108 protein-coding genes, 9 pseudogenes and 2 riboswitches (2 of these 119 only partly in view) are annotated in these 115,343 nt (G+C 35.6%); of the genes and pseudogenes, 45 read left to right on the top strand and 72 right to left on the bottom strand.

From position 1 onward, the window contains the following. On the bottom strand, positions 1-1,010 hold the 5' portion of the coding sequence (gene hblC, locus AC3WSO_RS07750; RefSeq protein ID WP_492530079.1) for a hemolysin BL lytic component L2. The gene continues 310 nt to the left of window position 1, outside the view; the window shows 1,010 of its 1,320 coding nt (coding positions 1-1,010); the start codon lies at positions 1,008-1,010; the stop codon falls past the left edge of the window. A gap of 673 nt (positions 1,011-1,683) precedes the next feature. Further along, the gene (locus AC3WSO_RS07745) at positions 1,684-2,727 is read right to left on the bottom strand and encodes a Fic family protein (protein ID WP_492530078.1); all 1,044 of its coding nucleotides are present in this window, start codon (positions 2,725-2,727) and stop codon (positions 1,684-1,686) included. A gap of 755 nt (positions 2,728-3,482) precedes the next feature. Here AC3WSO_RS07745 and AC3WSO_RS07740 point away from each other — a divergent pair. After that, on the top strand, positions 3,483-3,677 hold the full coding sequence (locus tag AC3WSO_RS07740; protein WP_492530077.1) for a hypothetical protein: 195 nt from the start codon (positions 3,483-3,485) through the stop codon (positions 3,675-3,677). Positions 3,678-3,876: 199 nt separating this feature from the next. Here AC3WSO_RS07740 and AC3WSO_RS07735 read toward each other — a convergent pair whose 3' ends face one another. The 8 genes from AC3WSO_RS07735 to AC3WSO_RS07700 form a co-directional block, all read right to left on the bottom strand. After that, the gene (locus AC3WSO_RS07735; protein WP_492530076.1) at positions 3,877-4,143 is read right to left on the bottom strand and encodes a hypothetical protein; all 267 of its coding nucleotides are present in this window, start codon (positions 4,141-4,143) and stop codon (positions 3,877-3,879) included. 335 nt (positions 4,144-4,478) lie between these two features. Next, positions 4,479-5,231 (bottom strand): iron ABC transporter ATP-binding protein, encoded by a 753-nt coding sequence (locus tag AC3WSO_RS07730; RefSeq protein ID WP_492530075.1) that lies wholly within the window; start codon positions 5,229-5,231, stop codon positions 4,479-4,481. Further along, the gene (locus AC3WSO_RS07725) at positions 5,228-6,292 is read right to left on the bottom strand and encodes an iron chelate uptake ABC transporter family permease subunit (RefSeq protein ID WP_492530074.1); all 1,065 of its coding nucleotides are present in this window, start codon (positions 6,290-6,292) and stop codon (positions 5,228-5,230) included. Before AC3WSO_RS07725 ends, AC3WSO_RS07730 begins: the two co-directional genes overlap by 4 nt. Then, on the bottom strand, positions 6,289-7,305 hold the full coding sequence (locus AC3WSO_RS07720) for an ABC transporter permease (protein ID WP_492530073.1): 1,017 nt from the start codon (positions 7,303-7,305) through the stop codon (positions 6,289-6,291). Before AC3WSO_RS07720 ends, AC3WSO_RS07725 begins: the two co-directional genes overlap by 4 nt. 18 nt (positions 7,306-7,323) lie before the next feature. Next, on the bottom strand, positions 7,324-8,355 hold the full coding sequence (locus AC3WSO_RS07715; RefSeq protein ID WP_492530072.1) for a siderophore ABC transporter substrate-binding protein: 1,032 nt from the start codon (positions 8,353-8,355) through the stop codon (positions 7,324-7,326). A gap of 381 nt (positions 8,356-8,736) precedes the next feature. Further along, positions 8,737-9,414, bottom strand: coding sequence for a response regulator transcription factor (locus tag AC3WSO_RS07710; protein WP_492530071.1), 678 nt, complete (start codon positions 9,412-9,414; stop codon positions 8,737-8,739). 715 nt (positions 9,415-10,129) lie between these two features. Beyond that, a complete protein-coding gene (locus tag AC3WSO_RS07705; protein WP_492530070.1) occupies positions 10,130-10,333 on the bottom strand; it encodes a hypothetical protein in 204 nt (67 codons plus the stop codon). Positions 10,334-10,432: 99 nt separating this feature from the next. Continuing rightward, positions 10,433-11,308, bottom strand: a complete 876-nt coding sequence (locus tag AC3WSO_RS07700; protein WP_492530069.1) for a LysR family transcriptional regulator — start codon at positions 11,306-11,308, stop codon at positions 10,433-10,435. A 148-nt stretch (positions 11,309-11,456) separates the two neighbouring features. Between AC3WSO_RS07700 and AC3WSO_RS07695 the strand changes: the two genes are divergently transcribed. The 4 genes from AC3WSO_RS07695 to AC3WSO_RS07680 are packed head-to-tail and all read left to right on the top strand — an operon-like array spanning position 11,457 to position 13,244. Further along, positions 11,457-12,401, top strand: a complete 945-nt coding sequence (locus AC3WSO_RS07695; protein ID WP_492530068.1) for an oxidoreductase — start codon at positions 11,457-11,459, stop codon at positions 12,399-12,401. Beyond that, on the top strand, positions 12,389-12,592 hold the full coding sequence (locus AC3WSO_RS07690; protein ID WP_492530067.1) for a hypothetical protein: 204 nt from the start codon (positions 12,389-12,391) through the stop codon (positions 12,590-12,592). The genes AC3WSO_RS07695 and AC3WSO_RS07690 overlap by 13 nt, the downstream gene beginning before the upstream one ends. 35 nt (positions 12,593-12,627) lie before the next feature. Continuing rightward, positions 12,628-12,858: a hypothetical protein gene (locus tag AC3WSO_RS07685; protein WP_492530066.1), complete on the top strand. Its 231-nt coding sequence runs from the start codon at positions 12,628-12,630 to the stop codon at positions 12,856-12,858. A 5-nt stretch (positions 12,859-12,863) separates the two neighbouring features. Next, complete coding sequence (locus tag AC3WSO_RS07680; RefSeq protein ID WP_492534277.1) at positions 12,864-13,244, top strand: EamA family transporter; 381 nt, start codon at positions 12,864-12,866, stop codon at positions 13,242-13,244. 244 nt (positions 13,245-13,488) lie between these two features. On the opposite strand, the gene AC3WSO_RS07675 is transcribed toward AC3WSO_RS07680, so the two are convergent. Further along, positions 13,489-13,938 carry an NUDIX hydrolase gene (locus tag AC3WSO_RS07675; RefSeq protein WP_492530065.1) on the bottom strand — a complete coding sequence of 150 codons (450 nt, stop codon included), beginning with the start codon at positions 13,936-13,938 and terminating at the stop codon, positions 13,489-13,491. A gap of 405 nt (positions 13,939-14,343) precedes the next feature. On the opposite strand from AC3WSO_RS07675, the pseudogene AC3WSO_RS07670 reads away from it, so the two are divergent. Further along, positions 14,344-14,587, top strand: a pseudogene (locus AC3WSO_RS07670) (hypothetical protein); the annotation flags it as partial. 290 nt (positions 14,588-14,877) lie between these two features. On the opposite strand, the gene AC3WSO_RS07665 reads toward AC3WSO_RS07670, so the two are convergent. Further along, positions 14,878-15,288: a YugN family protein gene (locus tag AC3WSO_RS07665; RefSeq protein WP_492530064.1), complete on the bottom strand. Its 411-nt coding sequence runs from the start codon at positions 15,286-15,288 to the stop codon at positions 14,878-14,880. Positions 15,289-15,868: 580 nt separating this feature from the next. Between AC3WSO_RS07665 and AC3WSO_RS07660 the strand changes: the two genes are divergently transcribed. Next, positions 15,869-16,369, top strand: coding sequence for a hypothetical protein (locus AC3WSO_RS07660; protein WP_492530063.1), 501 nt, complete (start codon positions 15,869-15,871; stop codon positions 16,367-16,369). Positions 16,370-16,752: 383 nt separating this feature from the next. Here AC3WSO_RS07660 and AC3WSO_RS07655 read toward each other — a convergent pair whose 3' ends face one another. The 3 genes and pseudogenes from AC3WSO_RS07655 to AC3WSO_RS07645 form a co-directional block, all read right to left on the bottom strand. Continuing rightward, positions 16,753-17,040: a hypothetical protein gene (locus tag AC3WSO_RS07655; RefSeq protein ID WP_492530062.1), complete on the bottom strand. Its 288-nt coding sequence runs from the start codon at positions 17,038-17,040 to the stop codon at positions 16,753-16,755. After that, complete coding sequence (locus AC3WSO_RS07650; RefSeq protein WP_142509789.1) at positions 17,040-17,339, bottom strand: DUF2089 family protein; 300 nt, start codon at positions 17,337-17,339, stop codon at positions 17,040-17,042. The genes AC3WSO_RS07655 and AC3WSO_RS07650 overlap by 1 nt, the downstream gene beginning before the upstream one ends. Before the next feature lie 312 nt (positions 17,340-17,651). Further along, positions 17,652-17,852 (bottom strand): annotated as a pseudogene (locus AC3WSO_RS07645) (GNAT family N-acetyltransferase); the annotation flags it as partial. Between the two features lie 2 nt (positions 17,853-17,854). Between AC3WSO_RS07645 and AC3WSO_RS07640 the strand changes: the two are divergent. After that, positions 17,855-18,250: pseudogene (locus tag AC3WSO_RS07640) on the top strand (penicillin-binding transpeptidase domain-containing protein); the annotation flags it as partial. A gap of 33 nt (positions 18,251-18,283) precedes the next feature. Next, positions 18,284-19,096 (top strand): class D beta-lactamase, encoded by an 813-nt coding sequence (gene blaOXA / locus AC3WSO_RS07635; RefSeq protein WP_492534275.1) that lies wholly within the window; start codon positions 18,284-18,286, stop codon positions 19,094-19,096. 56 nt (positions 19,097-19,152) lie between these two features. Here the strand turns inward: blaOXA and AC3WSO_RS07630 are convergent, their stop codons facing one another. Continuing rightward, the gene (locus AC3WSO_RS07630) at positions 19,153-19,284 is read right to left on the bottom strand and encodes a hypothetical protein (protein WP_492530061.1); all 132 of its coding nucleotides are present in this window, start codon (positions 19,282-19,284) and stop codon (positions 19,153-19,155) included. Between the two features lie 146 nt (positions 19,285-19,430). On the opposite strand from AC3WSO_RS07630, the gene AC3WSO_RS07625 reads away from it, so the two are divergent. Next, complete coding sequence (locus AC3WSO_RS07625) at positions 19,431-20,603, top strand: hypothetical protein (RefSeq protein ID WP_492530060.1); 1,173 nt, start codon at positions 19,431-19,433, stop codon at positions 20,601-20,603. Between the two features lie 229 nt (positions 20,604-20,832). Here AC3WSO_RS07625 and AC3WSO_RS07620 read toward each other — a convergent pair whose 3' ends face one another. The 6 genes from AC3WSO_RS07620 to AC3WSO_RS07595 all read right to left on the bottom strand — a co-directional run bounded on the left by AC3WSO_RS07620 (position 20,833) and on the right by AC3WSO_RS07595 (position 25,149). Then, positions 20,833-21,378: a GNAT family N-acetyltransferase gene (locus AC3WSO_RS07620; protein WP_492530059.1), complete on the bottom strand. Its 546-nt coding sequence runs from the start codon at positions 21,376-21,378 to the stop codon at positions 20,833-20,835. A gap of 189 nt (positions 21,379-21,567) precedes the next feature. Then, positions 21,568-22,518, bottom strand: coding sequence for a hypothetical protein (locus AC3WSO_RS07615; RefSeq protein WP_492530058.1), 951 nt, complete (start codon positions 22,516-22,518; stop codon positions 21,568-21,570). A 116-nt stretch (positions 22,519-22,634) separates the two neighbouring features. Next, on the bottom strand, positions 22,635-23,207 hold the full coding sequence (locus AC3WSO_RS07610) for an ATP-binding cassette domain-containing protein (protein WP_492530057.1): 573 nt from the start codon (positions 23,205-23,207) through the stop codon (positions 22,635-22,637). A gap of 20 nt (positions 23,208-23,227) precedes the next feature. Then, positions 23,228-24,007, bottom strand: coding sequence for an ABC transporter permease (locus tag AC3WSO_RS07605; protein WP_492530056.1), 780 nt, complete (start codon positions 24,005-24,007; stop codon positions 23,228-23,230). A 4-nt stretch (positions 24,008-24,011) separates the two neighbouring features. Beyond that, positions 24,012-24,914 (bottom strand): ABC transporter ATP-binding protein, encoded by a 903-nt coding sequence (locus tag AC3WSO_RS07600; protein ID WP_492530055.1) that lies wholly within the window; start codon positions 24,912-24,914, stop codon positions 24,012-24,014. After that, the gene (locus AC3WSO_RS07595) at positions 24,898-25,149 is read right to left on the bottom strand and encodes a PLD nuclease N-terminal domain-containing protein (RefSeq protein ID WP_492530054.1); all 252 of its coding nucleotides are present in this window, start codon (positions 25,147-25,149) and stop codon (positions 24,898-24,900) included. The genes AC3WSO_RS07600 and AC3WSO_RS07595 overlap by 17 nt, the downstream gene beginning before the upstream one ends. Positions 25,150-25,325: 176 nt before the next feature. On the opposite strand from AC3WSO_RS07595, the gene AC3WSO_RS07590 reads away from it, so the two are divergent. Next, the gene (locus tag AC3WSO_RS07590) at positions 25,326-25,871 is read left to right on the top strand and encodes a helix-turn-helix domain-containing protein (RefSeq protein WP_492530053.1); all 546 of its coding nucleotides are present in this window, start codon (positions 25,326-25,328) and stop codon (positions 25,869-25,871) included. Between the two features lie 32 nt (positions 25,872-25,903). Continuing rightward, positions 25,904-26,764, top strand: a complete 861-nt coding sequence (locus AC3WSO_RS07585) for a YitT family protein (protein WP_492530052.1) — start codon at positions 25,904-25,906, stop codon at positions 26,762-26,764. A gap of 46 nt (positions 26,765-26,810) precedes the next feature. On the opposite strand, the gene AC3WSO_RS07580 is transcribed toward AC3WSO_RS07585, so the two are convergent. The 5 genes and pseudogenes from AC3WSO_RS07580 to AC3WSO_RS07560 all read right to left on the bottom strand — a co-directional run bounded on the left by AC3WSO_RS07580 (position 26,811) and on the right by AC3WSO_RS07560 (position 31,241). After that, positions 26,811-27,722, bottom strand: coding sequence for an ABC transporter ATP-binding protein (locus tag AC3WSO_RS07580; protein ID WP_492530050.1), 912 nt, complete (start codon positions 27,720-27,722; stop codon positions 26,811-26,813). 146 nt (positions 27,723-27,868) lie between these two features. Continuing rightward, a pseudogene (locus tag AC3WSO_RS07575) lies at positions 27,869-28,514 on the bottom strand (response regulator). Beyond that, positions 28,515-29,609 carry a sensor histidine kinase gene (locus AC3WSO_RS07570; protein WP_492530048.1) on the bottom strand — a complete coding sequence of 365 codons (1,095 nt, stop codon included), beginning with the start codon at positions 29,607-29,609 and terminating at the stop codon, positions 28,515-28,517. A 240-nt stretch (positions 29,610-29,849) separates the two neighbouring features. Further along, positions 29,850-30,677 carry a hypothetical protein gene (locus tag AC3WSO_RS07565; RefSeq protein ID WP_492530046.1) on the bottom strand — a complete coding sequence of 276 codons (828 nt, stop codon included), beginning with the start codon at positions 30,675-30,677 and terminating at the stop codon, positions 29,850-29,852. Positions 30,678-30,725: 48 nt separating this feature from the next. Next, the gene (locus AC3WSO_RS07560; RefSeq protein ID WP_492530044.1) at positions 30,726-31,241 is read right to left on the bottom strand and encodes a hypothetical protein; all 516 of its coding nucleotides are present in this window, start codon (positions 31,239-31,241) and stop codon (positions 30,726-30,728) included. Positions 31,242-31,277: 36 nt separating this feature from the next. Between AC3WSO_RS07560 and AC3WSO_RS07555 the strand changes: the two genes are divergently transcribed. Then, entirely contained in the window at positions 31,278-31,586 is a 309-nt protein-coding gene (locus tag AC3WSO_RS07555; RefSeq protein ID WP_492530042.1) for a hypothetical protein, read from the top strand. 36 nt (positions 31,587-31,622) lie between these two features. Here AC3WSO_RS07555 and AC3WSO_RS07550 read toward each other — a convergent pair whose 3' ends face one another. From AC3WSO_RS07550 to AC3WSO_RS07535, 4 genes are all read right to left on the bottom strand, one after another. After that, positions 31,623-33,140 carry a sensor histidine kinase gene (locus AC3WSO_RS07550; RefSeq protein ID WP_492530040.1) on the bottom strand — a complete coding sequence of 506 codons (1,518 nt, stop codon included), beginning with the start codon at positions 33,138-33,140 and terminating at the stop codon, positions 31,623-31,625. Next, entirely contained in the window at positions 33,124-33,825 is a 702-nt protein-coding gene (locus tag AC3WSO_RS07545) for a response regulator transcription factor (protein WP_492530038.1), read from the bottom strand. The genes AC3WSO_RS07550 and AC3WSO_RS07545 overlap by 17 nt, the downstream gene beginning before the upstream one ends. A gap of 316 nt (positions 33,826-34,141) precedes the next feature. Further along, entirely contained in the window at positions 34,142-34,738 is a 597-nt protein-coding gene (locus tag AC3WSO_RS07540; RefSeq protein WP_492530036.1) for a DedA family protein, read from the bottom strand. Then, positions 34,738-35,304 carry a class I SAM-dependent methyltransferase gene (locus AC3WSO_RS07535; RefSeq protein WP_492530034.1) on the bottom strand — a complete coding sequence of 189 codons (567 nt, stop codon included), beginning with the start codon at positions 35,302-35,304 and terminating at the stop codon, positions 34,738-34,740. The genes AC3WSO_RS07540 and AC3WSO_RS07535 overlap by 1 nt, the downstream gene beginning before the upstream one ends. Positions 35,305-35,533: 229 nt before the next feature. Between AC3WSO_RS07535 and AC3WSO_RS07530 the strand changes: the two genes are divergently transcribed. From AC3WSO_RS07530 to AC3WSO_RS07520, 3 genes and pseudogenes are all read left to right on the top strand, one after another. Next, the gene (locus AC3WSO_RS07530; RefSeq protein WP_492530032.1) at positions 35,534-36,433 is read left to right on the top strand and encodes a hypothetical protein; all 900 of its coding nucleotides are present in this window, start codon (positions 35,534-35,536) and stop codon (positions 36,431-36,433) included. A 208-nt stretch (positions 36,434-36,641) separates the two neighbouring features. Further along, positions 36,642-37,551 (top strand): annotated as a pseudogene (locus AC3WSO_RS07525) (ABC transporter ATP-binding protein). Then, complete coding sequence (locus AC3WSO_RS07520) at positions 37,526-38,323, top strand: ABC transporter permease subunit (RefSeq protein WP_492530030.1); 798 nt, start codon at positions 37,526-37,528, stop codon at positions 38,321-38,323. The pseudogene AC3WSO_RS07525 and the gene AC3WSO_RS07520 overlap by 26 nt, the downstream one beginning before the upstream one ends. 77 nt (positions 38,324-38,400) lie before the next feature. Here the strand turns inward: AC3WSO_RS07520 and AC3WSO_RS07515 are convergent, their stop codons facing one another. Next, positions 38,401-38,991 (bottom strand): TetR/AcrR family transcriptional regulator, encoded by a 591-nt coding sequence (locus AC3WSO_RS07515; RefSeq protein WP_492530028.1) that lies wholly within the window; start codon positions 38,989-38,991, stop codon positions 38,401-38,403. A gap of 390 nt (positions 38,992-39,381) precedes the next feature. Between AC3WSO_RS07515 and AC3WSO_RS07510 the strand changes: the two genes are divergently transcribed. The 9 genes from AC3WSO_RS07510 (at position 39,382) to AC3WSO_RS07470 (ending at position 49,461) form a co-directional block, all read left to right on the top strand. After that, entirely contained in the window at positions 39,382-40,110 is a 729-nt protein-coding gene (locus tag AC3WSO_RS07510; RefSeq protein WP_492530026.1) for an ABC transporter ATP-binding protein, read from the top strand. After that, the gene (locus AC3WSO_RS07505) at positions 40,107-41,123 is read left to right on the top strand and encodes an ABC transporter permease (protein WP_492530024.1); all 1,017 of its coding nucleotides are present in this window, start codon (positions 40,107-40,109) and stop codon (positions 41,121-41,123) included. The genes AC3WSO_RS07510 and AC3WSO_RS07505 overlap by 4 nt, the downstream gene beginning before the upstream one ends. A gap of 608 nt (positions 41,124-41,731) precedes the next feature. Next, positions 41,732-42,610: an ABC transporter ATP-binding protein gene (locus AC3WSO_RS07500; RefSeq protein ID WP_492530022.1), complete on the top strand. Its 879-nt coding sequence runs from the start codon at positions 41,732-41,734 to the stop codon at positions 42,608-42,610. A 21-nt stretch (positions 42,611-42,631) separates the two neighbouring features. Continuing rightward, positions 42,632-43,339 (top strand): ABC transporter permease, encoded by a 708-nt coding sequence (locus AC3WSO_RS07495; RefSeq protein WP_492530020.1) that lies wholly within the window; start codon positions 42,632-42,634, stop codon positions 43,337-43,339. Between the two features lie 23 nt (positions 43,340-43,362). Then, positions 43,363-44,073, top strand: coding sequence for a response regulator transcription factor (locus AC3WSO_RS07490; protein WP_492530018.1), 711 nt, complete (start codon positions 43,363-43,365; stop codon positions 44,071-44,073). Positions 44,074-44,082: 9 nt separating this feature from the next. Continuing rightward, complete coding sequence (locus tag AC3WSO_RS07485) at positions 44,083-45,522, top strand: sensor histidine kinase (RefSeq protein WP_492530016.1); 1,440 nt, start codon at positions 44,083-44,085, stop codon at positions 45,520-45,522. A gap of 75 nt (positions 45,523-45,597) precedes the next feature. Continuing rightward, positions 45,598-46,083: a DinB family protein gene (locus AC3WSO_RS07480; protein WP_492530014.1), complete on the top strand. Its 486-nt coding sequence runs from the start codon at positions 45,598-45,600 to the stop codon at positions 46,081-46,083. Between the two features lie 234 nt (positions 46,084-46,317). Then, positions 46,318-47,076 carry an ABC transporter ATP-binding protein gene (locus AC3WSO_RS07475; protein ID WP_492530012.1) on the top strand — a complete coding sequence of 253 codons (759 nt, stop codon included), beginning with the start codon at positions 46,318-46,320 and terminating at the stop codon, positions 47,074-47,076. A gap of 3 nt (positions 47,077-47,079) precedes the next feature. After that, entirely contained in the window at positions 47,080-49,461 is a 2,382-nt protein-coding gene (locus tag AC3WSO_RS07470; RefSeq protein ID WP_492530010.1) for an ABC transporter permease, read from the top strand. A 65-nt stretch (positions 49,462-49,526) separates the two neighbouring features. Here the strand turns inward: AC3WSO_RS07470 and AC3WSO_RS07465 are convergent. Together AC3WSO_RS07465 and AC3WSO_RS07460 are read right to left on the bottom strand one after the other, a co-directional pair. Then, positions 49,527-50,083: pseudogene (locus AC3WSO_RS07465) on the bottom strand (IS3 family transposase); the annotation flags it as partial. A gap of 45 nt (positions 50,084-50,128) precedes the next feature. Further along, positions 50,129-50,258: pseudogene (locus AC3WSO_RS07460) on the bottom strand (2-thiouracil desulfurase family protein); the annotation flags it as partial. A 247-nt stretch (positions 50,259-50,505) separates the two neighbouring features. Here AC3WSO_RS07460 and AC3WSO_RS07455 point away from each other — a divergent pair. Further along, positions 50,506-50,991, top strand: coding sequence for an NUDIX hydrolase (locus AC3WSO_RS07455; RefSeq protein ID WP_492530008.1), 486 nt, complete (start codon positions 50,506-50,508; stop codon positions 50,989-50,991). 54 nt (positions 50,992-51,045) lie between these two features. On the opposite strand, the gene AC3WSO_RS07450 is transcribed toward AC3WSO_RS07455, so the two are convergent. The 3 genes from AC3WSO_RS07450 to AC3WSO_RS07440 all read right to left on the bottom strand — a co-directional run bounded on the left by AC3WSO_RS07450 (position 51,046) and on the right by AC3WSO_RS07440 (position 53,724). Further along, positions 51,046-51,564, bottom strand: coding sequence for a DUF6886 family protein (locus tag AC3WSO_RS07450; RefSeq protein ID WP_492530006.1), 519 nt, complete (start codon positions 51,562-51,564; stop codon positions 51,046-51,048). A 13-nt stretch (positions 51,565-51,577) separates the two neighbouring features. Then, positions 51,578-52,336 (bottom strand): class I SAM-dependent methyltransferase, encoded by a 759-nt coding sequence (locus AC3WSO_RS07445; RefSeq protein ID WP_492530004.1) that lies wholly within the window; start codon positions 52,334-52,336, stop codon positions 51,578-51,580. A 185-nt stretch (positions 52,337-52,521) separates the two neighbouring features. Further along, entirely contained in the window at positions 52,522-53,724 is a 1,203-nt protein-coding gene (locus tag AC3WSO_RS07440) for a YbfB/YjiJ family MFS transporter (protein ID WP_492530002.1), read from the bottom strand. Between the two features lie 117 nt (positions 53,725-53,841). Here AC3WSO_RS07440 and AC3WSO_RS07435 point away from each other — a divergent pair, with 117 nt between their 5' ends. From AC3WSO_RS07435 to AC3WSO_RS07415, 5 genes and pseudogenes are all read left to right on the top strand, one after another. Further along, positions 53,842-54,732, top strand: a complete 891-nt coding sequence (locus AC3WSO_RS07435; RefSeq protein WP_492530000.1) for a LysR family transcriptional regulator — start codon at positions 53,842-53,844, stop codon at positions 54,730-54,732. Positions 54,733-55,130: 398 nt separating this feature from the next. Next, positions 55,131-56,230, top strand: a pseudogene (locus tag AC3WSO_RS07430) (IS110 family RNA-guided transposase). A gap of 277 nt (positions 56,231-56,507) precedes the next feature. Next, positions 56,508-56,954 (top strand): MarR family winged helix-turn-helix transcriptional regulator, encoded by a 447-nt coding sequence (locus AC3WSO_RS07425; protein WP_492529998.1) that lies wholly within the window; start codon positions 56,508-56,510, stop codon positions 56,952-56,954. A 15-nt stretch (positions 56,955-56,969) separates the two neighbouring features. After that, positions 56,970-58,427, top strand: coding sequence for an MDR family MFS transporter (locus AC3WSO_RS07420; RefSeq protein ID WP_492529996.1), 1,458 nt, complete (start codon positions 56,970-56,972; stop codon positions 58,425-58,427). 281 nt (positions 58,428-58,708) lie between these two features. Then, positions 58,709-59,775: pseudogene (locus AC3WSO_RS07415) on the top strand (IS110 family RNA-guided transposase); the annotation flags it as partial. A 186-nt stretch (positions 59,776-59,961) separates the two neighbouring features. Here AC3WSO_RS07415 and AC3WSO_RS07410 read toward each other — a convergent pair. Then, positions 59,962-61,452: a serine hydrolase domain-containing protein gene (locus AC3WSO_RS07410; RefSeq protein WP_492529994.1), complete on the bottom strand. Its 1,491-nt coding sequence runs from the start codon at positions 61,450-61,452 to the stop codon at positions 59,962-59,964. A 275-nt stretch (positions 61,453-61,727) separates the two neighbouring features. On the opposite strand from AC3WSO_RS07410, the gene AC3WSO_RS07405 reads away from it, so the two are divergent. Then, complete coding sequence (locus AC3WSO_RS07405) at positions 61,728-62,369, top strand: response regulator (RefSeq protein ID WP_492529992.1); 642 nt, start codon at positions 61,728-61,730, stop codon at positions 62,367-62,369. A gap of 233 nt (positions 62,370-62,602) precedes the next feature. Here the strand turns inward: AC3WSO_RS07405 and AC3WSO_RS07400 are convergent, their stop codons facing one another. The 7 genes from AC3WSO_RS07400 to rpoN all read right to left on the bottom strand — a co-directional run bounded on the left by AC3WSO_RS07400 (position 62,603) and on the right by rpoN (position 75,446). Beyond that, positions 62,603-64,579 (bottom strand): hydantoinase B/oxoprolinase family protein, encoded by a 1,977-nt coding sequence (locus tag AC3WSO_RS07400; protein ID WP_492529990.1) that lies wholly within the window; start codon positions 64,577-64,579, stop codon positions 62,603-62,605. A gap of 22 nt (positions 64,580-64,601) precedes the next feature. Then, positions 64,602-66,626, bottom strand: coding sequence for a hydantoinase/oxoprolinase family protein (locus AC3WSO_RS07395; protein WP_492529988.1), 2,025 nt, complete (start codon positions 66,624-66,626; stop codon positions 64,602-64,604). A gap of 178 nt (positions 66,627-66,804) precedes the next feature. Beyond that, positions 66,805-68,202, bottom strand: coding sequence for an aldehyde dehydrogenase family protein (locus AC3WSO_RS07390; RefSeq protein WP_492529986.1), 1,398 nt, complete (start codon positions 68,200-68,202; stop codon positions 66,805-66,807). A gap of 254 nt (positions 68,203-68,456) precedes the next feature. Continuing rightward, positions 68,457-69,788 carry an aminotransferase family protein gene (locus AC3WSO_RS07385; protein ID WP_492529984.1) on the bottom strand — a complete coding sequence of 444 codons (1,332 nt, stop codon included), beginning with the start codon at positions 69,786-69,788 and terminating at the stop codon, positions 68,457-68,459. A 488-nt stretch (positions 69,789-70,276) separates the two neighbouring features. Further along, positions 70,277-71,923 carry a sigma-54 interaction domain-containing protein gene (locus AC3WSO_RS07380; protein ID WP_492529982.1) on the bottom strand — a complete coding sequence of 549 codons (1,647 nt, stop codon included), beginning with the start codon at positions 71,921-71,923 and terminating at the stop codon, positions 70,277-70,279. A 222-nt stretch (positions 71,924-72,145) separates the two neighbouring features. Then, a complete protein-coding gene (locus AC3WSO_RS07375; RefSeq protein WP_492529980.1) occupies positions 72,146-73,561 on the bottom strand; it encodes an amino acid permease in 1,416 nt (471 codons plus the stop codon). Between the two features lie 547 nt (positions 73,562-74,108). After that, positions 74,109-75,446, bottom strand: coding sequence for an RNA polymerase factor sigma-54 (gene rpoN / locus AC3WSO_RS07370; RefSeq protein ID WP_492529978.1), 1,338 nt, complete (start codon positions 75,444-75,446; stop codon positions 74,109-74,111). A gap of 260 nt (positions 75,447-75,706) precedes the next feature. Between rpoN and AC3WSO_RS07365 the strand changes: the two genes are divergently transcribed. From AC3WSO_RS07365 to AC3WSO_RS07345, 5 genes are all read left to right on the top strand, one after another. Continuing rightward, entirely contained in the window at positions 75,707-76,867 is a 1,161-nt protein-coding gene (locus AC3WSO_RS07365; RefSeq protein ID WP_492534273.1) for an acyl-CoA dehydrogenase family protein, read from the top strand. Beyond that, the gene (locus AC3WSO_RS07360; RefSeq protein WP_492529976.1) at positions 76,864-77,940 is read left to right on the top strand and encodes an acyl-CoA dehydrogenase family protein; all 1,077 of its coding nucleotides are present in this window, start codon (positions 76,864-76,866) and stop codon (positions 77,938-77,940) included. The genes AC3WSO_RS07365 and AC3WSO_RS07360 overlap by 4 nt, the downstream gene beginning before the upstream one ends. A gap of 60 nt (positions 77,941-78,000) precedes the next feature. Further along, positions 78,001-78,807 carry an enoyl-CoA hydratase/isomerase family protein gene (locus tag AC3WSO_RS07355; protein ID WP_492529974.1) on the top strand — a complete coding sequence of 269 codons (807 nt, stop codon included), beginning with the start codon at positions 78,001-78,003 and terminating at the stop codon, positions 78,805-78,807. 20 nt (positions 78,808-78,827) lie between these two features. Next, the gene (locus tag AC3WSO_RS07350; RefSeq protein ID WP_492529972.1) at positions 78,828-79,970 is read left to right on the top strand and encodes a CaiB/BaiF CoA transferase family protein; all 1,143 of its coding nucleotides are present in this window, start codon (positions 78,828-78,830) and stop codon (positions 79,968-79,970) included. Positions 79,971-80,057: 87 nt separating this feature from the next. Continuing rightward, positions 80,058-80,825, top strand: a complete 768-nt coding sequence (locus AC3WSO_RS07345) for an IclR family transcriptional regulator (protein WP_492529970.1) — start codon at positions 80,058-80,060, stop codon at positions 80,823-80,825. A 135-nt stretch (positions 80,826-80,960) separates the two neighbouring features. Here AC3WSO_RS07345 and AC3WSO_RS07340 read toward each other — a convergent pair whose 3' ends face one another. The 4 genes from AC3WSO_RS07340 to AC3WSO_RS07325 are packed head-to-tail and all read right to left on the bottom strand — an operon-like array spanning position 80,961 to position 84,478. Beyond that, entirely contained in the window at positions 80,961-81,524 is a 564-nt protein-coding gene (locus AC3WSO_RS07340) for a 5' nucleotidase, NT5C type (RefSeq protein ID WP_492529968.1), read from the bottom strand. 16 nt (positions 81,525-81,540) lie between these two features. Then, positions 81,541-82,626 carry an FAD-dependent monooxygenase gene (locus AC3WSO_RS07335; RefSeq protein WP_492529966.1) on the bottom strand — a complete coding sequence of 362 codons (1,086 nt, stop codon included), beginning with the start codon at positions 82,624-82,626 and terminating at the stop codon, positions 81,541-81,543. Next, positions 82,623-83,732 (bottom strand): bifunctional diaminohydroxyphosphoribosylaminopyrimidine deaminase/5-amino-6-(5-phosphoribosylamino)uracil reductase RibD, encoded by a 1,110-nt coding sequence (gene ribD, locus AC3WSO_RS07330; protein ID WP_492529964.1) that lies wholly within the window; start codon positions 83,730-83,732, stop codon positions 82,623-82,625. Before ribD ends, AC3WSO_RS07335 begins: the two co-directional genes overlap by 4 nt. Before the next feature lie 14 nt (positions 83,733-83,746). Then, complete coding sequence (locus tag AC3WSO_RS07325) at positions 83,747-84,478, bottom strand: GTP cyclohydrolase II (RefSeq protein WP_492529962.1); 732 nt, start codon at positions 84,476-84,478, stop codon at positions 83,747-83,749. Positions 84,479-84,750: 272 nt separating this feature from the next. Between AC3WSO_RS07325 and AC3WSO_RS07320 the strand changes: the two genes are divergently transcribed. The 4 genes from AC3WSO_RS07320 to AC3WSO_RS07305 all read left to right on the top strand — a co-directional run bounded on the left by AC3WSO_RS07320 (position 84,751) and on the right by AC3WSO_RS07305 (position 88,674). Further along, entirely contained in the window at positions 84,751-85,386 is a 636-nt protein-coding gene (locus AC3WSO_RS07320) for a GntR family transcriptional regulator (RefSeq protein WP_492529960.1), read from the top strand. 281 nt (positions 85,387-85,667) lie between these two features. After that, positions 85,668-86,867 carry a quaternary amine ABC transporter ATP-binding protein gene (locus tag AC3WSO_RS07315; RefSeq protein ID WP_492529958.1) on the top strand — a complete coding sequence of 400 codons (1,200 nt, stop codon included), beginning with the start codon at positions 85,668-85,670 and terminating at the stop codon, positions 86,865-86,867. Continuing rightward, on the top strand, positions 86,860-87,714 hold the full coding sequence (locus tag AC3WSO_RS07310; RefSeq protein ID WP_492529956.1) for an ABC transporter permease: 855 nt from the start codon (positions 86,860-86,862) through the stop codon (positions 87,712-87,714). The genes AC3WSO_RS07315 and AC3WSO_RS07310 overlap by 8 nt, the downstream gene beginning before the upstream one ends. Positions 87,715-87,798: 84 nt before the next feature. Continuing rightward, complete coding sequence (locus tag AC3WSO_RS07305) at positions 87,799-88,674, top strand: glycine betaine ABC transporter substrate-binding protein (protein ID WP_492529954.1); 876 nt, start codon at positions 87,799-87,801, stop codon at positions 88,672-88,674. A 301-nt stretch (positions 88,675-88,975) separates the two neighbouring features. Here AC3WSO_RS07305 and AC3WSO_RS07300 read toward each other — a convergent pair whose 3' ends face one another. From AC3WSO_RS07300 to AC3WSO_RS07290, 3 genes are all read right to left on the bottom strand, one after another. Next, the gene (locus tag AC3WSO_RS07300; RefSeq protein WP_492529952.1) at positions 88,976-89,290 is read right to left on the bottom strand and encodes a DMT family transporter; all 315 of its coding nucleotides are present in this window, start codon (positions 89,288-89,290) and stop codon (positions 88,976-88,978) included. Beyond that, positions 89,290-89,631, bottom strand: a complete 342-nt coding sequence (locus tag AC3WSO_RS07295; protein ID WP_492529950.1) for a DMT family transporter — start codon at positions 89,629-89,631, stop codon at positions 89,290-89,292. Before AC3WSO_RS07295 ends, AC3WSO_RS07300 begins: the two co-directional genes overlap by 1 nt. Before the next feature lie 169 nt (positions 89,632-89,800). Continuing rightward, positions 89,801-89,898: riboswitch (guanidine-I (ykkC/yxkD leader) on the bottom strand. Between the two features lie 31 nt (positions 89,899-89,929). Then, positions 89,930-91,081, bottom strand: coding sequence for a PstS family phosphate ABC transporter substrate-binding protein (locus AC3WSO_RS07290; protein WP_492529948.1), 1,152 nt, complete (start codon positions 91,079-91,081; stop codon positions 89,930-89,932). A 129-nt stretch (positions 91,082-91,210) separates the two neighbouring features. On the opposite strand from AC3WSO_RS07290, the gene AC3WSO_RS07285 reads away from it, so the two are divergent. Beyond that, positions 91,211-91,684 carry a YbaK/EbsC family protein gene (locus tag AC3WSO_RS07285; protein WP_492529946.1) on the top strand — a complete coding sequence of 158 codons (474 nt, stop codon included), beginning with the start codon at positions 91,211-91,213 and terminating at the stop codon, positions 91,682-91,684. 48 nt (positions 91,685-91,732) lie between these two features. On the opposite strand, the gene AC3WSO_RS07280 is transcribed toward AC3WSO_RS07285, so the two are convergent. From AC3WSO_RS07280 to AC3WSO_RS07270, 3 genes are all read right to left on the bottom strand, one after another. Continuing rightward, positions 91,733-92,992, bottom strand: a complete 1,260-nt coding sequence (locus AC3WSO_RS07280; RefSeq protein ID WP_492529944.1) for a glutathionylspermidine synthase family protein — start codon at positions 92,990-92,992, stop codon at positions 91,733-91,735. 14 nt (positions 92,993-93,006) lie between these two features. Beyond that, positions 93,007-93,708, bottom strand: a complete 702-nt coding sequence (locus AC3WSO_RS07275) for a hypothetical protein (protein ID WP_492529942.1) — start codon at positions 93,706-93,708, stop codon at positions 93,007-93,009. 144 nt (positions 93,709-93,852) lie between these two features. Further along, a complete protein-coding gene (locus tag AC3WSO_RS07270) occupies positions 93,853-94,899 on the bottom strand; it encodes a DUF418 domain-containing protein (protein ID WP_492529940.1) in 1,047 nt (348 codons plus the stop codon). 212 nt (positions 94,900-95,111) lie between these two features. Here AC3WSO_RS07270 and AC3WSO_RS07265 point away from each other — a divergent pair, with 212 nt between their 5' ends. After that, positions 95,112-95,378, top strand: coding sequence for a Parvovirus coat protein VP1-like protein (locus AC3WSO_RS07265; protein ID WP_492529938.1), 267 nt, complete (start codon positions 95,112-95,114; stop codon positions 95,376-95,378). 27 nt (positions 95,379-95,405) lie between these two features. On the opposite strand, the gene AC3WSO_RS07260 is transcribed toward AC3WSO_RS07265, so the two are convergent. After that, the gene (locus AC3WSO_RS07260; RefSeq protein WP_492529936.1) at positions 95,406-96,197 is read right to left on the bottom strand and encodes a GNAT family N-acetyltransferase; all 792 of its coding nucleotides are present in this window, start codon (positions 96,195-96,197) and stop codon (positions 95,406-95,408) included. 161 nt (positions 96,198-96,358) lie between these two features. Here AC3WSO_RS07260 and AC3WSO_RS07255 point away from each other — a divergent pair, with 161 nt between their 5' ends. Next, positions 96,359-96,883, top strand: a complete 525-nt coding sequence (locus AC3WSO_RS07255; protein WP_492529934.1) for a GNAT family N-acetyltransferase — start codon at positions 96,359-96,361, stop codon at positions 96,881-96,883. A 63-nt stretch (positions 96,884-96,946) separates the two neighbouring features. Here the strand turns inward: AC3WSO_RS07255 and AC3WSO_RS07250 are convergent, their stop codons facing one another. Further along, a complete protein-coding gene (locus tag AC3WSO_RS07250) occupies positions 96,947-97,810 on the bottom strand; it encodes an AraC family transcriptional regulator (protein ID WP_492529932.1) in 864 nt (287 codons plus the stop codon). A gap of 370 nt (positions 97,811-98,180) precedes the next feature. On the opposite strand from AC3WSO_RS07250, the gene AC3WSO_RS07245 reads away from it, so the two are divergent. Then, a complete protein-coding gene (locus tag AC3WSO_RS07245; protein WP_492529930.1) occupies positions 98,181-98,576 on the top strand; it encodes an NUDIX hydrolase in 396 nt (131 codons plus the stop codon). Positions 98,577-98,718: 142 nt separating this feature from the next. Here AC3WSO_RS07245 and AC3WSO_RS07240 read toward each other — a convergent pair whose 3' ends face one another. The 15 genes from AC3WSO_RS07240 to AC3WSO_RS07170 form a co-directional block, all read right to left on the bottom strand. Further along, positions 98,719-98,928, bottom strand: coding sequence for a hypothetical protein (locus AC3WSO_RS07240; protein ID WP_492529928.1), 210 nt, complete (start codon positions 98,926-98,928; stop codon positions 98,719-98,721). 27 nt (positions 98,929-98,955) lie between these two features. Further along, complete coding sequence (locus AC3WSO_RS07235; RefSeq protein ID WP_492529926.1) at positions 98,956-99,132, bottom strand: hypothetical protein; 177 nt, start codon at positions 99,130-99,132, stop codon at positions 98,956-98,958. A gap of 894 nt (positions 99,133-100,026) precedes the next feature. Beyond that, complete coding sequence (glnA, locus tag AC3WSO_RS07230) at positions 100,027-101,361, bottom strand: type I glutamate--ammonia ligase (RefSeq protein WP_492529925.1); 1,335 nt, start codon at positions 101,359-101,361, stop codon at positions 100,027-100,029. A gap of 291 nt (positions 101,362-101,652) precedes the next feature. Continuing rightward, positions 101,653-102,999, bottom strand: a complete 1,347-nt coding sequence (locus AC3WSO_RS07225) for a sodium-dependent transporter (RefSeq protein WP_492529923.1) — start codon at positions 102,997-102,999, stop codon at positions 101,653-101,655. Positions 103,000-103,173: 174 nt separating this feature from the next. Further along, complete coding sequence (locus tag AC3WSO_RS07220; protein WP_492529922.1) at positions 103,174-103,761, bottom strand: ECF transporter S component; 588 nt, start codon at positions 103,759-103,761, stop codon at positions 103,174-103,176. Between the two features lie 223 nt (positions 103,762-103,984). Continuing rightward, positions 103,985-104,173, bottom strand: a riboswitch (FMN riboswitch). A gap of 303 nt (positions 104,174-104,476) precedes the next feature. Next, positions 104,477-105,724, bottom strand: a complete 1,248-nt coding sequence (locus AC3WSO_RS07215; RefSeq protein ID WP_492529920.1) for an RNA polymerase subunit sigma — start codon at positions 105,722-105,724, stop codon at positions 104,477-104,479. Then, on the bottom strand, positions 105,724-106,254 hold the full coding sequence (gene sigX / locus AC3WSO_RS07210) for an RNA polymerase sigma factor SigX (protein ID WP_492529918.1): 531 nt from the start codon (positions 106,252-106,254) through the stop codon (positions 105,724-105,726). The genes AC3WSO_RS07215 and sigX overlap by 1 nt, the downstream gene beginning before the upstream one ends. Positions 106,255-106,543: 289 nt before the next feature. Next, a complete protein-coding gene (locus tag AC3WSO_RS07205) occupies positions 106,544-108,319 on the bottom strand; it encodes an ATP-binding protein (RefSeq protein ID WP_492529916.1) in 1,776 nt (591 codons plus the stop codon). Then, positions 108,312-109,028: a response regulator transcription factor gene (locus AC3WSO_RS07200; protein ID WP_049668637.1), complete on the bottom strand. Its 717-nt coding sequence runs from the start codon at positions 109,026-109,028 to the stop codon at positions 108,312-108,314. Before AC3WSO_RS07200 ends, AC3WSO_RS07205 begins: the two co-directional genes overlap by 8 nt. A 158-nt stretch (positions 109,029-109,186) precedes the next feature. Further along, positions 109,187-110,374, bottom strand: a complete 1,188-nt coding sequence (gene ccsB, locus AC3WSO_RS07195) for a c-type cytochrome biogenesis protein CcsB (protein WP_492529914.1) — start codon at positions 110,372-110,374, stop codon at positions 109,187-109,189. Continuing rightward, positions 110,371-112,044, bottom strand: a complete 1,674-nt coding sequence (resB, locus tag AC3WSO_RS07190; protein ID WP_492529912.1) for a cytochrome c biogenesis protein ResB — start codon at positions 112,042-112,044, stop codon at positions 110,371-110,373. The genes ccsB and resB overlap by 4 nt, the downstream gene beginning before the upstream one ends. Positions 112,045-112,056: 12 nt before the next feature. Next, on the bottom strand, positions 112,057-112,590 hold the full coding sequence (resA, locus tag AC3WSO_RS07185) for a thiol-disulfide oxidoreductase ResA (RefSeq protein WP_492529910.1): 534 nt from the start codon (positions 112,588-112,590) through the stop codon (positions 112,057-112,059). Between the two features lie 353 nt (positions 112,591-112,943). Next, complete coding sequence (locus AC3WSO_RS07180; RefSeq protein WP_492529908.1) at positions 112,944-113,675, bottom strand: pseudouridine synthase; 732 nt, start codon at positions 113,673-113,675, stop codon at positions 112,944-112,946. Positions 113,676-114,266: 591 nt separating this feature from the next. Then, a complete protein-coding gene (locus tag AC3WSO_RS07175) occupies positions 114,267-114,851 on the bottom strand; it encodes a hypothetical protein (protein WP_492529906.1) in 585 nt (194 codons plus the stop codon). Positions 114,852-115,042: 191 nt separating this feature from the next. Beyond that, a protein-coding gene (locus tag AC3WSO_RS07170; protein ID WP_492529904.1) for a D-alanyl-D-alanine carboxypeptidase family protein crosses the window boundary here: on the bottom strand, positions 115,043-115,343 show its 3' portion. The gene runs 767 nt beyond the window's last position; only the last 301 of its 1,068 coding nucleotides appear in the window; its start codon lies beyond the right edge, outside the window; its stop codon occupies positions 115,043-115,045.

Below are 115,343 nucleotides of genomic sequence, written 5' to 3'. Positions count from 1 at the left end.
TGCTCTGCCTTTAGATTATTTACTTCAGCGAAGGTACTATATGTTTTCTTGATTCTATCTGAGTCAATTACTTTCATAAGGTCATGCTCTTTCGCTTTTGTAGCTGCTGCAGCTGCAATTTCACCTTTATTATTTTTTTCAATTGCTTCCCGCGCTTCTTTTTTAGCAGCTTCAATCTCTAAAGCAGATTTACCCTTTTCTTTTGCCTCTTGCTCAGCTTTTTTCTCTGCTTCTAAAATAGCGTTGTTAATTTCTTTCCCTTTGTTATACGCTGCTGCCGCTGTTTGAGCAGCTGGTTCAATAATATCTTTTGAAAGACTATAGATCTCTTGGAATATTTTTAGTCCTTGTTCATTTAAAGCTCCTGGTAGAAACGCTATTTCTTGCAAATCATTTTGAATTGATTTTTTAGTATCAAGTAATTCTCTTTTTAGCTTGTCTATCTTCCCTGATCCTTCTAAACTAAGTACTTCCTGAGCTTTTGTGACATTAGTATCGAGATTTTTAAGTTTTTTATCAAGCTGTAATTGAAGATCTGTTAATTCATTAATTTGATAATGAACATTTTCTTGGTTTGTCGTAACCATTTCTTGAAGAACTTCCAGCCTATCGAGGAAACCTTCCTTATCTTCCTTATTATCTACATATTCTTTTAATGTTGGATAATAGCTATTAAATTTAGTAGCAAATCCTTTACTTTTTGAATTAATTAGAACTAACTTTGGATAGAGTTCAGATGTCCATTCTTTCATATCTTGTTTTATTAGAAATTGATCTGTATGTAAAGCTGGTACTTCATCTAGCTGTACATTAGGGTTCATTAAAGATTGGTCTATATACATTTGGATTAATTTAGATTGTGCACCTAATTTTCTTAAAGATGAAGAAAGAGTCATGTTCTCTTCTTGAAGTTCTGCTTGAGCAATAGGTATTGCAAAAGTATGTACAGGAATAACTCCCGTAGCAACAATGGATGTTATCATTAACCCTTTAATTAATTTCTTTTTCATTCCATTAACCTCCCTATATGGTATTTTTCACAATAATTCAAACGATTTTTTATACAGTTTGAGCACCCCCCAATTTACTTGAGTTTAGGAAAAATTCTTTCTATTTCCTATGATGTAAATTTTAGTCATGTACACATTTTTTAGCAAATAACGACGAAATTAACCTATTTCACGCTAAAATAGGTTATTTCACTGTAATTTTGAATCTAAAAATGAATTAATATTAACAATATTCATCCGAATGTGTCACAATATAGCAAAGTTCAGTCGTCTGACGTCTGAATAATGACATATTTTTGTTAATAATGGAGGAATTAAGTGAATTGGAATAATAGGCATGGGCCAGCACGATGTCGGTCATTTCGGTAATGCAATAGGGCGTGGTGTTCTTAGACTGAGTTCCTATATTTCAGCGGGTGTTTGGACACCTACTGAAATATGTTGAAGTTTAGATATATTGGTTCCCAATAGGACTCTTCTGGTAAAAAATATTAAATTTTCATTTATTGAGGGGTATCCTTGACTTTGTAGTTACAAGGCACTTTTGAGATTTTTCATGTTTCTAGATTGAAATGTAAAGAACCAATTGCTAATCTTCAATAAGCAATTGGTTCTTAAATTAGACGTTTATTGTGTTTTGTAAAACTTAGTAGCTCACCTAAAAAGGTATAGACTAAGATTGGATTGTCATCCAGCGCGCATTTCTTCCTTTTGAAATAAGCTTTATTTCACCCAATAATTGTAAATCAGTTAAAGCTTTACTAATTGTACTTTCGGCTATATCTGGATAAATGCTTCGAATGCACTCTTTTGTAAAAGGTTGGTGTTGATTATGAATGAAATTTTGAATTCGCTCAACCTTAGTATGTTTACATATAGAATCCAGTACTCTGCTATGTAAATCTTTATAAGCCTCTAAAATAATCATTAAGAATTCTTGTAACCAGAAGTTCAGATTATGTCCATTACAGTACCAATTAACCGATGATTTAAATATAGCTTCATAGTATTCAGATTCTCTTTTCTTTATATATTCATCTAAACAAACATATTTTACAAATGTATGTCCGCTTTTTACTAATAGTAATTGCATGAACATTAGTGTTAATCTACCATTACCTTGGCTAAAAGGGATTATGCAATAAAGATTCAATATAAAGCGAGCGATCAATATAAGTGTAGGCATCTCTTTTTTATGGTTTAATAAATTGTACTGGTTGCATAATTGTTCTACAGCCTGTGGAATATTTTCAGGTGGAAGAGGACGATAACAAATCGTGTGCATCCCTTTTTCAGGAATTCCTGGAATAGAAAATGACTTTTGGCGCCATTTCGCACTGTCAGAGGTATTATAATGAATTAATTGAAAATGCAATTCTTGTATAGTATCTGGACTTATTGAAAAAGTACGAGATTTTTTATGTACAAGAGTCAAAGTTTCATAATAACAGAATATCGCATCTTCCGAAATTGATTGGGGTATCATATCATCTAAAATAAGTTCTCTTAATCGCTTATTTGAAACTTTTATGTCCTCATAAACTGAAATATAGTTTTTTATGTATTGTAGGGGTATAGCTTTTTCAAGGCTAGCGAATATATCAGGTCTTTGCTCTTGATAAGCGGTCAACATACCTTTATATTCACTAATTTCACTGACTAAGGTTATTAGTTGCTGATCAATATTTATGTACTGATCTTCGAAAAAATTTCTCATTTTGTTCCTCCTGCCACTATCTCTCAATGCTCTATTACAATAATTTTTTGTTTTTTTAGGAGTTCCAAATATTATTCTAGTATTACTATTCATATAACATTTGGTTTAATAGAGCTTTTACTTTTTAAAGAAAGAGGATTAATTTATTATTCAAATTTTTATATAAAGTTACTTTGAATTTTGAAATTACTTTTTCACTCCAAATAATGGATGTTCATGAATATAGACGTTAGACATTATTAAATATCGGAATATTATCTTTTAAATGTACTGATATCTTTATTATTTTTGTGACATTTCTGTGTAATTTCCCGATATTTTTATTACGTTTATTAATTAGATAACCATTTTGTGTCCTTTTCAATGTATCAATTGCAAGCTGCACTTTTATTTATGTGTACTTACATTTTGTTCGTCCTTTTTTAGTATTAAAATGAAAGAAACAAGCGGATACCATATCTTTATTAGACGTGGTATCCGCTTGTTATTAATCCATTGAAATTTGCCTATGCAACTCAAGGATCTTAAATTAACGCACTCCGTTTGTTTAAGTGATCTAATTCACATCTCAACCTCTCTTACATTAACCCCTCCTGCATGAACATATTTACCATTAAAACTAAAAACATTGTTGAACTATGCCCTGTTAACAAAAAAAAGTCTTCACTTGTTGTAAGTTAAAGTGGAAAGTTTCACAAATAATAAAAAATAGATTATACTGGACTAACTATCATATACGAAAAGGAGCATTTCCTATGACCGAGAATAATCAATCCGATGTACCAAAAAAAAAAATCAGCCTGCAAGAGGCAGTGAAACAGCAACTTGAAAACAAAAAGAACCAATCCACTGCTAATAAAGGAAAAAAACATGCCGACCTTTCAACAAAAAAAATGAAAAGCCAGCAAACGAAAAAAACAAGCAATACCCGTAGAAAAATGGGTGTCTAATCTACCGACAATATCGGGAAGACATATTACCTGGCAAAGCTGTTAATATTGTAAAGTGAAAAAGCATTCACCTGAATGCTTTTTTATCTTTTCATTTTATAACTTGTTTAGCTAAATGTTTCGTTAGTTCAATATAAAAAGAGCTGCCTATGCAACTCAATGATCACTAATTAAAGCTCTCCGATAGTTGAAGAATACTTTATTCATTTGGTTTAAATTTGATTGATTTTGCTTGATACATTTTATCCTTAAAAACATAAGTAATTTGAATATCACCTATATTTCCACCTGCTTGAGGGATTTGACCGCCTATTTTCGCAATAAGTTGATTATCGTTTATTTCAAAAATGATAAGATTGCCAAAATATATATCAGGAAATAAATGATTAAGCTCTATTTTTAAAGGTTTGGTATCAATTACATACCGTTCCGATAGTATTAGAAAACTGAATCTTTTTGAATACATAAAAAATCAAAGCTATTTCATAAATTTTCTTACATTAAAAATCTCCAAAAAAGGCTTAGGAATGTCTCCTTAGCCTTTCAATCTTTCTATTATTGAGTAATATTATTAGAAATCAGATTTTTTTAATGGCGATTTTCACTATTTCTCTTTATGACCTACTTCAATCATTTTCGTGGGCAATGAATGGCATATAAAAAAAGCTGCCGCCTGTAAAAAACAAACAGCAACTTCAACTAGAGTAGCAGTTATGAAGTATGCAAGCTACAGTTTAATTCTCTATTAGTTTTTGGCATACTCATTTTTTTAAGCTGCTTCTTTTTTTAAAAACTTTGTCACTAATAAACAGCGAGTGGCCCATAAGGACCTTCGATAATTTCTATTTTTGTTTCGAAAATATCTGTCAAAATTTCCGCGTCCATAACCTCTTCTACAGTTCCAAAAGCGGCAATTTGCCCATCTTTCATAGCACAAATTCTATCAGAATATTTGGCAGCAAAATTTATATCATGCATAACAGTCAAAATTGTTCTTCCAAATTCATTCGCCGCACGTCTCAAATGCTCCATCATTTGAACAGAACGAGCAACATCAAGATTGTTCAGAGGCTCGTCCAAAAGTACATATTCAGTCTCTTGGCATAAAACCATTGCTACATATGCCCTTTGTCTTTGACCACCTGAAAGCTCATCTAAATATCGATCTTCTAAATTAGTCAAATCTAAAAAATCGATATATTTAGAAATAATAGCCTCATCTTCTTTAGTTAATCTTCCCTTTGAATAAGGAAATCGTCCAAATCCAACTAGTTGTCTAATTGTAAGCCTAGTTACAAAATGATTTTCTTGACGCAATATAGTCAAAATTTTTGCTAAGTCTTTTGATTTGGATTCAGAAATATCCATATTTGCCACCTGAATTTGACCTTCTTCCATATTCAAGAGTCTTCCAATCATCAAAAGTGTCGTAGACTTTCCAGCGCCATTTGGTCCAATTAAAGAAGTAAAACCCGCTTTTGGTATTTCAATATTCAAAGGTCCTATTTTTATCTCATCAGTATAGAACTTTTTTACATTATCAATTTTTATCATAAAGCCCTCTTCCTTAAAACTACAGTTAAAAATATTATTCCACCAAATAATTCAATAATAACTGAAACTACACCTTGAGCATGGAATACGTGATACATCATAAAGTAGGCACTCGTTAATATCAAAAATCCTATAGCAAGAGCCATTGGAAAAATATATCTATGATCATAAGTCGATGCCGCCTGATAGCTCAAAGTTGCTACTAAAAAGCCATAGAAAGTAAGTGGTCCTATCAAAGCTGTTGAAATTGACATCAAAATAGCAACTAATACAAGCGTATAAATTACACTAGATTGATATTTAACTCCAAAAGAAGTAGACACATCCTTTCCTAGTGACAATATATTTAGATTTTTAGAATGAGCTAGAAGTAATAATGCTACAATTATTACCATAGGAATTACGATAGGAAAATATGCTGAATCCGCATTATTAACAGAACCAAACAATCTTGCCTGTAAAATATCAAATTCAGAAGGCGCAAGTAGTCTTCTCATGAAAGTTGACACAGAATTTAGCCCAGTGCCAATAATAATTCCAACTAAAAGCATAAGTTGTAAATTCCCGTATTTACCAGAAAGGAGCCATCCATAAAGTATTAAACTCATCAAGACCATAACAACAACTTGAAATAAAAATGATCCAATCCCAGTAAAATTTATCAATGCACTAGCACCAAAGAAAAATATTGTACTAGTATGAATTGTTGAGTAAAGTGCTTCAAAACCTAAAAGTGAAGGAGTTATAATCCTATTATTCGTAATCGTTTGGAAAGCAACCGTCGACAAGCTCTGACAAACTGCAGCAATAATCATTGCAACAAGAGCGACTATCCTTCTCATAACAACTGGGATAAAAGAAGGTGAATCTACTGGAACTGGATTGTTATAAACTAAAAGTCCATATGAAGAAAGGACCCCCAAAGCAATCAATGTTATTAGCAAAATCCAATAACGTCTTTCTTCCTTCTTAGAACGAAATGCCCTAGCTGATCTATTTTTATTATGAAGGCTAGAATCGATTTCAACATTTTCTTCATTTCTATATTCCAATGTGTTCATCGGTGCCTCCTTGGCTTTCTTTGTCTCAATAAAATAGTAATAAACACGACTGACCCCACTGTTCCAAGTATTAAAGAAACAGGTACTTCAAAAGGCATTATAATTGTTCGAGAAATTATGTCACAAGCGGTAACAGTCCCCATTCCTATCAAACATACCCAAGGTAAATTACTCCTAAGATCATCGCCTCTATACATTGAAACAATATTTGGGACAATTAAGCCCAAGAAAGGTAAGTTTCCAATAACAGCTGCAACAATTCCAACTGCAAGAGAAATAAGGGCAGTCCCAACAAGAACAATCCTATTGTAATTAACGCCAAGGCTTGTTGCGACATCTTCCCCTAGTCCAGCTAAAGTCAATCTATTAGCATACATAAAAATAAACAATGTAACAATAACAATTAGCCATAAATATTCATATCTTCCTACCTGAACAGGCGCAAAAGAACCTACAAACCAAGTTTCAATACTATGTGTCATTTGAAAAAGGAGTCCCATAAAAGTGGATACTGCAGAAATGACTGCTCCAAGCATCAATCCAATAATCGGGACAATTAAAGACGAACGAAGTTTAACTCTTCTTAAAAATAAAAAGAAAACCATAGTTCCTATAAAAGAAAAAATGATTGCACCAGTCATTCTTAAAACTAAAGTCGGGGCAGGAAATAATAAATAAACTAAAAGCAGCCCTAATCCTGACCATTCAATAGTCCCTGTTGTAGTAGGTTCAACAAAACGATTTTGTGTAATCAGTTGCATTACGAGTCCTGCCATTGACATTGCAGCTCCAGTAAGCATTAATGCAACTGTTCTCGGAACACGAGTTATGAAAAACATCTCCATTCCATCCTCTTGTCCACGTATATCATAAACTCCAGTAAACAGTGATATAATGCCTAAAATAATAACAACTATAATCGCTAATATAAAAGGTCTTGTCCATATTTTATTGTAGTTATAAAACTGGGGTTGAGAATTTATCTCAACCCTAGAAGTTACATTTTTCAGCACTTTTTATACTCCTTTACACTACTTAGCTAAAGTACTTGCAAGGTTTTCAAACAACTCTATATAAGTCTGAATTGATTCATTTGTGTAAGTATCCGCAGGTGCATAAATAATATGTTTTTTAGAAACAGCAGTTGTTTTTTGAAGAGCTGGTGCGTTAGCAATAACATCTTGAGCAGGAACTGAATCTTTTTCACCAGATATTGCAGCATCACGATCTAATACGAAAAGCCAATCAGGATTACTTTGTGCAATAGCTTCAACTGAAACTTCATCACCTTTATGATCTGAAGTAGAATCAGCAACTTCTAATGCTGGTGCCCAACCGAAAATCTCATACATCGGTCCCCAAACACGTCCAGAATGAGGAGCAGCAAAACCAATATCCCCACCACCAACGATAACACTCATCACTTTATCTGTTCCATTATAAGCAGATTTAGCATTTTCGATAACTTTATCAAAATCAGCTACCACTTGTTTAGCTTCTTCATTTTTATCGAAAATTTGCCCTAAAGCAATTGTAGAATTTTTAAGTCCATTTACTAAGTTTTCCCCAGGTGTAGCAGCTTCCTCAGAAACATCTACATTAAGATCAATAACAACTGCATTTGGTACTAATTTTTTGATCTCTTCGTAATAGTCTGCAAATCTTTGACCGACGATTACAAGTTCAGGGTTTGCAGCCGCTATAATTTCAAGATTTGGTTCACGGTGATTCCCAATATTTTGAACTGATTCATCACTTACATATGGTGAATCTGCAGGCATTACATCCTTTGGAACAGCTGCTAGTTCAATTTTCCAATCAGCTAAAGTTTCAAAAGTTCTATTATCCAAAGCAACTACATTCTTTGGGTTTACAGGAACAGTAACAGTTCCGTGGGCATCAGTGATTTCAACTGTAGCAGGTTTAGCAACTTCTTTACTTCCATTATCTTCATTAGACTTTGACTCTTGATTCGATTTATTGCTTGAATCTGAACAAGCTACTAACATCAATGTCAAAACTGCGATAATACCAACAAATTTTAAAAACATAGATTTTTTCATATACTCATACTCCTTATTATGTAATTTATTTCGAAAATGATGAAGTCTATAGATTGAATTGGATCGTCATTGCTAGCCGTCTCAATTGCTATTGATAATCATTTTCATTTAACCGTTCTGTGAACCAGTATAGTCTTTAATTCTGTGAAAATCTTGTGAAAAATATAAGATGATAAATAAAGTTAATTTTTCACATTAAGTATTGGATACAAAAAAGTAAGCGTGAAACATTCTTTTTATAGTTCCCTCATCTCCAATATCTTCCAGAAACTGCTTGGTTATCAGATTTAATAGAATAAAAAAACGAGCAAAACTGGATGAAACAGTTTTTACTCGTTTTTTTCGATATGTTTACTATTGATTACTGGAACAAACTGTACACTATTCAATCATTGAATAGCCTCTGCCATGTATTGTTTGAATATATCTGTCTTTCTTCTCGCACTTTAGCTTTTTTCTTAAATACCCAATATATAAATCCACTACATTTGGATTTACTGCTACATCATATCCCCAAACCTGGTTCAAAAGCATTTCACGGCTCAATATTGTATTTTTATTTTTGATTAAAAATACAAGTAGATCATACTCACGCTTAGTAAGCAGGAAATTATCTCCATCTTTTGTCACAATATTGCGCGATGCATCAACGAAGATATCTTTAAACCGAAAGGAATTTGTTTCGTTTGTCTGGAAACAGTCCCCTCTTCTTAAAACAACTTCTATCCTTGCTACTAATTCTTCTTTCACAAATGGTTTTCTTATATAATCATCTGCTCCTGCTTGTAATCCTGCTATGCAGTCCTTGCTGGACACATTGTCAGTCACAATGATTATTGGGGTCGTTTTAACAGCCCGTATTTGTCTACATATTTCCGGTCCGGATATACTTAACGAATCCCAATCCAATACGATAATATCCCAATCTTGCTCAAATACTATATTTAAACCTTTTTTTTCATTGTGAAGTGTTAAAATGAAATAGCCTTCTTGCCTTAGACCGCTTACGATTTTCTTTGCTAAAGAGCGTTCATTCTTAATTACCAACACCCGCTTCACCTATGATTCACCTCTACTTCATTACTTAAAATAATTTATCAAAAAAAGAATATCGGATTTATAAACCTTCAATTTCAAAAAACTATTATAACAACTCGCAAGGATATTTTTGGTATAATTAACAGTAAATATGTATAACATGCATTGGATATGGTTAAATGTTGCGACACCACACTCATTCGTATATTAAGCATCTTCATGCTAGTATAAATTAATCAAATAACCGCTGGAATGCGAATAGGTAGACATATGGAATCTAGTCTACTTTCACAATATCGATAATGATTATCATTGTCAATGAAAACCAGAACCATCTGTATAACTGATGGTTTAGTCTGTATGTACTAAGAGGTCTTCTTAATATCCTACTTTTACCTCCGTCTTACATTTCCCTAAAAACTTGTATATAGCAAATTGCTTCCTTGCATATAAATTGTTGCCTGATAATTTGTTTCTTTAATACTTATAAAGTAGGACAGGCATCAAATGTTAAATAAATAACTTTTCAACTGGCCTTCCATCCAGCTTTTTCTGCTTTATTGGTACTGATGTACAAGTGATTAATCTATTCAAACAAAATAAAAATACTACTCTTCCTCGTTATAATTGAGAAAGAATAGTATTTTTATAAGCTATAATGCCTTTCAATATTTCTTTGTAATTCTGTTGAAATCATTATTATTTAATTTCATTATTCCAGTTATAATATTTTATTCTACATTATTAACTTCATAATAACTAAGAAGTTATGATTATTGTACTCTATTGATATTTTGTTTGACTGTGCCCGAGAAAGTGCCAATGTTGCTACAATAGCGATTGTAACTCCTATAGCGCCTATCCAGGTAACCAAAGATAGCGAGACTTTCTCAACAAAAATACCTCCAACATCTGTACCAGCAGCCATTGCCAGTTGCATCGGGACCAACACAACAATATAACTTGGCTACAATCGAACCAAGTCATCAGGAGTTACTTTAAAAAGGACTCCACTTTGTACAGAAGCGCCTGTTAAACTTTACTCCTCATACTCCTTAAAATAGTCTGTTACAATTTTAAAGAACTCTTTTGCGATTGGTGTTAGGTTTTCCGAAGACTTCATGATCAAACCAATATTTCGGACTAGCTGCGGGTTCAAAGGCAAGATATGAATATTCTCTGTATAATCAGGAATTGCAAGGTTTGGCATAATAGTAATGCCGAGTTTTCCTTTTACCATTGAGATTACCGTTTCATTGTCTTTGCTACTATAAGAAACGCCTAGGGGAAGGTGTGCTTTACGAAATTCATCTTCTATAAGAGCTTCACATCCCGAGCGTAACATGATAAACGATTCTTCAACGAAATTTGCCATCGTGATAGCATCTTTTTCTACGAAAGGATGTCCATCATATATGACTGCAGATAAAGGGTCTTCCAATAATGGTATACATTCTACACCTTTAACTGGTAATGCAGTAAAGCCAAGGTCTACCGTTCCCTCTTCAACCCACTTTACAATATCTTCATACCCACCTTCATATAATACGATTTCGATGTTAGGAAAGCGCTCTTTACATATAGAAAACAAAGTAGGTATAAATGAGGCAGTAAAGCTAGGAAAGCTCCCGACAGAAACCTTCCCCAGTTCCAACCCTTTTATGGAGGCAATTTTTTGTTCTATATGAGCCATATTAGCTACAATGCTTCGTATATGCGGAATGATATACTCCCCTGCAGTTGTCAGTGATGTGCCACCCCTCCCACGTTTTAATAGTGTCACACCAAGTTCCGATTCAAGGGTAGTAATGTTATGGCTCACACCCGATTGGGTCAATCCAATTTCCTGGCCTGCCTTTGTAAAATTCCCACTTTCTACTACTTTCAAAAGCACTTCAAATTGGAAGAAATTCAAATCGTTTCACATCCTTTTCTATATTATACATGAGAGATACGAATATTTAACATAGGAAACATTCATTTTACTTATGTTACTTTTAGAAATACAATATTCGTTGTAAAACAAATCAAATAGAAAACAGAGAAATGGGAGCGTACATATTATGACAAAGCAGCAATATGAAAAGATTCTTTCACCGTACACACTTTCAAATGGAGTAACCCTTACCAATCGAGTAGTCGTAGCTCCGATGACGACCTATTCCGGAAATATAGATGGGAGCGTTTCTTCCGAGGAACTCGCTTACTATAAGAGAAGAGCTGATGGCCCTGCCATGTTCATCACAGCAGCGGCTACAATATCACCCCTTGCCACTAGCTTTCCCCGCCAAATGAAGGCATATGGGGAACAGAATATTTTAGGTCTCACTAAGTTAGCGGCTACAATTCAAGAAAAAGGAGCAAAAGCAATCCTCCAGCTCCATCATGGAGGGAGCGAGAGCCTTATCGGGTATATTGACGATAAGCAAATGGTAAGTCCCAGCGGCGTTGTTGCAAGTATCTATAAGGACGCAAATGAAGTATACATCCCGCGTACACTGACACATGAAGAAATACTGTCCACTATTCAAGATTTCGGACGGGCAACAAGAATGGCCATACATGCAGGATTTGACGGTGTTGAAATTCATGGTGCGAACGGATACCTTATCCAACAATTCTTCTCTGGATATTCAAATCGCCGAACAGATATATGGGGTGGAACATTGGAAAAACGGATGTGTTTTCCGCTTGCTGTAATAGAGGAAGTAAAACGGGTTCGGGACCAGTATGCGGACAACAACTTTATAATTGGGTATCGTTTCTCACCAGAAGAACCAGAAGAGGATGGGATAAAAATGGTGGAGAGCATCGCATTAATAGATCGGCTAGCTGATCTATACCTTACCTATTTACATCTCTCTGTGAAAAATGTTTGGTCTATGCCCCGTAGTGGCTCGGATCAAACGAAGACTAGATCAGAGATTTTTAGGAATGTAATCGCTGACAGAACAACTTCCTATCACTTGGTTCTATCCATACACCGGACGATGCATTGGGCGTATTAGAGAAAGGCATACCCCTGTTTGCGCTAGGCAGAGAGTTTTTAATGGAGCCGGATTGGGTTATAAAACTAAAAGAAGGTAAAGAAGAAGAGATTCGAACTAATTTGCCACGTGATAGTCAACTGACACTCTCAATTCCGGATGCAATGTGGGAAAATATTCTCACTCGCGATGGTATGCCTGAAAAGAGATAAACACATGGGAATATATACAAGTATGAAGAATGGATATGAATAAACATGCTGTATTTCAATTAAATGTAGCCATGTCCATCTTTGGGTCCTTTGGTTTTTTCTCAAATCTCACTGGGATTCCGGCAATTGAACTCGTATGGATTCGTTGTATATTTGCCGCTGTCTTCCTATATATTGCTTGGATTGTAACAGGTAGTTTTAAAAGGGAGCAATGGGTTAGAAAAGAATTATTTTTATTGTTTGTTGTGGCATCGCGAATGCATTGAACTGGGTGTTTCTTTTTAAAGCATATGAAATGATATCTATTACAATCGCAATTACCCTAGATCATTTGGCTCCTATCCTGGTTCTTTTCGTAGGAACCCTTCTCTTTAAGGAGAAAATGACGAAATTCAAGTATCTTGCCATCTTGATTTGTTTTATTGGAACAATGTGCATAGTGGGGGCGAATGGATTTCACATAACTTCTACAAGCTGGACGGGAATAATATATAGCATTATTGCGGCATGTTTCTATTCAGCAACGATGATCTTAGGAAAGAGCATTACAAAAACAACTGTATATGCAACCACTTTTCTTCAAATGGTGATAGGCTTAATCGTATTAATGCCTTTTGTTCAATTTTTCAGTTATCCGAAAAGGATAGGCTGAACAGTAGTTGTGTGCTTTTGCTACTAAAGACGGAGGCGTTCCTTTTATCATCAATTCCTCCCTGTTTAGCAAGTTAAAAATTCTTCTTGAACTAATCTGACCCGATAGTTGCATAAGAACAAGCTGTCTAAATGACAGCCATGTCCTATGCTATTGCACCTATTAGTTTAAATGTATTCATTCACAAATTTACTTGTTTTTGAATAAAGAATCTCACCAACTAAACATCTTGTAGCTATATTTATTATAAGATATGTATTTGACCATCTTGATATTTTAATGAAAAATTATCTGCTTTATTCAAGAGAACAGGTAAGTATTTAGAAACCATTTCTGCAATTCCTAGATTGATTGGATTTAAAATCCAATCAATAGACTTCCAATCTAAAATACCTTCTCTTATTTTAATAGGAGTTTCTAATTTCAAGTGATTAGTTACTTCATACAGATAAACATATATTCCATCTAGTTCACCATTAGAAGTCGCCCAACTGACAGTACCTTTAGAGAAATAGCGTTCCACTCTAATCCCTGTTTCCTCAAACACTTCTCGCAGTGCACCCTCATCAGGGGTTTCACCTTTTTCAATCTTTCCGCCTACTCCATTCCAGACACCCATAATTGGCGACTTTTCTCGATTTAGCATTAATATATTATTATCATTTCTCACGAAACAAACTGTATACTTGTACATTATTAGAATCAACACCTTTTTAAAGATTACTTTCTAAATTATAAACTGTAAAAAAACACTCACAATGATTATGGTACCTTTACTGAGCTAGACTGCTTCGTTCTTATTATAAATATAGTTTTATTATAGCAGTAGCCGGGTAGAACGTAACTGCCCTTATTACGGAGTAAATGCCCTATTTCCGCATTTAAATATGGTACACCTTGGAAATGACAAAGGATATACTATAGGGAAGTTAAATAGATGAGTGTGAATCTAATGAAAAAGCTAATAATTGAAAAAAATCAAGTTACAGCTGCCAGTTCATATTACCATTCTATTTAAATAGAAATTTTTCAAAATCATCACCAACTTTTCTTCTCTTCATATTCTATAAAATCAGATTGAATATTGAGGGGGAAACCTATAGGGATTGAATTCACAGCTCTCCATTGGATTTACGTTGTTTTTATTGTCCTTATCATTGGTTTTATGGTTAAACGTCGCGATACCACCCTCATTTGTGTACTAACATCTTCATGCTGCAATCTTTGCTACGGGCGATTTAACTGCATCTATTAGTGGTGTTTTTAACAGTTTTATTTATGCTATTACAGAGCTGTTGTCGAACATTCTTATTATTTCTATAATCGTTGCCATGAGTCGAGTGAAAACCAATGCTATTTTCATAACTTTTCTTTCATTAGAAGACCTCAAAAGAGGCTGGGCAAAAGGATTTTAGCCAATAAAAATATTAATTCGGGTCTTTTTATATTGCTTTGTAAATTTAAAAATTATCCGGCTTTCATAATAAACAAATTAGTTCTGTCCCATCCTCTTCATTCATTTTTTTAAATCTCATCCATTCTTTTATCTATTAATATCACTCTTTTTTAACTTTTATTATTGCCGTAATTTATATTGTATAAGGTTAAATACATCGGTTTTAAAAAATAGACCTCAACACATATAGCTAATAAACTTTTTTATAGCTTGTTCTCCCGCATGTATCCATTTATTTTTATTCCTAATGTAACCGTCTTTATCAAGAGGATCTTGAAATTGGTTAATTCCCGTGGCACTCAATAAAGAATTTTTATCCTTATCCAAACCAATATTTACAACATGCTTTATAACGTACGGTTTATGGAAAATAATAGATGCTTCGTATTGGTCGAGCTCTCCTTCCAAAACTGAAAATGGAACTCTTAAGTAAATGGTTTCTCCTCCTTCTCTCCACAAAATGGAATCAAAACATCCCCAATCATAATCCCAATTTCCTCCCAATGTATATCCTAGTTCTTTAATTCGGTAATTAATATAACCAAAAGTTGTCCTCTTTCCTTCAAGCTCCGTTTGTAACTCTAACAATACATTCCCTCCCTGCTTAAAATACTTTTTACCATTCTTACCAAAAAAAAATATACGTATTCAAACTAATCAAAACAATAAATAGGACAAAAAAGCTAAAACGAAATATTTTTATAGGTTTCAATTTAAAGTTCATTTAAAAAATCCGCTTTCCTTTATACAAGAAAAACGGACAGATGTCATATGTTTTTAATTAGTTCGTATGTTTCTAATGCGCGAATTCTAGCAAGGGAATGATCTGTGACTGCCTATATTCCTTCGACTCATTGTCGCGAAGTCTATTCGCTACATGCCAAATTGCCCTGACACTAATATTCCCCCATACTAAATGGTATGATATCAGTAGATTTTAAAATGGATTTTCAGGGTGGCGTCCTTTCAAACTCTTATTGGATAAATACAACAAGTCCTACTTGGTCTCCTCAAGATAGTAGTAAATAATTTAGAAACTAGATAAAACCAAAAACACAGGTTAAATTGAGTATCTCTTTCTTTTTAACGTTTCAATGCCAATTCATAAATCCTTCTTTTACGGGAAAATTAAATAATATAATTTTTAATTATTGGGAGGAGATTTAAATTGGGGAAAATAGTATTTTTTCTTTTTTTAATTCTAACTTTTCATATGAATAATGCATATTCTATTACTACTGATTTAGAAAAAATATATTTAAAAAACGGAGAATATACTGAGGTAAACAAAGCTATTCAAGAGGCGAAGGCATTTTTTAAAAAGGACATTCCGTTACCTACTCGACTTCCCCCAATTTCATTTACACATGTTTTCGCATCGTTTAATCAAAAAAGTTCTCAATTAACTATACATTATTTAGATGAAAACAACGGGAAAAAACACTACACTTTAGTTATCATACCTAGCAAGAATGATATGTCATATCCAAACGATGCAAAGAAAGTTCATTTGGGAAATGGTCAGGAAATGGTTTATTTTAAAAGTAATGATTTTATTATTTGTAGAACTATGGTAAATGATTTTGAATATACACTTATTGTTGATAAAGTTAGTAATGATACAATTACGTTAGATGGAATAGTGAAGATAATTAATTCTATAATATAAAACAAAAAGAGCAGGCACTCATAACTTTGCTTTCATCGAAAGTTTCCTTTGTTGGCGTTCGATACCCCAAATGCTTGCAAGCCTGCTCGTAGATCAAAATATGCTTTTTCTAAAAAATAATTGAATCAACTATTTATAAAAAAGTTTGTAACTAATTAACCCTGAATAATAACCTGCCCAATATCCTTCGTGAAGTATAATCTTCTTATATTGAGGATGGTTCTCTATTTTCCTATTGAACTATACTGCACCTTTAGTGAAATAAACTAAGATATTAAGACTTTATAAAAACTCTTTTCGCCTAAAATTAAGATATTTCATTTTGACTCTACCTATTAAATATTAGTACGAGTTATGCGAATATTAACAACTTCCCATTTTCTTTATTTCATGTCGTGAGTTTTCATTTTATCCAGTTCCTTTTTTCTTTTCTCGTGAAGATACTTTCTACCTCCATTCCATTCTGCACATAGGAAAAGTATCCCTAATAATAGATAGAGGATAAAGCCCATATTACTTTCAATATGATTCGTTACAAACAGCCATGTCAAAAATACAATATATGCTACTGGTAAAATTGCTCCCCAATAGATATTGCTCCTAGTTGAAAAGAAGAATTGAACAGCTAAAATACCAGCAATAATAAAAACCCCATAAATACCAAATGACATTATTTCTCATCTCTTTCTTGTTTATATTTTTCAATAATTAATTTTGCATCTGCTACACTTATGCGATCATCAATCGACAGGCTCTTGATAAATTTAATAAATTCCTCGTTTTCTACGGCATCATTCATTTTTATTTTATTGATTAATCTATCAAGTTTAAGTCTTACCGTTGGATACGATACCTCATAAACCTTTGCAATCTCTTTTAAAGAACCTGAATGAAGTACTAAGTTTTTAACAAACTCTAAATCCTCATTTTCCAAGACTAAAATCCAGTTTGGAATATTGTTAATATCCACGCCTATGCCCTCCATTTATTTTTATTAATATAAATTTAACATAATTATAAATAATGTAAAAGTATTTTTTAACTTTATTAAAAATAATGTGTTGTTTTTGTTTAATTATAATAAAATAAACAGAATCCATTTTGAATTAAACTCTTCAAATGGACTCTTTCCTTACCAATTCAACTATGGCTTTTTTTAAATTAAAATTACTTTTCTGCATTATTTCTTAGTAGAACCTAACCTTTTTTAATTTATCTCTTCATACAGTTTTTCTCTTCAAATCAAGCCCCCGTTAGCACAATAAAATAACTAAGTCTATTACTACAAATCGGAGGGTAACATCCCATATACAATACTATCTGTCCATTCATTTTTATTCCAAAAATTTTGTATGAAATGGGCTTCCTTTCTCATGCCTATTCGTTCACACAATTTTTGTGAAGCTTTATTTCGTGCATCAAGTTTAGCTTGTATACGATGTACATTAAATTCATCAAATAATTTAAATACTAAACTGCTTACTTATTACGAATAAAAAAGGACAGGTTGTCGATACCATTACTACTTATAAAGGTGAACCCGGTAAAGATTTAGTCTTAACACTAGATAGTGAGTTAACGGCTGCAACAGAAAAAATTGTAGAGAAAGAATTACTGAAATTAAAAGCACTTCCTGGCTCATATTTATTGGATCGTGCATTTTTAGTAATGATGGACCCGAATACAGGCGATATTTTATCAATAGTTGGTAAGAAAATCGAAAAAAATCCTGAAACGGGGAAAAATGAAGTTTTCGATTATTCGTATGGCAACTTTACTACAGCTTATGAGGTTGGTTCAGCGGTAAAAGGCGCAACTTTACTAACAGGTTATAACTTAGGCGTTATCACGCCTAGTACTGTATTTGTAGATGAACCAATGATCATTTCGCAAGAGCGTGAAAGGAAATATACAATGAAAAAAATATTCTATTATGCAGTTACCTTATTGTTGATCTTAAGTATTGTAGGTTGTTCAGCTCAACCAGAGTCTAACAATCCTAACATCCTAAGTGACGCTAACGTTAATCAAGTTCAGGCTGATACTTTCTTTAAAGACCACGATGGGACCTTTATTTTGCGAGATTTAAAAACAGAGGAAACTTATATCTGTAATGAGCAGAGAGCAAAAGAAAAACTAACACCCCAATCTACCTTTAAAGTTCCTAATGCATTAATTGGGTTACAATTAGGCGTTGTGAAAGATGAATATGATATCAAAAAATGGGATGGTAAGGAAAACGAAATTATCTCATGGAACCATGACCATACCCTTGGATCTGCTATGCGTGATTCTGTAGTTTGGTATTATCAAGCTATAGCTCGAGATATTGGTGAAAAGCGTATGAATGAATGGTTGCATAAAATCTCCTACGGAAATGAAGATATTAGCGCAGGAATTGATCACTTTTGGTTACAAAGTTCATTGAAAATAACACCGTTGGAAGAAGCCGACTTTATGGAAAAACTTTATAAAGAAGACCTTCCATTTGATAAACCTATTATGAAGACTGTTAAACGCATGATGATTCAAGAAGAAGGCGATCATTACATTCTTTATGGTAAAACGGGAACTAGAATTACAGACATGGGCCTAGGGTGGTTTGTTGGCTTTATCGTCGTTGAAAACCATCCTTATGTTTTTGTTACAAATGTTAATGATTCTGGAACTGTTACAAAGAACATAACTGTAGAGATTTTAAAGCAATATAATTTGATTACAGAGTAAATAAGCTATATAAGATAAAAAAAGAGAATTTCAAATAATTTTGAAATTCTCTTTAACTACCTATAGAAAACACCTCGATGATTAGGTATAGATGACTCTGGTTTTTCAGGTACTTCCTTAGCAGGTTCCGTCGGTAGTTTGTTCGGTAATGCTATTGATGGAGGAACACCTACACCGACAATAGACATACAATTAAGACCACCCAACGCGGAGTGGTCTTTTTTCTGGTTATTTAATTAAAAAACTAATTTATTTATAAAACAACGAACTTTTTATATGGTAAATCGTCCAATTATTAGCAAAAACTAATTTTTAAATAAAAGGAGAAATACATATGAAAAAACCGATTAAAAAAACTTGGATGGTTGCCTCAGCACTTACAATAGGAATGGCTGTTCTGACACCACTTCAAGCAGGAGCTGCGTCAGTAGAAACAACAGATAATAGTAGCATTACCGTTCAACTTGAACAAAAAATCACAGGCACTATTAAAGTCATCTACAGCGAGAGCGATGGAATGATCCTTAAGGGAAGAGATGGTAAAAATTACTTCATTAGTTTATTTAAATTTTCAGATGAGCAATTAGAAAAAATGAATTTAGTAGAAGGACAAGAAATTTCTATAGAAGGTAGCTTAGTAGAGAATTCTTCAGACTTTTACACGTTTGACGGATTTAAAAGAGGCTTACCTAAAGAGGTAACACAAGAAGATTTAACAAAATTAGAAAAAATGTTTAATGAAATCAAAAAGCTAAAAAAAGAAGTGTCAGCTGAAATAGAAAAAGAAGAGATTGAAAAGAAATATGAAGAAATGGAAAAAATTCACGAAGAAATGTATAAAATTACAAAGCCATATTATTTAGCTGCTTGGCAGCCACAATCTTTCGAAGAATTTATACAGGATTTCGGATTTAATGAGAAAAATATCGTTATTAAAGAAAACGATACTACACAGCTTAAAACTATTTATACCGAATGGGTAAAGCTTGAAAAAAGTGGTGATGAAGAAAAAGCTAATGAAAAATTTGATGAATTTTATAAAATCCTTCAACCATATTTAGACGAACTAAATCCGCCAGAAACATTTGAAGAATTTATGGATAGCTATATGGAAGTCACGGAATTATTAGATATCCCCGCTGAAACTTTAGCCAAACTAAAAACTCTTCATGAGGATTTACAAAAAGCATTAAAAGATGAAAATGATGAGAAGTATGATAAACTACACGAAGAATTCTATGGACTTTTACATCAATTCGAAAAGCCTCAAACATTTGAAGAATACATGGCTGACTTTGAATTTGAAGTGAGTGAAGCAGATAGCAAGCAATTAAAACTGCTTTATGAAGAAATCTTAGCTCTTGATGAAAAAGAACAAGAAAAAACTGAAGCAAAATGGGAAGCATTTCACAGTATTTTAGACCCATATTTTGAAGCAAATAAAGAAATTCTACTATCAGCTTCTAAAGTAACGATAAACGGCCAAGACTATCTTCCACAGCATTAACCATTAAAAATTGGGGGTTATCCTAAAAGTCATTAAACAATGATTAGGGATTAACCCCTTTCTTATCCCCGCACAATATATCCTCTTATACTTGCACCTTTATACTTATTCTTATCAACAGTTTTATTAACATCTGTGGAAGGTTTATCTTAGACAAAAAAGCCAATCTTCCCTTTAAGGAAAATCAGCTAATTCCATTTGTATGGCTAATCTATTGAATAATTATTTTTTATAGAGAACCATGATTTTGTTCAAATTCTTCTCTTGTCATTCCGTAGCAAACACCATCAAAATAAGCACCTTTTGTGAAAATGATTCTTCTTAGTTGCCCCTCTTTCATGAAACCTAATTTTTCATGTAGGCGCATGGATGGTTCATTGAAAGAGTAAACAGTTGTATTTACTTTTTGATATGCACGTTCTGAAAAGAAGAAGCGAAGAACCATTAGAATCATTTCTTTTGCATACCCTTTACCTCTATAAGGCTCAAATACAGCTAAATAGTAATCAAAAATACCATTTTTTAAATCACAATCAAATGTTTCAATCATCCCAACAATATTATTGTCTTTATCTATTGCAACAAAACGGAATTCATCCTCTTCTTCTGATAATTGTTCTTCTACCCATGCTGTCATTTTATCAGCTGAGCGAGGAAAATGAATCGAATCCATATTTCGTAGAATTTCATCATCTAAAAATTCAAATATAACGATATCTTCTGGTTGTATCGCTCGTAGTGTAAGATTTTGCCCTGTCCAATAACTAATTGTCATTTTTCTTATCCTCCAACGCATCAAATAAATAGAAATAATAATAAAAATTGGTTATATGACCCAATATTATTTAAAACGTTTTAAGTTTAATTAAGTTTCGGTTAAATTCATCTTTTTTCTATTTCTTAACAATAGTCGTCTGTCCGAGAATTAAATAAATGATTGTACAAATTGGCGTTAAAATAATCCCTAAAATAACTTGCATTTTAAAGTACGGTTCAGACTTAATAATCCAATATTCACGCTGCAAATAATTGATCCAGCTGCTTTGAATATCGCTCCCCCAAACTTTAGTTTTTTTTCTATTCTGCTTACAAGCAAGCCATGTTCATAATACTTAGACGCTATTATTTTTATAGTTGCTTTAAACAATACATGACATAATACGAATAATAAGATAAAACTTATTGCCGTATTAAATGACAAAAGCGTCTCCACCAATGACTGTTGCATTGCAAAACGATAATCTATTTCTAGAAAATCAGAAAATGAAGCACTTAAGGATGAGATTGTTGAAACATCTAATTTCACTAAAACAGTGCTGATTGCATGATTATTTTTTATTAGAAAGTACAGTATTGGGCTTATATCAATACCTACTATAAGCGTCATCCTAACAAGTAGATATACGGATGCATTAATAAACACCCTGCGAAAATGATTCAAAATGGACAACACTAATAGAAGGATTAATACAATTAAAACGTTCATGACAAGTAAAAATACAAGTAATTTTATAGCAACACCTAAACTAAACTCTATCAGTAAGATATAAAATGTAGGTATTGATAAAATACTTACCGCCATTATTGGTAGAGTTACCCCACTTATAATTTTCGACATGACAACCTTTTTCGCAGAAATCGGTAAATGAGCAAATATAGCAAAATCACTTTTACTAAACACTATCGAAATGGCAAAATACGAAATCAATAAATATGTCACACCATTTGAAAGAAGAACATTGTAAAATAAATACTCCTCTGGGGTCGTTATGAAATAGATAATGAAGGTAAGTACAAAATACTGCATGGCCACATAAATAAATGCAATAATTAGGAGTGCTTGAATTACTGACTGCTTTGGCTTTGCATAAAAGGATGTTAAAAAGAATTTGATTAATTGCATATTATCCTTCATTAGCTTGTTTCTCCATAAAAATAGTCTCTAAGCTCCCATCGACTAGCAATTTCTCAACACGCTTATGTAAGACGATCTTGCCATCTTTTAAAAACGAAACGGATTGACAAATTTTCTCAGCAACATCTAGCAAATGAGTTGAAAAGAGAACGGTCCCCCCTTTCAACATACTCTTTCATACAATTTTTAAAAGTAACGACAGCAAGTGGATCTAGTCCATTTAACGGCTCATCCATTATTAGGATAGGCGGATTAATTGTAAAAGCAGTAATCAACGCAATCTTATGAAGCATTCCATAAGAATACGTTCCCATAGGTTTATAAATACTTTTTTCCATATCAAAGACGCTAATATAGCTTTGTAGTTTTTCATCATCAGTCTTTTCATATAGTTTCAAAACAAAATGTATCCAATCATATGCAGCTATATTTGGAAATACATGAATCGTATCGGGTATAAAATAAAATTGCTTTTTATATTCTAGCGATTGCGATTTCGAAACATTATTAATTATTATTTTCCCGCAATTTTGTTCTACTAATCCAGCAATACAATTTAATGTCGTTGTTTTACCTGCACCATTCCCACCAACAAACGCTAGTATTTCTCCCTTTTCTATTTTTAACTCTACTCCCTTTAAAACCTCCTGCTGGCCATACGATTTCTGTAAATTTTGTATCGATAACAAATTTTTTCACCTAATTTCATTTAAAACTTCTTTTTCGCAATGAAACTTTGCATAGTGATGATCATCAATACAACTAACAGCAGCGTTACTACAATATTGATGCCAACCCAAGATCCCACATCACCCGACATTAAAATATTTGTTGCATACATACTATTACTAGCAGGATTCACAACATCTATTAATGGATGTAGTCCAGCGATAAAACGACAAATGAATAGGCTAACAATACTTATTAGTGCAATAAATGCAGGACTATTAAAAAATGTACTCATCATTGCAACAAACGTTATGATGAATAATAGCCAAACACAATAAAATGCTAAAGCCCACATAGCTTGCATCATAGGAACCGAAGTAAATAAATACGCTGAATAGCCATAGGACACTGCATAGCCAAGAGCTATACATATAATCGCCATTATATAATGGATGAAGATTTTACTATTTAAATAAGAAGATATCGATACTGGCCTTGTTAAGATAAATGCCATCATGCCATTTGCTTTTTCCCCTTGAATAATGCTCATAGTGGCAACGACCAAAATAATAATGCCTAACTGATCAAACTGTGAATTTAATGTTGAGGCTAGTACCTCCTGTCCCACAGGCTTTGCCATCGTAGGATCAATTATTATACCCTCAATACCACCCGCTGATTGTAAAATAACAGGTAAATAATACATCATAATCGGCTGGGTTAGCCCTAGTAAAATAAATACGATTGGGAGCCAAAGTATTTTAAATTCCCTTGCCATTTGTTGTACTTCTTTTTTGCTTAGTGCGATAAACGTATTCATATTCTCACACCACCAATTCCAAAAATATTTCTTCTAGATTGTCTTGAATACCCACTTCAAATTTAGTAAACATAACCTCTGAATCTAATCCATGCTGTATTAGTCGATTAGCATCTGTTTCCAAATTTTCAACGTGTATTTTGAAGCCATCTCCACAGCTTTCGATTTTCTTCACATATGGTAAATGTTTAATCATTGTTAACCATTGAAAATCTGCCTTTCTGATCATTAAAAAGATAGCTGATTCTTGATGACGCTTAAGCAACTCTGATTTTGTAGCATCTTCTATTTTGTGACCATTTTTAATCATCACAAAGCGCTCACAAATTTCCTCCGCATCGCTCAATATGTGCGTTGATATTAAAACTGTCGTTTCTTGTTTAATCTCTTTCAATAGATTCAACACTTCTCTTCTCCCTATTGGATCTAGCGCTGATACCGGTTCATCCATAATCATTAAAGCTGGCTTATGCAATAATGCTTGTGCGATGCCAAGGCGTTGCTTCATACCACCAGAAAATGTCCCGACATGACTATGTGCTTCATTCCCTAAGCCGACCTTTTCTAAAAGCAATGGGATTTCTTTCTGCAATTCATTTTTTGCTATGCCAGAAAGTGTCCCCATAAAGGACAATGTTTCAAATGCTGTCATCCATGAAAAAAAATTAGGATACTGAGGTAAGTAACCAATTCGATTTCTCATAGATGAAATCTTTTGACCATCAAGAAGAATTTCTCCTTTGTCTGCATTCAGAATGTCGGCAATGATTTGAATTAACGTTGATTTTCCCGCTCCATTTGGTCCAATTAACCCGACACACTCATTAACATCAATGATCATTGAAAAATTATTTACGGCTGTTTTTTTTTTAAACTTTTTCGTAATATTTTTAATTTCTAAGCGCACGTTTATTTACATCCTTTCTACCAATAATGAAGTATAGAACAGAACCAATTGAATTACAGAACAAAATAATAATGGTCCACATTAGTATGTTTTCTCTCGTATCTCGGTGCCTATATAAATCGAATAAAGCAACAATGATTAGAACAAATCCTACGAATATAAATGGCAAAATGATTGGAAGTATACTTGCCCAATCTATTTGCCGTAAATCATCAAAACCATAGTGTAATTTCATTCATAAAACCTCCATTCATTATCATTATCGATAATGATAACAGAAGATGTAAAAAATTTCATTCCCTTTTTACTGTACATCTTAAAAAAATATCTATAAAATATTTTATGATAATGTTCTCATATTGATAACATTGGATTGCTTCCCTTGATTCCATCAGATAGGAGGATCGTTTAATGCGGAATAAAGCAGAAGTTTTAATGCACCCTGTGAGAATGAAAATTTTACAAGCACTCATGCACGAGAAAGAAGAAGGCTTAAGTACTTTGGAGATGATTTCTATCATAAAGGATGTACCTCAAGCTACTTTGTATCGGCACATTCAAATTTTAGTGGATGAAAACATCATAAAAATTGTGAAAGAGCGAAAAGTACGTTCTGTTACAGAAAAATTTTATGCAGTAAATGAAGGAGCAGAAAAGCTTAATGAGGATGATTGGGCACAACTAACGATCAAACAAAAATTAAATTATGTTTCCTACTATCAATTAACTTTGCTATCTCAATATCAAAATTATTTACATTCACTTGATGAAGAAGAAAGTCTTGCAGATTGTGCAACTTTTTCATTTATTGATTTAACATTAACAAATGATCAATTCAATAAATTTGAAAATGAATTAAACGGTTTAATAAATAAATACTATAATATGGCCGACTCAAGTAAAGAGACTGATACTGAGACAAAAACAATAGCAATAAATATTATTCCAAAACCTTAAGTAGTATTTTACATAAAGAATGGAGAAGATTTATGAAAAGAAGAAAGTCAGTTGAAAACACAAGAAAATTTATCATGATTATAATTGGCGCCATCATTGCCGCATATGGACTAGAAGCGGTATTAATTCCGAACGATGTCATTGATGGTGGCGTGACGGGTATTAGTATTATGGGTGCACACCTCTTTGATATTCCGTTAGGTGCGCTCCTCTTTGTACTAAATATTCCGTTTATTTTTATCGGCTACAAACAAATTGGTAAAACTTTTGCATTGATGAGTAGTGCTGGGATAGCAGCTCTATCTATTTCCACAGTGCTTATGCATGATGTTAAAACAATTTTAGGTCCAAATGATCCACTATTAATTGTTTTATCTGGTGGTATGCTACTAGGTGTTGGGATTGGGATTGTCTTACGTAACGGTGGCGCTTTAGATGGCTCTGAGATTTTAGCCGTGCTACTATCACGTAAAATTCCGTTTTCAGTCGGTGATATTATATTATTTATTAATGCCTTTATTTTCTTAGGGGCAAGCTTTATTTTTGGCTTAGAGAGCGCATTATACTCAGTTTTAACGTACTATATTGCGAAAAACGTTATCGATATTATTCAAACAGGTTTAGAAAAATCCAAAGATGTTCGTGTTGTCAGCGCAAAATCAGAGGAAATTGGTGATGCGATCCAAGCTCGATTAGGACGTGGTGTTACATATACAAAAGGGCGTGGCGGTTTCTCCAATGAACCTACTGATATATTAAATTGTGTCATTAACCGTATGGAAGAAAATAAACTTGTATCGATTATTAAAGATATTGATGAAGGAGCCTTCGTAGTTATTTCTGATGTTTCAGAGGTACGTGGTGGTAACTTCAAAAAACGTGATATTCACTAAATACTAGGTACTAGGTAAATAAATCGTTCTAACTGCACCTCAATTGTTAGATATCTAGCAGATGGAGGTGCAGTGTTTTTTGACTAAATTTACAGTTGAAGTTATAGTACGATTGGTTTAGCGTACTAAACAATAACATTGGAAGGAAATCCGTATTTTTCGCTACACTAAAGGAAATATCTTCATCATTTACTTGAAAATTCGATAAAAACCCTTGTTTCATAAGTGCATCTACAAAATCATTTGAATGCTTTTCTAGCTTTAAGACAATCGTTTTTTCTGAAGATAATATCGCCTTAATTTCTTCCTTTCTTCCAGCTGCAATTATATGCCCTTTATCCATAATATAAATGCGATCACATAAATACTCGACTTCCTCCATGTAGTGACTCGTATAAATAATAGCTGTATTCGCTTCTTTATTCAGCCTCTTCACAGTTTCTAAAATATACTTTCTCGATTGCGGGTCAATGCCCACTGTCGGCTCATCCATAATTAAATATTCAGGCTCATGCAGTAGGGCAACACCAATATTTAAACGTCTTTTCATCCCGCCAGAATAATGTTTGACAAGTTTTTTCTGCTCATTTTCGAGTCCGATTTGCGCTAGTACTATACGAACCCGTTCCTGCAATTTCAGACGTGGAATTTTGTAGACATCCCCGAAAAATTCCAAATTCTCACGCGCTGTCATTTCCTCATACAAGGCAATTTCTTGCGGCACAACCCCTAATACTTTTCGTAAGGAAGTTGGATTTTTTAAAATGCTTGTATGCTGTAATAAGACATCACCTGTTGTTGGTTGAATCAAAGTCGACATCATCGCAATTGTCGTTGATTTACCAGCGCCATTTGGTTCAAGAAGTCCTACAATTTCGCCAGGCTCAATGTATAGGCTCACGTCATCCACAGCGTTTACTTTTTTAAATGTTTTTGTTAGATTAACTACTTCAATCATTCAACGGCCCCCTTTCTCTAAAGAATAGCAGTTGCACAATGACTAGACGACTAGCTTCCGTCATAAAAAGCAATGACTGAAGTCATTTGTTGCTGGACGAGTAAGGTTTTCCAAATGAAATATCATAAAAACGCTTATACCATGCTTTACACAATTCCATTCCGTACAGCATAAATTGCTAACTGTGTCCGGTCTCTTAGTGCAAGTTTCTGTAAAATATGGGTAAGATGATTTTTCACTGTACCGACCGATAAAAATAACGAATCCGCAATTTCTTTATTCGTTTTACCCTCCCCAATTAATTGAGTAATCATTAATTCACGCTCTGTTAGCGTAGAAAGCTGTGTTGTTGAGACTTTAGTAGTCCTTTGTTGCAATAACTTAGGCATTAGCTTAGCGGTAACATCTTCTTGAATGACCATGCCCCCATCCAATACACTATGAATGCTCGCTATTAGTTTTGCTGGCTCAGACGACTTAACAAGGAAAGCCGCTTGCACCATCTTTTAATGTTTGATAGGCATACTCTTCATCATCAAATGTTGTCAAAATCAGTATTTTCACATTCGGAAAATGACTACGCATATGCTTTGTCGCCTCAATTCCACTCATCTCTGGCATGCGTATATCCATTAACACAAGATCAACATATACTTTCTCAAGTAATAGTAAAGCCTCCCGACCATTACTTGCTTCTGCTGTTATTTGCAATGTCTCATCTTGTTCAATCATCATCTTCAGACCATTTCGTACAATAGTTTGATCTTCAACTAGTAAAATTCGTTTTTTCATTCAAGCTCTCTCCTTCATCGGAAAAGATCCATCAACAATAAATTGTTGCTCCGTTTTATATATGCGCAGCTCTCCGCCAATTTCCTGCATTCTTCCCGTCATATTTTTTAACCCAAAACCATGAACAAGCGGTGTTTGCTTTATTGATTTGTTTTTTATTTGAAAGCTGATCTGTTGTAATGAATCTTTTCCTAAAATGATGTCGACTTCCTTTGAATCACTATATTTCATTGCATTTGTTAAACATTCTTGTAAAACGCGATAAAGCACTATGCTTTGCTTATTGGAAATGGGTAATGACAGCACTCCCTTTTCAATAGTAAAGCGAATATGTAAACGACTTTCCATCTCTAGTCTTCTAATTAAATGTAGCACCGATGAAATGCCATATGCCTCGCTCGATTTTAACTGTCGAACCGCATACCTTGTTTCGTTTAAACTTTTACGTGCTAATTGCTTAATATCATCTAACTCGTCATGCCCATACTGGATAGATATCATCTCTGCTTGCATAAGCAACGCAGTTAAATTATGACCTACTGAATCGTGTATATCACGGGCAATTTTTGTGCGCTCCTCTGCTCGTACAAGCTGATCTTGCTCAACTGATAGACGTTTTAGTGCACGATATTGCCCTAATAATTCTTGGTACAAAATATTTTTTTCACTGTATGCTTGGATGTAATGACGCATCACCAATGAACATCCAGAAAGAGCAATAAGCATTAGCATCCCGTACAATGGCAACCATTGCAACAGGACAAAAATCATGCCGATAACAGTCAAGCTGCCTAAAAGAATATAATAAAATTTTGCCTGTAGTAGAAAAGCGCCCTCCATTATAAAGAAAGCCAAAATCGGCAATACATACATTATATTAAGTGAAACGAATACGCTACAAAATAAAATTAGAACAATCATAATGTAACTAATGATTCGCAACTTTTTCAAAAGAGGTGTGATGAAATATAAAGCTAAAATGATCGTACAAATGAAAAAAGCAGCTGTTAATGATGCATCCGTGTAATATGTATGAACTAGGAAAATCGTCATTAATAGCAATATACAACTATTGCGAAAGAGAAAATATTTCATAGATAGACTCCATCCTATTCTATTATTTCCAACTTATTACACATCTTTTTAATCCCTTAAAATGTATATACTTACAAATATTAATAAAAAACACTAGACATTATCATAAATATGTCTAGCGTTTTTGAACATTAGAGCGTGTCATATTAGTGAACATCATACTAGCTCTAAAGTTTCATATGAGGAATTTAGTGACGTTATGCAGCTCTTTTAGGAAACCATCTGTTATAAAGCTGTCTTTTAATTTCTCTTGTTCTGCAGCCTTACAGTTAAATCATTAAAGTCTTCGATTACATCTTCCATTGATAATTTTTTAGCTAATGCAATCCCCTTTTGAATAGATTTAAATGCTTCTTCAAATTTATTTGCTTTGATTTGGGCATCTGCAAGGCAATACCAATAAAACCAGGCATCCAGATTTGAAATTTTTTCTTTATAAAACTTTTCGATAAACGGATAGTAATTAGAATATAATTCTTCGTTATAGATCAACTTTTCACCATTCCATTTTAATACATCCACTAAATAGCTATCACCAATATACATTTGCCAAACTGCTAGACCAACTTTTTGAACACCAGTTACAAAGTCCATTTTATGATAAGGAACTTCAGCAATCTTTTGGAATGAGTTATTGATCCATTGGAATACTTCCAGATTGCTTCCCATTGCCGCTCCAATTGTCACACAAAATAAATATTCTTTTGTACCATCACCAGTAATATCTACCAAACCAGAAAAATCCAAATCGACTCCTTGCATTTTAGTTTCCCAAATCTTTCGCCAATCTGTATTGTGTTTTTTTAGCACTATTGATCCAAAATGAGAAGAGTAATCCTTTGCTTTAATTTTATAAGTGAATATTATTTCTTTTTGTCCATCGTGGTCAAAGTCATAAAATTGAATTGGCCGTGTAGAGGAAGGATTTTCAGGGCTTATAAGTGACGCATTCACTGGCATAAATCTACTTACTAAGTCTTCTTCCAGGCTCTCCTTAGCGTGAACAAATATTGGCGTTAAGCAAACTGCAAAAAGTAGCAATAATGTAAATAGCACCATTTCCTTCATCAAAATGTCCCCTTTTACAGGCAAATATAACATATAGTATTGACGTAATTAGAAAAGAAATTCTTCAATAAACTTGCAAGATGACGAAGTACAATCAATTGCGTTAAAATATTTTCTAAAGACGATTGATGTATGCGTATCTGTCTTTGAGGGTTCTCTATCCATCATTTTGACGATCCTATCCGTCACTTTGTCGGTTCTATCCATCACTTTGATGGTCCTATCCATCATTTTGACGGTTCTATCCATCACTTTGACGGTTCTATCCATCACTTTGACGGTTCTATCCGTCACTTTGACGATTCTATCCGTCACTTTGACGGTTCTATCCATCACTTTAACGATTCTATCCGTCACTTTGTCGATTCTATCCATCATTTTGACGGTTCTATCCGTCACTTTGACGGTTCTATCCATCATTTTGACGGTTCTATCCGTCACTTTGACGGTTCTATCCGTCACTTTGACGGTTCTATCCATCACTTTGACGGCTCTATCCGTCACTTTGTCGATTCTATCCGTCACTTTGACGGTTCTATCCATCATTTTGACGGTTCTATCCATTATTATTAACATCATGATATAAAAAAGGAGACATAAATGGACTTATTTATCGCAAGTAATCGTCAATTACCTATCCGTTATTACGTCAATGAAGCGATTTGGATTCGTCGTGGTTGCTTAAGTTTACATCAATTAACACTGCCCTTTTTTGTAGAAGTAGAATTAAAAAACCCACATCATTTATTGAAAATTACAGAATATGTTCAAGAAGTCCAAAAACAATATAGCTATACAGAAATTCAAATTATTATTAAGGATAAAAATATTTTTACGCACTTACAAAAGAGCCTCCCCGACTCTAATACCCATCACATTCTCACAATTGAGCAACTAATTCGCCCATGAAGAAAGGTAGCATTGCTCTAATGCTACCTTTCTTTTTTATAAAACTGTAACAGGCAATTCGATTATAAACTGCAACATACCATCCTTATACTTCGCGTCGATTTTGCCACCATGTAGTTCTACAATACTCTTTGCAATAGCAAGTCCAAGTCCTGACCCTTCCGCTACGCTTGTTCTAGATTGATCTTTTTTATAAAACCGCTCAAATAAGCTCATCAGCTCTTCGGATGTAAATTCATTACTTTCATTTGCAACACAGATTTGAACATTACTTTCTTTTCTTTCAAGAGAAACAAAAATCTCACCGTCACCTGTACTATATTTAATGGCATTCATTAATAAATTATCAAAGACCCTAACAATTTTTTCAGAGTCCACTGGAGCAAAAATCCGCTCCTCTGTGAAATTTTTAATAAATGTACGATGGTTTTCCTCCGCTTGCGGAATCAACTCCTCAATCAACTGATCGAGAAGCTCATTCATACATATATCTTGTCGTCCAAGGACAATGCTGTCATTCGTTAGCTTCGTATATTCAAATAAATCTTCAATTAGGTTCTTTAACTGTTCGGATTTTGAAAAAGCAATCTTTAAATACTCATCATATTGCTCCTTTGTGTCGTACTTTTCATCTCTTATCAATCGTAAATAACCCATAATCGAAGTAAGTGGTGTTCGTAAGTCATGCGAAACATTCGTAATTAATTCATTTTTTTGTTTTTCAATCTTTCGTTCCATCTCTATATTTGTCATTATAGCTTCGGTCATTTGATTGACATTCTCTGTTAATAAAGCGATTTCATCTATCCCCTTTTTCTCAATGCGATAGGTTAAATCTCCTTTTGTGATTTCCATAACCCCCTTAGCCAGCGCCTCGATTTGTTTCATTTTTCGTTTTGTTATGTAGAAGAATGAAAATGTAAAAACAACAATTGCACTAAATAACGGGATAAGGCCCTCATTCGAACTTGCGATAACCATCCCCTCAGGAATACCGCTGACAAACAAATATAAGTTTTTATCTTCTATAGTTAAAGGATAAAATGCAATGAATTCTTGCCTCAATTGCTCGATTGCTGGTACCTCATAATTATTGAGTGGATGGTTAATCGCAAAATCCATTACATTCCGAATCTTATAATGCAAATTGATTTGTTTCTCTTCTACTTGCTTTGTTTTGTATAAAACCTTTCCGTTCTCATCGGTAACGATTACTTTTAATGCACTTTGTTCCATTTCAAATTTTAGATTTTCTGATTCAATCATTTGTTGTAATGCTTCTAAACTATTTTCATTGCTGGCTAGATCCGCGGCACGCTGCGCTTGATCATTTATTTCCTGCATCCCTTGACTATAATCAATCTTAACTGCCGGGTTGATATTCAAAGCAAACGAAAGTGCGGCTTTTGCTCCAAGTAAACCTAAAAATGCACAAAGAATAAAAGTCGTCAATAATTGAATTCTAATGCTTCTACGAACTTTTGTTATAGCAGTTACAATGAACATTTTTAGTTTGTTTAATAAGAAAAGGAATGGCTTAATGATCTTTCTCAATTTTATAACCTACTCCCCATACGGTTTTTATATATTGTGGATTTCTTGGATTTGTCTCAATTCTTTCTCGAATTTTTCGTATATGTACCATTACCGTATTTTCAGATTGTATAGCCTCTTCCTTCCAAACCTTTTCATAAATTTGCTCAGCGCTCATGACTATGCCTTGATTTCTTGCAAGTAATTCAAGAATAGAAAACTCCCTTGGTGTAAGCTTTACTTTTTCATTGTTGACGATAACTTCATGTGTGTCGGTATTAATTCGCAGATCACCAATCTCTATCTCACTTTCGTTCATACTATCTAGTCTATTCATTTTGATATATCTACGAAGTTGAGATTTTATGCGTGCAATTAGCTCTAAAGGGTTAAAGGGCTTTGTTACATAATCATCTGCCCCTATTGATAATCCAACGATTTTATCCATATCTTGAGACTTTGCTGACAGCATAATAATGGGCATCTCAGCTGTTTCCCTTACCTTCATACACATTTCGATGCCATCCACGTTGGGCATCATAATATCTAGAACAATTAAATGCACTTTATGTTTCTTTAAAAGACTTAAGCCCTCCTCTCCATCACTTGCTTCTAGGATATCGTAACCTTCATTTTTTAAATAAATAGCAATAAGATTTCTAATCTCTTTTTCATCATCAACTATCAGTATTGTTTCTTTCGTCATCTAATCCCACCAAATTTCTAATTATATTAAAATATCAGATATCTTAATCTGAATCATAACGTGTGGTTGAATTCCGTTCCAACTGGGTGCTTTGTAGCTGCCGCTTTGCTTTCGCTGCAGATAACATTTGATGTTGGTCATGAAGGCGTTATCACAGGACGTGATGCTTTTAACCTTCGTTCCCCTATATCGCTGATCCCCAAGGAGTCCCCAGTCGTAACGAAAATCAACCTATTTCTATAATATACTTCCTATCAATAATTACACTTCCTAATTTTAACTATTTTTTTATTTTTCGTATATAAAAATAATAAAATCACTCTGATACCGACTTTAATTTTCGTGTATATAAATAATAAAAACATCCTGCAATACTGACAAAAGCACCAAAGTAAATTCCATATTTCGTTGCTAGCATGGAAATACTTTCAATGTGTTTTCCGAAGAACAAACCAAGTGTAAAGTAAATCGATGTCCAAACTAAGCCTGCTGTGTAGTAATATAAAGCGTATTTTTTAAATGACATGTTATTCATACCTACTAAATATGGAAGTATATGTCTCACAATCGGTATGAAATAGCTTATCACTAAAGCAAAATGACCATACCTATCTATTAATTCTTTTGACTGTAATAAATATTTAGCCTTGTTTTTTTTCACCAATTTATCAAGTATTTTATGACCAAACACCTTTCCAAGAATAAACCCTAAGGAAAGTCCTGAAACTGCGCCAAGATAAGTTAGTACAAAAGCTTTCAACACACTCATTTTTCCTAACGATGATAAAAATCCACCACTCATAACAATCATCTCATCCGGAAGGGGCATACCAACGATTCCTAGCCATAAGCTGAAAAATAAAGCAAAATAACCGTATTGCTCAATATATGATAGAAGATCTTGTAATCCCATTAGCTAGCCCTCACATTTCCAAGTTTGCAGCTGAGTACATAGGCAGGCGGAAGGTTAATCCATACTTTTTCATGTGAAATGTCCTCAAAATAATTTTGGATAAAGGATTTTCTAACAAGTGAATATTGGAATGTGATAAATTCTCCATCTTCTAAGCACTCCTTTACATTTTGTAAAATACGTGATGAAATGGCAGGATTCAATGATGTAAAAGGTAATCCAGATACGACATAATCAATTTTTTTAATATTTAATGCTGACATATAATCGCATAAATCCTCTGCTGATCCATGTATTACGATTATACTCGGCTCATGTTCAAATTGTTCACGAAGCTTTTCACAAAAAACTTTATTATTTTCAATAAGAATTAACTTTGTTGACTGCTCTTTTCTTTTCACTAATTCTTTCGTAAATGAACCCGTACCCGGACCTAGTTCAACAATATATCGGGCATTTTTAAAAGAAATTTGGTCGACCATTTTTTTGGCTAATTTTTTAGAACTAGGTGAAATTGCACCTATCGTTTTTGGATGTTTTAAAAATTCAGTAAGGAACGTTAACATAAATTTTCTCCCCGATCAAAGTATTATTTGAATACTTTTAATATAAAGAGCATTTCTTAAAGATTTCCGAGGAGATTTCTTAAATTTTTCTTAAGAGACCAAAAAAGATTGTTAGGTCATTGGTTCTAATAATTATTTCCTTTACAAAATTGTCATACAATTGCTTCCAGTAGAATAGAAACCTATATAAGGAATAATTGATACGGAAAAATAAGTGGGGTGTGAAAGGATGCTTAAACTAAATAATGCAAAAGAATTGGTACTCGGAATGGTACAACATGACCCATTGTTTGTCGTAATACAAAATACACCTTCAGAAGAAATACTTTATAATGACGGCTATTTAGCGCATATTGAGGAAACAAATTATTATTCTACTTCAGAAGTCGCCAGCTGGTTTGAAATAACGGATGCGATGCTTCGCTATTATATTAAACCCTTCGAACAGTATATTTTTAATAATGCTACGAATAGCCCAAATACAAATATTCGTTTGAACCTTCCTGCCATCTTAAGACTTCGCATGATTTTACTGCTAAAAGATGAACACCGCGTGAAAGGCTTAAAGCTTTTACTAGGAATTGATGACAATGGTCAACACATCAAACACCAAATAACTGCAACAACTATGGGTACTGATGATTTAGCGAACAAGGTTGATGTTCTTGGAAATGTTCTTCAGCAAATGATACAAACTGGGCTATTTAATATTCTTCCCGACGAAGAACATGGCACCCTACAAGTGACGATCAATCAAGATTTTCTCGCACAAAAAATTCAATTAGTATCCTCTGAATCGGATCTTCAAGTAGAAGAAATTCAAAAAGAAACAGCTGAGCTTAAGCTAGAAAACGAAAATTTACAAAAACAAATTTCAGAACTCCAAGAACATAGTGTGAAGGATATTGTGCAAAAAATTCGTGAGCGTCATATTGAAAATGAAATTGTGTCGACATTACGGACAGAAGCATTACAGCAATATTCTATAGAGAATAATGCAGGCTATTTCAGAAAACTTTTTCGTCCCTCTCAAATTGAGATGGAAAAAGAACAATTTGTGTTAGGTTATATTTCGAAGCACCTAGAAGAACGTTTAGAAGTAGCACTGAATAATTATTATGGCGAATAAATATCTTCAAGCTGTTGGTACATGTAAAATTGTCATCATTGGGCGAAGAACATGATGGAGTCTTTTTTAAGAAGCCATTCATGTTCTTTTTTTATCGCACAGCTATTTAGCTCCCACTGTTTAGAGTTGCATTGTATAGTAATTTATTTTTTAAAAATTAGTTTTATAATCATTATAAAGAACAGTCGAAGGGGTGAATTGTATGGCAATGATTGAGGTCAATAATCTAACAAAAAAGTTTGGAGATTTTTATAGTGTACAGAATGTGGACTTACAAATCGAAAAAGGTGAAGTGTTCGGATTTCTAGGACCCAATGGTGCAGGTAAATCTACAACAATTCGGCACTTAATGGGCTTCTTACAGCCGACACAAGGTCAGTGTTTTATTAAAGGGTTAGATTGTCGCCAATCTACAGCCGAAATTCAAAAATTCGTAGGCTATTTACCTGGCGAAATTGCATTTATCGATAAAATGACTGGACAACAATTCATCAAATTTATTGCCCAAATGCGAGGGTTACATGATTTAACAAGAGCTCATGAACTCATGCAATACTTTGAATTAAATGCTACTGGGCTTATTAAGAAAATGTCAAAGGGTATGAAGCAAAAAGTAGGTCTCATCTGCGCATTTATGCATAACCCAGAGATAGTTATTCTAGATGAACCGACAAGTGGATTAGATCCTCTTATACAAACAAAGTTTATCGATTTTATTTTAACTGAAAAAGAAAAAGGAACGACCATATTCATGTCCTCTCATATGATTGAAGAAATTGAAAAAACTTGTGACCGTGTAGCAATCCTTAATGCCGGCAAGATTGTTGCAACAGAAGCAATCGCCGACTTAAAAAAGCGAAAATCTAAAAAGTATTTAATTGAATTTCAAAGCGAGCAAGAACTATCTCGTTTTTTAGGCGAGCAACATACTATAGAACAAATTGGGTCAACACAGGCAATTATAAAAGTTCAGGGTAATGTCCAAACATTACTGCATACATTAGCAGACTATAAAATTAATGACCTCGATATCATTTCACAATCACTTGAAGATATATTCATGCATTACTACGAAAGTGGAGGGAAAGAGTCATGAATTTTACTTTGGTAAAACATGAGATGCTAGCTACTATTAAACTTTTTAGTATTATACTCGCTGTATTAATGCTCTATATTATTAGTATTGTCTATATGTATAACCCTGAAATGAGCAATACTCTTAATAAGCTTACCGAAACAATGCCAGAATTGATGTCAGCATTTGGTATGAGTAATATAGGCAATTCATTAATTGAATTTCTATCTACTTATTTGTATGGATTTTTATTACTTGTTTTGCCGTTAGTCTTTATTATTATGTTGGCAAATAGACTAATGATGGGCTATATCGATAACGGTTCCATGGCATACTTAATTGCAACACCGAATACACGTTTTAAAATTGTCTTCACGCAAGCATTTTTTTTGGTTGCCAGTATCTTTATACTGCTCACGGTAACAACGTTAATAGCCATCTTATTTTCAGGGATTCTATTCCCAAACGAACTGGATTTAAGCGCTTTTTTGACATTAAATATCGGTCTTTTTTTCTTACACTTTGCCATTAGTGGCTACTGCTTTTTAGTATCCTGCAGTAGTAAAGATTTAAGAACCTCTTATGCATATAGTACAGGGATTCCTATTCTTTTTTATTTAATTCAAGCGCTTAGTAATATGGGTGGTTCTTTAGAAAAGTTTAAGTACTTCACCATTTATTCATTGTTTGCACCTGAAAAATTAATGACTCAAAATAGCTCGTCCATTTGGATGCTAGGAGCATTGTTTGTAATCGGGCTACTATGCCATATGCTAGCTATTCGTGTTTTTGTTAAACGTGATTTGCATTTGTAAATGCTAATGTTAAGAATCTGCTTGCTTTCTTGTAGCAACCAGATTCTTAACATTAGGAAAATAAAAACTCATTGCTGCTAAGATGCCAAACTTCCAAGGAAGCGCAATAACCTAAAATGAATCATGGCTAACTCCTCCACATTTAAATTCTCATCTTCACTGCGTAACCACTCTTGAATAACACCTAAAATCGCGGAAGTTAAAAAAGCCTCAAAATATTGTAGAAACTCTGGGTCAAGCCCTTCTTCTTGAATCACAGAGATTCTATCCAAAATATGATTACTAAAAACTTTCTTCTTTCTCCTGTTAAAGGCGGGGCTCCCCTGCTCTCCTAAAATAATTCGAAAAGCTCTTGCATGCTCTTTTATAAATTGAAATACTGCAATAAATGGCTGATATAGTTGGCCTATTTTTATCGAGTGAAAAGCATCTAGCGGTTGAACGTTTTTTACATAGCTCTCTAGTTCATTTAATAATTCCTGCTGTAAATCCTCCATTACTTCAAATTTATCTTTATAATGTAGATAAAAAGTTCCTCGATTAATGTTTGCAGTAATTGCTAGGTTTTTTACTGTTACTCGCTCAAAGCCTACTTTCTCTATTTGTACAAGTAATGCAAGTTTTATAGCTCGTTTCGTTTCAAAATTCATGATATCGTGAATAGACATTTAGAACCCCCCATTGTATTATCACTTTATTCCGTTAGTATTTAGCAATGTTGTTAGATGGTTACCTCATTAATTACAACAAGTTCAAAAAGTAGTAGTTATTACAGCATTTACCTTATTTATCGGGTCTTTTTTATTAATTTCCAACAATCTAATTTAGTAAAATAGTTATTTTTTTTAATTTTTAAGCGGTAAACATTCTTAGTTGTTAAAAACTGCAATATTACTCATCGAATTGTTTGGATTAGGCAATCAGATTACATCCAGCTCGAAAATGTTGAAATCCAAAATCACTTAACACTTTTTAGTTATTTGTTTATTGTAATTCCCAATTCACTGCCTTAAAATTTCAGGTATCAACACTGTGTTCAGTAAAGGAGAGTTGGATATATGGGAAACAATGCAATTTCATTAAACTCCATAGAAAAAAAGTTTCACCAAAAACAAGTAATTGCCCCGCTTTCCTTAGAAATTCCTAAGGGACAGCTTATTGGCTTACTTGGCCCTTCAGGCTGTGGGAAAACGACGTTAATTAAAATGATTATGGGAATGATCAAGCCCGATAATGGTCATATTCAAGTGTTAAATCATACAGTCCCCCATAAACAATTACTGACAGATATCGGTTATATGGCACAATCTGATGCACTGTATTTGGATTTAACCGGTGAAGAGAATCTCCATTTTTTTGCTAAACTTTATCGATTATCCAAAAAAGAACGTGTGGAGCGTGTCAATTATGCTGCAAGCCTTGTTCATTTAACGGATGATTTAAATAGTAAAGTGTTGAATTATTCTGGGGGGATGAAACGGAGATTATCCCTTGCAATTGCCCTTATCCAAAATCCCCAGTTGTTGATTTTAGATGAGCCAACTGTTGGGATTGATCCCGTATTGAAAAAAGAAATTTGGCAGGAGTTAATTCGTCTAAAAAATGATGAGCATAAAACAATATTAGTAACGACACATGCAATGGATGAAGCAGAGCGCTGTGATCAGCTAGCTATGCTACGCAATGGTCATATTATCGCGCATGGTACACCTCATGAATTAAAAGCTCATTATCAGGCAAAGGATTTTGATGAAGTGTTTTTAAAGGCTGGAGGTGAAGCACTATGAGAATCGGCGCAATTGTTACTAGAATTATGCAGCAAATGATACGTGATAAACGTACACTTGGCTTATTATTTTTTGCCCCTCTTCTTGTGCTTTCGTTAATGTATTTTGTTTTTAATAGTAACGAACCTGACATGACACTAGTCGTATCAAATGGTCCTGCATCGATAATTGAAAAGCTAGAAGATGCGGATTTTCACGTTATCGAAAAAAATGATTTTTCTATTGCCAGTCTAAAAGATGAAAAATATGATGGCTGGTTAGCTTTTCAGCAAACTCAATTAAAGCTCACAATATTAAATGATGATCCTTCAACAGCTAAGGCTTTAAAGATGAAGCTTTCTCAGGTTTTACAGCCTGAACAATCTGCCATGATGAAGTTGACGACCGATTATGTATATGGCGATGAAAATACAGCTATTTTTGATATTTTTAGCCCGATGCTAACAGGCTTCTTTGTGTTCTTTTTCGTCTTTTTAATTACAGGTATAGCGTTGTTAAAAGAACGAACTTCAGGGACTTTGGAACGCTTACTAGCGACACCGATTAAACGTTTTGAAATTGTTGCTGGTTATATGATCGGTTATGGATTGTTTGCTTTTATTCAAACGAATATTATCGTGCTATTCGGGGTTTATGTCCTTGATATAGTACACGTCGGCTCCATTTGGCTTGTGCTACTAATCAATATTGTTGTTGCACTTGTTTCATTATCATTAGGAGCTCTGTTATCAAGTTTTGCCGCTTCAGAGTTTCAAATGATGCAATTTATCCCGCTTGTCATTGTGCCGCAAATTTTCTTTTCAGGTATTTTCCCACTGGATAATATGGTGGTGTGGCTACAAAATATAGGTCGAATTATGCCACTATACTATGCCGCTGACGCGTTGAATGGGGTTATGTATAAAGGATATACCTTTAGTGAAATTCTAGACGACTTAGCGATACTTGCTTGCTTCGCTCTTGTATTTATTACATTAAATATTGTAAGTCTCAAAAAATATCGATCATTATAATTAAACGGTTCTGCTCAAAAATGGGCAGAACCTTTTTTCTTATAAACCAGGAACATCACCATAACGTGGCGCTGATTTCCGTTCCGGCTGGACGCTTTGTAGCTGCCGCTTCGCTTTCGCACAGAGTAAAGCTTCCCGGGGGCGTCCAATGAGCCGCTTGAGGCAGCAGATATTTTTTGCGCGAAAGCGTAGTGCTAACGCAGCGACAGCGGCAGATGTCTTTTGCGCGATAGCGTAGTGCTAACGCAGCGACAGCGCCCGATTGTTGGTCACGAAGGCGTTATCACAGGACGTGTTGCTCTTAGCCTTCGTTCCCCTATCTGCTCGCTCCATGGTCTCGGGCCAACAGATGTTTTCCGCGCGCAAGTGGAGGAAGCAGCTCGGCGCTCGCCCACAGGAAAGCGAGTAGCCTGGAACAGAAATCAACCCACGTTATGAAGACACAACACAAATATTCAAAAATAGAAAATTACACCAAAATTCCATTAGCAAAAGTACTACTATTCATCTATACTAATTTTACAGATAATGGTCTTGGATTTCGTGTACGGACATATCGAAACGAAAATGACTTACAATAAAAAGCCTAAAAATAAAGGTGTGTAAAGATGAATACGATTATGGAAATACAGAACATCTCTAAACAGTATAGAGGTAAAAAAATCTTAGAAAATGCTACATTTTCTATTTACGCTAATCAAATTATAGCTATTGTAGGAAAGAACGGAGCAGGTAAGAGTACCCTTCTAAAGATTATTGCGGAATTAGTTGACGCTGACAGTGGTTCTATTGTGAAACATCGACAATCATTAAAAATTGGCTATGTGCCAGAAGTGACCCCTTCACAAATTTTGTTTACGCCTGAAGAATATCTTTATCATATGGGTAGTATTCGAGGTATGACCAAAAACCAACTACAACAAAAAATAAATGAGTTACTTGAATTATTTCATTTACAGGAAGCTCGCAACATTCGAATTGTTAACTTTTCTAAAGGGATGAAGCAAAAGGTTATGATTATGCAGGCAATGCTTGAAGACACGGATCTGCTAATCTTAGATGAGCCACTATCAGGACTTGATCCTAAAGCCCAAAGTGATTTAGAAGAAACCCTTTCAATATTAAAGGCTAAAGGGTTAAGTATCGTTTTAACATGTCACGAACCAAAATTACTTCAATATCTTGTTGATACAGTTCTTGTTATTCAAAATAACAAAGTCAATCAAACTGATGCATTACATAAGAGTCATACATTATTAAATAAATTAATTTTTGAGATTACAAGCGTGAATTTATTGGATGACATGCTACCTATTCTTGAAATTCAACAACAAAATCTTTTAATCAATGGTTGTTACGAGGTCATCACCATTATTAAGGCAGAGGAAACAGAGCGAGTATTATTAGAGCTACTACACAAAAAATCCTCAATTAAACAATTAATCCCGATCAATGAAAAGGAGGAACAATTCTATACCCATTTTTAATGAGGAAGAATAGACGCCGATATGACTAGTTTATTACGCTATCAATTTATTAATTATTTAAGAACCTATCAATACGTTCCACCTTTTTCAATTTTCATATTATGTCTTGTTGTTAATTATACTTTTGTTCCAAATCCAATTTTAGATAGTTATTCGTTTACAGCTATCATTCTATTTTTTCTAATGGGATGGTTTACAATTACTCTATTTCACGCGGAAGATGAAGGACAAAAAGTAATTACAACACTTCATGCCAAAAGTCGAACACACTATAATTTAGGAATTTTTATTCTTTGTGTACTTATTGGTTTATTCTTAAGCTTTGTATCAGTAGTCTACCCTACCCTTATTGGCGCCTTTGGAGAAAAACCAAGATTTATACATCAATTACTAGGATTCCTCTCACATTTTAGTTTATCTGTACTAGCGATTGCACTTTCAGCTATATTTACGAGAGAACTCGTTAAAAACAAGCAAAATACTTGGTGGGGTGTACTTGGCATCTTAATTGTGTCTGTCGTTATTGCTACTTTAAAAGAGACAATTCTTCAGATCAAAGGGCTCATTTGGTTACTTCCCCCTGTCCGTCTTTCATTGGAAATGATGGGCTCAGAAGACTCTATTAAATCAATTCCTAACAGTTTTTATCGGCAATTTACTTGGATCTTCGCCTATTCGGCCTTCGTCATCATGTTGTTCTTCCTCCTTTCAAATCGAAAAAGGAGATAAATTTCTAAAGAAGGAGAGTTCTTATGGTTCATAAAACTAGAGTGCTAATTGTAGAAGATGAAGGTGATATTGCAAATATCATAAAAGACTACTTAAGCGTCAACGATTTTGATCCTCATATCGCTGGAACTGGTCATGAGGCAATCCATTATATGAAAGAAAACTCTCCTGACTTTATCATTCTTGACCTTTCTCTCCCTGATTGCGATGGAATCGAATTATGTCGCCAATTTCGTGAAAATAGTAATGTTGCTATACTAATTTTAAGTGCCCGCAGCAGTGATACTGATAAAGTTCTTGGTTTAGGATTCGGTGCGGATGATTATATGACAAAGCCTTTTTCCTTAAGTGAGCTTGTAGCTAGAATAAACGCCCATTTACGGAAACAGGATCGATGGCTGCAGGACAATGCGAGCCAGATGGATATAATTCGAATCGATCATATGGAAATCAATAAGAATGAGTATACTTTTTCCTGTGATAAAAAGCATGTTCCTCTATCTGCAAAAGAATTTGAGCTACTATTTTTTCTAATGAAAAACCGTAATCAGGTTTTCTCCAAAAATCAGTTACTTGATGCAGTTTGGGGCTATGACACATATGGTGATGAAAATACGATAACCGTTTACATTAGGCGTCTACGCGAAAAAGTTGAAAACGATCCATCTCGTCCCGTCTATATTCAAACTGTTTGGGGCGTTGGCTATAAATTTACTACTCAAAACTATTCGTAGGAGAGCACAATGTATTTAAAAAATTGGATGAAGAGTTGGTTATGGGCGATACTACTCTGTGTTTTAGTGTTGTTTATTTGTTTCCTAACATTATTTTTTACAAATATAAATCGCAATGAGAAACCTCAAAATGAATACGTTATCAATCAAATTCGTTTAACAGTAAATGAACTATTATTGTACATAGAAGATCATTTTACAAGTATCGAACAAAATACAAATTTACACAGTTCCCTCCAAGAAATGAGTAATAGCGAAGGAATAGATATTACAGTTGTTCAATTAGATGGGAAAGTTATTTTTAATTCAATCGAGGGAGACCCTTCACAGTTTATCAACTTAGAAGAGGATTTACATTATGATTTATTTACATCTCAGCAACAACCGGGGATTATTAAAATTGCCTTTCCTATAATTAATCAGACGAATGAACAACTAGGGAACGCTATTTTCACCATTGATAAAGATGTACTCTTACCCGTAGAACAGTCTAGTATTAGCAATTTTATCATTTTATTCATAAGTGGTTTATTATGTATTTTAATTTTAGGACTTGCCTTGTACATTGTAAGAAAGTCTAAAAAGGAGATTTTACTGCCTTTAAATCATTTGAAAAAAAATTCCGAAGAAATTATCAAAGGTAATTATGAACAGAAAACTGGATATTCGCGGGCAGATGAAATCGGTGAATTGTATGCAGTGTTTGATCAAATGCGCTTGGAAATAAAAAATCTTACGATACAACGAGATGAGCAAGAACAAAACCAAAAAAAGCTTATATCTAGTATTTCGCATGAAGTAAGAACACCTCTAACAACCATAAAAGCTTATTTAGATGCTATTTCTGACGGAATTTGTCCAGACATGGATTCGCTTATGTCATATATTCAAATCATGCAGACAAATACAGAAAAAATGTCTCGGTTAATTGATGATTTATTTATTCACACGTTGAAGGATCTTGGACATATCCCAGTTAACTTAACAGAGCAATATAGCAAAGATGTCTTTACGAATATATTTCATCCAATTCGTCATTATGTCCAAACGACTGGCATTCATTTTATCGAGCCAGAATATATCCCTAATGTTCTTATTCAAGTAGATAAGCATCGACTAGAGCAAGTACTTTCAAACCTTATTACGAACGCACTAAAGCATACTACTAAAGGTGATTCAATAACCGTTTCTATTAATGTTGAACGCCAATTACTATACATTAATGTCATAGATACTGGTAATGGAATGCTTCCTGAGGATATGCCTTTTATTTTTGAACGCTATTTCAGAGGTATTCAGGCTACAGGTGAGACTGCAGTGAAAAATGAAGGGGCAGGACTCGGATTATCTATTTGCAAGCATATTATGGAAGCACATAATGGTTCGATTTCTTTTAACAGTAAGCAAAATGTAGGAACAACATTTACGTTAACACTTCCTATTACTTAAATTTCTCTAGAGGATTATTTCGAAAAATTAAGAATATAAGTAATGAAAGTCAGAAAAAAATTGGAGAGTGAAGACATGATTCATGACATAGGGGAATATGTAAAATATTTAGATGGTGTTCATAAACGAACGATGCAATATATGAAGGCAATACCTAGTGAACTTTTAGAATGGAGGCCCTCTGAAGATAAATTTTCTTTAGGTGATTTATTGCGACATATCGCATCATCTCGTTTAATGTTTCTCGGTATTTTTGAACACGGCTCGTGGACTTATGCAGGACATGATATTAGTAAAGGGGCTTCCATTGAGGATATTTCAAATTATTTAGAGTCATGTCAAGCTAAATTAACAGAGGGGCTTTTGAAAATTGGTAACGATGTGTTGTTAAAAAAGGTTTTAACCCTTCATGGTCATGAAGTAAGTGCTTGGAGAATACTTATGTCGATTCCCGAACACGAAACCCATCATCGTGGACAAATCTCTACATATTTACAAATGAACAAAATTGAACCCCCTCAAATTTTCGGATTAAAAATTGAGCAGGTAACGACAAAATAATTTATAAATGAGCTTTGGACAACATTTTATATCCAAAGCTTATTTTTGTCTTTATATAAAATTTCACTATGTTATATCCACTGTTTATAAGATCTCCACCGACCTACTTTTACAGCTATAAATTATGATTTTCAAATCTACTAATATGTTGTAAGAATTTATTAATAATTTAATAAGGACCTTATAATAATTCCCCCTTACACTAAAAGTAATACATTTGAAGGAGGTATTCTCGTGGATAAAGAGGTACTTATTCATGCTCAAAATCTATGTAAGACATATTCCACAGGTAGTGAGCAATTTCATGCAATAAAAAATATTAATATCGAAATATATAAAGGAGATTTTACTGTCATTATGGGGAACTCTGGTTCAGGTAAATCGACGCTGCTTTATCTTTTAAGTGGTCTTGACTCTATTACGGCTGGAGAAGTTTATTTTCATGGAGTAAGGCTGGATACATTTACTGAACAGCAGTTAGCTACATTTCGTTCTAAAAAAATTGGTTATATTTATCAAAGTAGTAATCTCGTTCCGGATATGACATTGCTAGAAAACATCACCCTCCCAGGGTACATTGCAAAATATCCTAAAAAAGATGTGATAAAAAAAGCGGAGATGCTATTAAATAAAATGGGAATTGAGGAGCAACGGAATCGATTACCTTCGCAAACCTCTGGTGGACAGCAACAAAGAGCTGCTATTGCTAGAGCATTAGTCAATGACCCAGAGATTCTATTTGCAGATGAACCAACGGGTAGTTTAAATTACGATCAAGGAGTAGCGGTCCTAGATATTTTAACGAATTTAAACAAAAAAGGTCAGTCTGTAGTAATGATTACGCATGATATAAAAGCTGCCTGTCGTGCTAATCGGCTTATTATCATTCAGGATGGAAAAATTGGAGGTATTTTAAACTTCGATCAATACGATGATGCTAGCATACAAGAGCGTGAACATATTATCTTCTCATATGTTGCGGGAAAGGCGTAAGAAATGCGCGCAATTATTACTCTTTGCTTTGCACATATTAAGAAAAGGAAACTCCAAAATGTACTATTAGCAATCCTAATTATGCTATCCACCCTTTTATTAGCTACATCTGTAACAATTATTATGAATACGAACAATATTATTGAAAAAATACATCATGATTCTAATGGGGCTCATCAAATTTTAACGATGGGTAAGGATATTCATAATCCAATCACTGTCAACAATTGGTGGCAAGAGCAACACGGAGTTACTGCCTCGAATCTCATTCCTTATAGAAATTTATCTGGCTTCACAGCGAATGGTGTAGAAACGCAAAATCTCTTATACATGATGAATACACCAAAAGCGCCCTTTACTATTGATCGATTACTATTTTCAGAGGGGGAAAATCAGAACTATCCTACTGAGGGAACGATTTGGATTCCAACATCGATGGCTTCTACTTCGAATATTTCACTTGGAGATGCTATTGAATTTAACACCGGCGAGAAAGCTTTTTCATTAAGCGTTTCTGGAATAGTTGTAGATTTGCCATATGGTGGACCCTTTTCAAATAATGCTCGTATTTGGATGAACGACTCTGACTATCATAAACAGTTTGATACGATGATAGGGTCTGAACAATATATGATGGCTCTTCGCTTTGATGATTATCAGCAAAGTGCAAACTATTGGATAGAATTCGAAAAATTTTTAAACGGCCCCTACCTTGAATCAAAAATGGAATACGTGGATCTCTATTCGTTTTATTTAATTATTAATAAAATTATCGGCTTTATCATGATCGCTTTTGGTGTAGCAATGTTGTTCATTTCATTGTTTATTATTGGTTTTAGTATTTCAGATGCCATTTTAACGAACTATAAAACGATTGGTGTCATTAAATCTCTCGGACTTACTTCTCGAAAAATTAGTGCGACCTATGTTTTACAATTTGCATTATTATCCGTGGTCTCGATTATTCCTGGCCTTATTGCCAGTACAATCCTTTCCAGAGTGATTATAGAAAGCTCTTTATCTTATTTAAAGTCTGGTAAACATTTAACGATTATTCAAGATTTTAGAATCACCATGCTACTTGCTGTCATAATCCTTGTCATTGTTATCCTTACTGCGTTCATTTACTCAAACAAAACACGCCACGTTGAACCTGTACAGGCAATTAAATACGGTATGTCAGAATTTGCAAACAGTAAATTGAATCGGCGTTTAAATAACTCTAATCTCCTTTCTAATTTTGTTAGTTTGCCGATTCAACTTCAAATTGGTATTAAAAACATCACCAAAAATACGAAAAGTTCCATTCTTATTATTGTTCTTACAGCCATTACTTCTGCTATTTTAGTGTTTAGTGCAGTCATGCTTAATAGCTTTATTTCCATCAAGCAAAACACACCAGCATTTGGTTACGATTCATCACATGTTGTCGTAACTGTTTCTAATGAAGCAACATTTTCAAAACAACAGTTTGAACAATTTTTACACTCAGATGAACGCATTAAAAATCACGCTTGGCTAGATCAATTTACAGGAGTTCTCCCTAATGAACCAAATCAACCGTTAAATATTAAAATCGATACTCTTGAAGGTAGTTTTGATGATGCTGGATACGAGACAATTTCTGGCCGTAATCCTGTAAATAAAAATGAAATAGCCATTGGCCTTAATGTAGCGAAGGCTTTACATAAAAATCTAGGGGACATTGTAGAAGTCTATATCGAAGGCAAGCAGCATCATTTGATTGTTACTGGTATCTATCAATCGATAGCAAATATGTCTAATTCAGCGAGAATTACCGATGATGTTATCAAAGTTTATAATGCTACCTATTCTGCTTCAAAACAAAGTATGATCAATTTGGTAGATGAGACATTATCAGATCAAATCGTTGATGATTTAAATAATAAGTTTAAAAGCTCTGTCAAAGTTGACACACAACAAACATTATTAGATGATGTCTTTAAAGTAGTGGTCGCTGTTTTAATATTCCCATTATCTGTTATCGGAATTTTATTTATCACTGTAACATTCATCATTATTTTTAGTGTTTCTAGAATAAATGTAAGAAAAGAAAGCGGAACTTACGGAATTTTTAAATCTATTGGTATGACCTCAAATACTATTAGATGGTCGATTACATCAGGAATTCTGTTTCTTTCAGCACTAGGGACTATATTTGGGATTTTTATCGGTGTGAAAGTAATACCCGTAGCTTTAAAAAGTATTCTTGTAGAATATGGCATACTAGAATTACCCCTTGTAATAAATTGGCCATCAACTATCGGATTATCTCTCTTAAGTGTTGTGTCAGCTTGTCTTGGTTGCTTGGTATCGACAAAAATCATCGCCAAAACCTCACCGCGAATTTTGCTTGTTGAATAAAAATGTCCCATTCTACTTAGTGAACTGCTCCCTGTCAAGTAGACAGTGGAAATAATAAAAAGCTTTTAAGCGGCTTGAGCCCTGTATTCTAATGGGCTTAAGCCGTTTAATCTTTCTTGGTATCTATCCTTATTGTAAAACTGGATTTAATCCTCGATAGCTTATTGTAACGCTTCAAATGTTTCGCACTTATGTAAATAATACTTTTCACATTTCAATGTTCTCCAATATGATTCCATGGGTCCGTTATCTATACATTTGCCAACCCGGGACATGCTATGAATCATCTCTGCTCCATCTATCCTACTTTTAAATTCGTGTGATGTGTATTGATAGCCACGATCACTATGAAGTAACGGTCGTTCTCCGTCTTTTAAAGTAAGTGTTGCTAAATCAAATGTCTTAAATACCAATTCATTATTATTTGAATATCCCAATACATAACTGATTATAGAGCCATCATAAAGATCTAGAATGGCGCTTAAATAAGCTTTCTTTCCATTTCCTAATTTGAATTCCGTCACATCTGTTACCCACTTTTCATTGGGTTGCTTGCAGTAAATTCACGATTTAGTCGATTTTCAGAGACATGTAGCGCAGGTGAGGAAACATATCGCTGACGAATAACGGAATCACGGACTGTAAACCACCACGCATGTAGCTCTAAACCTCCCATAAGTTCAGGGCATACTGTTAACGCCTTATTTTCTAACACAAGCTTTTGAATTCTTTCATCTAAACTATCTGTTCCGTTATATCGTACCTAATCCCGCTAAGCAAGCACTTATTAATATCATATGCACACCTCATTTAAGTAATATCGTATTAGGAAAACTTTAGCTCATTAAAAGAGTGTGTCAACAGCTATTACAATGCTAATACTTACTTAACATACTTTATTCTTTTTTAATGAGTAATATTGATATTTTAAAACTGTTGTTTATTATTAGTAGGACCACACCCTTTCACTGGGTTGTGCTACTATTTCATTATCTAAAATTCTTTTATGAATTCATTCTATCATTTAAAAAGGAGGAAAAAGACTTGGTTGAGTTTACAATTTGTTTTCTTAAAAAGGGTGACCAAATATTATTGCTAAATAGGGATTTCCCTCATTGGATGGGAGCTTGGAATGGGGTTGGCGGAAAGATTGAGAAAAATGAAACGCCACTTGCTGGTGCATTACGAGAAATTAAAGAAGAAACGGGCATCGTACTGAACGATATTACATTCAAAGGAAAAATATCATGGACGGATGGAACAACCGACTTTGGCTGTATGTATGCTTTTATTGCTGAATTGCCAGAATCTTATCCATATGTGACACCGATTAAAGTCGCGGAGGGTATTTTAGATTGGAAAGATTTATCGTGGATTTTTCATCCCGAAAATGTAGGAATAGCCGATTTAAAACATTACTTACCAAAAATGCTAGATGAAACAACCAACTATGAATATATATTTACATATAAAGATAGTGAATTAATTGACATTACGAGTACCCCATTCGTACAAACTATTACTGTCTAAGTAAAACAAGACCTCGTACACGCGATAGTGGCGTATACGAGGCTTGGTTAATTATTATCTTGGTAGTGCAAATCGCATTCTGCACATCGACCAATTCAAGGTTGTTTTTTGAATTTCATCATAGATGTTCCACAAACTATCGACTACACGTAATTCAACATTACGTTTAAACATTTCCTCAAATAAATTTTCTAGTTCAAATTTGGCTATAGGATATTGTGTTGTTTCACTCGTATAATAACCAGCATTTTTATCTTGTAGCGTAAATCCATTACTATCAAACTCATATAAGTAAAGTTTCGTATTTTTCATCGTCTCAAACCACTTGCTTTCAATTACGACAACATGCGAACATGATGCAGATGCTATATAGGTTCTTTTATCCCGTTCGGTTGTATCGACACCAATATGATAGCAAACTCGTGGACAATTTCTAGGGGTTAAATAAATAGGCAAACATGTATCGTTAATTGCCCATATTAGCCCTTTCTCTGGATTTAAATCTAGTCGATCAGGTAATCGGGGATGAAATACGGTAATATCGTTTTCCTCACTCACATGAAATATACGCACATGCTCGCCTCCTTTATTTTCTTAATTTAAATACGATAAAATCTGCACACAAATCTTCCTCGAATTGTGGATACTTTATTAGCATCTCTTTTGAAGGCATTGGTTCGATAACGTCCTCTATAGAAAAGCCTGCTTGAATAATTGCTTTCATATAGCTCGTTAATGTTCGGTGATAAAATACAATTTTTTCATCGGAATCTAGCGGAAGCTTTTGATCGTATACCCCTTCATAAAAATAACGCTGAACCTTCCAATACTGTTGGTCAAGCCGCTCATTTCTTATCCATCCACTATTCGGCGTAACAAAGCACGGGTGAAGAATAGAAAAGATGAAAGTACTATTAGGTTTTAAAAGACGATACATTTCACTTAAAGCTGCCTTATAATCCTCTAGATCTTGAATGACCATATTGGAAACAATACAATCGAACTGTTCATTTGCTAAAAAATCTAGTTTTTCGCAATTTCCATGTTTATATTGTATCGGAACTTCCTCATGTGTTCTTTCTCTAGCAATTTCTAGCATCTTTTCTGAATAATCAACTGCTGTGACAATAGCCCCTTTATGAGCAAGTATTCTACTTAAATAGCCTTCTCCGCACCCTGCATCTAGTAGCCTTTTTCCTTTCACCTCTTCTAATAATGAAAAAATGGCTGGATTTAATAATACTTCACGGTGTATGCCACCATGTTCATCGTAGTTTGCTGTAAACCTTTCTGCATGTTGATCCCAGCGTTTAATAGCCTCTTCTGTCGGTACTGTTCTTGCCATATATTTCCCTCATCTCTGTATAGAATCGTAACGTTACGTCCCTTGTGCACATTACTATTTTTTCATATATTCCCAAAAAGTTATAGACTTTTATTTTATTTTTTTATATCATTTAGATTGAGGCACGCCATCTTTAAGTAAAATAAAATCCAGAAATTCCCAATGAGGTTTCTGGCTTTTATTATTTAAGGGTTAGATTGAGCTTTGATAGGTAATGCATCGTCTAAAGAGACCTGTCGTTTAACTGTGATCCATCTTCCACTTAACATGATAATTAACGCAAAAAATACAATAACTCCTGCAAAGACAAGCGCTGCCTTATAACTACTATAAACCGCCACAAGCTGACCCGCGATGATCGGTCCGATAATTTGACCAAAAGCATAAAACGTTGTTAACAATGATACGACTAGGCCGCTTTGCGTTGGGAATAGCTGACGTGCATAGGAGGTCGTTAACGTCACGATACCTACAAATGTTAAGCCAAATAAAAATGAAGATAATAATACGCTCCATACTGTTTGTGAAAATACTGGCAACAAGATGCCTACTACTTGCAATACATAAGCAACAAACAAAATTTTGATGGCAGAGAATTTTTCTAATAATACAGTCCAAACAGGTGCTGACGGGATAGCCGCTACCCCAACAATGACCCAGCTATACGAAGAGTATGCTTGTAGTGAAGGAATATTGTGAATGATATCGACTAAAAAAGTGCCTGTAATAATATAGCCTAATCCCTCAAAACCATATGCGACAATTAACCATGGCATAAAGCCCTTTGTCATTTTTGCATCAGAGGATTTAGCAGTTTTCACACTATCTTGTACATGCAAGCCTCTCCAAAGTATATATGTCACCACTAATAAAACAGCAGATACAATCCCTAAGCCAATCCATGTACCTTGCCAAGCAAAACGCTCTTCAATAGCAGGGACTAATAAACCTGAAATAGCAATTCCTAATCCAATACCGCCAAATAAATAGCCTGACCATTTTGTGAGTGAATGCTTTGCTAAATAATCCATAATAATACTACATGTTAATACAAAAATCAGTCCCCCTGTAATGCCCGCAATTAAACGAAGCACAAGCCAAACACTATATATTCCAATGATTCCCATAAGAACAACAGAAAGGACATTCAAGACAACACTTAACAATAAAAAGTTCTTCTTTTGGCGATTAATAAACCCTGCCCATAATGCACCAATGAAATAGCCAATATAATTACTCGACGCTAAAAATCCTGCAACTTCAAACGAAAACCCGACATCATGACGCATAAATGGCAAAATTGGCGTGAATGCAAAGCGGCTAATCCCCATAGCCACTACAAGTAATAGCACCCCACCAAATAAAATCCCGATGTGCTGTCGATTCATCTTGTCCCCACCCCCTAAAAACTTCTTATAATTAAAGGATACAGAGTGAAAATTAATAAATCTAATATATAATTTATATAAAAGGATAAAAAATTCTTATATAAGGAGGGATACATAATGAATTTACATGCTCTTAGATTATTCACAAAAGTTGCCGAGCTCAATAGTGTTTCGAAGGCCGCGCAAGCTCTAATGATTAGTCAACCTGCCGTTACCATTCAAATGAGAAATTTAGAAAAAGAACTTGGCCTAACTCTTTTAGAATCTAAAGGTCGAGGAATTACCTTAACATCAAACGGAGAATATTTATTTAAACAGGCACGACGGTTATTTGATTTAGAAATGGATATCGAAAATAAGCTGGAACAATTAAAAAACACAGGTAATGAAGAATTACAAATTGCTTCTACCCATGTTCCATCCCATTTTTTACTACCGAAATGGCTCGCAAAGTATAAACAAGTCTATCCGACTACTCATATCCACATAAAAACGGCTAATTCCCAGCAGGTTATTGAAGAATTACTTCACTATAAGGTTGATATGGCATTTATCGTAAAAGAGGATGGCCATCATCCAGATATTAATTATCAATTTCTCATGAATCTCGATTATTGGTTTATCGTCCCCTACAGTCATCCGTTGGCAGATCAGAAAGTGACATTAGCGGAATTAATGCAGCAGCCATTTGTTTCACGAGAAGATGGTAGCTCTACAAAAGAATATTTAAACGCTTTATGTAAAGTTCATAAAATCCCACCACCACGAGTAGGGCTTCAATTGGACGGCATCAATGAATCCATTCACGCCATTGCAGCTGGATATGGTACGATGTTAGCTCCGTCCATAGCAGCTTCTAGCTTTATTCAACGTCAGCAAGTAGCTCAAGTTTTTATAAAAGACATCGATATTCAGCGTCCTATTTATCTTTGCACAAGAAAAAATGAACAAAATACCTCTTCGACCTTTAATACTTTTATTAACATCATCAATGATTCAATTTCATAACAATTATTTATAAAAAATTTCAATCCGACTATATCGCAATTATCTCATCACCATAACGTGGGGTTGATTTCCGTTCCAGCGGGGCGCTTTCCTGAGGGCGTCCAGCCTCCACTCCGTACATTCTACCCTGGCTACTGATAGATTAAATCTAAATAAAAAAAGTTCAACCAGAGAAATCTGGTTGACTATTTTTTATTCAATTTATAGATTGATAGTAGCCGGGGTCGAACGGAAGCACCCGTGGGACTAGATCCCGACAACTAAACTGTTCGCCCTCTACTTGTTAACACATGATTAGGCTGGTTGGGACATTACGATCTCGTATAACAAGCGAAGATATGAATAACAAGCTAGATAGAGGTTACCGGTCAATACACTACCTGAGGAGGAGATAAACTATGAATCCAGTAGTTGGTCTGGATGTCGCAAAAGGTGAAAGTCAGGTTCAAATGTTCTTGGATAAAAAAATGCCCTATAAAAGCAGCGTGAAAGTTGATCATACGGTGGATGGATTGGAAGAGTTACACTCTTATTTATTAGATTTAGAGCGTCAAACAGGAATGAAGCCACCTGTTGTTTTGGAATCAACAGGTCACTATCATGCCCCAATTGTACAGTTTTTAGAAGCAAGAGAATACATTGCCATTATCGTAAATCCACTGGTATCTTACCGAGCAAAAAGTTCTAGCTTGCGAAAAACCAAAACAGATGCCATTGATGCTTATCACTTAGGCGAACTGTATTACAAAGAGGATTTAGCGCCTCAGAAAAAGCGTGGTGTTCAATTATTAAACCTTCGGCATCTAACATGGCAACATGAAAATATGACGGGAATTATGATTCAAACAAAGCTTCAATTTCAAGCCGTATTAGATCAAATATTCCCAGAGTATAAAGGAGTTTTGGGCGCTTGAAAGATCGGAAAAATTAATCGGAGCTGCAGAACGCAATCCATTTCAATCAACTCTTTATCAAAGTCTTCTAGTCAGTTTGAATATCTATATTGATTTACTTCAAGTGTACCACCAACAACTTTCTACGTTGGAGCGTGAGATTGATGAGTTAGCGGCACAACTTGAAGAATATGAATTACTCCAATCAATTCCCGGTATTGGTGAAAAAATCGCTGCAACGATTATTTCAGAAATCGGAGAAATTGATCGGTTTAATCATCCGAAAAAATTAGTAGCATTTGCAGGACTAGATCCCAGTGTGTTTGAATCCGGTCGCTTTAAAGGCACGAAAAATCACATTACTAAACGCGGCTCGGCTTCGCCACATGCTTTATACAGCTGTTCGTTGTTCTATTCGAGATAGTCGGAAAAAGAAAACAACACCTGAAACTATCGCACGAAATAAACGATTACGAGCCTTCTACGATTTAAAACGTGAGGAAGGAAAGCCATATAAAGTAGCCATTATTGCTTGTGCAAATAAGCTTTTACATTGGATTTATGCGATTTTAAAAACGAAAACACCGTTCCAAGAAACCACTTAGTAACAGCATTTTCAAATACAACAAAAACCTTCCAATTGAATTCGGAAGGTTATTTGGGTTGCGCTTTTCAATATAGCATGAAGTGTTTATTAATTTAAAAGATTATTATTGACAATCTATTAGCTGGTTTAATTCAACAAGGAAAATTTATCTGTGTATTAATTAAGTATTACAAAACGATTTATTAGTTCGTATATTGATAGTACGTTTATTGACTATTTTTTCATACTTTGCTACAATCCAATTGTCAATATATTGACTTTATGGAGGGTAAGATATGAAAAAAGATCGAGATGAAATGTATTTGGACATTATGTTAGACGTTTTTCGAGCATCTAGTTTACTTAGAAGAATTGGAGGCGGATTGGCACAACAAGTTGGTTTAAAACGAGCACAACAATGGATGATTTTGGGGACCATTCTGCGCGAAGAAGAAGTAACTCTAAAAGATCTTCGCTTAGATACATTAGTTACGAAACAAACAATTACTGGGCTTGTCGAACGTTTACAAAATGGGGAGTATCTCGAGACATTTCCAGACGCTGAAGATCGACGGATTACCCGAGCAAGATTGACTTCAAAAGGAAAGGATACTATGAGACAAATCAAACCATTATGTGAAGAAAGTAACCGAAATTCATTTTCAGTTTTAACTGACGAAGAATTAGAAAGTTTATCTAGCATCTTAAGCAAACTTGTTCAACATTTAAACCATGAGGAATAATTAAGGAGGGCATTAATGAATAGAAAGACGAATACAAGAAATGTTACGGTGGCTATTTTCATTGCCACTTTTTTATCTGCAATTGAGGGTACTATCGTAGGAACCGCGATGCCGAAAATGGTAGGTGATTTAGGTGGTATAGAAATGATGAGCTGGGTTGTTTCAGCCTATCTAATGACCCTATTAATCACTACTCCGATATACGGAAAGTTAGCGGATTTATTTGGTCGCAAAATGATGTTTAATATAGGAATAACAATATTTTTAATTGGGTCTATTTTATGTGGCTTATCTGAAAACATGTTACAGCTTATTATTTTTCGAGCACTTCAAGGCATGGGAGCTGGTGCTTTATCCAGTATAACCTTTACGATCATCGGAGATATTTATCCCTTTGAGCAACGAGCAAAAGTACAAGGTTGGCTCAGTAGTGTATGGGGGATCGCAGGAATTGTTGGTCCTTTAGTTGGGGGGATTTTAGTCGACTATGTTTCTTGGCGATGGGTATTTTATTTAAACATTCCATTTGGGGTAGTTTCTATGTTTTTATTGTCTATTTCTCTACATGAAATATTTGAAAAGAAAAAACGATATATTGATTATGGAGGAATTATTACTTTTACCATTGCAATTATCTCTTTATTGTACATATTAAATCGGCCATGGGAATCAATGTTTACTCTACTAACCTTATCTGTAAGTATTATATGCTTCATTCTTTTTATTATTATTGAACGTAAATCCCCAGAGCCACTTATTCCATTACAACTTTTTTCGATTCGCCCCATTACAGTGGCTAACTTAGCTATATTCTTATTAGGCTCAGTGTTTATTGTTATTACATTTCATATTCCTTTATGGATTCAAGGCGTTTATGGTGGTGGAGCAACCGAATCAGGATTAGTTATGATACCAATCTCAATAATGTGGCCACTATGCTCCATTATAGCTGGCAGGCTGATCTCTAAAAAATCTTTTAGATTTATTACTTTGTTGGGTTCGATTATTATTTTTATCGGTTGTATAGGGTTGTCATCAGCTTCAATAGAAACTCCTATATGGTTATTTATGATTTATACAGCTTTCATTGGGGCAGGCATGGGATTCGCTACCACAACATATACAGTAGTGGTCCAGTCTGAAGTTGATTGGAAATTAAGAGGAATATCAGTTGCATCTTTTCGATTTATGCAGAGTTTAGGTCAAACAATCGGAATTGCAGTATTTACAGCTATCTCTATGACACAAGCAACAAAATATCTAAGTAAACAGCAAGATTCATCACACATAGATGTTAGTCAGATATTCAATAATAACCATGATACTTCACTCTCAAACTCAAATATACAAAGCATAAAAGAAGCCATTGCCTTTGGATTACATAAGGAATTTTTGATTTTATCAGTAATTATCATAATTACTTGTTTCGTAGCAACACGGATGACACAATCAAGATCTACTTTAGAAAAATGAAATTAACAACTGATTAAAAATTTTCATTAAATTGGGCTCTATTTTATCAAGAGTTCAAATTCAAAAGGATTTAATCAAACGTTTTTTCTAACCAACATCCTTTCATATACTTTCTCAGAACAAAAAAGTAAACCACCCCAAGCATAAGAGCAGTTTACAACCCCTGATGAACTAACCGCCTTTGAAGCGATATTTTTTTTACTCACCGAGTAGTGTTACAGCACTATTCGGTCTTTTTATGTGTTCCTTATCTGACTAAATTATGACATGGTCACTTTAGATTAGAAGATATTTCAGGAGAGCGTCCCCCTCTTGTTATGGAATCAACAGGCCATTATCACACACCAATTGTTCAATATTTTGAGGATAAAGGCTATTTAATAATTATCGTAAACCCACTCATCTCTTATAAAGCAAAAAGTTCTAGTTTACGAAAGGTAAAAACAGATATCATTGATGCTAATCATCTCTGCGAGCTGTATTATAAGGAGGATTTAGAGCCTTATAAAAAGCGTAGTATCCAACTTGCGAACTTACGTAATCTTACGAGACAGCACGATAATATTACAGGCATGTTTGTACAAACTAAATTACAATTTCAGGCAGTTTCTCAGATCAAGTTTTTCCTGAATATAGTAATGCTATTGGAAACTTATATTCGGATGTTTCTTTGAAAATACTACATGCATTTCCTACTTCAGAGGAAATATTGAAAGCCAATAATGAAGTATTAGCAACTAAAATAAAAGAATTCAGTAATTCTCGTTCTTTACAATGCGCAAACAAACAGGCTGAAAAGCTAATGACTGCAGCAGCTCAAACCCCTTTTCAGAAGACTTTATATTCTAGTCTAGCCCTAAGCTTAGATATAAAAAACATCTATCCATGCTTGAAAATGAGATAGATGCTTTATCAAAAAGTATTGAAGAAACTAAGATTATCCGATCAATTCCCGGTATCGGAGAAAAAATCGCTGCCACGATCGTATCTGAAATTAGGGAAATTGAAAGATTTAATCATCCTAAGAAACTAGTCGCATTTGCCGGTCTTGATCCAAGCGTCTTTGAATCTGGTACATTCAAAGGTACTTACAACCGAATAACCAAAAGAGGCTCTAGCAGACTATGGCAAGCTTTGTATATGGCTGTTAAATGTGCTATTCGTGACTGTCGAAAACAGAAAACAACGGATGAAATCCTTCCTCGTAATAAGAAATTACGGACGTTTTATGATAAAAAACGGGAAGAAGGAAACATTTAGAGTAGCTGTAATAGCTTGTGCAAACAAACTCTTACATTGGATTTATGCACTTTTAAAAAGCAAAACTTCTTTCCAAGACTTAGCTTGATTTAGCAATTTAACTAAGTAGACCTGAACTTTCCAAATCAAGTATTTGGACGGTTATTTGGTATACACAAATTTAGTATAACATGATATTTTTATTATTTTTAATGAAAATTATTGACAACTATTAGCTGGTTTTGTTGATTGATTTTAAAAAAAAGTAGTAATCAGAAGGTATAACGGAAATTTTTTATAAATTCATTTTAACCTTTTGAATTATTAGGATTTTCAAGAATAAAACTAAAGAGAATAATGTAGATACTATACTCAAAATTATCAGTCCTGTTGTGACATCTGGTTCTTTATTAAAGTCGAATAGCGAAGGAACCCCCACGTAATAAGGAAATAAAACGTAGACGTAAAATATTATTCCGAAGTACAATACTAGCAATAAAATGATCCTACAAAATTTACTGAAACTTAGTTTCACAAAAGTTACTGTATGTCTTCCTCTTGCTAAATTATAGACTGTTGTTCCAACTAAATAGATTAAAGTAATACAAATGAGGATTGTGATACTAAGAATTATTTTAGCCTCAGATTTCACCTTTGGAAAATCCTTACCTAATAAAGGTTTAGGGGTTCCTCCATCGACTATTCTAAATAAATTAAAGCCAGAATGGAATGTTATATCTTGTTTTGAATTTGATAGGAGAACAAGTCCAAAGGATTTATCAGAAGAAAGAACCATCGTTGAAGTGAAGCCAGGTAATCCACCCTCCATATACATATTTTGGGGATATATATACCAGTTGTACCCTACGCCATATCTATTAGCTTGGAATACTTCTTTAATACTATTTGAACGAATGAGAGTACCCTTAGGAGTTACTCCCTCATTTAGTAGACACATCATAAACTTTGCTAAATCTACGGCATTTGAGGATAAGCCTGCCGAGCTAGATGTAGCATAGACTAGCTTTTCCTCATAAGGTTTAATTTTACCCCACTGATAACGATGTCCCTTTGCTGTATTAGAAAGGTAATGATTATCGAATGTAAAATACCCTGTTCTGTTCATTCCTAGAGGTTTAAAAATATTTTCATCCATATATTTTGTAAAAGGAACATCTGAAACTTCCTCGATAATTATTTGCAACAAATCTGTATTCATATTGGTGTATTCAAAAGTATCACCAGGTTTCGCAACTAACTTAACATTACGTAGTTTATCACTAATTTGATCTATAATTCCCCTTCGATCTACACTTTTAACATCATGAACATTAAGGCGACTAGGCAAACCACTCGAATGATTAAGTAAATGCTTAATAGTAATTTGATTTGACATTAAAGCATCACTTGTTTTAAACCAAGGAAGATAATCAGCAACAGGATCTTCTATACGTAAAAATCCTTTCTCCTGAAGCTGCATAATAGCTATTGTGGTAAACACTTTAGAAAGCGATCCTAAATTAAAGTTTGTATTTTCATCAACCTGCTGTGTATCTTCTCGGATATCTAAAGTTCCAAAACCTTTAGAATAAATAATTCCATTAGAATCAACAAGTGCAAAGGCCATTCCCGGAATATCATGTGTTTCCATGTTGTTCTCAATTTCAACTTCAATCTGTTTTATTTTCTTATCCCTATCACTTATCGTCGCCGAAACTTTATCTGTAGACATGATTAGTAAAATACAAAGAATGCTATTAATTAAAACTAAAATCTTTTTAATCATACCTCCCCCTACTTTTTAATATTAGACCTCTCTACCACAAACTAAGTTGATTTTGCATAATCACATTTTTCAACTATTATATGTTCATGAATAATAAATAGTGCTAATACACTTCCTAGTTCACCAAATACACCTGCTATTATTAATATTATGAAAGTAGCAAAATATAAATCTATTGATGAATTGTATCCCTTTCCAGCATAAAATTAGGTATAATGCATTATAATTAACAGTTTCAAAAATAATAGCCTATTTACATCAAAGGAGGTAAGAAATTGGTACATATTTTAGTAGAAGATAACCATAAAGCTGTTGGTGAAGGTATAAAATTATTGTTAGAACAAGAAGGAAATTTCCATGTTACGGTTGTAAGAACTGATGAGGAATCTTTGGCTGCTCTCTCGCAACAAACATTCGATATATTTTTATTTGATATAAACTTGCCCTTTTTAAAGGATCCAAGATTGTTAAAAAAAGTAAAAAAATTAAATTATAATGTAATTAAAATTATCTACACAGGATACGATATTGAACCTTTCTTCGATATATTAGTAGAATCAGGTGTTTCTAGTTTTGTTAGTAAAACAGCATCTACAGAAAATCTTATTGCAGCAATATACTCCGCTCTAGATGGGAATGCCATGATGCCAGTACAATTATTACAACAATTAAAAGTAATCAATTGCCAAAAGAACAAAATGGAACTAATGAATCAGTTAATCCAATATGACCTCCAAAAAAATGAACTAGCCTTGCTTAAATTAGTGGCCGCTGGAAAAACAAGTAAAAAAATAGCAGAAAATTTATTTGTCAGTTTACGCACAGTCGAATATCGTTTAACAAAGATTTTCAAAAAACTACAAGTACATTCAAGAATAGAAGCTGTTGAGAAAATGAGGGACATTGGATTGTTATAAAAAACCGCATATGAGGGGAATTTTTCTAATTAAAAACCGTAAAATATGGGGAGCCGAGAAAAAGATTGCGATCCAATTGTGGTTTTTTATGGTCATACAGTTAGATACAATGATAGAAGACACCAAAAATTTTATACCCTTATTTTGCAGAGAGAGTAGTGTATACTACTCTTACTACTCTTACTACTCTCTCTTATTTTAATTAACACTTGATTGCAAGAACGTTATGTCTGTCACCAGTAGGCCAAAGAACGTTTTTTCATCGCTTCTCGGTATTGCTCAGTTGAGATTGGCAATGCTTTATTTGTTTGGTAATCCATAATAACACCATATTTTCGAACAACATCCATTTGGTTAATTTCACCTTTGTTATACATCTGCTCAACTTCAATTGGATCTGTTTCTAGCCATAGATGACGGTTATTGCGAATATAATCACGTTCCTTTACTGTTGCTGCCATATCAATTTCGAAGGCATCCATATCACGGTCAATTTCATGGATGACTACGCCATAATCAAGCTTTGCACGCTCAATCGAAACATATTCATCAATTACATCCTCTAAAACAGCGTTGACATCTCGTGCTAATGGGTCACCTAAACCACCACCTCCTGCTGATGGACGTGTAAAGGAATCTCCTTTCTTCAACTCAACATTGGAGAAAATCGTGCCTAAAAATTCTTCATCCTCTTTGTTTGGGTTTAAAATAGCGCCCTGTGCGATAGAAGGTAAGCCGCCCATAATGCCCCATGTAATGGAACGAGACCGATCACAACAATAGGACATCACTGTTTGGTTTACATTCGTTAAAACGCCTCCCTTTTCTACACCACAGCCGCCACGGTATTTACCTGGACCAGCAGAGTCTATAATAATTTCATGCTTCGTTGTAACAACTGGTGACAAACGCTCTTGCCCTTCACATGGTTGAACACTTAAGCCTACACCGAACACCGGTGAGGTAGTATTCGCACCATCACGGTCAATACGTCCACCGTGGCCACCAGCCATCCAGTCATACCACATAAAATATTCACTACCGTCTCTTCGTTGATCATACCCACCCACTAATAAATATTCTAAATTAAATGAACAGGCGATAGCGCGTTCAGGCATAATATTTGACCATAATTCAAAGCAAGCATTCATAATTTTTTCAAACGCTCCTGAACAATAGCCAGAAACAGCTACTGGACTAGGTGCGTTGACGACAGAGTTTTCAGGGAGGAATATGTTCACGACACGATAAAATCCTGAGTTCAGCGGAATCTCTGGGAAAAATGTTTTCGTTCCTGCATAAGTACCAGAAAGGGCTGAGCCAAATCCTGCATTTAAAAAACAGCTAATATAAGGATGTGAATCACTTAAATCATAAGCTATTTCATCCTCCGTAATGGTCATTTTCACACGAATTGGGATGAGACCATCTCCTACTTGTGGATCCATGTCGATATAGTCCACCGTTTCCCACTGACCTTTTGGTAAAGCTTTAATTTTCGCTCTCATTAATCGTTCTACATAATTTTGAACTTCTTCAAAAGCTACTAGCACTGTCTGAATGTCGTACTTTTCAATCATTTCTTTGAGTTGTTTTTCCCCAACTTTCGCCGCTTCCACTTGAGACCGCAAATCGCCAATACGTTCTTCCGGAATACGCATATTCATAACAATAATCTTCACTACATCAGTTAAATATTGACCTTTACTATAAATGCGGACAGGAGGAATACGTAGACCTTCCCCGTAATGTTCCTTAGCTGTAATATCAAAGGAACCTGGATTAGAACCACCGACATCTGCCCAATGTCCATTTGTTTGCATGAGTGCAATTAGTTTACCATCATGGAATACCGGTAATATCACACGTACATCACTGAAATGTGTTCCTCCACGATAAGGATCATTTACTAAAAATACATCACCTGGATGGATATCATCCGCGAAATCCTCTAAGACAGCCTTTGCCGTTAAATGCAATGTCCCTACGTGAACGGAAATATCTTGCGTTCCTTGCATAACGGTATTCCCCTGTGCATCGCATAATGCACAGCTAAAGTCTCGATTATAAATAACAAACGAGTAGCATGTACGCAGCATTTGCTCAGCCATTTGATCCACTAAATTGACAAAGCCATTTTTTAACACTTCAAATGTTACTGGGTCTAGATTTTGGATCTTATGATTTGTCTCCAATTTCGTTGTACTCATCGCCCATTCCTCCTTATCGCTATTAGTTCACTGTTATAATAATATTTTTATAGACATCTACTTCCGCAGTAAATCCTGGTGGAATAACGGTCGTCGTATCCAGCTGATCGATAATGGCTGGACCAGCAAATTGTGTGTTAACAGGTATTTTATCGCGGTTATAAACGTTTGTTTCTATATATTTCCCCTCAAAATAAACAGGACGTGTTTCTTTAAAAGCATCCTCCAGTGAGCCTTCAGCAACATATTGTGGGAAATTAGGTTTTGGTACTGTTCCTATAGCGGTTACTCGTAGGCCAAATATTTCTACAGTTTGATCCTTATCAGAAAATGCAAATTCGCGTTCATGTTCTTTATGGAAAGCTTCCAAAATAGCATCTAATGAAGTGATTTGATCGGATACGAGAACTGCTAGAGATCTCCATTGTCCCTTATAACGCAGATCTATATAATTCGTTAATGACGATGTGCTTTTTGCTATTCCTTCCTCTTCTAATAATCCTCTTGCCTCTTCTCGCAATTCACTAAATTGATTTATTAGCTCCTCTACACTTACTTCATCAAGTTTTTTCACATACGTTTTAGAAATATCATGGCGTACATCTACTAGTAAACATCCCATTGCTGCAGCTACACCTGGATGCGTAGGAATAATGACTTTTGGGATGTTTAAATCTTTTGCCAAATAAGCTCCGTGTAATGGGCCTGCACCACCAAAAGCTACAAGTGCGAAATCACGCGGATCATAGCCTCTCCGTACTGAAATTAAGCGAACTGCATCGCTCATATTGGCGTTTGCAACTTCTATAATGGCACTTGCCGCTTCTTCAACTGATTGATCGAATGCATTTGCGATTTTTGTCACAGCATCTTTCGCTGCCTCTTTATTTAACTGCATCGTTCCATCTAGCAAGTCTACACCTAGGCGTCCTAACACTAAATTTGCATCTGAGTTTGTGGGCTCCGTACCTCCTTGACCATAACAAGCTGGACCTGGTACTGCCCCTGCACTTTGTGGTCCATTTCGTAAAGAACCACCTTCATCTTGCCAAGCGAGGCTACCTCCGCCGGCTCCTATTGTTACTATTTCAATGCTCGGGAAACCGATTGGATAGCCATATTCTATAGACCAATCCTTTGTGATTCGTATATCCCCCTTATACATCAGTGAAATATCAGTACTTGTACCTCCCATATCTAAGCCAATGGCATTGTCAAATCCACACAACTTTGCGATATGCTTACTTGCAATTGCACCAGCAGCTATCCCGGAGCTTGCCAATCGAGCAGCATAGCGAGGAACTGTACTTGAAGTCATGACACCGCCACCAGAGTGTAATACTAATATTTCATCGTCATAGCCCTTTTTCTGCATTTCATTGCTTAACTTACTAATGTAATTACTCATAATTGGCCCAAGAACAGCATTAATAATCGTTGTACTCATACGCTCATGCTCAAAAATTTCCGGAAGCACCTCACTTGAAATACAAACATAGATATCCGGTAATTCTTCTTTTAAAATCTTTTTAACTTTCGCCTCATTTTTCCCGTTCACATAGGCATTGATGAAACATACTGCAATGGATTCAGTTCCCCGACGTTTTAATTTTTTTGCTAATAAACGAATTTCCTCTTCATCAATAGCTTGAAGAATATTTCCTTCATAATCTATTCGTTCTGTCACTTCAAATCGATCCCGTCGTTGTATATAAGGCTTCGCAGTATCTTTATACGTATCCCATATATCTTCTTTCGTCCCTCGCCGGATTTCGATGACATCTCGAAAGCCCTTCGTCGTAATAAGAGCTGTTTTTGGCAGCTTACGCTCAATTAACGCATTCGTTCCAACTGTTGTGCCATGAGAAAAAATTTTAATATCCTTGCCATTTAGTTCTGCTTTTGCTACTCCATTTAAAATTCCTTGCTCCGGATTTGCAGGTGTCGAAGACGTTTTTGTGACAAATACTTCTCCCGTCTCTTCATTAAAAACAAAAACATCTGTAAACGTGCCGCCGACATCAATTGCTAAACGACTTTGTGTCATAGCTCTACCTTCTTTCATTTATTTATCTTTTTGTATAAAGCTAATGCCTCGAGCGATTGCCCCTGATTTTTTTAAAATTTTCGCGTACAATTTGAGAAAAATCTGGGCCATTACATCGAGGCATATGTGACATATATTTTTTTATTGTCTATTTTAAATTTCTTTCACGATAAACTTTTTACTCACTTTTTGTGCCAATCGTAATTGTTTTAAACGTTGTAAAGAACTCTTTTGCCGCCTGCCCCTGTTCACGGGCACCAGTACTTGAGTTTTTCATCCCTCCAAACGGCGCTTGAGGCTCTGCTCCACCCGTTTCATCGTTAACCTGTATAAGTCCAACTTCACTACGATTAATAAAATCAAATGCTTTCGGAATGTTATTTGTGTAAATAGAAGCACTTAATCCAAAATTAGAATCATTCGATAATCGTATCGCTTCTTCATAGTCTCTTACTTTGATGACAGCTAAAACTGGTCCAAAAATCTCTTCATGAGCAATCGACATCTCGTGGGTTACATTCGTAAAGATGGTTGGATCAATATAGTATCCTTCTGACATACCTTTTGTTGGACCTCCGCCAAAAACAAGCTCCGCACCCTCATCTTTTGCTTTCTCGATAGCGGATAATATAGAATCATACTGCCCTTTGGATGACACAGGCCCCATCGTGACACCAACTTCAATTTTTTTAGCTTCTTCGATCAATTGCTCTAACACATTGTCATAAACTGTTTCCTCGATGTAAACTCGACTAGTTGCTGTACAACGCTGTCCAGTTTGCTTCATCGCACCTTCAATTGTTAATTTTGCAGCTTGATTTATACTAGCATCAGCTAAAATAATCGCTGCATTTTTGCCTCCAAGTTCGAGCTGAATTTTTTTATTCGTAGATCCAGCAGTATCTAAAATACTTTGACCTACACCATTCGAACCTGTAAATGTAATCGCCTTTACTTCAGGCGCCTCCAATAATACTTGCCCTACCTTTGAACCTCGGCCTTGTACGACATTTAATACATTTTCCGGCAGGCCTGCTTGTTGGAATAATTGGCCAATCATTTTACCGGTTAAAGCGCTTTCAATAGATGGCTTCCAAACAACTGTATTGCCATATACTAATGCAGGTGCAATTTTCCATAATGGAATAGCGACAGGGAAATTCCAAGGCGTTATGGCAGCAACGACACCAAGTGGTACTCGCATTGTGTACAATAATTTCGCTTCATTGGCAGAAGGTAATACTTCTCCTTTTGCCCGCATTCCTTCTTGTGCAAAATAACGTAAAATGGAAGCACCACGTTTCACTTCACCAAGCATTTCATTTTTCGTTTTACCCATTTCACTCGAAGCTATTTCAGCGACTTTATCAATATTTTTCTCAAGCAAGTCAGCTGTCACGCGTAAAATTTCTCCACGTGTAACCGAGGACGTATTTTTCCACCCTTCAAATGCTTCCTGAGCTGCAACGATAACTTCTTTCGTTTCATCTATTGTCAAAAGCTCAACTTGACCAATACATTGTGATGGTTTCGCTGGGTTAAATTGCTCTCGTATTTCTCTAACGATCGTTGTCATGAAACTCCTCCTTCAAACAGTCGTTTATACCTATATCAATTATGCCTCGGCATAATTGCGTCCGGAATCGGCTTTGTGCTTAGGCCTGCACGATGCAGATCAGTTAGCCGTTATCGCAAGGATGCGATGAATTTTAGGCTAACATCCTCTAGAACTCCTTTTCGATTCCTTGACATCCGCCGGAGGCTTTTTAATTTCTTTCAGCATTGTAGCTGACGCTTTGCTTTCGCTATCAAAATATTTGCTGAAAGAAGTTAAATATTTTTTTCAACAATTGTTTTACGTATATGCTCAAATGTCTCGTCTAAAATACGTAACATTTCATCTAGCTCTACTCTTGATAGAATGAGAGGTGGAGAAAAAACAACTGTATCTTGATCGTACGTGACCGTTCGTAGAATCAATCCTCGTTTCATCGTTTCTTGAACAAAAATCGGACTAAGAGCAGTCTCAAACAATTCACCCGTCTCGCGGCTCTTCACTAGTTCAATGGCTCCAAGTAATCCAAGCGTACGCACACGCCCGATAAAACTATATTTTTCTTGCAGTGCTCGGAATCCTTCTAACATGGCATCCCCCATGTTTGCAGCATTTTCAACGAGATTTTCTTGCTCAAGAATTTCTATATTTTTCAATCCAACTTGGCAAGCAAGTGCATGACCGCTGTAAGTATATCCGTGCATTAATGTCCCTTTAGAAAGCTCACATAAATCTTGATGAATTGTTTCGGATATCGCCACACCACCAAGTTGAACATAACCACTTGATACTCCTTTAGCGAAAGACATCATATCCGGCACTACCCCGTAATGTTCCATACCGAAGAATTTTCCTGTACGACCAAACCCCGTAATAACTTCATCCGCAATGAATAAAATACCGTACTCATCACAAATTTTTCGCACTTCCTTAAAGTAATCTTTTTGTGGAATATTAACTCCACCCGCTCCTTGTACGGGCTCAGAAATAAATGCCGCAACAGTCTCAGGACCTAATGCTTCAATCGTTTCTCGTAAATTACGTACGGATTCGCTGTATACATAGTGGAAATCAGGGGCGTGTGAATTGGTAAAGTCACGGAACGCTTGTAAACCTGTCGCACTAGTAGCACCCATTGCTACACCATGGTATGAATGTGTACGAGAAATAATTTTTTGACGCTCTGGCTGCCCTTTAAGTAACCAGTAATGACGTGCTAATTTAATCGCTGTATCGTTCGACTCTGAACCACCTGAAGTGAAAAATACAGTATTTAAGTCTCCCGGAGTTAAAGATGCGATTTTCGTCGCTAAACGGATAGCTGGTTCATTGCTAAATGAAGCGAAGCAGGAACTAAATGCTAATGTAGAGATTTGCTCCTTCGCTACTTCGGCAATTTCTTTACGGCCATGCCCGATATTTACATTCCATAATGATGACATGCCATCAATGTATATATTTCCTTCTATATCTTTTAAGTAAATGCCATTGCCCTCTATAAAGATGGCTGCTGGACCTTGTGTTTGCTGTTGCTCAATCGACGTTGTTGGATGTAGAAAATGTTTTTGATCTAACGTTTTTAACTCTTCTTTTAGTTGAATTGTCATAAATACCAACCTCTTTTCGTTTAAAATTTCATACACTTTTTTAATAGCAATTCTCATGCCAACTGAAGAAAAAAATTATTTTAACGAAAAAATATTGCTACATTTTCATAACGTGTGGTTGATTTCCGTTCCGGCTGGGCGCTTTCCTGGGGGCGTCCGATGAGCCGCTTCACTCGCGTTGCTCGCTCCAGGGTCTCATCTGTGACGCTGATCCCCAAGGAGTCGCCCAGCCTCCACTCCAATCAACTTATTATTATTGGCATACCTTTTAACAAAACATATCTTTCTTTTTGTGAAGAGTGAAACGCTTCACAACGCCTGCAACAAAATGAAAAAGAGACGTTTTCTTTTTTTGAAAATGTCTCTTTTCTTTTAAATCTATTAACATATTAACGATGTATTTCATCATTTTTCTTGTATTAATTAGTGAGTATTGCAATATTGCTAGTTATTGTGCACAGATGAAATTTTGATGCGAAAATACATCACTAATCCTCATATGAAATTTGTTTCGTTAATTGGAATTTTTGTATTTTACGTACTAACGTTGACTGATCACAGCCAAGTGATTTAGCTGCTTGCCTGATACTTGGAAATTTAGATAGAGCCTCCTTAATAATCTGCTTTTCAAACGAAGCTACTTGCTCCTTTAAAGTACCACTAAACTTCGCGGATCCAACCTGTTCCTGGTTGCTTTGTATTTTCACTGGATCTTCTTGATTACGTATAATAGTTGGGTTACTATCTAACTCTTGTTGCACAATATAAGCTGTTATTTCTGGCTGCGTTGCTAGCAAGCAAATACGCTCCACCATATTTTTAAGTTGTCGTACATTTCCTGGCCAATCATAACACTCTAATATTTTCATTGCAGATGACTCAATCGTTCGATGGATACCATACTTTTCTTCAACAACAGCTAAGAAATGGTAGACTAGCGGTATAATATCTTGACGACGATATCTTAAAGGAGGAATTTCAATCGGGATAATATTTAAACGGTAATATAAATCCTCTCGAAAATGACCTTGCCTCACCATTTCAGCTAAATTTCGATTTGTCGCAGCGATTATGCGTACATCAATTCGAATAGGTTTTCCACTACCTAAACGCTGAACCTCAGATTCTTGGAGAACACGTAATAATTTCGCCTGTAGCAGTAAGGGCATCTCTCCAATTTCATCTAAAAACACTGTACCGCCAGACGCAATCTCAAATAACCCAGCCTTACCACCTCTTGCTGCACCCGTAAATGCTCCTGCCTCATAGCCAAAAAGCTCAGATTCTAATAAATTCTCAGGGATTGCACTACAGTTTATCGTTAATATTTGCTTATCGTTACGTCGGCTGTTTGCATGAATAAGCTTTGTAATCTCTTCTTTACCAACGCCCGATTCGCCACCAATTAATACAGTTGAGTCTACCTCTGCAACTCTCATAACCCGCTTTACAACCTGCATCATTTCTGAAGAGACTGCGATTAAACTACTTTTTGTTGTTTCTTTATTATGTAGGGCATGTAGCTTATTTTTAAAATTTTCATTTTGAACTTCTAATTTTTTTACTTCTTTCTCTAACAGTTTTAATTGTGTCATATCACGTGTAATTGCTACTACGTATTGTAATTCACCGTACTCATCAAATATTGGCTTACCAGAAACTAAAAAGCATTTTCCATTAATAAACGTCTGCAATATCGTAACTTTTTCTTTTGATTCAATTACTTTCATCGAAATGGAATCACTCATTAATCCTTCAGCAATTACGTCTTTTGCATATCTCCCCATTAAATCAATGCCAACAATTTCAATATCAATATCATTTTGAAATAAAATTTTGCCATCGCTATCACATACTGTAACGCCATCAGATATGGAGTTTAATACTTTTATGGACAACGGGTTCATAAAATCTATATAGCTATACTGCATGAATGGTTTGACATAAAATAAGCTACCTTGCGAAGTCTCTAATACATGAACAAAACAACCATCTACCTTAAAGCTTTTCGTCCCTTTACTATAATTTTTTATTATTTTTTCAAGAAGCTCTATTTGGATATCACTTTTAAACAGTACCTCATCATTTTTTACAATAAAAAAATGCTCATCTTTATGTAGTTGAGTTATCGACATCTAGATCATTCCCTCTCGAACCTTAAATATTTATCAATTAGTAGGTGTATCAGTTAACCATTTTTATCCATTTATAAACGCACACCTTATCCATTTACACAAAAAATTCGCTTTTTCTACGGGGCATCTATACGTCGCGAAAGAACTTAAAGCATCCTTTAAATTCTTTCGCGGCTTGATATCTAGCAAGAATATAGCGAATTTTCTGTATTTTATAGAATTCTACTCTGAGGCTAGCTTTTCCTCTATTTGCTCCGCAGGTCTTGTCGACAGCTTTCGCATAATCATGAACAACACGACTGAGCCAATTAGTACTAATGTACTTAAATAAAATTGTGAACGTAAAGATTCGATGAGCGCCTGGCAGAAATAAACGACTATTAAAATACCAATTGTGACATACGATAGATATGGAAATAGCCACATTTTAATCGATAATGCCTCATCTGAAACTTTGTCATAATGACGTCGGAAACGAATTTGTGAAATAGCAATGAAAATATAAACTGCAATCATTAATCCTCCAACGCAATTCCCCAAAAAGTAGAAAATAACTTCAGGTGAAATGAAGTATAACATCGCACAAATATAAGCAACCACCGTACTACCAATAACGGCTGGGACAGGCACACCTCGACTATTTTTAATTTGCGAGAATATTTTTGGTGCATCACCTTGACGCGACATTTCTAGTAACATACGTGAACTTGTATAAAGAGCGGAATTTAAAACAGAAATTAATGAAATGAAAATGACTATTTGAATAAGTTGAGCGGCAATTGGAAGCCCTGCCATTGTTAAAATATTTGCATAAGGTGCTGCCAACATTTTTGTATCATTCCAAGGTATAAGTAAAACCATAATAGCTACTGAGCCTACAAAAAATAAACCTAATCGAAAGACAACATTGCGAATAGCGCGGACGATATTTTTCGCTGGATTTTCAGACTCTGCTGCAGCGATGGCTGCAACCTCAGCACCACAGATTGAGAATATTACAAAGACAATTGCCGTAAAAATCGGGACAATACCATTTGGTGCAAATCCACCAAATTCCGTTAAAATACCTAATCCCTTCGGCTCAGAATTTGGCCAAACCCCTAAAATCATAGCTATACCAACTATTAAAAATACAACGATAGCCGTAACTTTAACGAAGGAAAGCCAATATTCAAATTCACCAAATGACTTTACTGAATAAATATTAACGATTGTCATTAATAACGTTATACCTACACTTCCAAGCCATATTGGTATCATCGGAAACCAATTGTGCAGCATTCCCCCTATGAGTGCTGCTTCTAATCCCACAATAAATACCCAGCTTGCCCAATAAAGCCACCCCACTGTAAATCCTGCCCATGGCCCAATATACTTCCCTGCATATGAAGCAAATGAACCTAACTCTGCTGCCCCTCCTGATTTCCTTCCTAATACTATTTCTCCAGCTGCCATTTCCCCAACCATTTGCATGATCAGAACTATGAGTAAGCACGCAATCGCATATGAAACCACCGCTGCTGGACCGGTACTTAAAATATTTTTTCCTGTCCCAACGAAAAGCCCCGTGCCAATAACCCCACCAATGGAGATCATTGTAATATGCCGTGTTTTCAGTGATTTTTGCAAAGCCCCCATTAAACCACCCCTTTGTGTTTTATGTAGACATTTACTAGCCCCTTTCCTTTACTACAATGTCTACCGTTTAATGAGCAATTCTGATGCCAAACCTATCAAATTATAAAAAGATTCCGAATTTTTTATCCACATATCTATTGTTCTCGTATTTTTCCAACTTAGTAATTTTAATGCTCATCAACATAGCGTGAAGTTGATTTCCGTTTCGGCTGGGCGCTTTCCTGGGGGCGTCCGATGAGCCGCTTCGCTACGCTGCAGGGTCTCATCTGTGACGCTGATCCCCAAGGAGTCGCCCCACCTCCACTCCAATCAACTTATACATGGCATACGTTCTTTACTTCTTTTCAGCGGGTGTCCAAAACATCCTCATCCCTGAATATTGCGATAAGACATTTTTCAACAACAAATGTTTTCTGTGCGAAAGCGAAGCGACAGCAACAAATGTTTTCTGTGCGAAAGCGAAGCGACAGCAACAAATGTTTTCATATGCCATTTTCAAGTTTTGATGCCAAAATACATCATTAACAGTTCATTTACATCATCTAGCCTATCCATACATTCGATTAAATGAACTCATAATATTCATCTCTTCCCTGTACTTCGCTACTGTTCGTCTGGATATTTGGATACCCTCAGCACTCAAAGTATTTGTAATCTGTTGATCAGTTAAAGGCTTTTGTTTATCCTCACCTTCGATCAACTGTTTGAGCCGCTTTTTAATATACATAATTGAATCCATTTTTCCAGAAATATTCATTACCCCTTTTGTAAATAACGATTGTAAAGCATACACACCATGAGGGGTTTTTATATATTTTCCACGCACTGCTCTGCTAATTGTTGATACATGTAGACTTAAAATATCCGCTACATCTTTTAACCGCATTGGCTTCAATGCCTCCTTACCTTTACGGAAAAAATCTGCTTGCAATTCCACTAGCAATCTAGCTAACTCATACAGTGTTTTATCACGTTGTTCAATTCCTTGTAATAATAAAAGAGCATCTCTCATTGTATCTTTGAAATATGTTTTACAATTCGGATCATTTTTTAGCATTTCAACATACTGTTTATCGATAGTAACGATTGGTAAATATCCACGATTTAATTTAATCAGCCATTCCTCTCCTAATCTTTCTACTTCGATTTCTGGCATGACATATGGAATTTCTTCGAATTGATCTCCCCTCATCACTGGATTTAAATTTTTTATATAGCGGATCGTTTTCTGCACTTCATGTAGAGACGCTTTATACTTTTTACTTAACTGTTTAATAGCTTGTGCTGCCACTAGCTCTAAATCCATTTCGATAAATCGAGAGGCCAATTTTGGAGCAAGCGCATCACCATCTACTTGAATGAGTAAAAACTCCTGATAATGACGTGCCCCTACTCCTATTGGCTCGAAAGTTTGAAGTAAGTCCAATAATGCCTCTACATGTATAACATCCGTTTTACATATAGTAGCGACAACTTCTAAATCAACATCTAAAAATAGACGTTCGTCTAAGGATTGAATTAAAAACGTTAAAATTTTTAAATCTATAGAAGATAGATTTTTATGCATAGGTACTTGTTCCAGTAAGAACTGCTCATAGCTTTCTTTTACAGCAAACTTCATCTCAATGGGATTAAACGAATGATGTTGAGGCGCATAATGTTGCGCGGAATAACTTTTATCAGAATAGCTTGCTAATTGCATAATTTCCTCATAATGCAATTTCACCTTAGCATCAGTGACTGCTAACAGTGGATTTTCGTTAGCCTTATCATAAATATACTGTTCTAGCTCATTCGTTGTATATTGCAGTATTTCCAAATGCTGTACTAATTGTGGTGATAAAACTTGCATTATTTTTTGGGAAGTTTCGATAGCCAATTGCATACCCCACACCTCCAAAACAGAATTTTCTACATAGTAACATGTTTATTCTGCAACTTTCCATTTTTTAATTTAATTTTTATTTTTATACATAGCTCATTAGCAAAAGCTAGGAGTCGTATGGTGATACGTCATAAAACTTCTTTACCCCACCTACAAAATTTTCAAATAATTCCAAAAAGTTATTGACTACACAAGTTAGTAATCATAAAATACACATATACAATAACAGTTACCACATTACGGTAAAATTTAAGGAGTGAATCAAATTGTTTCATTTACCAACTGTGCAGTTTACACAAGAGCAAGAGCAATTTCGCTTAGATGTTCGAACGTTTTTACAGGATGAATTAGCAAAAGGAACCTTCACGCCTAAATGTGATTCTTGGCTCAGTGGAGATGATCCTGAATTCTCTAAATTAATCGGTCAAAAAGGTTGGATTGGTTTAACTTGGCCTAAAAAATATGGCGGCCAAGAGAGAAGTAGTATCGATCGATACATTTTAACAGAGGAATTTTTAGCCGTTGGTGCCCCGGTTGCTGCACATTGGTTTGCTGATCGCCAAACAGGACCCCTTCTTTTGCGTTATGGAACAGAAGAGCAACGTGATTATTTCTTACCGAAGATTGTAAAAGGTGAATGTTACTTCGGCATAGGTTTGAGTGAACCGAATAGTGGTTCTGACCTCGCTTCGGTCAGCACGCGTGCAGAAAAAGTAGATGGTGGATGGATTGTCAACGGTCAGAAAATATGGACGAGTAACGCACACCTCTGCCATTATATGGTTACCTTAGTACGTACTAGCCCTTTCGATGGAAAAAATAAACATGCTGGACTCAGTCAGTTGATTGTCGATTTACATGTGGAAGGTGTAACTGTTGTTCCCATCAAATTTTTAACTGGCGAACATCATTACAATGAAGTGTTCTTTGATAATGTTTTTGTACCTGACAATATGGTTGTTGGAGAGGTCGGTAATGGCTGGATTCAAGGGTTAGCAGAGCTGGCTTTTGAGCGTAGTGGCCCAGAGCGGATATTGAGTACCTTCCCATTAATCGATGAGCTTATTCAAGAGCTAAAGCGCCAAAACAATTTAGAAGGGTTACAGCAAGCGTCTAAAATAGTAGCTCGTCTTTGGGGTTTACGTAATTTATCAATTGGTGTAGCTCAACTTCTAGAATCCGGTAATGGTGATGATGTATCTATTCCTGCAGCACTTGTGAAGGCTCTTGGTACGAAATTTGAGCAAAGTATTCCTGAAATCACACGCTTAATCGTACAGACATATCCAACACTTGACGCGCATCGTAAAATCGATCGCTTTATGGCTGAATCCATTTTACATGCACCAGGTTTTACTATTCGCGGAGGAACTTCAGAAGTACTGTATGGCGTTGTAGCGAAAGGGGTTATAGCACAATGAGTGAAATGAGAGACATGATCGTTGATGTTGTAGAGCGTATGTTAAAAGAAAAAGTTGATAAAGATTTAGTCGATACAGTGGAACAAGGTAATTGGGCACCAGAACTATGGGAACTGTTTAAAGAAAATGGAATGACTGCTGTAGCTGTTTCAGAAGAAAATGGCGGTGCTGGTGGCGACATAGAGGATTTATTAAATATTGTTCGTTTAACTGGAAAATACGCTGCACCGATTCCATTTATAGAAACAACATTTGCAAATTATTTACTGCAGTTTACGCAGTTACAAGTCATTGAGGATTTAGCTACGTATATGCTATGCCCTAACCAAGCCTTTACGTTAGAGAATGGCAAATTAACGGGCGACGTGATTCAAGTCCCTTGGGCACGTCATACAAAACACCTAGTGACACTTGCCAATAGTACGGAGGGTGCACATCTTGTAGAAATAGATTTAAGCCAAGCTGAAATTAAGCTAGGGTCGAATTTAGCAAGCGAGCCGCGTGATACCGTAATATTCCAAGATGCTACGGCTTCACAAGTATCTGCTGTGTTACCTCCTGATAAGGTACACACTATAATAACACTTAATTCTGCGTTCCAATTAGCACTGATGACCGGTGCGATCGATAAAATAAATGACTTAACTATTCAATATACGAAAGAACGTGAGCAATTCGGTCGACCGATTCATCGCTTCCAGCTCGTTCAACAGCATATTGTAAATTTAGCAGGTGAAACGGCTATTGCTCTTGCAGCATTTAATAATGTTACAGAAGCCCTACAGATGAACAGTCAAAATAGTGAGGTTGCTTACGCTTGTATTCGTTTTGAAGAAATTATTCAAGCAGTGACAACAATTGCGCATCAAGTACACGCTGCAATTGGTACAACACACGAACATAGTTTACATCAATTTACACGCAGACTTTGGTCATGGCGCGATGAAGGAGCCAGCACCTCTTATTGGACTCAAATTGTCGCAACACAACTATTGGAAAATAGCGGAGATAGCCTATGGGGTTATTTAACTTCGTTCAGTGCAAGCTCACCGCTTCTTAAAGTAGAAGGATAAGGGCGGCAATGTTACAAAGTTTAAATTAATTGAAAACTACTAAGATAAGGAGTGTTATCAATGACTGATTTACTTTTTGAAGTGCAAGACCATGTTGCCACAATTACATTAAATAGACCTGAAGCGTACAATGCTTTTAGTGAAGAGATGATCTCTAAATGGATAGAAGCCCTTGAAAATGTCCGTGATTCAGAGGATATTCGTGTCGTTATCGTAAAAGGGAATGGTAAATCATTTTGCGCTGGTGGGGATATTAAAGCGATGCAAGCCGGTGAAGGATTTTTCCAAAGTGAGAACGATATCTCTTCAACAGGTTTAGCACGCAAAAATTCTCTTTGGAAAAAGATTCAGCGTATCCCCCTTCTCCTTGAAGAAATTGATAAGCCCGTTATTGCACAGGTACATGGATTTGCAATGGGCGCAGGACTTGATATGGCCTTAATGTGTGATATTCGGATAGCTGCAAAATCTACAAAGATCTCAGAAAGCTATATTAACGTTGCGATCGTGCCGGGCGACGGCGGTGCTTATTATTTACCAAAATTAATCGGCATCGACCAAGCATTAGACATGTTCTGGACAGCTCGTGTATTAACTGCTGATGAAGCAAAAGACAAAGGTGTTGTGACATTTGTTGTCGAGGACCAAGAACTTGACGAATACACATTGAATTATGCAAAGGAATTAGCAAGTCGTCCAACTACGACATTGCAATTCATTAAGCGTGCTGTTTATCAAAGTCAACGGATGGATTTACGTACTGCCCTTGATTACATTTCTTCACAAATGGCAATTGTCACAGAGCTAGATGATTTTAAAGAGGGTGTAAACGCAGTAGTAGAAAAACGTAAGCCCGTTTATAAATGAAATGTTTAGGAGGACGAACAATGCAACTTCTTGAAAATATTCGAGTGTTGGATTTATCTCGCGTCTATGCTGCCCCTGCTGGCTCCATGGTGTTGGCCGATTTAGGAGCAGAAGTAATTCGCATAGAACATCCAAATGGCTCTGATAGTATGCGTGATTGGGGTCCATTTGTAAATGGTCAAAGTACGTATTATTTATGTGCCAATCGCAATAAAAAATCGATTACATTAGATTTAAAGACAATAGAAGACAGAGAAAAATTTAAAGAACTTGTCAAAGATGCTGATGTCATACTTGAAAATTTTAAGACGGGTGACATGGAACGAATGGGGCTAAGCTATGAGGAATTAAGAAAAGTGAATCCTAGAATCATATATTGCGCGGTTACAGGATTCGGTCAAACAGGTCCTCTTGCACATGAACCGGGCTTCGATCCTGTTATTCAAGCGATGAGTGGTTTAATGCATGTTACTGGCTCAGCTGAAGGAGAAGCGACAAAAGTCGGTGTTCCTATTGCAGATATTTTAACCTCTAATTATGTAGTCATTAGTATTTTAGCCGCTTTACGAATGCGTGACCAAACAAATACAGGGCAATTTATCGACTTAGCATTATTAGACGTTCAGATGAGTAGTTTAGCAAATGTAGCAAGCGCTTATTTAAATACAGGCTTTATCTCAGAACGTCTAGGGAATCGTCATAATAATGTTGCGCCCTATCAAGTATTTCACTGTGAGGATGGTCCCTTAATGATTTGCGTCGGTACAGATGGACAATTTAAAAAGTTTTGCACGATGTTACAACGTGAAGAATGGGCTAATGATTCGCGTTTTTTAACAAATACAATGCGCAAACAACATGAAGCGGAGCTAGTTCAGATGATTACTGACATTACGATGACAAAAACACGGGATGAATGGATTACCTTATTACAACAATACAAAATTCCAGGTGGACGTGTGAACACCATTGCTGAAGCACTAGAACATCCTCAATTTATTGCACGCGACATGATTGGTGAAATAGAGCACAAACAATATGGTACGATCAAATTCATTAAAAGCCCGATAAAGTTCTCTAATTTATCTATTCAATATAAATTAGCACCACCGATACTTGGAGAACATACGAACGAATTCCAAAAGTCCTCTCTACAAAAATAAAATTGCGCTATAATAGAGGTAAAATGTATTAATAAAGGTAAATCCTCCGGCATATGTAGAAAAAAATTTTATTACGTAGGTGACGAGATGAATCAAGAGATTTTCGAAAAAAACTATACAATGCCATCGCTGCACAAAGCTATTAAAGTGCTAAAAGCTTTTTCAAAAGATGAGCCTAGCCTTTCCCTAACTGAGTTAAGTAAAAAAACAGGGATAAGCATTTCTAGTTTACAACGCTTCGTTTCTACCTTTGTGTACGAAGGCTTTCTTCATAAAGACGAGCGTACTAAACGCTATCAATTAGGTCATTCACTTCTGTATTTAGGAAATTTAGTAAAAGAAGAATCCAGTCTTATTATTGTCGCAGACCCTATTTTAAAAAAGCTAAACGAAGAAATAGGCGAAAGTGTTTCCATGAATATTATTGACGGATTGGAAAGACGATGTATTTTAAACTATGATTCAACATATCCGCTTTCAACGAAAATGTTTGTAGGTGACACCTCTCCCCTTTATGCAGGTGCATCATCTAAAATATTACTCGCATTTATGACAGATGTTGAAGAATATGTAGAGAATATTAGTCTTGAATCTATCACTGATCAGACAATACTTTCAAAAGAGCAGCTGTGGGGGGATTTAGAACAGATTCGTAGTCAGCGCTTTGCGAGAAGCAATAGTGAGCGTGTACGTGGAGCATGTTCTTTATCTGCACCGATTTTAAACGCTTCCAACCAAATCATTGCATCCGTGTCACTCGTTATACCAGAAGTACGCTACAGTGACTACGATGAAAATTTATTAATTAAAATGATTCAAAGCGTTGCATTAGAAATAGAAAAGCAATTGTATTGATAGAAACAAAGAATAAACCCGAACAGATCCACTTTTTAGTGCCCTCTATTCGGGCATATTGCTTTAATTATTTGACTCATCACCAAAATTATGGACGAAGAGGAACGGAAATCAACCCCACATTATGGTGAAGAGCTAATTATTTACTAATCCTAAGAAATCATGCCATTGATTTAAGCGTGGCAGTTCAACATGCTGATTATAGGATTGATTTTTTAAAATTACTTTTGTCTTCACATCTTGCAGTGTTTCTAATACAGCTGGTTTATCATCCACATAAACATCTAAAGATAACTCTTTGATGATCGCCACTTTTTCTGTATCCTGCATTCCGCAGAAAAAATGACCTTCCGTGATTGGAAAACCTTGGGCTTCCACCCAAGCTCTTGTTTGCTCACAATACTGTTTTGGACGTGAAGTAATATAATAAATGTCATGTCCTTGCTGTGCCAAAGCTTGAAGCGTCTCGAGTGCTCCCTCAAAAGAAGGACAATCCGTAAAATAAATTTCCTCTAACGAACTATTCCACATTGCTGATCCTTCAGCATCTGTTAATCCAAAAGGTTCGTGAATTTCAACTCTTTGCAAAGCTTGAAATGTTTCTAGTGCAACATTTTTACTAAGTTTTTTATTATAGAGCTCAAAGGCATGTGCTCGTAAATCGATGAGTGTGTCATCTATATCAAATCCAAATTTCATCTTGTCTTTCTTCCCTTCACGAAGCCTTGTTAATGAAGTTAGTCGCAAATGTTTGCTCTTTTTCAATTTGCGTCGCTAATACTTCCTCAATAGCTTGCTCGCGCATTTGTTGAAACTCTTGTACGTTAAAATGAACAAGCGTATCTTTATTTAATAGTGGTGCAAGACAATCTGCATCCTTGAGTGCACTATTGAGACCAAATGCCCCAGTTGGTGTCATCGTGTGAACAGCATCCCCTAATAGCACAAGTCCCTTTGTCCCCCAGCAGTCACAATGACTACTGAATACGTCAAGCAATACAAAATCTTGCCAAGATCGAATATGTTCGTTAACAGTATCAGATAGTTCCGGAAATTGCTCTGAAAGCTGTTGGATAAATGGTGTAAATGCATTTTTTCTAAGCTGAGGAAAACTTCCTTGTTCAATATTCCAGCCGATTTGAATAAACCCACCTACTTGCGTAAACAATGATAGCTGTTTATCACCGATTAAAGCCATTTTAATTGACGGCTCCCATCCGTGAGGTGCAGGAATTTTTGCCCATAATAAATCAAAACCATGCTTATGCTTTTGACTTTCAATGTGTGCTTGCTTACGAATCGTAGAGTAACGACCGTCAGCACCGATAATTAACTGACTATTTATTTCTAATGTTTCCCCATTTTTTGTTGCAATGACACCTATATATCTGCCAAAAGAATCAACTATGAGCTTCGTCACCTTCGTATTTAGGAAACATGAAAAGTGCGGAAAATGCTGTGTTTCTTGTAAAATTCCCTTTAATAGATTTGCTTGCGGCACATGAATTCCTAAATGTCCTACAGCTTCATCAGGAAAAATAGTTTTAAATGCTCTACCTTCTGTGTAGTATTCAAGCTTTCTCATACGTAATAAACCGAGTGCCTCGACCGCTTCAAAAAGTTGATGACTTTTTAAAACTGCCTCACCCTCTTCATTTAAATGCTCGCCGCGAAATGCCTGCCCCAATGCTGCGTTTTTTTCCAGTAGGATTACAGAGAGACCTTTCTTCGCTAGTAAGTGCGAAAGAAGTGCTCCACCTGGCCCAGCCCCTACAATACAAACATCTGCTTGATAATTCACTTTTCCTCACCTATCTTAGGATAAGCAATGATACGTAAATCTTGCCCAACCTGCTCAAACGAAGCAAATTCTATATCCCACGCTTCATCCATAGAAGTTGGATTGTGACCAGCAATCGGTGTTAAAGATAAACTTCCACCGAGAACCTTTGGCGCTATGTAAATTACATATTTGTTAATAGCACCTTGCTGTAAAAATGAAGCGTTTATCGTACTTCCACCCTCTACTAAAATATCCGTAATGCCATATTGATATAGTTTTTCAAGCATATCATCAACAACAAGCCCCTCAGATTCATGTCGAACTGGCAATACAGTCACGCCTTTTTCCTCAAATGCTGTTATTTTTTCTGGATTGACATTTTCACTACATACAATAATTGTTTTCGCTTCTTCTACATTTAGGACATTGGCGTGCGCCGGTGTACGAAGTAAGCTATCCATAATAATGCGTACTGGATTTTTTCCGTAATTTTCATTTAATCTTGTCGTTAAGGATGGATTGTCTGCTAAAACAGTTCCAACCCCAACTAAAATGCCATCCACTTCATGACGAATACGATGAACATCCTCACGCGCCGCCTCACCAGTTACCCACTTGGAATGTCCAGTATGAGCTGCTATTTTCCCGTCTAAAGTCATCGCATACTTCGAAATAATAAATGGTCGTTTTGTTAGCATATTATGAATAAAACGTTCATTTATACGGCGAGCTTGTGCTTCTAAAACACCGACCTCTACCTCAATGCCCACATCTCGTAACAGTTGAATACCACGTCCAGCAACAGCCGGATTTGGATCTTGCATCGCTACAACAACACGACTAACTGCAGATTCCTTCACTAAATTTGCACAAGGAGGTGTTTTTCCATAATGCGAACATGGCTCAAGAGTTACATAAAGTGTAGCACCTTTAGCATGTTCTCCAGCCATACGGAATGCATGCACCTCTGCATGTGGCTCACCTGCTTTTCTGTGTAAACCTGTTCCAACAATTACACCATCCTTGACGATTACAGCGCCTACTAATGGATTGGGATTCGTATTTCCTTTTGCACTAGCAGCTAAATCAAGTGCTAGCTGCATGTATTTTTCATCTGTTGTCATCGTCGTTCCTCCATTCACTTCTCTTCGCGCAAATGTCCAGATTTCTCTACTTTCGTGTCTAAATAAAAACGATTTGTCTCCGTTAATCCTCCCCATAATGGGACATGTCCTTCTGCTGCCAAACCATGCGCCTGTAAAGCGGCAAGCTTCTTCGGATTATTGGTAATCAGTGTAACTGGCTTTGAGCGCAGTGCAGCTAACACGGTAATGGCATCTTCATAAGAACGAGTATCGTCCGGGAAGCCAAGAGCATGGTTTGCTTCAACCGTATCTAACCCCTCTTCTTGTAATAAATAAGCGAGTGATTTCGAGAATAGCCCGATACCACGACCTTCATGATCTGCTAAATAGAAAATAGCACCACAGCCATGCTCCACAATCATTTTCATCGATTCCTGTAATTGATAGCCACAATCACAGCGCTGGCTTCCAAAAATATCACCTGTATGACAAATGCTATGCATACGAATTAAAGCATTCTCTGCATGTGCAAAATCTCCATAAACAAGCACTGATGACTGCTGTAAAAAAGCTAAATTTGCAGATGCTAATCCATCAATGATTTCTTCTTTCGATTGGTTCGCTCCTACTTTTAACCAGTTATACCACTGAAATGTCGCAGAAAATTCACCCTGTTTTACCGGTAATTTAACTGGACCAACTAGGCAAATACTTTCAGATTCAGATTGTTTCACGATCGTCATTTTGTCTTTCACTATGTCCAAAACTTTAGTAGTAATTGTCATATTTTCTCCAACCTTCTATTGTTAAACAGCTAGTTCATTCACTAACTGAGCACTTGTATTTTCACAACACTTACATTACGTAACTTAGTTTACAATAATAACTAACAACTGTCAAACTACAGCTCCTATTCTATTAAAAAAAATTAAGTAGAAACAAAAACTGCTACATTACGTTGTAATCATATACTAATAGCTTATGGAGGTGCTATTTTTTCTGTGCAGGCTAGTCTATAATAAGCTGTGGTAACTGTAATGACGAAAGGAAGTTAAGAATGCAATTTGAAAAAAATGTTCAGGTGAAGCAGCCAAAATACCAACAAATAGCTGTCGACCTAGCCTCAAAAATCGTAGAAAGAAAATATAGAATTGGCGATAAAATTTACGCAAGATCGTCTCTAGCTAGCCAATACAATGTCTCTTCGGAAACTGCTAGAAGAGCGATTGCCGTTTTGCAAGACTTGGAAATTGTGGAGGCAACTAAAGGGAGTGGAGTTATTATCATCTCCTATGAAAAGGCTGCATCTTTTGTCCGACAGTTTCAGGATGTTCAATCTGTCCATGAACTACAGCATGAGCTTATGACTAGCATTCAGAAGCAACACCAAGAATTAATAAATCTACAGGATAAGACTAAACAACTTATTAGTCGAACTGAACATTTCCGATCCGTCAATCCATTTATCCCATATCAATTAGAGATGACAGCTGAAAGCCCTTGTATCCACCAAACAGTTCAGGAATTGAATTTTTGGCAAAATACATCTAGCACGATTGTCGGAATTCGTCGTAATAATGAATTATTATTATCACCTGGTCCATATGTGTCATTGGAAGAAGGAGATATCGTTTACTTTATAGGTAATGATGAAAGTTTCGCTCGAGTTCAGAGCTTTTTATACCCAAATTAAAATCCGCTTAAGCGCTGATATAACAGCGTTTAAGCGGATTTTTTCTATTTTGTCGATTTGACAAAAGTAACAACTCTTTGTTAGGGTTAAGTTGTTACTTGTTTATATTTGGGTATCATTATCCTCAAATAGCATTTATCTTCATTCAGTGAGTGTCCAAACGCCTACTGTACTAGAAGAACTAAGCCTAAAATGTCACGTACCGTGGCAAATTATCTGTGCGTAAGTGAAGCAAGCCATTTACGCCAAGGCGAAATTGATCTACGAAAGGAATGGTTCTATTGGAAAAAATAAAAGTGGAGCATGTTTCTAAAGTTTTCGGGAAACATATTCCCCAAGCATTAGAACTCGTCAAGCAACAAAAAAGCAAGACTGATATCTTAAAAGAAACAGGGGCAACTGTTGGTGTATACGATGCAAGTTTTACAGTAAATGAAGGTGAAATCTTCGTTATTATGGGACTATCAGGAAGCGGGAAATCAACGCTTATCCGACTTTTAAATCGACTTATCGAGCCTACAAACGGAAATATTTATATCGACGGAGAAAATATTTCTAAAATGGGCAAAGAGAGTTTACGAAATGTAAGAAGAAATAAAATGAGTATGGTCTTTCAAAACTTCGGTTTATTCCCCCATCGTACACTTCTTCAAAACACTGAATATGGCCTTGAAATTAGAGGCGTCTCTAAAGAAGAACGACAAGCCAAAGCAGAGCAGGCTCTCGAAAATGCAGGCTTACTTGCTTATAAGGACCAATATCCGAATCAATTATCAGGTGGTATGCAACAGCGTGTTGGATTAGCACGTGCACTAGCAAACGACCCTGAAATATTACTAATGGATGAGGCCTTTTCTGCACTCGATCCATTAATTCGTAAAGAAATGCAAGATGAGTTACTCGATTTACAAAGCACAGTGAAAAAAACAATTTTATTTATCACGCACGATTTGAATGAAGCACTACGTATTGGTGATCGTATCGCTATTATGAAAGATGGCTCAATCATTCAAATTGGTACTGGAGAAGAAATTTTAACAAATCCCGCAAATGATTATGTTAAAACCTTCGTAGAAGACGTCGATCGCTCTAAAGTATTAACAGCTGAAAATGCCATGGTTCGACCTGTATATGTCAATGTAGATGTAGATGGACCGACTGTGGCACTTAAACGAATGCGCGAAGAAACGGTTAGTTTACTAATGGCCGTTGACAAAAATCGACATTTGAAAGGCTTTATTACTGCTGACGACGCACGGGCTGCAGCTAAAAGACAAGAACAAACGGTACATTCAATTGTTCAATCTGAAATATTGACTGTTCCACCAGATATGCTTTTACAGGATATTTTAGGCATGATTCATAATTCTCCTACTCCTATTGCAGTTGTAGAAAATGAGCGCTTACTTGGTGTTCTCATCCGGGGCGTTGTCATCGAAGCACTTTCAACTAGCGATGAGGAGGTAGTAGCAGATGAATAATTTTTTAGACAATATCCCAGCTATACCCGTGGGAACGTGGGTAGAATCAGTTATGGACTGGTTGACGAGTAATTTTTCACTGTTTTTTAACTTGATTCAAAAAAATGGAAAACTACTCATGAATCAGGTCACTGATTTATTAGTAAGCATTCCCCCGATTATTCTTATTTTACTTGTTGTCATTTTAGCCTTTTTCGTTACCGGCAAAAAATTCGGGCTCGCAACGTTTTCATTAATTGGTTTGTTATTTATCTATAATCAAGGCTTATGGACACATCTTATGGAAACAACTACGCTCGTGCTCTTTTCAAGTATCATCTCCATCATTGTAGGTATTCCACTTGGCATTCTAATGTCCAAGTCAATAGTAGCTGAAAATGTGATTAAGCCGATACTCGATTTCATGCAAACAATGCCTGGCTTCGTGTACTTGATTCCTGCCGTTGCCTTCTTTGGTATCGGGATAGTACCTGGCGTATTTGCATCCGTTATTTTTGCCTTACCACCTACTGTGCGTATGACGAACCTAGGAATTCGCCAAGTACCAAAAGAATTGGTAGAAGCTGCGGATTCATATGGTAGTACCTCAAGACAAAAACTATTTAAAGTTGAAATACCTCTTGCCAAATCAACTATAATGGCAGGGATTAACCAAACTGTTATGCTATCACTTTCAATGGTTGTAACTGCTTCAATGATTGGTGCACCTGGTCTAGGACGCGAAGTATTAACTGCACTACAACGTACACAGGTCGGAAATGGCTTCGTTGCAGGTCTAGGTCTTGTTATTTTTGCCATTATTATAGACCGCTTAACGCAAAGCTTTAATAAGAAGAAAACTGTATAGAAAACAGGGGATTTATTTGTAAAGTCTTAGTTTTTCATTTTCATAGCTAAGATTTACGCTATTAATATATGAAAGGGAGATTCAATGAAACTGAAAACTTTAACTAAATTAGGAATGGCTTTAGGGCTTGGCTTTTTGCTAGCTGCATGTAGTGGTGATGATTCAAGTAAGAGCGATGGTAACTCAAAGGACGTCAATCTAGCCTACGTTGAATGGGATACAGAAATTGCTTCCACTAATGTAGTTGGGCAGGTGTTAGAGGATTTAGGTTACAATGTAACATTAACACCACTCGATAATGCAATTATGTGGGAGGCTGTTTCAAAAGGTGACGCAGATGGTATGGTTGCTGCTTGGTTACCAAATACTCATGGCCAACAGTACAAAAAATATAAAAATGATCTTGATGAGCTAGGCGAAAACCTTGCTGGTGCAAAAATAGGTCTAGTAGTGCCAAGCTATATGGACGTTAATTCAATTGAAGATTTAAAAAATCAAGCAGATCACACAATTACGGGTATCGAGCCTGGTGCTGGAATTACAGCTGCTACAGAAAAAGCTTTAGATGAATATGATAACTTAGCAGATTGGAATCTAATAACATCTTCATCTGGTGCAATGACAACTTCTCTTGCTAAAGCAATTAAAAATAAAGAAGACATCATCGTGACTGGCTGGTCTCCTCACTGGAAATTCGCTAAATATGACCTTAAATATTTAGAAGATCCAAAAGGAATTTTTGGTGGAGAAGAAACAATTAACACATTCGTACGTAAAGGGTTAAAAGAAGATAAACCAGATGTATATTCTGTGCTAGATAACTTCCATTGGACTCCAGAAGACTTAGAGAGCGTTATGCTTGAAGTTATGGATGGTAAAGACCCAAAACAAGCTGCTAAAGATTGGGTTGAAGCTAATCCAGACAAAGTTGCTGAATGGACAAAGGATGTCAAAAAATAATTTTAAAAAACGGACGGACAACTAACGAAAGGTTGTCTGTCTTTTTTTAAAGGTTTATCTCATCTTATTTGAAGAACATTAAAGATACTCTATAAAAATCTTTCCCCGTAATGAACAGAATACGAATTATTAACACCTATATTAATACCTATCACATTATCCTTATTTCAAAAAATAATACATAATATTTAATGCTTATTATTTCTTTTTAAAGCATTAGCGAATTTTCGTTCTTATGTAAGGATAAAAAAGCCACCCCACAACGATTAAACCGATGCAGGGTGACTATTTAATCCATTAACTAAGATAATAATTTCAAAGATATCGCTGCCCCTAAAACAAGTGTAATGCAAACAATACGTCTCCAATCCTTGGACTCATTGAAGAACAACATACCGAGTATTGCACCGCCTGCCGCTCCTATTCCTGTCCAAATGGCATATGCCGTGCCCATTGGCAATGTTTCCATCGCATATGCAAGACCAGCAAAGCTCAAGGTAAAAACTAAAATTAAAATCACTAAATTTTTAATACTTTTAGCATCATTATACTTACTAATCATATAAACACCTAGCATCTCACATAGCCCCGCAACTACTAATACAATCCATGCCATTATTCATTCACCTCTTTCTCTTTAGGCTCCCCGGTCACAAGCTTTAAACCGACGACCCCTGCAAGTAAAACGACGATACATAAAATTTTGGCTAATTTCCATGGCTCCCCGAACAGTAAGCTATCTGCACACACAGTGCCCGCTGTCCCCAAGCCTACGAATACTGCATAAACAGTGCCGACCGGCAAGCTTTCTCCAGCCTTAATTAGTAAATAAAAGCTAATAAAAATTGCAATAGCAGTACCAAACCATTCAAATACACTTCCTGCATGCTTCAAACCTATAACCCAGCCAACCTCAAAAAAAGCAGCAATTACGACACTTAACCATTGTTTGTTCATTGCGAATTCCTCCATTTTATTGTTAAAATCACGGATGTTGAACGATTTTCTGACCTAACTGATCACTTTTTCAGGATACCCAATCACTTCATGCTGTCTACCTCTGAACTAAACTCCTTTCCCACAGTAGCCAAATAAAAAAAGCCTAAGAAACACTGTTGTAAACAGTATCTCCCAGGCTTTTATCCTTCCGTGTCACAAAATCAATTTTGTGGTTTTCTCTCGGACCAGACTAGCATTTGCTACGGAACCCTAGAAAACTTTCATATTTGATTATGCTATTAGTATAGCAAATTATTCAGTCACTTTCTACTCGTACATAACCAACTTTTTCAACTAGTGCTTGCCCCTCATCTGATACAATCCAGTCGATAAACTTCTTTACATTAGGATTATCTGTTCCAGCTGTAACAGCATAAAATTCAGATACGAGTGGGTATGTACCATTACGAATATTTTCCTTTGTAGGCGCAATTCCATCAATGGACAATAATTTAATTTCTTTGTTTTTCACCATTTCTGTTGAATAAAATCTAAACGTATAGCCAATGGCATTTTTATAATTACGATATTGTGATACATCGTGGATGATACCACCCATACCTGTTGCAACATTTTCAGCAGGTGCTTCCATAATTGGTGTATCTCCCATCATTCTTTCAAGTGCTGTTTGGCTTCCGCTATCTGCTGGGCGTTGAAAGGCACGAATTGTATCATTTTTCCCACCAACTTCACGCCAATTTGTAATTTTTCCAGCGTATATTTGTTTAAACTGCTCCAGGGATAAACCATCTACATTGTTCTTATGATTGACGAAAAAGACAAATGCCTCTCGTCCAATAGGTGTCATATTAAATGTAAGACCTTCCATCTCAGCTTGCCTCTTTTGTGATTCAGATGGCGCTGCTACAAAAATCAGGTCAACATCTCCTGAAATCAAATTTTGATAAGCTTCGGGTGTACGACTCACCATCACTCTACTTCTATCATATGGGTAGTAACCCTTTGGATATGTCGCTTCTACAAAAGCGGCATACAGTGGATATAGCGCCGTCGCCCCATCTAATTGTGGTAGTGACTCCACTAATTGTAATGAAACCTTTGTATCTGGCTTTATTACTTTATTTTGCTCGGTAAATGGCTGATAGGCCGATACATCAATTTCTGCATCAACAGTTGGAATACTCATTTTGTAGTAATGTTGAAAAGGCTCAATCGAAGCAATTAAAAGCGCAATTCCCATTATCCCAGCTAACCCTATTTTCCGCTTCCTCGTTGTCAACCAATCAAAAATTAAACAAACAAATAGGATGAATAAACATATTGGAACGGTTAATAATAATCCCTTAAAATGTAGCCCTCCACTTAACATTAAAGACAGCCCAACTACCCCTGTGAAAAATAGTAATCCTATGAGGATAAACAGTGACTGAAACACTTTCATAATCATTCGGTTCGACCTCCAAAAGTGGAATTTTACGCCAGTATATTTATACTAGGTTATTCTCAGAAGATAAACAATAACGTATTCAGAAGATTGTGTTAAAATAAAACGTATTATTGTAAGGAGGTATTACATATGGCTATTGAAAAAGTACGTAAGCATTTAACACAATGGAATGCGGAACACAAAATACAGGAGCTAAACGAAAGCTCGGCGACTGTTGAACTGGCAGCACAGGCACTCGGGTGCGAGCCAGAACGCATTGCGAAATCCTTATCGTTTCTCGTAAACGATGGAGCGATATTAATTGTTGCTGCAGGCGATGCCAAAGTCGACAATGCAAAATATAAAGCGGTTTTTGGTGCAAAGGCAAAGATGCTTGGGAAAGATGAAGTACTTGAAAAGATCGGACATGATGTAGGTGGTGTGTGTCCTTTTGGCGTGAATGAGGGTGTTGCTATTTATTTAGATGAATCCCTTAAACGCTTCACAACAGTATTCCCTGCATGTGGTAGCAGTAACTCCGCCATTGAACTTACTATTTCTGAATTAGAAACTTTTACTCCATATCAAGAATGGGTTGATGTTTGCAAAGGCTGGAATGAGTAAAAATATAATTATCGGCGAAACTTTCTATAGAGCTTCGCCGATTTTGATTTAGCTTTCTTCCCTATACCCAACGGCTAACCAGTGAGAATCCCATTCTGTAATTTGATTGCCTACTCTACAAGATAAGCCGCATACACGATTATCAGCGATAAATGAGCCGATTAACCATTTCTTTGTTTGTAATCCTTCTTTAAGCCTTATCGTTATAGAAGGCATTTCTACATATTGCTGATAAATAAACAAATTATCATCATAATGGGTGTTTGCAGAGGCATTCGTTTTCGTACCATCTCCTGCATAAATTTCTACAGTATTCCCTTCCCGTGAATATACAGGTTTCTTTACAAACGGCAAATTTTCCTGAACAAATGGCTCTCCCGAAAGATAGGTTGGTAGCATATATTTCTGAATGGCCGCTCGCTCTTCTGCGTTAAAAAGAAGCGGATCATTTTTTCTTTCCCAAATCAGCCATAATAAGATTTTCGATTGCAGTACATATGCAGCGGGGGCGTTGATAATAGCAAGCCGACTATCTTTTACAAGTTCCAATAAATGTAGACCAATACGCTCACCGTCGGAAGACACATCATCTATTAAAAACTCTACAGGGTGTGCAGGGCGATACAAAATATCAATTTTCTCCATTTTAGGCGTATAAAGTCCTCGAGCTATATTAGCCGTATTACTAGAGAAAATGATTAGCTCTTCTATAGGTATATATTCTACATCAAAAGGTATACATTTCTTTAAAAACTGTACCTGGCAGTATTCCTCATAATCTTCCGCTGCCGTTTTCCCTGTGATGACGATTTTAGGTTTTTTCAAATCATTTACATAATGCATAGCTGAAAAGAGTGCACTAGACAAAGTTTTCTGTAATGCGGAAATATCATTTGGACTATCAAATCCGAAATGCTGACAAAGCGCTTCATTTATCTCAAAAGTTTCTTGGACAAGAAATGGCGTTTCACCATTTAATTCAAGACATTTTATTTGTCCGTCCTCTGTACAAATAAAATCAAAGCGTGCCAGTACCGATTGTTGCTGTAAATAATCTAATTGGATATAGGGCAGCATTTCAGAACGAATGCCCAGTGCTAAAAGTTGTTCATCCGATAAATGCTTAAATTGTTTACCCACCTTCAAAAATATTTTCCAGAGTATAGTAGATGCATAGTTAATTTCTTCAATCTTCTCCTCAGGTAAATCCATTACATCATATAAGGCGTACTCTAGGTTCTCAAAGTCAGGAAAAAAATCAGGAAATTGAGCATAAAATACTTGGCGTTGTTGAAAATAATTGTCCATAATGTTTTCTCCTTTTAAGAAGATGAAGAGCCACCTCGAGAGGCACCACCTGAACCGAAACCTGATTTCCCAGTGCTGGATGATGAATGATTTGAATAAGTACTATTCGAAGATGAATCTGAACTATTTGAGAATGAACGCTTGCCACTCGAATAAGAGTTGGAACCGCTTGTATTTGAATTAGAGCTATTTGTTGTTGAGTTATTTGAACTGTTAGATGTTGTGCCAGACGAATTTTGAGAGCCGTTCGTCGTGATTCCATTTGTATTTGTATTTTTACTTTCGCTAGTATTACTATGAGTCGAACGTGGCATTGCTGAACCTGAACCACCACCTTTATCCTCTCGATCTGTACCATTTTTTAGATTGCGGCTTTTATAAATAGCACTTCCGATCAATGCTCCGGTAGTTGCATACATAAGTCCGTTAAAGAAATGATGTGCATAATGAGGCGAATTTTCATCTAAACATTCGAAGGAACCATCATCACTTTCTTTCCATTCATCACATGCATTTGCCATGTCGCTATCATAAACACTTTGTAAATCATCACTAGCTGTTGCCGTATTGTTTTCTTCCATTACATTATTTGTATCCGCTGAAGGAGCAGAGGATTCCTCAACAGTTTGACTTTCTGTATTCCCACACGCGGCTAATTGCATAGCCATAAATGACGCAGTTGTGACTGCTATATATTTTTTCATTTGTTTTGCCATATTAAATTTCTCCTTTATCTCGATACCTACTTTACGGATGTTTACTTCTTTAAGTTTCATTTTTTACAAATTCATACATATTATTATGGCACTAAAAACTCCCTGATGGATGAAATCATTCACCTTCAGGGAGTTTTACACAAATTATTTATTCGGTACTGCTTTTCTTCCGTATGTCATAAAGCGCCATAGCTTTTCAAATGGTCCCATTTTAAAGAATTTGAACCAGATGACACTAAAGATAATTTGAATGACAAAAGTGATGGGTGCAATGATTACTACATCAGAAGGCGAAACAACTTCAAGCCCCATTGAAGACATAATAGCTAGGCCAATAAAGCTTTGAGCTAAATAGTTTGTAAATGCCATTTGCCCAACTCGTCCAATTGGCTTGAGTAGCTTTGCAATTTTCTTATTCTCTAATAAAACAAATAGACAAGCTAAATAAAAATATGTTGTCGGAATTACACCTACGCCAATAATTAATTGTAGATTTTGATCGTCTCCTTTTGAGGCAAACCAAATCCAAAGCGAGATTCCTACAAAGAATGGGAAGGTAACGAATTGAATCCACTTTATTTGTTTTGAGTAGTCACTTACATGACTAATCCAATCGGCTTTTGCCACTAAAAAACCAGTTAAAAACATGATAAAAATAGTAATAGCATCATTTCCTAATAAACCAAAAATAGTTGAAAGGGTTTCTTGATTTGGCAACAATATTTGTCCAAGAATGCACAGGATATGAACAGTAATGATTGCAAATAGCCATTTACTAATTGTTGAAATCTTTGCATGATAAAAAGGAATAAGTAAAAAACCTATTACTGCATAAATTGCTAGAATTGATCCCCAGAAAACAAACATATGGACAATGCCAATTAATAATAAAGCTAATAAACGTCTTGCAAAACGCCATCTTGGCTTATCCCCACGCGCTTCTGCACGTGAAGCAAAAATATAAAAACCTACACCAAAGAGGAATGAAAAGATCGAAAAGAATTTCTTCTCAATAAAAATATTTATAAGCGTATCAATAATGCCATTAACTCCACTATAGTCAGGCATCGGTCCTCCCTCAACTATTACCTGGTAGGCCGCTACATTTATAAACAAAATGCCAAATAACGCTAGCCCACGAATAATGTCTAAGGATACAATTCTTTCTTTTTGAGGTACGGATGGATTCATTTTTTAAAACTCCTTATCTTTCAAACTTTACTGTATATGGCTATCATAGCTTTCCATCCTTACAGTAGTTTTTTTAAAAGCTTACAAGAACCTTACATTTATAGATTTGTCTCATCAGTTATTCCCTTTTTTTATTTACAATAGTCTTTAATCCCCTTCTAAAAGCAAAAACTCCATATTTTATAGTAACAATTATTAAAAAAGGAGACTCGATGATGTTTAGACACCGTAAATTTGGTTTTTGCTACCCTGGTTATAATTACTGTGGACCAGGGTGTTCAGGCCCAGGTAGACCTACCAATGCTGTAGATTCATGCTGTAAATTACACGACGAATGTTATGCTCAATATGGTAGAACAAGATATTGCGATGAAATGTTCCAAAATTGCTTACGACCTCAAATGAATGCTAATAATAAAATGGCTAGAGATGCTAGATTGTTTTATAATATCTTCGAAATGCGTAACATGTTCTTTTAAGCCATAAAGAAAGCTCACGATGTTTTTTTATATCGTGAGCTTATCTATTGTGCTTTTATAAAAAACTGTATATTTTACTGGATTAGTAAAGCCTAACTTAATGCCTAAATGATACGACCCATGGTTATCAATATCACAATCCCAACAAGGTTGTAAATCATTTAAAAGGCATTCATCAATAAATTTTTCTGCAATGAAACTCGCTAACCCTTTTCCTCTATAATTGGCATCAGTTATTATATCAATCTCTGCAAATTGATGAGATTTAAAGATAGCAACTGCTTCGCTAATGATCTTATTTTCATGCTGAAGACAAAAGCCAATGCCTCTTTCTAGAAAATTATCGGTAGAATCCCAGTATTCCTTAAAATATTGATTGTCAAATTCTAAACAATGATCAATTTGAGGTTGCTTGATTTTAATACATTCATAGTCAAGCGAATCTTGTTTCTCTCTATTGTTATAAGCAATTGTATCAAAGCTAAAATTGTATCTTTCTAATTTATTTACATAATCATTTAGTCGTTGCTCGATTTTTGCGCTCCATTCATCAGAATAACTAAATAATGTGAAACGTTTACTTTCCTCAATCGATTCTTGTAGTAAAGCTGCGAGTTTACTTATAACTTTCTCACTGGATGGATCCCCATAAACATAGTATATTCCTGATTTAGTTTGAAACAGTAGTGAATGAATGCTTTCATTGTCGGCATAGACAGCACCTTCTATTATTTGATCTAGAATACTGTAGACAAATGTTGGCGCCCTTTCTATTGTTTCTTTAATAATCGGATAATTCTCGACCGTTACTTTAATCATTATCTTTCCCCCTGTCCTTTTGTATCTCTTCATACGGTATAACGTTTTAACAATTACTACAATTATTGTATAATAGATACACGAAATTTGAAGGGACTGAATTATGCGCAGATAGCAATATTTTTCATCCAAACTTAATGAAAAAATTGGAGGTAAAAGTATTGATTGAACAAATTAACACCAAAAGATTATATTTAAGAAAAATGAAGAAGGCTGATGCACTTAGTCTATTTAATATTTGGTCAGATCCCGATGTGACCAAGTATATGAATATCATCAATTTCACCCATGAAGAACAAGCGAAGGATATGATTGAGCTTTTTGATCAGTTGGCTGAGGACCATAGAGCTATTCGTTTTTCAATTATTGAGAAGGAATCCAATGAGATTATCGGCTCTTGTGGATTCAATTCATTTGGCCTAGAAGGAGCTACTGCAGAAATAGGCTATGATCTTGCTAAAGCACATTGGGGAAATGGCTATGCGCCCGAATGTATTTCCGCTTTGATTGATTACGCGTTCTCCACTTTAAGCATCACTAAAATTGTAGCAAAAATAGAGCCTGGTAATAGTAATTCTATAAAAGTAGTAGAGAAATTGAATTTTATGTTTGAAGGAACATTTCAAGAATATGAAGAATCAAAAGAATCTTTTTATGACATAAACGTTTACTCTTTCAGTAAATAATTAGTGTGAAAAATTATAAGCCAAGAATGTTATCTACGAACATTCTTGGCTACTTCATTTCTATTACTTAATAGGAATCCAAATTTCAGAATAAAGGTCAGGACTAAATGGATCTTCGTCCGAGTACACTTCCAGCTCACCTGTCCCCGTAGGCTCGTACGGATTGGATGGGAACCATTCAGAGTAAATTTGTTTCCAAGTATTTTGCATTGCATCCGGCATAGGGCCATGTACTTCAAACACAACCCATTTTGATGCTGGAACTTCCATTGCTTTCAGTTCTTCTGGAACATCCCCAATATGATCCGTTGCAATCCAATAATCAATAAAACCATTTTTTTGTTCGCTGACATTTGGTGCACAGACGCCAAGCACCCCTTTAATTTCTCCATTATTTAATGAAAATAATTGATGATCCATCCCCTTGCTGTTAATCTCATCCCAAAACTTAGGGATTTCTCTCGTATTCTCACCATTTTGACAATTATACGTTCTTTTTACTCCGACCACTTGAAACTTTTCTTTTTCTACGATTTTGTACTTCATTGGTTCTGCTCCCTTCAGACTCACCTGGATAACCAGGCGGTTGTATGATTGTAGTTGTCCTTGCTTCTTTCTTGCTTCACTAGGCGTTACGTGATGCTGCTTACGAAATGCCTTTGTGAAAGCTTCAGGAGAGTCGTAGCCGTATTTGTAGGCGAGATCGATTACTTTCTGCTCTGTATTTATTAACTCCTGTGCCGCTAATGTTAACCTTCTCCGTCTAATATAATCTGCAATAGACATATCCGTTAAAATCGAGAAAGTCCGTTGAAAATGAAAGATTGAAGAATTTACCTCTCGCGCGATTTGTTCCATTGTGATGTCATCTAATAAATGCTCCTCGATGTAATTAATTGCTTTTTGAATCGACTCAATCCAACTCATGTGCCCTCACTCCTTGCTTATAGCATAAAACATCAAAATTAGTTATACCTGTCTTTTTATGCTAACTTTGGACTGGTTAAAATGAAAGCTTTATTTTAACCATCCGTTCCGACTGGTCGCTTTCCTGGGGGTGTCCGATAAGCCGCTTCACTCGCGTTGCTCGCTCCAGAGTCTCGGGCCAACACAATGTTGGTCACGAAGGCGTTATCACAGGATGTGATGCTCTTAGCCTTCGTTCCTCTATCGCTAATCCCCAAGGAGTCGACCAGTCTCCACTCCAATCAACTTTTATGCATAGAATCAACAAAAGTCATAATTTTTTTTAGGTAATATAGGTTAAAATTAGAATAAAAAAATTAGATTGGAGGCTTTGATATTGGTTAAATGGCAAGGAGCTGCAGGAATTTGTTTAAACGAAGACAATCAATTATTAATGGTTTTGCAAGGTAAGAAAGAAGAAGCAAAGACGTGGGCAGTACCATCAGGAGGAAAAGAAGCTAATGAAAATTTTGAGAGATGTTGTATTCGTGAAGTGTATGAAGAAACAGGATATGTAGTAGACATCGTCGGAGAAGTGTTACATAAAAATAATGATGCAGTGGAAGTTCATTATTTTGAGACGACTATTACTGGTGGACAAATGATGATACATGATCCCGATGAATTAATTTATGAAATTGGGTGGAAATCAAAAGCTGAATTACTCGATTTAACATTATCCTTCCCTGAAGATAGGCAATTTCTTTTATCTTTATTTCAAAAATGAAATTGTCATGATAAAGTTTTGATAATAGTAGGAAGATACCCATAGACAATAAACCTTAGACTATTTGGCATTTTCTCAATGGCGGATATATACCTTTATTCCGTGGGTAGTTCCCTGTCACCCGCGGTAAACTTTTAAAATATTATTTCATTTTTACCTTTTCAACGGCCGCTTCGTATATCAATTCGTCCTCGATTTTAATATATTGATTTCTCGCTGCCTTATAATAGCCTTCTCTTTCTAGAAAATCCTTTAGCTCCGATTTCTTCGCAAATATTTTTTCAACGACATTCTGTTTTACTTCAAATGCATCTGTTCTTTTAGCAATGGATACCCAATATATTTTTGACATGTTATATCCCCCTCTTTGAATCAATAATTATTTATAAATAATTAAAGCTGAATGTATAACATTATGCTCCCCTATATATAACGTATTATATTTTATATCAACTATTAAATAATCGTTTAAATCTAATAAAGCGTTATTAATATCATGTTCAAATTGCACAATATCATTATTTTGGATCGTTACTACTTGAGTTGCTTGTGGCATACATTTTCCCCCTTTTCTTTTAATCATAGATTAAAAGGAAGTATTTGTCACAATAATTTAATTTCGATATAGGCGTAGAAAAAATAACAAGGGTATGTTAATTTTCAACTGAAAATGATATTTATATCTCTGACCAAGAATTCCCCAATGAAAAATACAAATTAATTTTCCAAAATGAACTTAACTGACTGAAAACGGTTGTCTCATCACGGAAAAATTGGGATTGCTTTTTTAGTTACTGATAATGTTATTATTAGAAACATGACCCGAGTAGTATAGATATTTCTTTAAGAGGTAATGGGGTTTGGGACCTTCATTGCATCAGTTTTTGATTTTTTTTACTCAATCATTTTTCCTCCTTTTCATATAAGATTATAGGAAAAGAGAAATTAAACTTCGCGGTTAGCTTAAGTACAAATTACTAAATTGATATTAACATAAATATCCAATTATAAAAATAGAGAACAATCCCTAATACCTTTACCTGTTACGAAACGAATTGCTTTGCCATCTACAAACGGAATTCAACTGAGGGATACTGAAGAAAAAAAGAGACGGCACCACCTAAAATACGTGGACGAAAATCAAAAGAAGAACGAGACGCTTAGTTTGCGAAATGTGAACCGAACAATAATTTGGGCAGAAAGGTCACCGCAATAGAGGTTTCAAATGCATTTGTTCTAAATACCAATTAAAGGTAATACAACCAATTAAATTTATTATAGGAGATGAGTTGACCCTAATAAAGAAAAATCGCGATTAATAAACACCCTTTTCATCCAAATAATAATCACCAACCCGATTAATTATTTAAAAATCTAATAGGTTCAATTCAATTATCCTTTTTTAAATCAAAAAAGAAGCGTTGGAGCCCCAAAGCCCCAACCCTCCCGTCTAATACATTCTTAAATATTCTTCCCGCTCCCAGTTATGGACACGTGTGCGGTATTTATTCCATTCTATTTCTTTTGCAGCAGTGAATTTTTCAAAGATATGGTCTCCAAGTGCTTCGCGTACGATATGATCCATTTCTAGTTCAAGGAGTGCGTATTCCAAAGAAGATGGAAGACTATCGATACCATTTAATTCACGTTCAGCTCGTGACATTTTATAAATATTTTGATCTACAGCATCAGGGGGTGTGAGATTTTTGCGAATTCCATCGAGCCCTGCTGCTAAAATAACAGCCATTGCTAAATAAGGATTTGCTGCTGGATCGACAGAACGAAGCTCGATACGTGTTGATAATCCTCGTGCAGCCGGAATTCGAATAAGTGGTGAACGATTTTGCGCAGACCATGCCACATAGCAAGGAGCCTCATAGCCAGGTACTAGTCGTTTATAGGAATTAACAAGAGGGTTTGTGACAGCTGTAAAACCATGTACATGGTTTAGTATTCCTGCCATAAAGCTACGTGCTGTTTCGCTTAATTGCAATTCTGCATCTTCATCATAAAACGCATTTTTATCCCCTTCAAATAAGGATAAGTTGAAGTGCATCCCAGAACCATTAACACCAAATAGTGGCTTTGGCATAAAAGTTGCGTGCAGTCCATGCTGTGCAGCTATCGTTTTTACAACAAGCTTAAACGTTTGAATATTATCACATGCTTCGACAGCATTGGCATATTTAAAGTCGATTTCATGTTGACCAGGTGCAACCTCATGATGAGATGCCTCAATTTCAAAGCCCATTTCTTCTAGCTCTAATACGATATCACGTCGACAGTTCTCCCCTAAGTCAGTTGGGGCTAAATCGAAGTAACCGCCACTATCATTTAACTCAAGCGTTGGATGCCCTTTTTCATCTAGCTTAAATAAGAAAAATTCCGGTTCTGGTCCTAAATTAAATGAACTAAAGCCTAACTCTTCCATCTCCTTTAAAACCTTCTTCAGATTGGAACGTGGGTCCCCTTCAAACGGTGTACCATCTGGTCTAACAATATCACAAATGACACGTGCCACTTTGCCTTTCTCTGCCGTCCACGGAAAAATGACGAATGTATCACGGTCAGGACACAAGTACATATCTGATTCTTCAATACGTACAAATCCTTCAATCGATGAGCCATCAAACATAATTTTATTGTCCAACGCTTTTTCTAATTGACTAACTGGTACTTCAACGTTTTTGATCGTTCCTAATATATCAGTAAATTGTAGGCGAATAAATTTCACATTTTCTTCCTTAACACGACGTTTAATATCTTCTTTTGTATAATGTTTCATTCTCCACCACTCCAATGTTATTTTAATTCACATAATTATTTTACAACTGCTTTTAAAATACATCAAAAGGATAAAAAACACAATATCTATGTAAGGTTTTATTACATACATTTTCTCGAATATACTTATCGTTTTTTCAGATATATAGAGTTATCCCCTCTTACTACAACCACCGACAGCAACACATGTTTTCTGTGCGAAAGCGTAGTGCTAACCTAGCGACGGTAACAAGCGTTGTTGCCCACCAAAAAAGTAGGTTGCATCCCTTAAATGGAACGCAACCTACTACCATTAGTATTGCAATAGCATATTTACAAACACAACAATAATCACAAGAGGCACTACTACTAGCATCAATAGACGATAAGTTGAATAGAACCCTTGCCCAAATTTGCTTCCTATTAATAATTCCTTCTTCACAAATTCTTTATCAACTACATATGCAATAAAGATAGCAATCAATAAGTTACCCATCGGAAGCATTAAATTAGAAACTAAAAAGTCAGTTGCATCAAAAATTGTTTTTCCAAAGATTGATACATCCGCTAATGTACTTGATGAAAGCGCTGCAGGAATCGCCGCAATAAAGACTACTACACCTAGTAGCATTGTCAACGCTGAACGTGACATACGCCCTTTCTCAATAAATGCCGCTACGATAATTTCATATAAACTGAAGGAAGAAGTTAGCGTTGCGAATAAAAATAATAATAAAAACATCGCTAAAAATAGTTCACCAAATGGCATTTGACTAAATGCTGTTGGCAAAACCATAAATAATAAGCCTGGACCAGATGCTGGTTCTAAATCAAAAGCAAATACAACAGGGAAAATGGCTAATCCTGCAAAAAACGATACAAGCACCGTGAGAAGAACAACAGAGCCCGCAGAATTCGGTAAGCTTACATCCTTCTTTAAATATGAGCTGTACGTCACAAGACAAGAAAACCCTACTGCTAAGCCAAAGAAGGACTGTCCTAACGCTTCTAATATAGCCTTACCAGTCATATTAGAAAAGTCAGGCCACAAGAAGAATTTAACTCCCTCCATTGCCCCATCTAATGTTAAAGCCCGTAAAACAAGCACAATAAACATAATAAATAAAAAAGGCATCATCCACTTATTAGCCTTCTCTATACCATTTTGCACACCAAGTGAAATGACTAGTACATTTACTAGCGTAAACAACCCTAAACCTAGTAGTGTAATCCAAGGTGTCCCTACAATTTCCCCAAATAGTTTACTTGGATCATTAGCAGGATTAATAACAGCCCCAGTCACACCTAGGCCACTATATATAAAAATCCAACCTCCCACAACACTGTAAAAAGTTAACAATAAAAAACAACCAAGTACACCCATACGACCAATCCAAGCCCAGCCTGTTTTCGTCGGTGTAATTTTTTTATATGCTGTCACAGCCTCAGACTGTGTACCACGACCTAAAATATACTCTGATAATAACATCGGCAAACCAATCAACAATGTAAATAGAACAAAAATAAGGAAAAATGCTCCCCCACCACTTTGTCCAGTAACATACGGCAACTTCCATATTGCCCCTAGCCCGATTGCAGCTCCCGCTGATGCTAAAATAAAGCCTAGTTTACTAGACCACTGACTCTTTTTTTCACTCATCTCTTCAAACTCCTCTAACATTCTAAACTCTTCCTTATTTTACATGAAAATAGTAATCTAGACTAGATTATTTCTACTTGTTACTTTCGCACAATAATATCCAGCATATCCATCATTCTCTCTTCCCAATATAAAAAAAACCTCAAGCACTTAACAGCTCGAGGTCTCACCATATTATTTTGTTATATACATAGAGCGCTGTTGATGAATCCATTTGCGCATTGTTGTAAATAGTAATGCCATGATAAACGTTATTAAAATACCCTTAATAATGTTAAATGGCAAAATACCAGCTACGATCATTTTATATAGTGAATCACCTACGACAGGCTCCATCCCTAAAAAGTAAGTGTACATAGGTAAAAATACTGCATAGTTAAGAATGCTCATTCCCACTGCCATTATGATTGTACCTGCAGCTAAACCTCCGACAAGACCTTTAACTGTTTTGGCGCGATTAAAAACAAAGCTAACTGGTAAAATAAATAAAATACCTGTTACAAAGTTCGCAATATGACCTACCGGTACACCTGTTGGCGTACCTGAGAAAATCCAGTCCAACACATTTTTAAAGAATTCTACTAAAACACCAGCTACAGGTCCCATTGTGATCGCCGCAAGCAATGCAGGCATATCACTGAAGTCTACTTCCAAAAACGCTGGAAATGGCGGAATAGGGAAATTAAAAAGCATTAACAAAAACGAAATACTGCTCAGCATGCCAATCGTAATAAACGACTGAAGTTTAACATTTTTCTTCATAGTAAACTCTCTCCTCTTTGCTGATTCAATCTCGCAAGAAGAAAGGTTACGACCTCATCAATTCTTATTATGAAAAAACCCTTATGCAAAATAAGCATAAGGGAGAATAGGCATGATTAAAGAAACGCCATTAATTAACTATTGTTGAGCTTACGCTGTGTAAAGCCACAACGAAAAAACGCTCGTACATAGCTAAATTCATAACAATGAATGACGATCGCACCTCCATCTTCTCCCATCCAGACTTTAACTGTCGGCCTTGGAATTACACCAAGTCAGCCATGCAAAAAAAATTATTTGCACAGGTCGCGGGCTGAAGAGTTTTAGTAAATTATTCGAGCTAATGAAAGACATTAGCATTTACAACTCTATTACCGCCGGTCGGGATTTTCACCCTGCCCCGAAGATGAATCAATATTTTTTTGTTTCATAGCCTTACTATAATGAATTATGAAGGAAAAGTAAATAGCTTTGCTTAAAAAATTCCGATTAAACTTGTATGTTTTACAAACACCCGCAATAGTCCTATCTTTAACAGATAAGGGTTTGCTTCAGCCCCGTTGATTATTATTCTTCATCAATCGGGCTATTGCCAGCCATTGATCTCCTTTTAACCTCTGATAAACTAACAAGAGCATTCACGCACGTACAGCGGCGAGAATGCTCCAAAAAATTCACTTATAAAGTTGCGTTCAGTTTTTTGTTGTTTCACCATTTATGGCATATATCGTTTATTGGCTCCTACAGGCTTTGGTAAGAAATTTTTCAAATCAAATCCTTCCCAACTCTCCTGTACAACATTGTCTAAGCGTACTTGTTGATCAAAGCTTGCAGCAGTGAGCATCATAGCTTCAATTAATTGAGTTGCACGAACTGCATCCATAGTTGTTAAATCAAGCGGTTCATCAAACGTAACAATAACGCCTTCTGCTACCTCTTTCACAGTGTATTTTATATTTTCCGGTAAGACAGGAACGTATGCATCATCATTATTATTTTGCATAACAGAAAGAGCTTCTGTTACAGTAGAAAAAGTTTTACGAGAATCAGGTGATAAGTATTCAGTCCCATTTTCATCTCTATATAAATAATAATTAAAATGATTTGAGCTTGTTAATGCCATAGGCTTACTTGGCTTGGCACCATCAGGATTTTCGAACTCAATATCTTTATACTCTGTGTCTGAAAATGTATCCTGTAATGTCCCTAAATATTCGTCTGTATCTACAGAAGCGACATCATAGCCATTTTTCTTCGGCAATACATGAACTAGTTTATCGCCCTTCTCCTTCAATTTTCCTTCATATGGATGAAAGTCAGTAAACCCTTTTGCTTCCTCATCAATTTGTGGCGCATACTTTTCATACATTTGTAATGTTGTAGGCTTTTTCTTCCCAAAATCAGTAGCCACTCGTTCATTTGGAATGATATACGTCATTGGTATGCTTTTCTTATCACGATTGGCCAAACCAATATGAAACACTACTGCATCTGTTAAATCTTCCTCATAAACAGATGATCGCAGAGGCATCCTCCGCCAATGTTCTGCGGCTATATTAGACTCCATATTATTATCCTGCATAGAGCTTTTTGCTGCACGATCTTCCTGCATTGTTGAATATTGAGAAGTTTCAGGAGCATTCGCCTGATCTATTTTTGTATCATGATTATTCATGAACAAAGAGCCTGTAAGTACTGTTAAAGCGAAGACAGCTGCAACACTCATAAAGATTGGCCATTTACGACGTTCTTTCTTTATTGTCTGTTCCGTACTGTATTCCTCTTGTAATGTTATTTCATCATCAATTGGTTGTTGTATAGCTTGAAGATGGACAGAATCCTGTAAGCGAGCATCTGCCAATAATCGATTTATTATTTCTTCTTTCGAACGGCGGTCAGAAAGCTTAGGGGCATTATTCAATATATGTTCCAGTTGGTCATCATCGAATGGATTATGTGTCATTACTGTTTCGCCTCCCGTTCCCTAACCTGTTGTAGCTGTTGCTTTAAAAATTTTATAGCGCGATGTTGCGTGGTTTTTACCTTCGCTTCTGTCCAATCTAATATTTGTGCTGTTTCTGCAATCGATAACTCTTGAAAGTAGCGCATAATAATGACCATTTTTTGGTCACCTGTACAGTGTTCAAGCGCGGATTGAATTTGCATAAATTCATCATTTGCCTGCAGCACATCTTCGGGTAATGGTGCGGTTGAATGCAACTGTTCCGTTTCCCAATCAAAAAAATCAAGTGAATGTTTTTGGCGTACAGCCTGCTTTCTAAAATGATCAATAGCGACATTTTTAGCAATCGCAAAAAGCCATGTCTTTTCACTGCTATTGCCTGCAAACTTATCATATGAGCGCAATACGCGAACATAAACCTCATGTGCTAAATCCTCAGCAAGTGTACGGTTTTTTACTAAATAAATAAGAAACTGGAACACGTCTTGATGATATGCATCGTATAATCGATGGAACACTGAGTCTTTCAAAAGCACTCCACCCCCGTTCTAATTATATTTGTCGTTTAAAGATTCACAGAAGTTGCATCCAATTAATACCAATTCATCAATGATACCAAGGCATAATTGAGTCAAAAATAGGCTTTAGGCCAACGTGATGTAACAATCAGACGTGTATTGCCGTCACTTCGCTTTCGCACAGATAAATTACCACAGGACGTGGCGTTCTTTGACTAAGTTCTCTATGGATGTTTTAACACCCGCTGAAAAGCAACTTAAATCTTCTTTCGTTTGGTGAAAGCAGATAATAGCGATGCTTTTAATCAAATGGTAAATAAAACGTGAAGATAGTCCCCTCTTTCAGCACACTGTCTACCATAATATTGCCTGAATGTGCCTTGACAATATTTCTAGCAATAGCTAAACCTAGGCCAGTTCCGCCTTTAGAACGCGTACGTGCTTTATCCGCTTTATAGAAACGTTCAAAAACATATGGCAGGTCCTCTTGTGGAATACCATGTCCTGTATCCTGGACAGATATTTTGGCAAAGGTCGGCTCTTGCTCAACCTTCACGGATACTGATCCTTCATCTGTATGTCGAAGAGCATTATCGACTAAATTCGTTAATACTTGTTCAATCCGATCCTCATCTATACTAATCGTAACATCTTCATTAAACTCACTGTCAAATATTAGTCGAACATGTTTCTCTTTTGCAACTTGTGCAAATTTTTGTGTAATACGTTCAAATGTTGAATTAATCGGAAGCTCATCTTTGTAAAGCGTCATATGCCCCGATTCCATACGAGCAAGGTCTAATAAATCTGTCACGAGACGTCCCATACGCTTCGATTCATCATAAATAATTTTTGTAATCTCATTTCTTTCTTCTTGATCTTGAATAAAATCATCATCCATTAATGCCTCTGAATAACCTTGGAGCATCGAAATCGGCGTCCGTAGCTCATGAGATACATTGGCAATAAAGTCTGAACGCAGTTTTTCTAAGCGATGCTGCTCAGTCATATCACGAATAACTGCAACCGCTCCACGTATCGATTCCTCACTATAAAGAGGGCTAATCGTAAACGTATAGTAATTTCCGTCCATCTCAATTTCTTCTTCCAGCTTATCCTCAAACATCAGTACATGATCAAGCATATGATAAAGTTCTGGCGGAATTGGCTTAGCACTTTGTGAGCCTTTATTGACGAACCATTTTTGCATTAAACGGTCCGCTGGTGGATTACTTAATAATATTGTACGATCACGATTAAACGTAATAACTGCATCTGTCATCGATGTTAAAATATTTGAAAGCTGTTCATTTTCTTGATTGATCACTTCTAGATTGTGTTTCAATTGACGTCCCATTTGATTGAAGGCAACTGCAAGCTGGCCAATTTCATCATTTTGCGTAGTTGGCATTTTCGCTTCAAAATTCCCTTTAGAAATTTCAAACGCCAACTCACGCATTTTACGTAATGGAGACGTAATACGTGACGAAAGGAAAAACGCAAAAAACGTCGTCAGCACAAAGGCAATGAAAGCAGATAAAAAGACAATTTTCGTCGTCTCTTTCGATGTTTTATGCAATGCATCTGGACTTTGATAAATAAATACAGCCCCGTGGACTGTATTTTCTACATTTAACGGGAAACCTAGTACAACATAAGATTCCATTTTTTCTTCGTCTGTGGAAGACGGCATCATCATTTCCTTAATAATCGGTTTATCTGATTGAAAAACTTCATGAAACGATTTATTGGCTAAAATCATATCCTGAATTTCTATTTTATTGACACCTTCCTGCATTGCAAAAGAGACTCTATCATGGTTAATAGCAATAAGTGCATTTGTACTTTCAGGTAAAATATCTTTTAATAATTCAGAAGTCGATTCTGCTGTTTCATTATCATCCACTATACTTGCAATCGTTGCAGCAGTTTGACGCAAGGAGCTTTCCGCTTGTTGCATATGGTAATTTTGAAGAAACTCAAGCATTAAAACCGTGAAAACAAATAATACAAATGAAACGAGAAGCAATATGGTTACCCATAGCTTCCCGACAACACTATTCCATATTCTATTCATTGACAACCTCAAATTTGTAGCCAACGCCCCATACAGTAACAATCATCTTTGCAGCGTTTTCTGAAACACGGTTGAGCTTTTCACGTAAACGTTTTACATGTGTATCAACTGTACGTAAGTCACCAAAGAAATCATAATGCCAAACTTCTTTTAGTAATTGTTCACGGTCAAATACTTTGTCTGGTGATTTTGCTAAGAAATAAAGTAATTCATACTCTTTAGGTGTTAAATTCACTTCAATGCCTTCTGCTGTTACGCGGTGTGCATCATGATCAATCATTAGATGTTGAAACACAACTAAATCTTTTGAAGAAGAAGCATTTGTCGAAGGTGAGAATGCTTGTGAACGGCGTAATATAGCCTTCACACGCAACACAACTTCACGAGGACTAAACGGTTTTACAATATAATCATCTGCTCCAAGCTCAAAGCCTTGTACACGATTCGCTTCCTCGCCTTTTGCAGTTAATAAAATAATTGGTGTTGCAGCTCGTTCACGGATTTCCGCACAAACTTCAAGCCCGTCTTTTTCAGGCATCATAATATCAAGTAAAATACAGTGATACTCTTTTTCTAAAGATTTTTCGATCGCTTGTTCACCATTTTCTGCTTCGTCAACAAGGTATCCTTCTCGCTCTAAATACATTTTTAATAAGCGTCGAATACGGTCCTCGTCATCTACTACTAATACTGAAATATTTTCTGACACTTTCACGATCCCTCTCTTCTAATCTTTCTCTACCTTCTATTGTACATCGTACGACACATATTGAAAAGAAAAGAAAAGAAAGCCTTCTTGCCACAGCAAGAAGGCTCTTCTTTCTAATACTAGCGACGTTAAAAATTTATTTGCTCAAGTTAATCAATTTAAGCTGAAGCGTATGAATGTAAACCTGCAAGAATCAAGTTAACAGCAATTAAGTTAAATAAGATTATTCCAAAACCAATTAATGCTAACCATGCAGATTTTTCACCTTCCCAGCCCTTTGATAAACGTAAGTGTAGGAATGCTGCATAGAATAACCATGTAATAAGCGCCCACACTTCCTTCGGATCCCATCCCCAGAAACGACTCCACGCAAGTTGTGCCCAAATCATTGCAAAGATAAGAGCTCCTAACGTAAATACTGGGAAGCCAATTATTACTGAACGATAACCAATTTCATCAACTAATTGTAAATTTACTCGTTTGACAAAAGGTTGGAAAATCGCACTAATTCGACGTCTTGCAATTAATCGAATTAATAAGTATAAAATAGATCCTACCAATAATGACCAAACAACTGTAGTTAATTTCTTCGCATTAATGAGCGCAGGCATTTCTACTAACGGAGACATGCCATGTTCTTCCACTGCCTTATATTCATTCATACCAAATAGTGGGGGCATGTTGTAGTCAATTTGACGTTCTTTTCCTTCTTTATCTAAATAAGAATATGTTGAATCGTAATCCATCATATTAAAAACTGATGTAGCAACTACGAAACCAACCACTACCACAAGGAAGAACATTACCGCTTCTAACCAGAAACGTTGTTTAGAAGGCTTCTTTAAATCAACTACTTTTAATAAATAAATTAGTCCTGCTACCGCACTAATCGCTAAAATTGATTGACCTAAAGCAGCTGTAATAACATGAATTGTTAACCAGTAACTTTGTAAAGACGGCACTAAAGGACTAACTTCACTCGGGAACATCGACGCATAGGCAATTATTAATAACGCCACAGGCAATGCTACTAATCCTAAAGCTGTCACTCGATAAATAAAATAAATCAATACGAATGCACCAACAATGAACATTCCGAACGCAGTCGTAAATTCAAACATATTACTAACAGGTGCATGTCCTGAATAAACCCAACGAGTAATAAAATAACCAAGTTGCGAAAGTAAACCAATAATTGTTACAACAATTGCCACCTTGCCCCATTTATCGGTATTTTTCCCCGTTGCATTCGATTGCTTTATCGAACCACCAAACAATAAAGTTGCAACTAGGTAGGCTATGAATGCTACAAATAATAGGTTTCCGCTTATGTCAATCAAACTCATAAGGTGCTGTCACCTTCCTTTTCTTTAGTGCCTGGCTTTGCGGATTTGTTGTCATCTTCAGGCTTATCCAACTGATCTTTATATGGTGGGAGACCAGCAAACGTAGTGACTGTATCTAAATCCTTTTTCATACTAAACATATTTTTATTCACATGAGCAGCCATCAACACTCGACCATCCGGATCCACCTGTAACCATAAACGTCGATGATTCCAATATGAGCCAATTACTACACCAATCATGAAAATAACGCCACCAACAAATAAAATTGGTATCGTACTATCTTTACGAATTGTAAAGTTTGATGAATTACGCATCTCTGCCCCTGCGAATTTCATTCTATATTTATTTTCACCAAGTGGTTCAAGTGGTGGCTTTCTGATTTCTACAAAGCTTACTTCACCTTTTGGCGTTTCAGGTGTTGTCATTCTAAATAAAAATGCCGGATTATTTGGTATTGATGTTTTCGTCTGTGGCTCTCCATTTTCAAAACCATCAAAATCTGGCGTATAAACAAGAATTTGCACTGAGGAACCATTTCCTAAATCATATTCTTTTTTAGGATTCGTTAAATCAATTTCAATTTGACCTTGTGATTCTTCAGAAGCTTTATTCACTAAATTAAAATTCATCTGTCTCAATTCATTAAGACGATAATTCATTTGATACAACGCAAAACCGTTTTCTTTTAACGGATGATTAACACGAATTGAGTAATCTCTCAATTTTTCAAGATTGTCTGAATCTCCTGGAAGAGCTCCCTCAGGTTGTTTGTATAATGTTATATCCGTTTGATAGTTCTTCGCCATAACATTTACACCTTGGCTCGCTTCCCCGCCCTGTTGCTTTTCATCATGGGTTTCCAAAATAAATTTATTGTTTTTAATAAAATAACCATCCATACCTGGTATAGCTCGTGTTTCACCTTCACGAATCCAGATTGTCTCATCCACATAAAAACCAGGTACTAAGCGCAACATAACACCTGTTAAAAAAATAATGAGACCGACATGATTTATGTATGGGCCGTATCGAGCAAAGCGGCCGCGCTCTGCTAGCAGTGCACTTCCATCACGACGAACACGATATTTTAATTCGGACATTTTTTGTTCAACTTTATCAAGCGTTTCATCAGCGTTTGGCACTTGTCCTTCCGCAATGATCCGTTGGCGTTTCATGAAACTTTCATGGCGTTTAACACGTTGATTTTTGAGAGACTTATGCAATGGTAACCCACGGTCTAAGCTCGCAACAATAATCGATATCGCAAGCATACCTACTAAAATTTGGAACCACCAAGTGTTGTATAAATGAGAAAGTCCTAAATTATTATAGAGTTTGCCTAATACACCATACACTTTTTCATAGTACTCTGCTTTGCTAGGCTCCGGGGCATTAACATATATCGCTTGCGGTAGAATTGTTCCGATTGACGCTGCGACCAACGTTATAATAATGAGGGCAATCCCCACTTTTACACTCGAGAAGAAATTCCAAATTTTATCAACAAATGTTGTATTATACGTTTTTGAACGAATTGCCGTTCCATCGTAACGCATATCAACAACTTTTGTCTGTTTACCTTCCTCAGTTAAAGGACGACCACATTTCTCACAAAGCTTCGTACCATATGGGTTACTATGACCACAAGCACAAATGATGTTTTCCATAGTCATTACTCCTTATTTTGGCTTCACTAATTCCATGTACGAAGCAATTTTTGCCTCCGTCATTTCACCAGTAACGATTTTGGCTACTTTACCATCTGGATCAATAAGGAGAGTTGCAGGTAAATTACCTACATTGTAGGCAGTCATAACGCTTTTCGTTTTGTCAATAACTACTGGGAACGTTAACTCATATCTATCGACAAAATTCTGTACTTCAAAATCTGTTTGGGCAATATTGACCGCTAATGTTTGGACACCCTGATCTTTAAAAACTTTATACTGACGATCCATTGCAGGCATTTCCTTTTCACAAGGCTTACACCAAGTTCCCCAGAAGTTCAAAAATACGCCCTGCCCCTTATAATCAGACAGTTTATGTTTCTCACCGTTTAAATCTACTAACGTGAAGTCTGGTGCTTTAGAGCCTACTGCTAATAACTCTACTTTATCTTTTGTCGCTGTTCCGTATACCGTGTAACCAATTGCAAAAACTAAGACTGCCAAAATAATGGTACGAATGACGAGACGTTTTTTCTTTTTCTCCAAGTTAATAAACCCCCTATCAATTTCGGCTTAGAATAATCCCTATTGACGCTAAGCTTTTCCACCAAACATTCATATGTATAGATTTTACCGTCTAATTTACACCACTTATTATGTTTGTCAAATTTTATATTTGTCATTCACTTGTGCGTCAAACACCCTCTGATAATTTGTGGAACCGATTTCATCAGGATGAAAACTAATTTAGGTGTACTATTCTCACCTATTATAGCAAAAGGAAACACAAACGCTTAGCTAATAATTATGAATGATTTATGAACGATTTCACTAATAAGAAAGTGAATACGTTACTATTACACATAGAAGTATTTCACTTTCTCTTAGTAATTGCTCATTTATCCGATCTTTCCTGTCTCCGCTAACACTCGCAATTGCTTCACTTCATGCTTTGATAGTTCACGATATTCCCCTGGCGCTAGTCCGAATAAATCTAAAAAGGCAAAGCGCTCACGTTTTAGTTTAACAACAGGAGTACCTATTGCCTCGAACATGCGACGTACTTGACGATTTCGCCCTTCGTGGATCGTTATTTCACAGATTGCTTTACCTGCTTTTTCATCAAATGAAGTCATACTAACCATTGCTGGAGCTGTTTTACCATCTTCTAGCTTGATTCCACGTTGAAGCTTTTTTAAACCCTCAATCGTCGGAACACCTTTAACACGTGCAATATATGTTTTGTCAATTTTAAACTTCGGATGTGTCAGCATATAAGAAAATTCACCATCATTTGTTAATAACAATAAGCCCGATGTATCGTAGTCGAGACGACCAACTGGGAAAATTCGTTGTGGGATATGCTTAAACAAATCTGTGACAGTTTTACGTCCTTTGTCGTCTGTTACAGCTGATATCGTTCCACGTGGTTTATATAACAAGTAATAAACCTTATCCTCTTTCTCAAGCTTCACGCCTTCTACTTCAATCGTATCTGAGTTTGACACTTTTGTACCTAACTCACGCACTACGACTCCGTTCACTTTTACTTTACCTTCTACAATTAATTGTTCTGCCTTACGTCTAGACGCCACACCAGCATACGCAATAACCTTTTGTAATCTTTCCATTCTTTCACCTCTAATTTTCATTCACCTTGGTTTTAGACACCAAAATATAAACCTCATTCGTATAATATGAATAAGGTTATTTTTCCCGCTAATCTGTGAAAATTATGTCATACTTTTATGCATTATTAAAGAAAAACTAATTACGCAAAAGTAATTAGATTATTTGAAATAATTTTCATCAACTAGTTTCTGGATAATTTGCACTTAAATTTTAAGGTTCCTCAGCATAGCGTAGGTTGATTTTCGTTCCGACCGGGTGCTTTCCTAGATGTGACCGGAATTTGAATTGTCCCCAGGACTGCATGACGGAGCGACACGATGTCGGTCATTTTAGTAATGCCACAGGACGTAGCATTCTTACACTGAGTTCCTCTATTTTTATAGGTGTCTGTCCCCCCCATTGAAAGAAAACTACGTTCAAAGGTGGGAGAAATCTGCAGAATGAAGAAAATAGCAATAAGTTTTAAGAAATGTCATCCTAACTTTTGGCGTATTCTATTTTTAACCAACCCTTCCCATTCAATTTGCTATCAGCTTTGAAATCTTTATAAAACATAAAAGCTACCCAATTTGGACAGCTTTTCATAATTTCTAGGCTTCACTATATTTATTTTCGATTCTAAGCCCATAGGTACTTAATTCTTTATTAATAAATTGCTTCGCGCTTGATAGCTTTCCAGATAAAGATAGTTCAATTATTGAACCATCTTGTAATGAGAAAATCAGTTTTTCTGGTACACTCACACCATTCTTTTCTACAATAGTCTGTTCAACCTTCACAATATCTTCCCAGCTTATATAATCTTCTTGCAAACTAAAAAAATGATTCATATGAAGTCCTTTTGTATCAATGAATTGATAGTTATTAATACATAAAAATATTAACGCGCCAGCAATTATAAACGATGTTCCCACGAGTCCGCGTTGAATAATCTTCCTTTTTTTTGTTTTAGGTATCACTAAAAAATTGACTAATAACGTGAACGCTAACATGATCATTACTACCATCAATATAATATAAGCTTTAAAAAATGGATCGAAAAAATAGGATCCCTTAGGTCGAAAGAGCAATTCTTGAACAGGATATAAGAAAATAACGGGAGCGATAAAGCTTGACAAGAATAAAATTATTATGCCCCCTATTTGATACTGTCTACTGTTTGATTTAGTAATCATAAATACTTCTCCCTCTCCAATGATACTTAAAAATTCAGAATATTAAATCAAAACCACCCAAATTTATTTTACCTGATTATTTCACATTTGTTAAATAAATCAAAATATTTTCAAATGCTACCGTAATATAACTTAAAGGTACTGGCATTGACACACTAATGTTATCTCATAAAAAAATCAGCGTATCGCTTTTAACGATCCGCTGATTCAACTTTTACTGGCACTGCATAAATACGCTCTTCACCGATAAAGATGGATAGTACACCTTCCATTCGTTTTCTAGAAACATGTAATACTTGCCTTACACTTTCTTTTTCTTCTTTATTTAATTGCAAACGAATCGGTTGCTCTAAGCGAATAGATAGGTTTTTATTAACTTTATATTTACCTTTCTTCACTACTGTCTCAAGGTTGTAATCTCCCCAAACCTTGTTGGCAAAACTCCGATGCATATTCCAATCATCGGATTCATTCAATGTGACAACAATACAC

The sequence above is a fragment of the Lysinibacillus sp. EB106-09-02-XG168 genome, assembly GCF_058791475.1.
This window is presented reverse-complemented; position numbering and strand designations above follow the sequence as displayed.

What these genes read in the sequence shown, in the direction of transcription:
- AC3WSO_RS07545 (WP_492530038.1), bottom strand. Translation starts at nt 33,825, where the DNA reads ATGACGAAAGAAACAATACTGATAGTTGATGATGAAAAAGAGATTAGA.
- AC3WSO_RS07505 (WP_492530024.1), top strand. Translation starts at nt 40,107, where the DNA reads ATGAGAATCGGCGCAATTGTTACTAGAATTATGCAGCAAATGATACGT.
- AC3WSO_RS07290 (WP_492529948.1), bottom strand. Translation starts at nt 91,081, where the DNA reads ATGATTATGAAAGTGTTTCAGTCACTGTTTATCCTCATAGGATTACTA.
- AC3WSO_RS07375 (WP_492529980.1), bottom strand. Translation starts at nt 73,561, where the DNA reads ATGGGGGCTTTGCAAAAATCACTGAAAACACGGCATATTACAATGATC.
- AC3WSO_RS07745 (WP_492530078.1), bottom strand. Translation starts at nt 2,727, where the DNA reads ATGAGAAATTTTTTCGAAGATCAGTACATAAATATTGATCAGCAACTA.
- AC3WSO_RS07735 (WP_492530076.1), bottom strand. Translation starts at nt 4,143, where the DNA reads ATGTATTCAAAAAGATTCAGTTTTCTAATACTATCGGAACGGTATGTA.
- AC3WSO_RS07535 (WP_492530034.1), bottom strand. Translation starts at nt 35,304, where the DNA reads ATGTTAACGTTCCTTACTGAATTTTTAAAACATCCAAAAACGATAGGT.
- AC3WSO_RS07565 (WP_492530046.1), bottom strand. Translation starts at nt 30,677, where the DNA reads ATGAAGGAAATGGTGCTATTTACATTATTGCTACTTTTTGCAGTTTGC.
- ccsB (WP_492529914.1), bottom strand. Translation starts at nt 110,374, where the DNA reads ATGAGTTTGATTGACATAAGCGGAAACCTATTATTTGTAGCATTCATA.
- AC3WSO_RS07445 (WP_492530004.1), bottom strand. Translation starts at nt 52,336, where the DNA reads ATGGCAAGAACAGTACCGACAGAAGAGGCTATTAAACGCTGGGATCAA.
- AC3WSO_RS07425 (WP_492529998.1), top strand. Translation starts at nt 56,508, where the DNA reads ATGAAAAAAGATCGAGATGAAATGTATTTGGACATTATGTTAGACGTT.
- AC3WSO_RS07400 (WP_492529990.1), bottom strand. Translation starts at nt 64,579, where the DNA reads ATGAGTACAACGAAATTGGAGACAAATCATAAGATCCAAAATCTAGAC.
- AC3WSO_RS07220 (WP_492529922.1), bottom strand. Translation starts at nt 103,761, where the DNA reads ATGAAGAAAAATGTTAAACTTCAGTCGTTTATTACGATTGGCATGCTG.
- resB (WP_492529912.1), bottom strand. Translation starts at nt 112,044, where the DNA reads ATGGAAAACATCATTTGTGCTTGTGGTCATAGTAACCCATATGGTACG.
- AC3WSO_RS07615 (WP_492530058.1), bottom strand. Translation starts at nt 22,518, where the DNA reads ATGAAGGATAATATGCAATTAATCAAATTCTTTTTAACATCCTTTTAT.
- AC3WSO_RS07730 (WP_492530075.1), bottom strand. Translation starts at nt 5,231, where the DNA reads ATGATAAAAATTGATAATGTAAAAAAGTTCTATACTGATGAGATAAAA.
- AC3WSO_RS07655 (WP_492530062.1), bottom strand. Translation starts at nt 17,040, where the DNA reads ATGTCATTTGGTATTTATGGGGTTTTTATTATTGCTGGTATTTTAGCT.
- AC3WSO_RS07295 (WP_492529950.1), bottom strand. Translation starts at nt 89,631, where the DNA reads ATGAACAAACAATGGTTAAGTGTCGTAATTGCTGCTTTTTTTGAGGTT.
- AC3WSO_RS07740 (WP_492530077.1), top strand. Translation starts at nt 3,483, where the DNA reads ATGACCGAGAATAATCAATCCGATGTACCAAAAAAAAAAATCAGCCTG.
- AC3WSO_RS07215 (WP_492529920.1), bottom strand. Translation starts at nt 105,724, where the DNA reads ATGACACATAATCCATTCGATGATGACCAACTGGAACATATATTGAAT.
- ribD (WP_492529964.1), bottom strand. Translation starts at nt 83,732, where the DNA reads ATGACAACAGATGAAAAATACATGCAGCTAGCACTTGATTTAGCTGCT.
- AC3WSO_RS07325 (WP_492529962.1), bottom strand. Translation starts at nt 84,478, where the DNA reads ATGACAATTACTACTAAAGTTTTGGACATAGTGAAAGACAAAATGACG.
- AC3WSO_RS07470 (WP_492530010.1), top strand. Translation starts at nt 47,080, where the DNA reads ATGCGCGCAATTATTACTCTTTGCTTTGCACATATTAAGAAAAGGAAA.
- AC3WSO_RS07420 (WP_492529996.1), top strand. Translation starts at nt 56,970, where the DNA reads ATGAATAGAAAGACGAATACAAGAAATGTTACGGTGGCTATTTTCATT.
- AC3WSO_RS07595 (WP_492530054.1), bottom strand. Translation starts at nt 25,149, where the DNA reads ATGAAATTACACTATGGTTTTGATGATTTACGGCAAATAGATTGGGCA.
- AC3WSO_RS07390 (WP_492529986.1), bottom strand. Translation starts at nt 68,202, where the DNA reads ATGACAACGATCGTTAGAGAAATACGAGAGCAATTTAACCCAGCGAAA.
- AC3WSO_RS07560 (WP_492530044.1), bottom strand. Translation starts at nt 31,241, where the DNA reads ATGGATAGAACCGTCAAAATGATGGATAGAACCGTCAAAGTGACGGAT.
- AC3WSO_RS07270 (WP_492529940.1), bottom strand. Translation starts at nt 94,899, where the DNA reads ATGAATCCATCCGTACCTCAAAAAGAAAGAATTGTATCCTTAGACATT.
- AC3WSO_RS07585 (WP_492530052.1), top strand. Translation starts at nt 25,904, where the DNA reads ATGAAAAGAAGAAAGTCAGTTGAAAACACAAGAAAATTTATCATGATT.
- AC3WSO_RS07350 (WP_492529972.1), top strand. Translation starts at nt 78,828, where the DNA reads ATGCAACTTCTTGAAAATATTCGAGTGTTGGATTTATCTCGCGTCTAT.
- AC3WSO_RS07360 (WP_492529976.1), top strand. Translation starts at nt 76,864, where the DNA reads ATGAGTGAAATGAGAGACATGATCGTTGATGTTGTAGAGCGTATGTTA.
- AC3WSO_RS07605 (WP_492530056.1), bottom strand. Translation starts at nt 24,007, where the DNA reads ATGAATACGTTTATCGCACTAAGCAAAAAAGAAGTACAACAAATGGCA.
- AC3WSO_RS07555 (WP_492530042.1), top strand. Translation starts at nt 31,278, where the DNA reads ATGGACTTATTTATCGCAAGTAATCGTCAATTACCTATCCGTTATTAC.
- AC3WSO_RS07695 (WP_492530068.1), top strand. Translation starts at nt 11,457, where the DNA reads ATGACAAAGCAGCAATATGAAAAGATTCTTTCACCGTACACACTTTCA.
- AC3WSO_RS07685 (WP_492530066.1), top strand. Translation starts at nt 12,628, where the DNA reads ATGAATAAACATGCTGTATTTCAATTAAATGTAGCCATGTCCATCTTT.
- AC3WSO_RS07440 (WP_492530002.1), bottom strand. Translation starts at nt 53,724, where the DNA reads ATGAATCGACAGCACATCGGGATTTTATTTGGTGGGGTGCTATTACTT.
- AC3WSO_RS07305 (WP_492529954.1), top strand. Translation starts at nt 87,799, where the DNA reads ATGAAACTGAAAACTTTAACTAAATTAGGAATGGCTTTAGGGCTTGGC.
- AC3WSO_RS07340 (WP_492529968.1), bottom strand. Translation starts at nt 81,524, where the DNA reads ATGAAATTTGGATTTGATATAGATGACACACTCATCGATTTACGAGCA.
- AC3WSO_RS07180 (WP_492529908.1), bottom strand. Translation starts at nt 113,675, where the DNA reads ATGGAAAGATTACAAAAGGTTATTGCGTATGCTGGTGTGGCGTCTAGA.
- AC3WSO_RS07285 (WP_492529946.1), top strand. Translation starts at nt 91,211, where the DNA reads ATGGCTATTGAAAAAGTACGTAAGCATTTAACACAATGGAATGCGGAA.
- AC3WSO_RS07355 (WP_492529974.1), top strand. Translation starts at nt 78,001, where the DNA reads ATGACTGATTTACTTTTTGAAGTGCAAGACCATGTTGCCACAATTACA.
- AC3WSO_RS07675 (WP_492530065.1), bottom strand. Translation starts at nt 13,938, where the DNA reads ATGTACAAGTATACAGTTTGTTTCGTGAGAAATGATAATAATATATTA.
- glnA (WP_492529925.1), bottom strand. Translation starts at nt 101,361, where the DNA reads ATGAAACATTATACAAAAGAAGATATTAAACGTCGTGTTAAGGAAGAA.
- AC3WSO_RS07705 (WP_492530070.1), bottom strand. Translation starts at nt 10,333, where the DNA reads ATGCAACTGGCAATGGCTGCTGGTACAGATGTTGGAGGTATTTTTGTT.
- AC3WSO_RS07310 (WP_492529956.1), top strand. Translation starts at nt 86,860, where the DNA reads ATGAATAATTTTTTAGACAATATCCCAGCTATACCCGTGGGAACGTGG.
- AC3WSO_RS07235 (WP_492529926.1), bottom strand. Translation starts at nt 99,132, where the DNA reads ATGCCACAAGCAACTCAAGTAGTAACGATCCAAAATAATGATATTGTG.
- AC3WSO_RS07345 (WP_492529970.1), top strand. Translation starts at nt 80,058, where the DNA reads ATGAATCAAGAGATTTTCGAAAAAAACTATACAATGCCATCGCTGCAC.
- rpoN (WP_492529978.1), bottom strand. Translation starts at nt 75,446, where the DNA reads ATGCAATTGGCTATCGAAACTTCCCAAAAAATAATGCAAGTTTTATCA.
- AC3WSO_RS07225 (WP_492529923.1), bottom strand. Translation starts at nt 102,999, where the DNA reads ATGAGTGAAAAAAAGAGTCAGTGGTCTAGTAAACTAGGCTTTATTTTA.
- AC3WSO_RS07395 (WP_492529988.1), bottom strand. Translation starts at nt 66,626, where the DNA reads ATGACACAAAGTCGTTTAGCAATTGATGTCGGCGGCACGTTTACAGAT.
- AC3WSO_RS07620 (WP_492530059.1), bottom strand. Translation starts at nt 21,378, where the DNA reads ATGACAATTAGTTATTGGACAGGGCAAAATCTTACACTACGAGCGATA.
- AC3WSO_RS07625 (WP_492530060.1), top strand. Translation starts at nt 19,431, where the DNA reads ATGAAAAAACCGATTAAAAAAACTTGGATGGTTGCCTCAGCACTTACA.
- AC3WSO_RS07725 (WP_492530074.1), bottom strand. Translation starts at nt 6,292, where the DNA reads ATGAACACATTGGAATATAGAAATGAAGAAAATGTTGAAATCGATTCT.
- AC3WSO_RS07260 (WP_492529936.1), bottom strand. Translation starts at nt 96,197, where the DNA reads ATGATTAAAGTAACGGTCGAGAATTATCCGATTATTAAAGAAACAATA.
- AC3WSO_RS07490 (WP_492530018.1), top strand. Translation starts at nt 43,363, where the DNA reads ATGGTTCATAAAACTAGAGTGCTAATTGTAGAAGATGAAGGTGATATT.
- AC3WSO_RS07265 (WP_492529938.1), top strand. Translation starts at nt 95,112, where the DNA reads ATGATGTTTAGACACCGTAAATTTGGTTTTTGCTACCCTGGTTATAAT.
- AC3WSO_RS07250 (WP_492529932.1), bottom strand. Translation starts at nt 97,810, where the DNA reads ATGAGTTGGATTGAGTCGATTCAAAAAGCAATTAATTACATCGAGGAG.
- AC3WSO_RS07385 (WP_492529984.1), bottom strand. Translation starts at nt 69,788, where the DNA reads ATGACAATTCAACTAAAAGAAGAGTTAAAAACGTTAGATCAAAAACAT.
- AC3WSO_RS07240 (WP_492529928.1), bottom strand. Translation starts at nt 98,928, where the DNA reads ATGTCAAAAATATATTGGGTATCCATTGCTAAAAGAACAGATGCATTT.
- AC3WSO_RS07540 (WP_492530036.1), bottom strand. Translation starts at nt 34,738, where the DNA reads ATGGGATTACAAGATCTTCTATCATATATTGAGCAATACGGTTATTTT.
- AC3WSO_RS07570 (WP_492530048.1), bottom strand. Translation starts at nt 29,609, where the DNA reads ATGAAATATTTTCTCTTTCGCAATAGTTGTATATTGCTATTAATGACG.
- AC3WSO_RS07280 (WP_492529944.1), bottom strand. Translation starts at nt 92,992, where the DNA reads ATGGACAATTATTTTCAACAACGCCAAGTATTTTATGCTCAATTTCCT.
- AC3WSO_RS07530 (WP_492530032.1), top strand. Translation starts at nt 35,534, where the DNA reads ATGCTTAAACTAAATAATGCAAAAGAATTGGTACTCGGAATGGTACAA.
- AC3WSO_RS07275 (WP_492529942.1), bottom strand. Translation starts at nt 93,708, where the DNA reads ATGGCAAAACAAATGAAAAAATATATAGCAGTCACAACTGCGTCATTT.
- AC3WSO_RS07175 (WP_492529906.1), bottom strand. Translation starts at nt 114,851, where the DNA reads ATGATTACTAAATCAAACAGTAGACAGTATCAAATAGGGGGCATAATA.
- AC3WSO_RS07520 (WP_492530030.1), top strand. Translation starts at nt 37,526, where the DNA reads ATGAATTTTACTTTGGTAAAACATGAGATGCTAGCTACTATTAAACTT.
- AC3WSO_RS07590 (WP_492530053.1), top strand. Translation starts at nt 25,326, where the DNA reads ATGCGGAATAAAGCAGAAGTTTTAATGCACCCTGTGAGAATGAAAATT.
- AC3WSO_RS07515 (WP_492530028.1), bottom strand. Translation starts at nt 38,991, where the DNA reads ATGTCTATTCACGATATCATGAATTTTGAAACGAAACGAGCTATAAAA.
- AC3WSO_RS07205 (WP_492529916.1), bottom strand. Translation starts at nt 108,319, where the DNA reads ATGAATAGAATATGGAATAGTGTTGTCGGGAAGCTATGGGTAACCATA.
- AC3WSO_RS07500 (WP_492530022.1), top strand. Translation starts at nt 41,732, where the DNA reads ATGAATACGATTATGGAAATACAGAACATCTCTAAACAGTATAGAGGT.
- blaOXA (WP_492534275.1), top strand. Translation starts at nt 18,284, where the DNA reads ATGAAAAAAATATTCTATTATGCAGTTACCTTATTGTTGATCTTAAGT.
- AC3WSO_RS07485 (WP_492530016.1), top strand. Translation starts at nt 44,083, where the DNA reads ATGTATTTAAAAAATTGGATGAAGAGTTGGTTATGGGCGATACTACTC.
- AC3WSO_RS07480 (WP_492530014.1), top strand. Translation starts at nt 45,598, where the DNA reads ATGATTCATGACATAGGGGAATATGTAAAATATTTAGATGGTGTTCAT.
- AC3WSO_RS07510 (WP_492530026.1), top strand. Translation starts at nt 39,382, where the DNA reads ATGGGAAACAATGCAATTTCATTAAACTCCATAGAAAAAAAGTTTCAC.
- AC3WSO_RS07580 (WP_492530050.1), bottom strand. Translation starts at nt 27,722, where the DNA reads ATGATTGAAGTAGTTAATCTAACAAAAACATTTAAAAAAGTAAACGCT.
- AC3WSO_RS07715 (WP_492530072.1), bottom strand. Translation starts at nt 8,355, where the DNA reads ATGAAAAAATCTATGTTTTTAAAATTTGTTGGTATTATCGCAGTTTTG.
- AC3WSO_RS07435 (WP_492530000.1), top strand. Translation starts at nt 53,842, where the DNA reads ATGAATTTACATGCTCTTAGATTATTCACAAAAGTTGCCGAGCTCAAT.
- AC3WSO_RS07320 (WP_492529960.1), top strand. Translation starts at nt 84,751, where the DNA reads ATGCAATTTGAAAAAAATGTTCAGGTGAAGCAGCCAAAATACCAACAA.
- AC3WSO_RS07495 (WP_492530020.1), top strand. Translation starts at nt 42,632, where the DNA reads ATGACTAGTTTATTACGCTATCAATTTATTAATTATTTAAGAACCTAT.
- AC3WSO_RS07300 (WP_492529952.1), bottom strand. Translation starts at nt 89,290, where the DNA reads ATGGCATGGATTGTATTAGTAGTTGCGGGGCTATGTGAGATGCTAGGT.
- AC3WSO_RS07380 (WP_492529982.1), bottom strand. Translation starts at nt 71,923, where the DNA reads ATGTCGATAACTCAACTACATAAAGATGAGCATTTTTTTATTGTAAAA.
- AC3WSO_RS07630 (WP_492530061.1), bottom strand. Translation starts at nt 19,284, where the DNA reads ATGTCTATTGTCGGTGTAGGTGTTCCTCCATCAATAGCATTACCGAAC.
- AC3WSO_RS07410 (WP_492529994.1), bottom strand. Translation starts at nt 61,452, where the DNA reads ATGATTAAAAAGATTTTAGTTTTAATTAATAGCATTCTTTGTATTTTA.